Here is a 115,343-nt window from a genome sequence, read left to right on the forward strand (position 1 = left end):
AGCAGCGCACACCATTGCGCGCTCCAGCGCTGCATCGTCAATTCGTCAAACAGCGCCGCCTGGTATTCCAGCGCGAGGATCATGTCGCTGCCATCGTCCTGGATTTCCCAGCTCTGTTCGAACTTGGCGTCGATCACCGGCAGCGTCTGCTCTTCGATGTTCAGGCCCGGCCATTGACTGCTGTCCATGCGGCCGTGGTTGAGGGAGAACATCACCTGGAACAGCGGTGTGCGGTTCAGGTCGCGGCGCTGGGCCACGGCGCCGACCAGTGTGGCGAACGGCAGGTCGGCATTGGCCTGGGCCGCGCGCAGATCTGCCTCGAGGCTGGCCAGTAACTGCTCGGCCGGAGCCTGTTGATCGACTTCGCTGCGGATCACCAGCGTGTTCACCAGACACGCCAGCAACGCTTGGGTTTGCGGTTGGTCGCGCTGATCCGCCGGGGTGCCGAGGCGGATGTCGCGTTGACCGCTGTAGCGTGCGAGCAAGGCACTCAGTGCCGTCGCCAGTACCACGTAGCTGGTGGTGCCGCGTTGGCGGGCGAACTGGCGGATGGCTTCGGCACGCGAGGCGCCGAGGTTGACGGTCAGTTGCCGGGCGCGACGATCCGCCTCGGCACCGCGTGGATGGTCGAGGGGCAGGTCGAGTTGATAGTCGTCCTGGCCGAGGTGGTTTTTCCAGTAATCCAGGCTGTCATTGCGTCGAGCCTGGGTGTCCGGGTGCTGTTGCCACAGGGCGAAATCGACATAGTCGACCTCTAGCGCCGTCCAGGTGGGCGACTGCTCTTTAAGGCTGGCGCTGTAAGCCTGCGCCAGTTCGTCGATCAGCAATTGCATCGCCCAGCCGTCGGTGGCGCTGTGGTGCAGGCAGATCAGCAACAGGCTTTCGTCGCCGCCCTGACGTTGCAACAGGTGCGCACGCCAAGGTGCGGCGGCGGCCAGATCGAACGGCGCCATCAGCTCGTTCTGCGTGTTGGCGCACGCCGCAGTCCAGTCCTGTGTAGCGACCGAAGTGACCACGAGCGCCGGGCCTTGATCGTCGATCAGCAACTGCGGCTCGCCCTGGACTTCGACAATGCGGCTGCGCAGTACCAGATGGCGCTCGCTGACCTGCTCGAATGCCTCGCGCAAGGCCTGGACCTGAAGGTCGCCGCGCAAGGTCAGGGCGAATGGCATGTGGTACTCGCGCGAATCCGGCACCAAACGGCTGAGCATCCAGAAACGCTGTTGAGCCAGACCCAACGGCAGTTGCGCCGGACGCGGTTGTGCGGTGATCAGCTCACCCGGCATCGCCGCTCGCAGATGACCGGCCAAAGCCGCCACCGTCGGTTGGGCGAATACCAGCGCCAATGGCAGAGTGGCGCCCAGGCGTTCACGGACCCGAGCGACCAGACGGGTGGCCTGCAAAGAGTGGCCGCCGAGATGGAAAAAGTGATCTTCGATCCCCACCGATGGGCATTCCAGCACTTCGCTGAACAACTCGCAGAGCACCGTTTCGGTTGCGTTGCGCGGCGCGGTGTGGGGCTGGTTGCTTTTGGTTTCAGGCAATGCCGTGGCAGCCAATGCCTTGCGGTCGAGCTTGCCGTTGCTGTTGAGCGGCAGGCTGTCGAGTTGCACCCAAAGGCTTGGCAGCATGTGCGAGGGCAGGCTGTCGCTCAATGCCGCGCGCAATGCGGCTTCTTCGGCGTCACCGCACCAGAAACTTACCAGGCGCTGATCAAGCAACAGCGTGGCGGCATCGCGAACGCCGGTCTGCGCCAGCAGTTCAGCATCGATTTCCCCCAGCTCGATCCGCTGCCCGCGCAGTTTCACCTGATGGTCGAGGCGCCCCAGGTACTCGATGTTGCCATCGGCGAGGAAGCGGCAACGGTCGCCGGTGCGGTACAGGCGATCACCGTCGATGAACGGGCTGGCGAGGAAACGTTCCTCGGTCAGGTCCGCACGTTTCAGGTAACCGCGAGCGACGCCGACACCGCCGATGTACAGCTCGCCGATGCTGCCGATCGGCAGTGGCTGCATGGCTTCGTCGAGGATGTACAGGCGCAGGTTGGCGATCGGTTTGCCGATCGGCACGATCACGTCGTCCACCGAGCAACGCCAGACCGAGACGTCGATGGCGGCTTCGGTCGGACCATAGAGGTTGACCAGTGCCGCCGGGTGTTGGCTCATGAAGCGCCGCACCAAATCCACCGGCAGCGCTTCGCCGCTGGCGAACACCTGACGCAGACTGTGGCAATTGACCAGGCTCGGTTCTTCAACAAAGGCGCGCAGCATTGACGGCACGAAGTGCAGGGTGGTGACCTGCTCTTGCTGGATCAATTGGCTGAGGTAGGCCGGGTCACGATGACCGTCCGGGCGAGCGACCACCAGCGTGGCGCCGGTGATCAGCGGCCAGAAGAATTCCCACACCGACACGTCGAAGCTGTACGGGGTTTTCTGCAAGACGCGGTCGTTCGGGCCAATCGGGAAGGCGTCCTGCATCCAGTACAGACGGTTCATCAAGGCGCCGTGTTCGTTCATCACGCCTTTCGGTTGGCCGGTGGAACCGGAGGTGTAGAGCACGTAGGCCAGATCGCCCGCATCAACGCTCAGCGGTTCAGCGGCCGGCGATGGTGGCAGGGCGTCGAGGGTCCAGGCGTTGTGCCCGACCGGCAGACGCGACAGCCATTGTGGTTGAGTCAGGGTGACCCGGGCATCGGCATCTTCGATCAGGAAGGCCAGGCGTGCAGCGGGCAGTTCCGGGTCCAGCGGCAACCACGCGGCGCCGGCATGCACGATGCCGAGCAGGGCGACGACCATCTCCACCGAGCGCTCCATGCACACCGGGACGATGGCACCGCTGCCGATACCGGCCGCGCGCAAGGCTTTGGCGACGGTTTGTGCGCGTTGATCCAGCTCGGCGTAGCTCAGGCGTTGGCCTTCGAACACCAGCGCCGGGGCATTCGGGCTGAGGGCCGCCTGTTGGGTCAGCGTGGTGTGCAGATTGGTCGGGCCGGTGTAGTTGCGCTCGGTGGCGTTCCACTCGACCAGTTGACGTTGACGCTCAGACGCCGCCAACGGTGACCAGTCGCCGAGGCGAGTCTGTGGTGCGTCGAGCATGGTTTCGAGCAGCTCTTGCCATTGCGCCAGCCAACGCCGGGCCGTGGTTTCGCTGAACAACGCGGCGCGGTATTCGAGCAACACCGACAGCACCTCGCCGTCATGCACTTCCCAGTTCAGGTCGTACTTGGTGGCCTGTGCAGTCACCGCCCGTTCGCGCACCTGCAACTGCGGCCAGTGACTGGCCGAAGAGTCAGCGTTCTGCATCACGAACAACACCTGGAACAGTGGCGTCTGGCCGAGGCTGCGCTCCGGTGCGAGGTGTTCAACGACTTGGTCGAACGGCACGTCCTGATGCTGCTGCGCGTCCAGCACGCGGTTGCGCACCTGACTCAGCAAGCCTTCGAAATCCAGCGCCGGATCGAGGTCAGCGCGCATCACCAGGGTGTTGACGAAGCAACCGATCAGCGGCTGAAGTTCGGCCAGTGGACGCTGGGCAACCGGGCTGCCGACCCGCACGTCGCGCTGGTTGGCGTAGCGTCCCAATAACAACTGCGCCGCACTGAGCATCAGCATGTACAGGGTGGCACCGCGTTGTTGGGCGAACTGACGCAAGCGTCCCACCAGTTCTGGCGGCAGCTGCAGCTGTACCGCACCGGCGATCGGATCGAGCTGGTTTGGACGACCCTGTTCGGTGGGCAGGTCCAACAGGTAATTGCCGTCTTCCAGTTGCGTGCGCCAGTACTCCAGTTGGCTGCAAAACAATGTTTGTTGACCAGGCTCGCGCTGCCAGAGGGCGTAATCCGGGTATTGCAGGGCCAGGTCCGGCAGTACGGCGACGGTGCCTTGGCATTGGGCTGCGTAGAGCTGCGCCAGTTCATTCAACAGGTTCTGGCTGGACGCATCGTCGGTGGCGCAATGGTGCACAGTCAGCAACAGCAACGCTTGGTCGCGACCGCTGCGTTGCACCAGCGTGGCACGGATCGGCACTTGGGTAGCCAGGTCGAAACGGCGCCCGGCTTCGGCATGAATGGCCTCGTCGGTCAGCAGTTGCCAGATGTCGCCGGTGGCCGCATCCAGCGTCGCCACGCGTAGGGTGATGTTGACTTGCGGTTCAATGACCAGCGCCAACTCGCCATCGGTATCGCGCACGATCCGGCTGCGCAGGATTTCGTGGCGTTGAACCACGCTGCTCAGGGCGGACTGCAAGGCCTGAGGGTTCAGCTCACCATCGAACTGCACGGCGCTGACCACGTTGTATTCGCCACCGCCAGCGCTCAGTTGTTCGAGGAACCACAAGCGTTGTTGTTCGAACGACAATGGCAAGCGCACCGGGCGTATCGCCGGGACAAAGGTCGGCGCCGGAGCTTGCAGTGGCTCACCCAACAGGGCGGCCAAAGCGTCAAGGTTCGGGTGTTCGAACACTGCCCGCAGCGGAGGGACCGTGGCGAACTGTTGGCGCAGACGGGCAAACAGCACCGCCGCCAGCAGCGAATGACCGCCGAGATAGAAGAAGTGACTGTCGCGCCCGATCTGCGTCAGCGGCACGTTCAGCAGCTCGGACCACAGGGCGGCGAGTTGCTGTTCGGCGACGGTACGCGGTGGGTCCTGAGCGTCTGGCGCCGCTTGAATGTCCGGTGCCGGCAGGGCCTTGCGATTGAGTTTGCCGTTGTCGGTCAGCGGCAACTCATCGAGCAGCACAAACGCCGACGGCACCATGTAGTCGGGCAGGGCTGCGCCGATGGTTTTGCGCCAGACGTTGATATCGGCCTGCTGGTCGCAGGTGACGTATGCCACCAGACGCTTGTCGCCGGGCACGTCTTCACGGGCCAGCACTACCGCCTGACGCACGCCCGGTTGGGCGCCGATCAAGGCTTCGATTTCGCCCAGCTCGACGCGGAAACCACGGATTTTCACCTGATGGTCCATGCGTCCCAGGTATTCGAGCTGGCCGTCGGGCAGCCAGCGCACCAGGTCGCCGGACTTGTACATGCGCGCACTCGCTAGCGGCGAGAATGGATCGTCGATGAATACCTTCGCGGTCTGTTCGGCGCGGTTGAGGTAGCCAAGGGTCACGCCGGCTCCGCCGATGTGCAATTCGCCCGGAACACCCACCGGCATCGGATTGAGAAAAGCATCGAGCACGTAAGTGCGCACGTTGGCGATCGGCCGCCCGATGATCGGGCGTGCCGGGAAGTCGTCCACTGCACACCCGGTGGCATCCACGGTGCATTCGGTGGGGCCATAGGTATTGAAGAAGCGACTGCCGGCAATCGATGGCAGACGCTGCCAAAGTTGTGCATCCACCGCGTCGCCGCCGAACAGCACGAAGCGCGGCAAATACACCTCGCCACGGCGCACGCCATCGCTTTCGAGCAAGGCCTTGAGCTGCGCCGGGGTGCACTCGAAGGCTTCCAGACGGGTTTCGCGGAAAAACTGCGCCAGGGCCTCGGGGTCATAGCGCACTTCTTCCGGGGTCAGGTACAGGCTGTGGCCGTCGAGCAGCAGGATGAGCTCGGCCACCGAACTGTCGAAGGCAAACGAGTAGTTGAAACTGGTGCGCATCGGCTGATCGGTATAGCGCCGATACAGACCATGGATGCGCGCCCACGCCAGATTGACCACCGATCCGTTGGTGACCAGGGTGCCCTTGGGCTTACCGGTCGAGCCGGAGGTGTACATGATGTACGCCAGATCATCAGGACCGGCGAGCGGCGCGAGGTTGTTGTCCGCCTGATCGGCGAACAGGGCAGCGTCGCTGTCCAGGCGCAGACGCGGCAGTTCGGCACCCAATTGCTCCAGCAAACCCTGTTGGCCGAGAAACAGCGCCGGCTGCGCGTCTTCAAGCATGTACGCCAGACGATCCACCGGGTAGGTCGGGTCCAGTGGCACATAGGCGCCACCGGATTTGAGAATGCCCAGCAGGCCGACCAACAGTTCCAGCGACCGCTCGACACACAGCGCCACCGGGCTATTGGCGACCACGCCGCGACTGCGCAGGTAATGCGCCACCTGGTTGGCTCGGCGGTTCAGTTCGGCATAGCTCAGGCTGCGGCCTTCGAAGCACAACGCATCGCGATCCGGGCTGCGTTCGGCCTGCTGTTCAAACAGCTGGGCGAAGGTCAGGTGCTGTGGCACCTCCATCTCGGTACGGTTCCATTCGACCACGGTGCGCTGCCATTCCGCCGCCATCAGCAGCGGCAGGGCGGCCACCGGGCGTTGCGGCTCGGCGAGCATTTGTTCGAGCAAATGCTCCAGGCGAGCGAGGGTCTGACGGGCGCTGTCGGCGGCGAACAGATCCAGAGCGAACATCAGCTCCAGCTGAATCGGCGCATTGGCCGGGCACAGCACGTGCAGATCCAGATCGCATTCGGAATGTTTGAGCGGGGTGTCCAGCGCTTCGAAATCCAGCCCCGGGAAACGCAGCCGTGACTCCATGGCCAATTGTTGCGCGACCATCACTTGATACAGCGGTGCATGGCTGAGGCTGCGGGGCAGTTGCAGGCTGTCCACCAATTGCTCGAACGGCAGGTCTTGATGCAGCAAACCCTCGCGCAGACGTTTGGCCACCTGACTCACCAGCGCGGTGAAATCCGCTTGCGGCTCAAAGTCGGCACGGATCGCCAGGTTGTTCAGCAGAATGCCGAGCAGGCCTTCGGTGCCCGGTTGTTCACGGTGGGTGACCGGCGTGCCGATCAGTACCGTGGCATCGCCACTCAAACGGTGCATCAGCACGGCGAAACCGGCGAACAACACGGTGAACGGTGTGGTGCCCAAGCGACTGGCGAAGGATTGCACCCGGCCACTCAGGTCGGCACTCAGTTCACGCTGCACGATCCCGGCGCGGTAGGTCTGCACCGATGGCCGCGGATGGTCGGTGGGCAGGGCCAGCAATGGACTGCCTTCGCTGTTGCGACGATCCAGCGTGGTGGTCCAGTAATCGAGTTGGCGTTTGAGTTCGGCACCTTGCAGATGCTCGCGCTGCCATAGGGCGAAGTCGGCGTATTGCACGGGCAAGGCCGGCAGTTCGGCGGGGGCGCCGTTGCAACGGGCTTCGTAACCCAGGGCCAGCTCGCGCAGGGCGATGGTCGCCGACCACGCGTCCGAGACCAAGTGATGCAGAGCGATGCCCAGCACATGTTCACCCGGTGCAACACGTAGCAGTCGTGCACGCAGCAACGGCGGCGAGGTCAGGTCGAACGGTTGCTCAAAGGTTTCTTGCAGCGCATTGAACTGCGCACCCTCGCGAGCCGTGGCGGCCAAACCCGACAAATCATCGAACGGCAGCGCAATGTTCAGCGAGTCGCTGATGTGCTGGCTGGGCACGCCATCGGTGCTGCGGATGCCGGTGCGCAGGATTTCATGGCGCACCAGCAGATCGTTCAGGCTGGCGTGCAGCGCTTCGACGTTGAGTTCACCTTTGAGGTGCAGGGCGAACGGAATGTTGAACAGCGTCGTGCCCGGTGTCAGTTGCTCGATGAACCACAGGCGCTGTTGCGAGAACGACAGCGGCAGCAGCGCCGGGCGTACCTGGGCTTTCGGCGCGCTGATCACGGCGGCTTGCGGTGCGGCGGCATCGGCCTGGCGGGCAGCGATGGCGACGGCCAGCAGCGCCACTGTCGGTTGTTCGAACAGCACCCGCAACGGCAAATCGAGTTTGAAATGGGTGCGCAGGCGCGCAACGATCTGGGTGGCCAGCAGCGAGTGCCCACCGAGGGTAAAGAAGTTGTCTTCCACGCCCACAGTGTCGCGACCCAGGACGTCCGCCCAGACTTTCGCCACGGCGGTTTCCAGCTCGTTGCGCGGCGCGATGCTCTCCCGGGTGTCGGCCTGCCAGTTCAGTTCCTGAGCGGCCAGGGCCTTGCGATCGACCTTGCCGTTGTTGTTCAGCGGCAAGCGTTCCAGGCACACGAACGCGGCCGGTACCATGTACGGCGGCAATTGCGCGCGCAGGTGTTCGTTGAGTCCGTCGCTGCCCAAAGTGTCGTCGTGGGCCGACCAGTAGGCCACCAGCCAGGCTTCGCCGACGGTGTTTTCTCGCAGCAATACGGCGGCTTCGCGCACGTTCGGGTGCTGCGCCAGACGGTGTTCGATTTCGGTCAGTTCGATCCGGTGCCCACGCAGTTTCACCTGCTGGTCGCGGCGGCCGAGGTATTCGATCACGCCATCGGCGCGCCAGCGGCCCAGGTCGCCGGTGCGGTACACGCGACCTTCAAGCTGAGGGCGGTCGATGAAAGCTTCAGCGGTGCGCTGCGGATCGTGCAGGTAGCCGCGACCGACGCCGACGCCACCGACACAGATTTCCCCGGCAACGCCAACGGGTACCGGCCGCAAGGATTCATCCAGCACATACAGCCGGTTATTGGCGGTCGGCTGGCCGATGGGCATGTGGCTGACGTTGGCGTCCGGCGCTTCGAAGATCGGCTGGAAGGCCACGTCGTCGGCGCATTCGGCCGGACCGTAGGCGTTCATCAACGCGATGTCGGGGAAGCGTGCAAACCAGTCCCGGGCCACGGTCGGCGGCAGGGCTTCACCGGTGGGCAGCACCCAGCGCAGGTCGGGCAATTGCAGGTCGCACGGGCACAGTGCGAGCAGCGTGCGCATCAGGCTCGGGACAATTTCCAGCACGCTGAGGCGTTCGCTGGCGATCACTTGCAGCAGCCGCTGTGGGTCGTGTGCTACTTCGTCCGGCAGGATATGCACCGTGGCACCCAGCACCGGCGCGGCGAGGAACTGCCACACGGAAATGTCGAAGGCCACCGACGCGGTCTGTGGAATCCGGTCGTCGGCGTTCAGCCCCAGGGCCGGCACTTTGCCGAAGATGTTATTGAGCATGCCCCGTTGTTCGATCATCACGCCTTTGGGCGTACCGGTCGAACCCGAGGTGAACAGTACGTAGGCCAGGCTGTCCGGACCGCCGAGCAGTGGCAGCGGCGAATCGTTGCCAGACTTCCAGCAGGCTTCGGCGAGCAGAGCGTTTGGCGTTTGATCGAGGCCGCTGAGCAATTGATCGAGCAGGCCGCTGCAGGCTTCGCTGGCCACCAGCAACGGTGCACGGGACAGGCTGAGGATTTCCCGCAGGCGCTCCGGCGGATGATTGACTTCAAGCGGCAGCATCGCTGCGCCAGTCTTGAACACGGCAATCATCATGGTCAACAGCGCCAGGCCACGGGGGGCAACCAGCGCGACCAATTGATCTTCACCGGCACCGGCGTTGCGCAAGGCGTGGGCCAGGCGCGTGGATCGCTGATCCAGTTCGGCGTAGGTCAGGGATTCACCGTCGCAGATCGCGGCAACCTGTTCGCCACGTTGGGCGACCTGCGCGGCAAACAGTTCGGCGTAACTTTGATCCAACGGGAAGTCGTGGGGGTTAACAGCCCACTCGCTCAACAGTTGCTGGCGCTCATCGACAGCCAGTAGCTCGAAACTGCCCAGCGGCGCGTCCGGTGCAACGAGCATGCCGCGCACCAGGCTGGCGATATGGCCGAGCAAGCGCTGTACGGTCGACGCCTCGAAACGCTCGCGGTCGTAGGACACGCGAATGCCCAGTTGCTCGCCGGGCAGAATCACCACGGTCAAACCGTAGTGAGTGTGCACGCTGTGATCCATGCCTTCGAGGCTGAACTGGAAACCACCTTCCAGAATCTGCTCGTCGATCGGGGCGTTTTCGAACACCAGGATGCTGTCGAACAGGGTTTCGCCCCGGGGGAAATCGCTCCAGCCCTGAATGTCGGTCAAGGGCGTGTGTTCAAAGTCGCGCATGTCGACGTTCAGCCCTTGCAGCGCACTCAGCCAACTGCCGAGCGACGCCTGCGGGTCCACCGAAACCCGCAGCGGCAGGGTGTTGATGAACAGGCCGATCATCTCCGCCACGCCGGTCAGCTCCGCCGGACGACCGGCCACGGTGACGCCGAACAGCACATCCCGTTGCCCGCTGTAGCGCGACAGCAGCAACGACCAGACCCCCTGGAAAAACGTGTTCGGAGTGATCCGGCGGCTACGGCAGAACGCGGCCAGTGCCTGGGTTTCCTGCTCGTTCAGGTGAATCAACTGATCGTCCACCAGCACCGCGTCGGTGTAGCGGTCGCGGGCCACGCCGTTGTCCACGGTCAGTGGCGTGGGTGCATTCAGCCCTTGCAACTGGCCGCGCCAGAACTGCTCGGCCTTACCCGCATCCTGGCGTTGTAGCCATTGGATGTAATCGCGAAACGGCCGTGGGCTCTTGAGCTCTGGTGTGCGGTCGTTGCACAGCGCTTCGTAGACTTTGAGGAAGTCCACGGTCACCAGGGAAATGCACCAGGCGTCCATCAAGATATGGTGAAAGCTGCGAATGAATTCGTAGGATTCATCGGCCAGCCGCACCAGCCGGAAGCGAATCAGTGGTGGCTTCGACAGGTTGAAACCGACTTTTTGCTCGTCGTTCAGCAACGTGCGGATCCGCGCTTCCTGTTCATGCGGGGCGAGCCCACGCAGATCGAGGGTGTCCAGGGGAACCTTGACGTCGCGATGGATCACCTGCACTGGTTGCTTCTGGGTTTTCCACTGGAAACTGGCGCGCAGGGAAGGGTGCAGCGCCACCACCTGGCGCCAGGATTCAAGGAACGCCACTTCATCAATGGCACCGCCGATGCGGTAGCGATCCTGCATCAGGTACACGCCGGAATCTTCGTGCAGCAGGGAGTGGAACAGCATCCCTTGCTGCAACGGCGACAGCGGGTAGATGTCTTCAATCGGATTGCGGGTGGATTTTTCGGTGGTCATTGAAAACGTCCTGCAAAAAAAGGGGCAACGGCGCGGCGAAGTGGGCGGCCGATCAAAATTCGTTCTCGTCGAGTTCGGCCATCAGCGCCTGCATCTCGTCATCGGACAGACCCGAGGCGCTGAACTCGGTGCTCTGGGCTTGCGGTTGCGCGCTGTCGGCGGCCAGCGGCTGAGCGACTTCGGCCATGGCAGCGATGGTCTGGCGCTCGAAGACATGCTTGGCCGAAAGCGCAATGCCTTGCTCATGGGCCTGGGCCACCACTTGCAGGCTCAGAATCGAGTCGCCGCCAATGGCGAAAAAGTTCTCGGTGACGCTCACGGTCGACAGCTTCAAGACCTTGGCGACGATCGCTTGCAGGGTGGTTTCCATCGCGTTGCGCGGTGCCACGTGGGCGCCTTCGTCGAACTGATCCGGGTCGGGCAACTGGCGGGTGTCGAGCTTGCCGTTGGGGGTGCGCGGGAAGGTTGGCAGGGTCAGCACTCGGGCCGGCACCATGTACGAGGGCAGGCGTTCACCGAGAAAACGCTTGATCGCTTCCGAGTCTGGCGCATAACCATGAGCCGCCACGATGTAAGCCAGCAGACGCTTGCCGGCGGCGTGCTCTTGCACGATCACCGCGGCTTCGCGCACGTCGCTGTGGCTGCACAGTTGACGCTCGATTTCCCCGAGCTCGATGCGGTAGCCGCGCAACTTGACCTGATGGTCCTTGCGGCCGAGGAACGCCAGGCGCCCGTCCGCCAGCCAGCAGGCCAGGTCGCCCGTGCGGTAGGCGCGGGTGCCGTCGGCGAGAGTGACGAAGGCTTTGGCGGTTTCTTCGGGTTTGTTGCGATAACCGCGGGCCAGGGTCGGGCCGGCGAGAACGATTTCCCCCGGTTCACCGATGCCGCTGGCGATGCCGTGTTCGTTCAGTACGCGCAGGTCCATGCCGGCAATCGGGCGGCCGATGCTCAATGCCCGACTCGGGTCCAGCACTTCATAGGTGGCCCAGACCGTGGCTTCGGTGGGGCCGTATTCGTTCACCAGTCGGGCGCGCGGCAAGGTCTTGCTGTGCTGGGCGATCAACGAAGGCGGGCAGGCTTCCCCGGCAACGATCCAGCACTCGAGGCTGTCGGCGCCACCGGTGCGCTGCAGCTGGTCGAGCAAAGCTTGATAGAGCGAAGGCAGCGACAGACCGTGGCTGACCCGATGCTGGGCAATCAACTGCGCCAGACGGGACATCTCAAGTTCTTCACCTGTAGCCGGCAATATCAGGCGGCCGCCCTGGGCCAGCGTCCAGAAAATCCCGGCGACCGAGCTGTCGAAGGCAAACGACGACAACAGCAGGTAGGCGCCTACCGGCGTCTCGTAGGAGGCCATGCGCACTTGGGTCGAGAAGCTCAGCGCACCGTGACTGATTTCCACGGCTTTCGGTGCGCCAGTGGAACCGGAGGTGTAAATCAGATACGCCAGGTCGTCCGCGCGAGGCACAGGCAGCGGCGGCAGGTCGCTGGGTTCGGGCGCCGTCAGATCGTCGAGCACGAAGCGTTGCAGGCTGGCGGGCACGCTTTCGGCCAGCTCGGCGCTGACCACGATGTGCGCAATGGCGCTGTCGGCGAGCATGTAGGCGCGACGATCCGCCGGGTAGGTCGGATCAACCGGCACGTAAGCGCCTCCGGCCTTTAACACCGCAAGCATGCCCACAATCGCGGCGTTGCTGCGGGCGAACAGAATGCCTACGGGCACGCCTGGGCCGATGCCGGCCGCTACCAGTTGGTGGGCCAGATGAGTCGCGCAGGCATCGAGGCGGGCGTAACTCAGGTCGCCGTCCTTGTCGCTGAGGGCGATGGCATTCGGCTGTTGCTGAACCTGGCGGGCGATCAGCTCGACCAGCGTCACCGGTTCGATCAATGGCAAGCTCGGTCGGGCGTCGATAACCTGCGCTTGAAGCGGTCCGCAAAGGGGCAGATGAGCCCAGGCTTGCTGCGGCTCGGCCAGCGCGCCCAGCAGCAGTTGCCGCCATTGTTCGGCGAGACAGGCCGCCGCTTCACTGCTTAACGTGTGGCGGTCGTAAACCACTTGAACGCGCAGGTTGTCGGGCAATTGACGGACGTCCAGGCAAGCCTTTATCGGGCTCATCACTGCGCTGGCATGACGCTCTTGGATATCACCCGAGCGCCAGGCGAAGGCGTAACCTCCCGTCAGGCTTTGGGTGTAATAGTCCAGCCAGCCAGCCGTGCGCTCGATCATCGCGCCGACGTGCTGACTTTGCTCCAGCAGGGTCGTCTGAGCATCCAGATCGATGCGCACCGGCAGGCACTGCTCGAACAAACCCAAAGCGTTTTCCAGTTCCGGGCCACGGCTTTCGTGGATCAGTGTGATCGGGACTTGCTGCTGGCCGGCGAGTCGTCCGAGTACTGCGGCCCAGGCTGTCAGCATCAGGTTTGAGGTCAGGGCCGGATGGCGGGCGAGATCGGTGGGCACTGCGATCTCCATGTGTGCCGGCGCAAATCCGCTGCCGATGGTGGATTCAAGCGACAGCTGCAAGGTCGGCTGTTCGGTTTCGCTCAATGGTTTCCAGAAGTTCACGCCCGGATGGTCCGGCTCGTCTTCCGTCAGGCTCCAGCGCCACTCGGCGTAATCGGCGTATTGCAGCGCTTCGGACAGGTCGGGTTGGGTGTCTTGCAGCAATATGCCCGCCAGCAGCTTCAGGCTGGCGAGGTCGAAGTGGCTGCTGGCGGCGGCCAGGTCCAGCACCGATTGTTCGTTCGGCAGTTGCGCCAGCGTCACGGCGAGCGGATTCGTCCAGTCGCGGGCCTGCGCGGCAAGGCGGGTCAGCTCGATTTCCTGTTCGGCGCAGCTGTGCTGACGCAAGTCCTGAACGGTCACGGCCAGTGCGCAGTTGTCGTGTATCACTTGCACCGGGTGGCGCAGGCCCGGCACCGGCGTCAGGCGCGTGCGCAGGATTTCACTGTCGGCCATCAATGTCAGTAGACGGCTGTTCAGTGCGTCGACGTCCACCGGCCGGGATAACGACCATTGCAAATGGCAACTGAACGAGTGTTCGACCGCGTCGTTGATGTGCGGGTACACAGATGCCTGTTGTGGCGAAATACGAAAACCTTGGAGTCCGCTCATGTTCAACTCGACTAAAAATGGGGGTTAAACCTGGGCCATGGCAGAGGTGCCGAGGCTCGCTGACCGGGTGTCAGGTGAGCCTCTTGCGAACAGCTGATGTGCCCTTTGAAAAGGTCAGACGGCGACGTCGCTTTGCAGCAGGGCTTCGGCCATGCCGGTCATGATTGCGCGCTTGCCGGTGAAGGGTTCACGACCGTGTACCGCGAGCATGTTGTCGATGAACAACACGTCGCCCTGCTGCCAACTGAACCGCACCAGCGAGTCGAGGTAGGCTGCTCGCAGGGCCTCCAGTACTTGCGGTTCGATCGGTTCGCCGTCGCCATAAAAGGTGTTGGTGGGCAGGTCGAGGTCGTTGAAGTTGCTTTGCAGCGAATCGCGGATCGCCGGGGGCAGGGTGCTGATGTGGAAGAAGGTCGCGTGGTTGAACCACACTTCTTCACCGGTGCGTGGATGACGCACCACCGCCGGCCCCCGCTGGCGAGTACGCAAGCGGTTGTTTTCTTTCCATTCCACTTCGATGCCGACGCTGGCGCAGTAGGCTTGCACTTCGCTACGGTCTTCGGACTGGAACACGGTCTGCCAGGGCAGGCCGAAACCGTCGCCGTAATTGCGCACGTACAGCACGCCTTTTTCGCGGAACCGTGCTTCGATCTCGGGGCTGATACTGGCCTTCACCGCACGGGTCGAGCCGATGGGGGTTTCGCCGCCAGTCTCGGACGGGATGTGGCAGTAGAAGAACAGCCGCAGCGGGAAGCGCGGCGAATAGGAATGTTCGTTGTGCGGGAAAATCATCTGGTCGGCCGGGTAGTCGGTCGAGGTGTAGATGTTGCCGCCGACCCGAGTGCGCGGCGAGGCGCGGAACATGTATTCCAGCGCGCCGGGGGAGAGGGCGGCGATCACCTGGTCGAATTGCTCCACGGACAGCACCGAGAACCCGCGAAACAGCAGGGCGCCGTATTGCAGCAGTTTTTTCTCCAGGCTTTCACGTTCACGGGTCGCCCAGGCGACCAGATCGACGCCGCTGACTGCCGGCTCGATCACCAGCGGCAAGGCGTGGTCCGGGCTCAGCAGACGCTCGCTGACCAGTTGCTGTTCCGAGACGTTCATGGCTTTGCGGCGCACGGCGCCAAGGGCACGAGACGATGGGGGCACGATAGACATAAAGGCATCCAACTCGGTTAGAGGGTCAATGAGCGACGTTTGGTTTGCATCATCTGGCTGCGACCGGCCAGGGCTTGGGACTGTTGGCGTTCACGCTGAAAAGCCTGATCCCGGGTGCCCAGCCGTTCGGCCAGTGCCGGCAGCGGTTCGTCCAGCAGGTTCTGGATCTCGCCCAGCAGGCAGGTCCACAGGTGTTGCAGGCGCAGGGCGCGATCCTGATCGAAGTATTCGCCGCGGTACTTGAGGTTCGCGTCGAGGCCTTCGGCGCCGTGCACCAGATCGAGCACCAGGTGGAAATCTCCCGGCGCCTGCGCCACATCCAGAGCAGTCATGTGCGCACCGGCGATATCGGTTGGAGTTACCCGTGACGGTTGATAGTTGAGCTTGACCTGGAACAGCGGCGAATGACCCGGGCGGCGCTCCGGTGCCAGCGCCGACACCACCAGATCGAAAGGCAGGCCTTGGTGGGCGTAAGCCAGTCGCGCCTCATCGCGCACCCGTTCCAGGAAACCGGCCAGTGTCGGTTCCCCGTGCAGGTCACAGCGCAGGGTCAGTTGGTTGACGAAGAAGCCGATGACGTCGTTGTGTTCCGCCAGCGGACGGCCGCTGACATCGGTGCCCAGCAGAAATTGCTCCTGACCACCGAGTTGCTTGAGCACCAACTGATAGCTGGCCAAAAGCAGCATGAACAGGGTCATGCCTTGCTCGCGGGCCATCGCTGCAAGGTGTTCGCAGGTGGCCTGGGGCACAGTGAAATTCAGGCTGTGCTCGCCCTGGGTCTGGCCGCTGCCACCCAGTTCGAGGGTTTGCGGCCTGTTTGCCAGATGCTCACGCCAGAAGCCTTGTTCCGTGGCGATCCGCTGTTCGCTCCAGTACGTGGCTTCCCATTGGACGAAATCCAGGTACTGCACCGGCAACTTGGCGTCGGTGGCGCCTGCCAGTTCCGCCAGCAGCACTTGCGCAGAGCGTCCGTCGAAGGCGATGTGGTGCAGGGTCAGGAGCAGGTCATGCTGGTCATCGTGACGGCTGAGCAGTTGCGCGCGCAACAGCGGACCGGTTTCGAGGTTGACTGGCGCGGCGTGTTCGTTGGCCAGGCAGTCGCTGAGGGTTTGCTGTTGCTGTGCCTCGCTCTGATCACGCAAATCGTGCCAGGTCAGCGGCACGGCGGTGGCCGGCAAAACCTGTTGCTGCGGGCCATCGACACCATCGCGATACACCGTGCGCAACACACTATGACGGTTGACGAGGGTATTCAGGTGCAGCGCCAGGGTTTCGATGTCGAGCGGACCTTGCAGGCTCAGGTGCAACACCAGATTGTGCCGGGTATCGTTCGGGTTCAATTGGCGCAAGAACCACAGACGACTTTGCGCGAATGATTGACGACTTTGGCCGACACTCGCAGGCGCGATCGATGTACTGGTTGCTGGCGATGGCTCGCTCAGGAAAACCTGCAAGGCCAACGCCCATTGCGCCAGGGTTTGTTCGCCGAACAGGCTTTGGGTATCAAGGTTCCAGCCCAGATCCTTGTACAGGCGAGCGGCAAAATCGGCCACGCTGATGGAGTCCAGGCCGAGGCCGATCAGACTGAGTTCAAAGTCTGCCGCGAGATACGGATTGACCTCGCGCAGGGTTTGCTCAAGCCATTGACGGCACGAGGGCTGTGCGAGTTGCGGCGTATTCTCCACGCGATGCTTTAGTAGAGCGAGGTCAATGGTTTCGCTGCTCGAGGCAATCTGCCCACCGCTCTGGGCGATGATGCTCAAGGTGCCCGCGGCCAGTTGTTTACGTGCACCTTGACGAGCGATCTTGCCGCTGGTGGTCATGGGAATGGTGCCGGCTTCCACCAGCACGATCTGATCGATACCGCAGTCGGCGGCTTCGCGCACGGCGTTTTGCATCGACGCAAACAGCGCCGGGTGATGCGCCGGGTCGACGAACTTGCGTTGCGGCTCGGCGACGATCACCAGTTTCTCGCGGCCCAGTGCGGGGTCCATTTGCGAGAACGCGGCGATGCGCCCGGTGCGAATGCCCGGCTCGGCATCGGTAATGGCGAATTCGATGTCGTGGGGGTACAGGTTGCGCCCATTGAGAATCAGCAAGTCCTTGAGCCGCCCGCAGATCACCACCTGACCTTCGTGCATGAAGCCCAGGTCGCCGGAACGCAGGTAGTTGCCGGGTTCGCCGACAATGCGCGCCTCAAAGGCTTCGCGACTGGCTTCGGGGTTTTTCCAGTAGGCTTCGGCGTTGCTCGGGCCTTTCAGCCAGACTTCGCCGATGCGATCGTGGGCACAGCGTTCATGGCTTTGTGGGTCGACGATGGCAATGCTGTGCAGCGCTTGCGGATAACCGCAGGCGACGAACTCCACGGCAGCGGCATCGGCGGCGGCCAACACGGCGCGACCGGTTTCCAGCACGGCTTTGTCCAGGCGCAACACCACTGGCAAAGCGTCGGCCGGCGTGGCACTGACACACAGCGTCGCTTCGGCCTGGCCGTAACCGGGGCTGATTGCCAGAGGGTTGAGACCGCAAGCGGCAAAGCGCTGGGCGAAGGCTTCGAGGGTAGCGGGGTGGATCGGTTCGGCGCCGTTGATTGCGTGTTGCCAGGCGCTCAAGTCGAGCTGTGCGATGAGGTTGTCGCTGACCACCCGGTTGCACAGTGCATAGGCGAAATTGGGGGCGAAACTGGCGGTGGCGCGGTAGCGGCTCAACGCCTGCAGCCAGGTCGACGGCGCGTTGACGAAGGTCTGCGAGGCCATCAGGTAGCAAGGCATGCCGCTGTAAAGCGGGGCCAGCATGCCGCCGATCAGACCCATGTCGTGGTACAGCGGCAGCCAGTTGACCATGCCGCCATGCTCATCGAAACCGTAGGCCTGGCGCATCAATTCGACGTTGGCGATCAGGTTGCGCTGGCGTACTTCAACGCCTTTGGGCGTGCCGGTGGAGCCCGAGGTGTATTGCAGGAATGCCACCGTCGCACCCTCGACATCCGGACGTTGCCACTGACTGGCCGGTGGGGAGCCGAGGTCCTGGACCGTCAATACGTCGACCTGGCCTTCCACCAGTTCCAGCAAACCCTGGCAATGATCCGCAGGCGCGAGAATCAGCGCCGGTTCGGCATCCACCACCACTTTGCGTACCCGGTCCAAATGGCGCGGTTTGCGCGACGGTGGCGGGAACAACGGCACGGCGATCAGGCCGGCATATAAACAGGCGCAAAACGCACGGGCATAATCGAGGCTGCTGGGCAGCATCAACAACACGCGATCGCCCGGCGCGTAGCGCGATTGCAGCGCGGCCGCCAGCGATCGGGACTGCTCGTGCAATTGGGCAAAGGTCAGGGTTTCGCCGATCTCGACGCCGTCCGGCAAGAAGTGCAGGGCAGCACGCTGCGGGAAGTGCAGGGCGTTGGCCTCCAGCACTTCGATCCAGTGATTGAAAGAGAACATGGTGGTATTCACGCCATGGCAACGATGACTTTGCGGTCACCGGTGTAAGGATTGCGGCCGTGTGCGACCAGTCGATTGTCGAGCATCAGGATGTCGCCGGGTTGCCAGGGAAAGCTGATGGCGGTCTGGCGATAGACCTCGCGCACGGTGTCGAGCACATCGTCGGGAATCACCGAACCGTCGCCGAAGTAGACGTGGCGTGGCAGGTTCTCTTCACCCACCGCCGCCAGCAGGCTGGCGCGTACACCCGGTTCAATGGCCGACACGTGGAACAGGTGCGCCTGGTTGAACCAGACCCACTCTGCGCTATCGGGATGCTGCAGCACGGCGGCGCAACGCTGACGGGTGCGCAGGTCGCCATCGGCTTTCCATTCCCACTCGATGTCGTTGTCCTGGCAGTAGCGTTCAACCTGCGCGCGGTCATCGGTGTTGAAGACTTTCTGCCAGGGCAGATCCAGTGCGCCGCTGTAATTGCGCACATAGAGAAGCTTACGGCTGGCAAACAGCTCGCGGATCTCGGCGGGCATGCGTTGGTAGATCAGGCGGCTGTCGGCAATCGGCGTTTCGCCACCGGTTTCACTGGCCTTGATGCAGTGGAACCAGATGCGCGAAGGCCATGGGCGGGTGTAGGCCTGCTCGTTGTGCAAGGGGATGAATTGATGAGCCGGGTATTCGGTGGAGCTATAGACCCCGGCGAAGACTTTGCTGCGCGGCGTGGAGCCGAATTCGTAGCTGGCCAGCGGTGCGCCGAAACTGGCGGCGAAGCGCTTGAAATCGATGGGCGTGGCGACGGTAAAACCACGAAACAGCACCCCACCAGTCGTGATCAGCGCATGGGGCAGACTGTCGCGGGTCGAAGCGTCCAGATCATGAATCGACTGTCCCGGCGTTGCCTGTACCAGCATGGGTAATGACAGTTCGCTGCCATCTGCTGGAGCAATGGAAAAAGACTCGGAACGCCCGTTCAGGTGTTCGATTGAGGTCATCCTTGCGCATCCTTTTTTATCTTTCTCGACAAATCGCAGGACCTTGAAACGCAGCAGAGGTCGTGGGTGTAGGACTTGTCTGTAATGTATTGGTGTTAATACAAGACGGCATATTAGGTACAAATGAGATAGATTATCAATACTATTTATTTAATTTTTTTTTTGAATTAGACTCCGCTCCGCTGGCGAAAAACAGGGTTCCAGCCAGCTCAAAAAACTAAAAAATCTGTCGCATGGGAGCGGGGCGTGAATTTCAAAAAGAACACAATTGCGTTGGCTGTGGGGTCGGCGGTGTGCCTGGTTAACAGCGCATGGGCGGCCGAACAGTCGAAGACAATGGAGATCGCTCCGATCACCGTGACGGGTGAAAAAATCAACCGCTCTCTTGAACAAACCCAGTCCAGTGTCGTGGTCGTCACTGAACAGCAACTACGCGAGAAGGCCGACAATAGCCTGGTCGACGTGTTCGCCCGTACGCCGGGTGTATACAGTCAGACCGGTAACGAAAACTGGGGTATTCGCGGTGTGCCGGTATCCGGTTTCGATGACCAGGGCCCAGCGACCCTCAACGGTGCGGTATCGGTTTATGTCGACGGCGCCGTGCAGCCGAACCGCACGCTGACCCTCAGTCCGGTCCCGTTGTGGGATGCGGAACAGGTCGAAATTTTCCTCGGCCCGCAGTCCACCACTCAGGGTCGAAATTCCCTGGCCGGCGCGGTGGTTATCCAGACCAAAAACCCTACCTTCCAACCGAGCTTCTCGGCGCAGACCAATGTGGGGAACTATGGTGAGAAGGGCGCGGCGGTAGCCGGCGGTGGTTCGATCGTCGACGACAAGATTGCCGGGCGTATCGCCGTGGATTATCAGGACGGCGACGGTTACATCGATAACGTCACGCTCAATGAGGACGCCAACCCGCATCGCACCAGCAATACCCGCGGCAAATTGCTGATCCTGCCCAATGACGACACGGACGTTTTGCTGACCTATGCCCATAACGAACACCGCCTGGGCGACCGTTCGACGATGAGTGTCAATGGAAAGCCCAGGTATTACGATATTTCTTCCAATACCAAGGCTTTCGACAACTTCAAGCAGGACACCCTCAGCGCAAAAGTGGATTACCGCCTGAACGATGCCTGGACGCTGACAAGCCTCACCGCCAATACCCGTACGGACTACAGCGCCCGACTGGACTTTGACCAGACCGCTGACTCTAATGAAGTCGTTCTGCGCAAGCAGGACAGCGACCTGTTCAGTCAGGAGTTGCGTCTGAATTACACCTCCGACACGGTGAAGAGTTTCGTCGGTGCCTACTATGGTCACAACACCAACAATTTCCACGACCGGTTGTTGTTCGATAACGAACTGTTCGGTACCTCCAAGGGTGATACCAAGATTGAAAACAAGGCGGTGTTCGGTGAAATCAACTGGACATTCGCGCCGCGCTGGACGTTGATCACCGGTCTGCGCTACGACCACGAGACGAACGACACCGACATCGAGCAGGATGACTTCTCCAGCCCCGGACAAGTCAGCAAGTCGTTTGATGCCGTGCTGCCGAAACTGGGCATCAACTATGAGCTGGCCACGGGGCAGTACCTTGGATTCATGGTGCAGAAAGGCTATCGCGGCGGCGGCGTCAACGTCCGTGCCGGCGGCGGTCACCAGTCCTACGATCCTGAATACACCACCAACTATGAACTGTCGTACCGCGGTTCGTTCTTCGACGATACCCTGCGTACCCGCGCCAACCTGTACTACACCGACTGGAAGGACCAGCAGGTCAGTATCCGGAAGAGCGGTAGCGACTTCTCTCAGGTGTACAACGCCGGTCGCAGTGAGATCAAGGGGCTGGAAGTCTTCGTTGAAAAAGACATCACCGAACAGCTGACGCTGACTGCGGGTGGCGCTATCACCGATAGCAAGTACAAGGACTTCGTCACGGGTGATGGCGAGGACCGGAGCGGCGAATCGTTCCTCTATTCGCCCAAGTACAAGATGTCGGTGGGTGGTACCTATCGCTGGGACGACCGCCTGACCTTCAACACGGACGTCACCTACCAGAGCACCGCGCCGTCGGAATACCTGTTCGACGCGGACGGTCAGGTAAACGGCGAGCTCAAGAGCGACAACTACGTGCTGGTCAACTTCAACACCGAATACAAAGTCACCAAGAACATCGCTGTGTCCGGTTTCGTGAAAAACGCCTTCGACAAGGAATACGTCACCAACAACCGCAACGACGACATCATCGATGTCGGCGCGCCGCGCACGGTGGGTATGGCTCTGCGTTACGACATGTAAACCCATGAACGCGGGGAGGCAATCTCTCCGCGTTCGGTTTTCAAAGTCACCGATGCTTGTTCTCAGCTATTTGTTCCCTTCCAGACCCAGCCTCCATGGAGGAAATCATGAGTGCTTTTTCGAATGTCACATCGGGTGGCGCGCAACAGCTACGCCTGTTGCACACCGGTCTGTCGAGCCCGTATTGCCTTGATTCGACGCCGATGCTGGAACGCCAGCAACAGCAGGAATCCAACGCTCGCAGTTACCCGCGGCGCATTCCGCTGGTGCTGGAACGGGCTCACGGAATCTATGTGCAGGACAGTCGCGGACAAGTGTTCGTCGATTGCCTGGCCGGTGCTGGCACCCTGGCGCTGGGTCACAACCATCCGGTGATTATCGAAGCCATCACTCAGGTCATGGCCTCAGGTGTGCCGATGCATACCCTGGACCTCATGACTCCGGTGAAGGACGCATTCGTACAGGAAATCTTCGGCTGCCTGCCCACAGAATTCGCTCGCAATGCGCGCATCCAGTTTTGTGGCCCCAGTGGCGCCGACGCGGTGGAAGCAGCACTGAAACTGACCCGCACCGCCACTGGCCGGCATTCGGTACTGGCCTTTGAAGGGGCCTACCACGGCATGACCCTGGGGACGCTGGCGATCAGCGGCAACCTGTCGCCGAAAAATGCTTTGGGCGGCTTGATGGCCGGCGTGCAACGTCTGCCGTTTCCCCATGATTACCGTTGCCCGTTCGGGGTCGCCGGCGAACAGGGCGTGACCTTGAACGTGCACTACCTCGAACATTTGCTCAACGATCCGGAAAGTGGCGTCACCGCGCCTGCGGCGATGATCCTTGAGCCGATCCAGGGCGAAGGCGGTGTGATCATCGCTCCCGATCGCTGGATGCAGGAACTGCGTCGCCTGACCCAGGCCCACGGCATTCCATTGATCGTCGATGAAATTCAATGCGGCATCGCCCGTAGCGGCCGGATGTTCGGCTTCGAGCACTCGGGCATTACCCCGGACGTCATCACTTTGTCCAAGGCCATCGGTGGTGGTCTGCCGCTGTCGGTGATGGTCTACAACGATTCCCTGGACGTGTGGCAACCGGGTGCCCACGCCGGCACTTTCCGTGGCAATCAGTTGGCGATGGCGGCCGGTACCGCGACCTTGCGTTTCATCCGCAACGAAGGTCTGGTGGCCCACGCCGAGAGCGCTGGCGCGCATTTGCGCAAACAGTTGCTGACGCTGCAAAGCGAATTCAGCTGGATCGGCGATGTGCGTGGCCGGGGCCTGATGCTCGGTATGGAAATCGTCGACCCGCAGGGTGCCCTTGACGCTCAAGGCCATCCGCCGGTGGACACCGCCCGGGCCAAGGCCTTCCAGCAGGCGTGCCTGCAACACGGTCTGATTGTCGAGCTGGGCGGCCGTCACAGTGCCATCGTGCGCTTCCTGCCGCCGCTGATCATCACCGAACAGGAGATCGATTTCGTTGCGCAAATCCTGTTCCGCGCGGCCAGTGCGATCAGCGAGCGTCCGCTTCGCTGAGTGGCCGCTGCAGAGGCCTGCCGACCGCAATCGGCAGGCCTTTTTTCATTGGACAGGGAGTGACAATGTACACAGTTTTTGCCTCGACGAAGCCTGCCTGGCTGTTGCTCACGGTGCTTGGATTAAGCGCTTGCGGTGATCAAAAACCGCCCCCCGAGCCCAGTGCGTCGGTACCGCAAGTGAAGACGCTGACGGTACAGCCACGGGCGTTTGCCATGACCACGGATTTGCCGGGGCGGATTGAACCGGTGCGCATCGCCGAGGTACGCGCACGGGTGGCCGGTGTCGTATTGACCCGACATTTTCAGGAGGGCAGCGACGTCAAGGCTGGCCAGTTGCTCTTCAGCATCGACCCGGCACCGCTCAAGGCGGCGCTGATGCGAGCTGAAGGCGCGCTGGCCAAGGTCGAGGCCGATGTCTATCGCGCGAACGCTCAGGTACAGCGCTTCAAACAGCTGGTCGAAATCAACGCTGTCAGCCCGCAAGCGTTCGATGACGCCATGTCCGACCTCAAGAGCGCCCAGGCCAATCGTCTGGCTGCCCAGGCCGACCTGATTACCGCACGGCTCAACCTCGGTTATTGTCAGCTGCGTGCACCGATCAGCGGCCGCATCGGGCGAGCGCTGGTCAGCGAAGGATCGCTGGTAGGACAGGACGAGGCGACATTGATGGCGCGAGTTCAGCAGCTGGACCCGATCTACGCTGACTTCACCCAATCCGCCGATCACGTCGTGGCTTTGCAGCAAGCCTTGGCCAGCGGACGCCTGACCCTGGACGGCAGCGGTTCGGCGCAGGTGACGGTGCAAGTGGGCAATCCCGCCCAGACCCGTCGCGGCACGTTGATGTTCTCCGATATCTCTGTGGATCGAAGTACTGGGCAAGTGACCTTGCGCGGCGAATTCCCCAACCCGGACAACGTGTTGCTGCCGGGAATGTACGTGCGCGTGGTGGCGCCGGCCGGGGTCGATCCGCAAGCGTTGTTCGTGCCGCAGCAAGCGGTGCAGCGCGGCACCGATGGTCAGGCCAGGTTGATGCTGGTGGATGCCGGCGGCGTGCTGCGTGAACGGGTGGTCAGCACCGGTGCGATGCTGGGTTCTGACTGGCAGATCACTCTGGGGCTGTCGGCCGGCGAACAGGTGGTGATCGAGCGGGTCGACAAGCTCAGCGCGGGGACGCAGGTCAACGTCATCACTTTGGCCGAGCAGCAGGCTCGCAACTGACGGCCAATGGCCTTGGGAAACAACCGATGCCGGATTTTTTCATCAACCGTCCGAATTTCGCCTGGGTCATCGCGTTGTTCATCTCGCTCGCGGGAGCGCTGACCCTCGGCACCTTGCCGGTCAACCAGTACCCGGACGTGGCGCCGACGCAAATCACGGTCAGCGCCAACTACCCTGGCGCGTCGGCACAAATCGTTAGCCAGAATGTCACCAGTCTGCTCGAAGAAGAGCTCAACGGTCTGAAAGGCCTGATCTATTACGAGTCCAACAGCGCCAATGGCGGTGCCGATATCACCATCACCTTCAACCCGGGCACTGATGCCGACATGGCACAGGTCGATGTGCAGAACCGTTTGCAACGGGTGGTCGGGCGCTTGCCTCAGGCGGTGATCGAGCAAGGCCTGAAAGTGGAGCAGGCGCGTTCCAACTTCCTGTTGGTGTATGCCTTGTCCTACACCGACGGCCAGCAGGACTCCATCGGGCTGGCGGACTACGCGGCCCGGGCCATCAACAATGAAATTCGTCGGGTAGCCGGGGTTGGTCGGGTGCAGATGTACACCGCCGAACGGGCCATGCGCATCTGGGTCGATCCTGCGCGATTGGTGGGTTACAACCTGTCGATGGCCGATGTCGGCAAGGCCATCGCCGGGCAAAACGTGCAAGTGCCTGCGGGCAGTATGGGTGAACGGCCGGGACCGGCCGACCAGCACATTACCGCCACGGTGATGGTGCAAGGCCAGCTCGAATCGGTGGAGGCATTCGGCAACATTGTGTTGCGGGCCAATGACGACGGTTCCAGTGTGCGAATCCACGATGTGGCACGGGTCGAACTGGGGCGACAGGACTACCGGTTCGATGCGCGTCTCAATGGCAAACCGGCAGCAGCCATGTCGGTGCAGTTGGCGCCCGGCGCCAACGCGCTGCAAACAGCGGCAGCGATCAAGGCACGGCTTGGACAGCTGTCGAGCACGCTGCCGGCGAACATGACCTTGAACGTGCCTTATGACACCTCGTACTTTGTCGAGGTGGCGATCAAACAAGTCATCTACACCCTGATCGAAGCCATGGTCCTGGTGTTCCTGGTGATGCTGCTGTTTTTGCAGAATCTGCGCTACACACTGATTCCAGCGGTGGTGGTGCCGGTCTGCCTGCTGGGGACAATTGCGGTCATGGCCCCATTGGGCTTCTCGATCAATATGATGACCCTTTTCGGCATGGTGCTGGCCATCGGCATTCTGGTGGACGACGCCATTGTGGTGGTGGAAAACGTCGAACGGCTGATCACTCAGGAGCGCTTGTCGCCCAAGGCCGCGACCCGCAAGGCCATGCAGCAGATGAGCGGGGCGATCGTCGGCATCACCCTGGTGCTGTCGGCGGTGTTCCTGCCGTTGGTGTTCATGGGCGGTTCGGTGGGGGTGATCTACCAGCAATTTGCCATGACTTTGTCGGTGTCGATCCTGTTCTCCGGCTTTTTGGCGCTGACCCTGACGCCGGCCCTGTGCGCCACCGTGCTCCAACCCTTTGACCCCACGCAGCAAGCCCGGCCCAACCGCTGGGCAAACGCTTTCAATCGACGCTTCGATGCCCTGGCCCGACGCTACGAACGGCTGGGTGCGAGCTGGGTTCGACGCAGCTCGCGCAGCATGTGTCTGTACCTGATGTTGCTGCTGGTACTCGCCTTCGCCTATCAGCGGTTGCCGTCCTCGTTCTTGCCGGCCGAGGACCAGGGCTACATCGTCACCGATATCCAGTTGCCACCCGCGGCGTCAGCCTCGCGCACCGACGTGACGGTCCAGGCGTGGGAACACTATGCCCTGGCGCAACCTGCCACGGATCACGTGCTGGCAATCATGGGCTTCAGTTTCTCCGGGGAAGGGGCCAACGCGGCAATGTCGTATGTCACCCTCAAAGACTGGTCGCTTCGCGGCAGCGGGCAGTCCAGCGATGACGTGGCCCGGCAAGCGAATGAGGCCTTTGAAAATGTCGCCGATGGCACGCTGTACAGCGTGGTGCCGCCCCCGGTGGACGGCCTTGGCACCTCCAGCGGGTTCGATCTGCGCTTGCAGGATCTGGCGGGGCAGGGGCAAGACGCGTTATTGAAGGCTCGAAGCCAATTGCTTGAAGCCGCCAAGGCATCGCCGGTGATCGGCCACCTGATGGAGGATGGCCTGGCCGATGCGCCGCAAATCAGCGTCAGCATTGATCGCGATAAGGCCGAGGCCCTGGGCGTGAGTTTTGATGTGATCAGTGCGGCCCTGTCCTCGGCACTGGGTTCGGAGCAGATCAACGAGTTCGCCAATCAGGGGCGGATGCAACGGGTGATCGTTCAGGCGGATGGCATCAGCCGGCAGACGCCCGAAGCGCTGTTGCGCCTGCAAGTGCCCAACCGGCAGAACCGTCTGGTACCCCTGGAGGCGTTCAGCCGCTTCGAGTGGCAGGTCGGGCCGTTGCAGATCGCTCGCTACAACGGCTCGGCGTCGTTGCGTTTTTCCGGTGATGCCGCGCCGGGTTACAGCACCGGCCAAGCCATGGAGGAAATGCAGAAAATTGCCCGTCAGTTACCGGCCGGTTTCAGCCTGGAATGGTCCGGCCTGTCATTGCAGGAACAACAGGCCAGCGATCAGGTGCCTTTGTTGCTGGGCTTGTCGTTGACCATGGTGTTGCTGGTGCTGGTTGCACTGTATGAAAGCTGGGCGATTCCCTTTGCCGTGCTGCTGATCGTGCCGGTGGGCATGCTCGGTTCGGTATTGGCGGTGACGGTGTTGGGCATGCCCAATGACGTCTACTTCAAGGTGGGATTGATCACGATCATCGGCCTTTCCGCCAAAAACGCCATCCTCATCGTCGAGTTTGCCAAATCACTTCACGCTCAGGGTGCAAGCCTTGCGCAAGCGGCTGCTGAAGCGGCGCGCTTGCGTTTTCGCCCGATTGTCATGACGTCCCTGGCTTTCATTCTCGGTGTGCTGCCCCTGGCACTCGCCAGTGGTGCGGGTGCCGCCAGCCAGCGAGCAATTGGCATCGGCGTGATCGGCGGCATGCTGGCGGCGACAGTACTTGGGGTCTTGTGTGTACCGCTGTTTTTTGTATGGGTCCTGTCCTTGGCGAATCGCTTGCGTCGTCGCCATGTCGCCAACCCCGAGTCGGGAGAGATCGGTAAAAAAATGTCAAAACAATAATCGCCAATTTTTACATCGGTACGTTTTTAAAAGGATTTTTTCATGTACAACCACTCGGTCTCGTCGCCTCTCGTTATGCCAATGCAGCCGCAGCCAGCGACCGCTCGGCAAGCCCTCCAATGCGATCGCAACACGAACACGCGTATCCGTGAATTGCTGCGCTTTTACGGGCTACGCACCAGCCTGATTCGCTTGAAGGTGATCGATGCCTTGCTGGTCGCCGCCAGAGAGGAACGTTCCGTCGGTGTGCACGGGGTGCATGCTTACCTGTGCACCTTGGCTGCCGAATTGTCGTTCATCAGCGTGCGTGAAGTGCTCAAGCGTCTTTGCGAAGAGGAGGTCATTCATTTTCAGGACAAGAGCTACAGCTTTACCGCCGAAGCCTGGGCGTTGCTGAAACTGCATTCAGAGGGAGGCATCAAATGACCTCGCACGAAGCACAACGATGTGTCTCACGAACAGTGGTCCTCGCCCTTCGACTGACAGGCTTTATGGTTTAATGAGAGTGATTCTTAAAAGGAGGGGTAGAAATTATGGAAAATGCATTTAGAAAGCCGCTGTTCGTAGTGGGGATTTCACTTTTTGTTTGCGGTTTGGGTGTTGAAAACCCTGGACTCTGGATTCCGGGAGCCGCGTTTATGCTGATCGGATGGAGTCAGCGAAGTAAGTGAGCTCCACTGTTTCAACGCGACACCTTAAAGAAAGCCCGGTTATTGCGCCCAGTCTAATACTGGGTTTTTGCTAAGTGCGGGACTCGGAATAGATATTGATAAGCAGGGGCGGGCTAGATTTTAAGTGCGTGCGGCACATTCGGATCAAGAGGTTGAGTACTCGAGGTACAGTCTTTCGAGAGCCTCCTGGTATTTGTCTCCCTTCAATGTTTTCTTCAGCACGGCCAGGGCTTCGAGCGCTGAAGCCGCAGCCAGCGCCTCGTTTTCTCCCCGGTAGGCGGCGCGCAGCCTGGCTGCTGCAATGATCGATTCTTCAGTCGTTGGCATGTGATTACCCTCGAAGGATTGAACCTCACTGATAGTCGCAACCCTCAACTATTTCAAGTCCAAGGCAGAGCCTCAGCAGCTTGAAGTTCGATCCTTTGCCTTAAACCCGCCCCCAACCCTGTGCCAATTTCGTCACCCCCCGCGCCCAAACCCATCAAGCCACACCTCTGCGAATAGACCACCCTGACCGGTCTGTCCAAGGAGATGAGCATGATCCGACTGACCCTGATCGAAGCCCGTGAACTGGCCGAATCGATCCTGTTGCACAACGGTTTTAATCTGGCCCACGCGCAAGCGGTGGCGGCGACGGTGATCGCCGGCGAGCGCGATGGCTGTGCCTCCCACGGTTTGTACCGGATTCTGGGCTGCGTGAATTCCCTGCGGGCCGGCAAGGTATCGGCCGATGCCGAACCGCAGGTGATCGACCAGGCGCCGTCGATCGTGCGGGTGGATGCCGCTGGTGGTTTCTCGCAGTTGGCGTTTCAGGCGGGGCTTGGGTTGCTGACGGAGAAAACCCGGGCCAACGGGATTGCGGCGTTGGCGATCAATCGCTGCGTGCATTTCTCGGCGCTGTGGGTGGAGATCGAGCAGTTGACCGCGGTTGGTTTAGTGGCGCTGGCGTGTAATCCGAGTCATGCCTGGATGGCACCGGCCGGGGGACGTGTGCCGGTGTTCGGCACCAATCCCATCGCCTTTGGCTGGCCGCGTGCGGGGCAGGATCCGTTTGTGTTCGACTTCGCCGCCAGTGCGATTGCCCGTGGTGATATCGAGTTGCATCGGCGTGCCGACAAGGCGATTCCCGAGGGTTGGGGCGTGGACGCTGAAGGTCGGCCGAGCACCGATGCCAATGTGGTGCTCGAAAGCGGCGCGATGCTGACGTTCGGTGGGCACAAGGGCTCGGCGCTGGCGGCAATGGTGGAGTTGATCGCCGGGCCTTTGATCGGTGATTTGACCAGTGCCGAGTCGCTGGCCTATGACGCGGGCAGCAAGTCGTCGCCGTACCATGGCGAGTTGATCATCGCGCTGGATCCGCGGCGTTTTCTGGGGGTGGCCACTGAGGAACATTTGGCTCGGGCCGAAGTGTTGTTTCAGGGCATTGAAGGGCAGGGTGCCCGCTTGCCGTCGCAACGGCGTTATGCGGCGCGGGCACGCAGTGTGGTTGAAGGCGTGCAGATTCCCGAGGCGCTGTATAACGATTTGAAAGCACTGCTGGCTTGAATGAAATGTGTGCCCACTCCTGTGGGAGCGAGCCTGCTCGCGATGAGGGCATCAGATTCAACATTTTCGTCGACTGACACGCCGCTATCGCGAGCAGGCTCGCTCCCACAGGAGGTCGTGGTGTTAAACCGGGTCGCGCTGGTTGATGCCGTCAACGAGTCGCGCAATACCCAACGGGTTGGCGTATTTCAGGGCGTCGGGCAACAAGGCGTCCGGGCAGTTCTGGTAGCACACCGGGCGCAGGAAGCGCTCGATGGCCAGGCTGCCGACCGAAGTGCCACGAGCATCGGAGGTTGCCGGATAAGGGCCGCCATGCACCATGGCATCGCAAACTTCAACGCCGGTGGGGTAGCCGTTGAACAGCACCCGGCCGACCTTTTGTTCCAGCAGTACCAGCAAGTCGGTGTGTTCCTTCAGGTCCTGTGTTTCGCCAATCAACGTGGCGGTGAGTTGACCGTGCAAACTGTTCAGCGCTTGTCGCAACTCGGCCTTATCAGCCACTTCGACGACGAGGGTGGTCGGGCCGAACACTTCTTCCTGCAATAGCGGGCCACCTTTGAGCAGCAGGCTGACCTCGGCCTTGAACAGTTGCGGACGCGCCTGATTGCCGTGCTGATCCTGGCCTGCCAGGCGGGTTATTCCCGGATGGTCGAGCAAGGCCTGCACACCTTTTTCATAGCTGCCGAGGGTGCCGGCGTTGAGCATGGTTTGCGCTGGTTGTTCGGCCATCAGCGTACTGAGACGCGCGGTGAAAGCGCTGAAGTGGGGTGAGCGCATACCGATCACCAACCCCGGATTGGTACAGAACTGACCGCAACCCTGGACCACCGACGCCACCAGTTCACCGGCGATTTTCTCGCCACGCGCGATCAGGGCTTCAGGCAATACCAGCACCGGGTTGATGCTGCTCATTTCGGCGAACACCGGAATCGGTTGTGGCCGTGCGGCTGCCATGTCACAGAGCGCGCGACCGCCTTTTAGCGAGCCGGTGAAACCGACGGCCTGGATCGCCGGATGCTTGACCAGCGCTTCACCGACCCCTGCACCGTAGATCATGTTGAACACACCTTTGGGCATGTCGGTTTGCTCGGCGGCGCGGATGATTGCATCGGCCACGCGTTCGGCGGTCGCCATGTGTCCACTGTGGGCCTTGAACACCACCGGGCAACCGGCGGCCAGGGCGGCAGCGGTATCACCGCCGGCGGTGGAAAAGGCCAGCGGGAAATTACTGGCGCCGAACACGGCCACCGGGCCGAGGCCGATCCGGTATTGGCGCAGGTCGACCCGTGGCAATGGCTGACGTTCGGGCAAGGCGCGATCGATGCGCGCACCATAGAAATCGCCCCGGCGCAGCACCTGAGCGAACAGGCGCATTTGGTTGCTGGTACGACGGCGTTCGCCTTGAATGCGCCCGGGTGGCAGTGCGGTTTCGCGGGTGACCAGAGCGACGAACTCATCATCCAGCGCATCCAGTTGCGTGGCGATGGCTTCAAGAAATTCTGCACGGCGAGTTGCCGGTAGATTGCGGAAGGCCGGGTAGGCTGCCGCCGCGGCTTGGGCGGCGGCGTCCACTTCCTCAGCGGTGGCTTGTATGAAAGAGAAGGTCAGCGCTTCGCCGGTACTGGCGTCGTGACTGTGCAGAGTGATGCTGCCAGCAGCGCTGCGGGCGCCGCCGATGTAGTTGTGGCCGATGATTTCGGGCATGGAAAACTCCTGTCAAAAAAAGTGAGGTCCTTGTAGGAGCGAGGCTTGCCCAAGGCTTGCCCGCGAAGGCGGTGTGTCAGTCGACATCGATGTTGAATGTGATGGCGCCTTCGCGGGCAAGTCGGATCGCCGCACCGCTCGCTCCTACAGGTATTGAGCTCAAACCAATGAATCACCCCGGCGTGCCATGGCCGGCACGGCGCTATCGAGCGCAGCAATGCGCGCAGCAGATTCGGCATCCACCTGATGCAACGACTTGCCGCGGGTTTCCCGGGTCAGGCCGACGGCCACGATGGAGATCAGCGCGGCGCTAACCAGGTACCAGGCGATGGGTGTCGAGCTTTGATATTTGTTGAGCAGCGTGATGGCGATCAGCGGTGCCAGGGAACCGGCGAAGATCGGCGCCACCTGGTAGCACAGTGAAAGTGCGGTGTAGCGCACATGGGTCGGGAACATTTCGGCCATCAGCGCCGAGTAGGGCGCATAGGTCATCGACTCGATGCCCAGGCCCAGAATGATCGCCGCCATGATCAGCCAGTTATTGCCGGTGTCCATCATCGGGAAACCGATAAAGCCCCAGAACGCAGTGAGCACCGCGCCGGTCAGGTACACCGGTTTGCGCCCGACGATATCCGACAGATACCCCATCAACGGAATCAGGAAGAAGTGCACCAGGTGCGCGCCGAACATCAGCAGTAGAATTTCCGAGGTGTCCTTGTGCACCACCAGTTTCAGGTAGGTGATCGAAAAGGTGACCACGGTGTAATAGAGGATGTTCTCGGCAAAGCGCGCGCCGATGCCGACCAGCACAGCGTGCCAGTGATGACGCAGCACTTCGACCACGCCCAGCTGTTGCTGCTTGGTCTGTGCCTGACGGGCCTGGGCCTCTTTGAAGATCGGCGCGTCATCGACGCTGGTGCGAATCCAGTAGCCGATCAGCACCACCACCGCCGAGAACCAGAACGCCACGCGCCAGCCCCAGGCGAGGAATTGTTCCTCCGACAGGTTCGATGACAACAGCAGCAGCGCGACCGTGGCCACCAGGTTGCCGGCCGGCACCCCGGCTTGCGGCCAACTGGCCCAGAAGCCTCGGCGATTGTCCGGGCAGTGTTCGGACACCAGCAAAATTGCGCCGCCCCATTCACCGCCAAAGGCAAAGCCCTGGATCAGCCGCAGCAGCACCAATAACACCGGCGCGGCATAGCCGATGCTGTCGAAGCCGGGCAGGCATCCCATCAGAAAAGTCGTGATGCCGACCACCACCAGGCTCAGTTGCAGCAGGCGTTTTCGGCCGAATTTGTCACCGTAGTGACCGAACACCAGACCGCCCAATGGGCGGGCGAGAAAGCCGACCGCGTACAGGGCGAAGGCGGCGATGATGCCGTCGATGGGGCTGTCGGTCTGGCGGAAGAACAACTGGCCGAAGACCAGTGCGGAGGCGGTGCCGTAGAGAAAGAATTCGTACCACTCGGCAACGGTGCCGGCCATGGCGGCGGCCACTACGCGTTTGAGTCCCGAGGGGGTGGTTGCGCTTTGCGTGTGTAGAGGATTGGACATGCTGGCGTTTCCTGTAGAGGCGCAAAAACAGGCAGCCGGGCCGGGTCCGCAAAGAGCCGCCCGGCAATCACTCAGAGACCGACGTCTGGCAACTCCGGACGATTAGCCAGGGCCTTGGCCATGATCTGCTCGACGAACACCCGATCGGCTTCCGGCAATGCCAGGCGTGGCGGACGGGTCAGCGCGCTGCCGCGACCGGCGATGGCTTCGCAGAGTTTGATGCACTGCACCAGGTCGGCACGGGCATCGAGGTGCAGGATTGGCATCAGCCATTCATAGATCGGCATGGCTTCGGCGAAGCGACCGGCCTTGGCCAGGCGGAAGATGGTTTCGCCTTCTTTTGGGAACACGTTCGACATGCCGGAGACCCAGCCTTCGGCACCCACCGCGATGCTTTCCAGCACCACATCGTCGAGACCTGCGAACAGCACGAAACGGTCGCCGACTTCATTGCGCACGTCGATGAAACGACGGGTATCGCCGGACGAATCCTTGAAGCACACCACGTTGTCACAGTCGGCCAGGGAAATCAGGATGTCCGGGGTGACGTCGTTTTTGTAGATCGGCGGGTTGTTGTAGACCATCAGCGGTACGTCGGCGTTTTTCGCCACGTAGCGGTAGTGCTCGGCGGTCTCGAACGGCTTGGAACCGTAGACCAGCGCCGGCATCAGCATCACGCCGTCGACACCGACCCGGCGCACGGCATTGGCGACCTTGGCCGCTTGCACACTGGTGAACTCGGCCACACCGCAGATCACTGGCACGCGACCCCGGGAGGCGTCGACCGCGACTTCGGTCACGGCGATTTTTTCTTCGGCGGTCAATGAGGTGTTTTCCCCCACCGAACCGCACACCACCAGGCCCGATACGCCGTCACGGATCACGTTGGAAATCACCTGATGGGTTTTTTCCAGGTTGATGCTGAAGTCATCGTTGAATTGAGTGGTCACCGCGGGGAAGACGCCACTCCAGTTAATACGCTTGCTCATTGTTGCCTCCGGTTCGTTAATTGTATTTCGTATACGATATTTTAAATGCCGATGCTCGGCTAGTGCTTTTTTCAGATTCGGGGTTGGTTCTGCTAGCCGTTGGTCAGGGTGAGTCAGGCGCCGGGCCAGGTGTCAGACAGGCGATAGCCCTGTGGCCACGGATCGCTTGGATCGAGCAGCAATTGGTGGGTGCCGGTGATCCAGGCCCGGCCGGAAATGCACGGGTAGATCGCCGGGCGTCCGGCCACTTCGGTCAGGGAATCGATGCGGCAGTGGAATTCGGAACCGATGATCGAACGCCCAATAAAGCGCTCACCGACCTGCATCAAGCCCTTGGCCTGCAGCACCGCCATGCGCGCCGAGCAACCAGTGCCGGTGGGCGAGCGGTCGATCTTGCCGGGTTGAATCACCACTGCGTTGGCGCCAGTGGCAATGCCATGTTCAACGACGATGGGCGCGGCAATCTGGCAGAAGGAAATATGCGACCACTCAGGGTTCAGCGGATGGACGAAGCCCAATTGTTCATTGGCCGCTCGAGTGATTTTCAGCCCGACCGCTACCAAATCGGCAGCCTCATCAGGACGAATGGAAAAGCCCAGACGCTCGGCGTCGGCGATCACAAAACTGTCGCCGCCATATGCAGTGTCGACCTGCAACGAGCCGAGGCCTTCGACTTCGATCCAGGCGTCGAGGCGATCAGCGAAGGAGGGCACGTTCTTGATTTCTACCCGCTCGACCTTGCCATCACGGCAATCGGCCACGGCCTCGATCAGGCCGCCGGGTGCTTCGAGCACCAGTCGGGTTTGCGGCTCGGTCATCGGCAGAATGCCGCTGTCGAGCAGCACCGTGGCGACGCACAGCGAGTTGGAGCCGGACATCGGTGGTGTGTCCGCCGGCTCCATGATGATCCAGGCCATTTGCGCCCGAGGATCCTTGGCCGGCACCAGCAGGTTGACGTGACGGAACACGCCGCCGCGAGGTTCGTTGAGCACGAAGTTGCGCAGTGTCTGATCCTTGGCGATCCAGCGAGATTGCTCCCACACAGTGGCGCCCGGTGGTGGGGCGACACCGCCGACGATCACATCGCCGACTTCGCCTTCGGCATGACAGCTGACTACATGAATGACTTTCGATGAGCGCATGGTTTGCTCCTTGTTTTGTCTGTTAGGACCTCATCGCGAGCAGGCTCGCTCCCACATTTAACCGAGTTCTGTCAGAAAGAATGCGATCAAATGTGGGAGCGAGCCTGCTCGCGATGGGGCCAGCCGCTATTTCACCGATTTCAGAAATGCCGCCGTTTCCGCATGCACCGGATTACCGATCACCTGATCCGGCGAGCCGATCTCGTGCACCAGGCCATTGCGAAAGAACGCCACGCGGTCGGAGACATCGCGGGCAAAGCGGATTTCGTGGGTCACCAGCACCATGGTCATGCCGTCTTCGGCGAGCATACGCATGGTGTCCAGCACCTCGCCGACCAATTGCGGGTCGAGGGCCGACGTGGCTTCGTCGAACAGCATGTAGTCCGGCGACATGGCCAAGGCGCGAGCGATGGCCATGCGTTGCTGCTGGCCTCCGGACAACTTGCCGGGGAAGGTCTTGAGCTTGTCGGCAAGGCCCACGTGGGTCAGTTGCTGCACCGCCAGCTCCTCGGCGTCGCACTTGCTTTTACCCAGGACTTTGCGCGGGGCCAGCATCACGTTTTCCAGCACCGTCAGGTGCGGGAAAGCATTCCATTGCTGGAACACGATGCCGATTTTCTGCCGCAGGCGATTGAGGTCGGTGGCGCTGTCATGGACCTCGACGCCGTCGACGCGAATGCTGCCTTTCTGGATCGGTTCCAGGCCGTTGATGCACATCAGCAGGGTCGATTTGCCGGAGCCCGAGCCGCCGATGATCGACACCACCTCGCCCTTGTTCACCGTCAGGCTGACACCCTTGACCACGGCGAGGTCGCCGAACGATTTATGTACGTTGTCGATCTCAATCATTTTCTTGCCACCTTCTTTCCAGACGAGCGCCCAGGCGTGCGACCACCAGGCTCATGACGTAGTAAATAAGGCCCGCGATGCACAGCACCAGCAACGGTTCCTGGAGGCGGGTGACGATGGTTTGCGAGGCGCGCAGCAGTTCGACGATGCCGATCCACATCACCAGCGCGGTGTCTTTCATCACGCCGAGCACCAGGTTCAGCCAGCCGGGGAAAGCCACCCGGGTGGCCATCGGCAGGACGATCCAGCGCAGGTCCTGCAGGAAGCTCAGGCCCAGCGAGCGACTGGCCCGCCGCAGGGTGAACGGCACCGAAAGCACACCAGCGCGCACGATTTCGGTGAAGTACGCGGCGGCGTAAACCCCCAGCACAATGCAGCCGACGCTGAAGGCGCTGATGTTCAAGCCGACGATGCTTTTGAGCGAGTTGAACAGCACAAACTGGATCAACAGCGGCACGCTTCGAAACACGTCCAGCACCCAGGCGAGGGGCAGACTGGCTCGAGGCAACAAGGCCCGCAGCAGGCCGAAGAGCAAGCCGGCGAGGGAGCCGAGGATGATCGACCAAAACGTCAGTTGCAGCGTGACCCACGCGCCGTTGAGCAGGAACAGCAGGTCATTGGAGGAAAACCCGGTATTAAACATGGACGACTCCTCAGTAACGGAACAACCGCCAGGCCATCAGCCGGGCTGCCGCGACGATCGCCTTGGCAATCAGGTAATACAGCACCGCTGCGATGGCGAAGAACTCGAAGGTGCGGAACGTTTTGACGTTGTAGTCCTGGGTCACGCCGGTGAGGTCATTGTTCAGCCCGACGATCACCCCCAGCGACGTCATCAGCACCGCCCAGACCATTTGATTGGTCAGCGGGTAGAAGACGATCCGCAGCAGCTGCGGGACGATGATCATGCGGTAGGCCTGAAAGGCACTCATGCCCAGCGAACGTGCGGCGCGCACTTGTGTGTCCGGGACGGCCTTGAGGCCACCGCGAAAGTTCTCCGCCAGATACCCGGCATTGTTGAAGGTGATCCCGGCCAGCAGGGCGAGCCATGAGCTGACATGCATGCCCAGCGAGCCGAGGCCGAAGTAGAGGACGTAGATCTGGAACAGCGACGGGGTGTTGCGCGCGATCGATACCCAGCCATTGCCGATGCCGCGCAGCAGCGGGTTTTTGCTTTCGCGCATCACGGTCAGGGCCAGGGCGATCAGCACACCGAAGATCATCGACAGCGCCGCGGTCTCGAAGGTGACCAAGGCACCGGCAAGCATGTCCGGCAGCGCGCGCAGCGCTGAGCGCCATTGGAAGCTGTAGTCAAACATGCGCAGGGCTCTCCAGTAGGGCGGCAGGTTGTAACCACGTCGGCAGGCGCCCGCTGGCGGTGGCATTGCAGGCGGCATCGACGCATTCGGCGAGGCTTGCGAAATGCACCTTGCGGCCCACCAGGCCGGGTGCGTAATGGGCGTATTTGCCGGAGTTGGTCATCAGGGTTTTTGCGGCCGGCGGGATCACCGGTTCGCCGAGCATGCACCAGCAGGTATCGGTGACCAGGGTGGCGCCGAAAGCTTCAATCACAGCGATATGCCCGGCTTCGCGCGCCTGCTCCAGCACGGCACGGCCGCAGGTAATGGCGAGGACCACGTCAGGGTGTTTGTGCCGACCGAGACACAACCGCGCGAGGTGGGCAAACTCGCTGAGGGAGAAATGCGGATTGCCCAGCGAGACCACATCCACCCGGCTGTCGCGGGCACTGTTGAGTTCGCGCCAGCTGACCAATAGATCGATCAGGCGAATTTTTTCCACGGGTATGGATACATCCGTTTCCAGCACCTGTGTTGGGTCGAGTGCTTCCGGAGTTACTCCGGCGATATGGAACAAGGGCGCTGCGGATGTGGTGGCAAATGCTGCGCCGAAAGCTTTGAGGTCGTCCAGGCTCGGCTCGCGTTTTTCCAATCCGAACACCAGTGGAATCCGGCTGCCGGCCAGTGCGCCAATGTGGTAACCGAGCAATGGGTAGAAGGCATCGTCCAGTTCACCGAGAGCGGGCAACTCGATGCGCAACCGAGCCTTGCGTTGCGCGTCCAGGTGGCAGCCGATCAATGGTGCGCGGCCGGTCAGCGCAATGCAGATGTCCAGGTAGTCCGGGTACTTCAGAGTGCGTGCGCCGAGCACGCTGTTGGCGTAAACCACCGCGTTGGATTCGGCCCAGACGATCTGCTCGCCAGCCTTCGGCGCGCTGTCGAGCAGGTAGGGCGCGCAGGTGAAACTCAGCTGTGCGCCCATCGCCATATAAGCATCGCCCAAGGCACTGGCCGGTACACCGAGCGCCGGGTCGATGCCCAACTCGCGCCAGCGGCGCTGGTCCACGGAAATCGAATTGAGGGTGGTGGGCACCCGCACTTTTGCTCCCCATTGCACCAGTTGTTCGGCAAAGCGCAGGCTCGCCGGTCCGGTGTAGATGCAGCCGTCGATGTGCGCCTGGGTGACATCCACCAGATGGCGGGCACCTTGCAGTTCGGCCATGCGCAGGACGATCTGCATGGCCACTTGCGCGGCCTTGCCATGCTGGCCGTCGAGCAGCGTCCGGTCGTGTTCGGTGAGTTTGATCGCGGTGGCGATATCGGTGCTCGGCAAAGGGCTGTCGAGTGCCTGCCAGGCGTCGCCCGGCGGGTGCTCGAACAGGCTCAGCGTTGTGTCCTCGACCCGAGCGAAGGCCTTGCCGCGCAGGGCGGCGAAGGCCTCCCGGCCGACGCACAGCACCGGCAGGGAACGCTCGAAAATGGTCTGTGCCACAAGCACGCCCAGGGTCAGGATCTCATCGGGTTCGGCCAACACCAGTGCAGCCGGTGCGTGACCGTTGCTGATCAGTTCCATCAACACGCTACTGCCGGTGCACGAGCCGCGACCGCTGGGGATGGCCAGTACGCGGCCGGCCAGGTATTCGCCGCTGAGCGGGTGGTGACGGTCAATGATCTCGCCGCTATACGGATCGACCCCGCCCCAGAAACTCAACCCGATATCGGCGAACAGCAAGGCGCCCTCAGCGGCGCCCGCGACCAGGCTGCGACCGGTCAGAGAAGTGGGCCTAGGCATGCCGGACATCTCAGTAGTAGACCTTTGGCACGGTCAGGTCGGTGGGTGAAATCTCGGTGCCGACCCATTTGGTGAACAGCTCGTTGTAACGGCCTGTTCGCACTTGCTGGTTCACGAACAGGTCGAGATACCGGAGCAGACCGTACTCGTTGCGCTTGGCACCGAGGGAAACGTAGTCGATCACGTACGGGGCGTTACCGGCGACTTTCAGGTTCTTGTATTTGCCCGATTTTAGCGTGGCGGCGGCCACAGTGTTGGTGACCACAGTGGCGTCGATATGACCCTGGGCGACCGCCAACAGCGTGTCGTTTTGCGACTGATAGGCACGGAAGGTGCCGGTGCCCCAGTTCTTCACGTCTTTCTCTAGGGCGATGGCCTCATAGGTGCCGCTGGTGTTGCCGACGGGTTTGCCCTTGATGTCGTCGAAGCTGTTGATGCCGGTGTCGTCGCGGGTCAGCACTACCATCTGGAAGGCAAAGTAGGGCACGGTGAGGCCGACGGTTTTGGCCCGTTCGAGGGTGTCGGAGGTGGAGGCAACGATCACGTCGGCCCGTCCGGAGACCAACGCCGGAATCCGGTCCGGGAACGGCGTCTCTACGACTTCGGCATCGACCCCGAGGATTTTCGCCAGGTCATGGCAGTAGTCCACGTCGAAACCGGCCGGGTTGTTACCTGCATCGCGAAAACCCATGGGCGGGAAGTCCAGGGTCACGGCGCAACGCAGCTTGCCCGAACCGATAATGTCGTCGAGCTTGTCGGCTTGGGCGATGGCGATAAAGGAGGTACTGAGAACAGCGCTGAGGGCTACGGCAAATGCGGGGTTTTTCATAGAGGCCTCGTTGATGTGAAGTGCTGTTGGATATCGTATTGGGGATTTCGTATACGATATTAACAATAGCAATCAATGTGCCTATTTCCAGGCAGAAGCGCGAAATAGTCGTCAGGTCTTGAAGTAGAGGTGTTGTGGTGGCGCAACTGGAGGGGGAGTGACGCCGTGAAGGCATGGGCCCGCAATGGCGGGTGTTACAGATGGGAGCAATGGTTGTGCGGGGCGCCCCTTTAAGGAACACCGGGCCTGCGATCTTTTGATCGACTAACCCGTGCTCTGACACACCTCATGTGGCGAGGGGGCTTGCCCCCGTTGGGTTGCGAAGCGACCCCATAACCTGCAACCGCATGTTTTCAGGTACACCGCATACACCGGTTTTGCGACTGCTTCGCCGCCGAACGGGGGCAAGCCCCCTCGCCACAGGTCTTCGCTAGCCTTGCGGATCGAGATTATCCAGCACCCGATTCACTGCTAACTCCCCAAGCATGACCACCGATTGAATCCCCAACATCATGTTGCGATATGGCATGTCCATCAATCCGGCGAATTCACTGAGCATCATGCTCGCTGACGCCAGGGATTCGCAGGCGTTGACCGGCAGGGTTTCGTTATCGACCTTCTCACCCACATGATAAATGGTGCTGGGTTTGCGCTTGGTGTCTTTGGGAATGGATGGCTTGAGGTAGTGGTCGAGGGCGCGGTCGGCGGCTTCGTTGAGCTTTTTGGAATCGAGGGATTCGTAGGGGGATGTTGGATCGGTTTTCGGCGGGTTGGGTGTTGGTTTGAACATGATGAAGCTCCTTGATGAGTGGAGCTACCGCCGTTCGCGGTCAAACGAACAAGGTGGCAGCTGTACGCGGGTTGACCGACCGGACATCAAGGAATCCGGCACACCCGAAGGTGTCCCACGCACAGCCACCGCGACACGATATTTCAGGCAATGCCTGAATTTGGTCTTGGACGCTGGCGCGCCTTGATTGATTCGGACGGTCAAATCCGATCGCTGATTCGTCAACGACCCGGAAACGATAGAGCCCGGCCTCAAGGCGTACAAGCCGGCGGATTCTGGCGTAGTCGTAGGCAACGGCGCAAGGTTGTGTAGCCTGGGTGAGTGTCTGGAAGTGTCGCTTAAACATCGCTTGTTTAATGGTCTTGCTGAGGGTTTTGTGTTGGCTGGGCTGGCCTCATCGCGAGCAGGCTCGCTCCCACATTGGATCTGCAGCATTCGCAAAAAATGGATTCACTGCAAATCCCCTGTGGGAGCGAGCCTGCTCGCGATGAGGCCCTAAAGAACAACACATTCCTATCGCTGATTATCCCGAAACTGACTCGGCGAAAGACTGGTCAACGCCCGAAACTGCCGGCTAAAAGCACTATGGTCGGTATAGCCGCAGCGCAAGGCGATTTCGGTGATCGGCAGGTCGGTGTGCAGTAACAGCCGCGAACCTTCTTCCAGGCGCGCCTTGTGAATCATCTGCCGTGGGGTGAGTTGGAATACCCGTTTGCAGTGCCGCTCCAGTTGCGCCACGGAATAACCGGCGATGGCGGTCAGTTCGCCGAGGCTGATGGGGCGGGCGAAGTGGCTGCGGATGTGCGCATCCACCGCGGCGAGTTTCTGGTACGCGGGATGGTTGGACTGGGGTGATTGCAGGTCGCGGGAGATTCCGGCCAGGCCAACGATGTGACCCTGTTCATCCTGCAAAGCGAGCTTGTGGGTCAGGCACCAGATCGGCTGGTTGCCGTAATACAGGTGCAATTCCAGTTGGTCGGACAGTTCGCGGCCGCTGGACAGTACCCGTCGATCCTGTTCGGTGTACAGCGGACCGAAGCGTTCCGGGAAGACCATTTCGGCGGTGAGCCCCAGCAGCTCCTCGCGATGTTTGAAACCGCAACGCCGGGCCAGGGTCTGGTTGACGAAAGCGTAGCGGGCTTCGCGGTCCTTGATGAAAAACACCACGTCTGCCAGGGTATCGAGCAGCGGCGCAATCGGCTGCAGACTGTTGAGCAGCGTTGGCAGGTCGCAGGGTTTGAAGGTGTTGAGCGAGGGATACATGGCGCTGGGGTCTGATGGCGACCCCGGGATCATAGAGGCTCGACAGCGTGGCCGAAACCCCCGAGGGGGAATCAGGCCGGCGGGGTGTCGTCCAGGCACATCAAGGTCTCGATTCGCGCCGGGCTGAAGGGTGGGCGGGGCGCCGAGGGTTGCCAGCCGAACAGGTGCTGCACCGCGCCGCCACACACTCGGCCCTGACAGGCGCCCATGCCGCAGCGACTGGCCAGCTTGGCTTCGCGCCAATCAGTGTGCCCGGCCAATGCGGCGTAGGGCACGTCTTCGCAGCGGCAGACCAGGGTGTCGGATTGGGCCAGGGACTTGAGTTGCGGGTCGAGGGCGAATGCCTGATTCAGTGCCTTCGCAAACCTCTGCCAGCGTGCCCGGCGTGGCCACAATTGGCGGGCCGCTTCAAGGTTGCCGACCGCCGCGTGGCCAGCGATGGCACCTTCGACCAACGCCAGTTCACTGCCACCAAACCCGGTGCATTCGCCGGCCGCATAATGATCGGTGCGGCTGCTGGCCTGCCAGGCATCCACTGCTAATGCCTGACCTTCGATGGCATAACCCAGTGCCTGGCCCAATTGAATGTTCGGGATCAAGCCGAAACCACAGGCCAGTCGATCACATTCCAGTTCAATGATTTTGCCCTGCTGTTGCAGGCGTACGCCTTCCAATCGATCAGTGCCAAGGGCGGCCAGCACGTGAGTCGCGGTGCGGTAATGGCGGTCGAACAAGCTAAACGATTGCAACCATTTGGCGGGCCAGCGGGGCAGTTGCGCGGCGAAACCGGCGACGGCGATGCGCGAGGCTTGCTCGGCGATGCGTTGTACTTGCGCGCCATGCTTTTTCGCGGTGGCGGCACTCGCCAGCAATAGCGGGCCGCTGCCGGCGATCACCACGCGCTCACCCTGCACCGGCACACCCGCCTTGATCAGCGCCTGCAAGCCACCGGCCCCGGTCACGCCCGGCAATGTCCAGCCGGGGAAGGGCAGCAGCAACTCGCGGGCGCCGGTGCACAGAATCAGTTTGTCGTAGCTGATCAACCAGCCGTCGTCATCATCTTCGACCAACAGTTTTTTCGGACCGGGACTGGCGATCACCCGGGTGCCAGCGTGATGGCGGATGTTGCTGCAAGACTGCAAATGCTCACGCAGGCGACGGGCCTGATCAGGCACGTTGGCTTGCGGGCCGTCTCGCCAGATTTGCCCGCCCGGCAGCGGATTGTCGTCGAGCATGACGATGCGTGCGCCGGTGGGTGCGGCGGCAAGGGCGGCGGCCATGCCAGCGGGGCCGGCACCGACGATCAGCAGATCGGCGTATTCGTTCATGGGCGTGTCTCCACCTGCATGCCGTCTCGGCACAGGGTCTGGCAGGCGAGGCGTCGCCGGCCGTCGATGGTCACCCGGCATTCCTGGCAGATGCCCATGCCGCACAGCGGTGCGCGGCGCTGGCCACTGACCGAGGTGCGCGTGCAGCCGTCGCTGCCCAGCGCCAACGCAGCGGCGACGCTGGTGCCCTCGGCAACCTCCAAGGCGCGGCCGTCCAGCAGCAATTCAGGCATAGGCAGGTTCTCCGAGAAAACGCTGGGGTAGATAGGGTTGTGCAGCCAGTGGCGGGGTTTCGTTGAACAGTTGCGCGACCAGCAAATCGGCGGTGCCGGGGGCCGTGGTCACGCCCAACCCTTCATGACCGACGGCCAGCCACAAGCCTTGGCGCTGCGGGTGTTGGCCAACCAGCGGCAGGCCATCGGGGCTGGCGGCGCGAAAGCCGGTCCAGGCGCGGATGCCGTTGAGTCGGGCCAGCCCGGGCATGTACTCGGCGGCGCGCTTGAGCATTTTCGCCAGCATCCAGCCTTCGACTTGCGGGTCGGTGGTACCGAATTGGCGCGAGGCGCCAATGAACAATTGCCCGGTGGAACGCGGCTGAATATTGCAGGCGGTCGACGGCCCCGTGGCGTTGTGGGCGCTGGTGACGTAACCCAGTTCGACCAAGGTGTGGGTGACGGTGCGGGGGTAGCGGTCGGTAATCAGCAGGTGACCTTTTTTCGGCTCGATGGGCAACTCCGGGCACAGTTCGTTGGCCTGAATACCGTTGGCCAACACCACCGCTTCGGCGCTCAACCAGTGGCCGTCATCGAGGTATACGCGGTTGCCATCGACCGCGCTGACCCGCGCCCGGCGTTGACGAATGTTCGGTGTGTCGAGCATCCAGCTGGCCGTCGCCGGCGCATAAAGAATGCCGTCGCCATTGATCAGCAAACCGCCTTCCAGCCCCTCGCGCAGTTCCGGTTCACGCTGGCGCAAGGCACTGGCGCTGATCAATTCGCAAGCCACGCCCTGGGCTTGCAGGTTCAGGTATTTGCCATGGGCGACCGCCATTTCCTCGGCGTTGGCCGCCAGCCACAGCGTGCCGTTGTTGCGGTAGGCGCAGCCGTCGGGCAGGTCCGGTGCCAGCTCGCGCCAGCGTTGCAGGGAATATTGACTCAGGGCCAGCTCGGCCGGGTTGTCGTCGAGCACCAGCAAGTGGCCCATGCCCGCCGCCGTCGCACCGTGCAGGCCGGCGTCCAGCACCAACACCTGCAAGCCGCGACGGGCCAGCGCCTGGGCACAGGCGGCACCGATAATGCCGGCACCGATCACGATCACATCGGCCACCAGGCCCTCGTTCATGGACGAATGCCCCAGGCGAACGGGTCATCCTGTTCGATGATCAAACTGGCTTCGGCGCTGATAAAGGCACGGCCGCGAATGGTCGGCACGACGCGCTCGCCCTGCCATTCGTAGGAGCCTTCGAACTCGCTGCCGATGACACTGGCCTGCCGCCAGATCTGCCCCGGTTGCAGTTTGTCGTCAGCTGCCAGGCACGCCAGTTTGGCACTGGTGCCGGTGCCGCACGGTGAGCGGTCATAAGCCTTGCCGGGGCAGAGGACAAAGTTGCGGCTGTCGGCGTGATCGTCATCGCTGAACAGCTCGACATGGTCGATCAGCCCGCCGTCTTCACCACGAATACCCTGGGCCTCCAGCGCCTGCTGCACGGCGTAGGTATAAGCGGTCAGCGCGTCGAGGTTGTCGCCGGCCACCCGCAGGCCATGCTCGGCGATCAGGAAAAACCAGTTGCCGCCCCAGGCAATATCGCCGACCACCTGACCGACATCTGGCACCTGCAACACCAGTGCCTTGCGGTAACGGTAGGCCGGCACATTGCGCACGCTCACTGAATGGTCTTCGTGCAGGGTCGCCTGCACCGTACCTACCGGCGTCTCGATGCGATGCACGCCGGGGCTGATCTTGCCCAGATGCGCCAACGACGCCACCAGGCCGATGGTGCCGTGGCCGCACATGCCCAGATAACCGGTGTTGTTGAAAAAAATCACCCCGGCACAAGCGCTCGGGTCCACAGGTTCGCAGAGCAGGGCGCCCACCAGCACGTCGCTGCCACGCGGTTCCAGCACACAAGCGGCGCGCCATTGATCGTGATGTTCGGCGAGCAGCTTGCGGCGTTCGGCCATGCTGCCGGTGCCCAGGTCAGGAAAGCCGGCAGTCACCAGACGGGTCGGTTCGCCGCCGGTATGGGAGTCGATCACGGTGATGCGTTTCATGGGAGGGCCACGTCCGTTCAGATGAGTGAACGAAAGAGTGGCCTGTGCAGCGGGGTGCCGGCTTGATGGATTTATCCTGTGCCGATGACGAAATCAGCACAGCATCCTAGTGGTCAGTGCGCGTGAGGCAGATGCTCGAACAGGGTCTTGCAGACCCCTGCAATGTGCTCGTCCAGCAGTTTCACCGCCAGGTCCACATCTCCGGCACGGCAGGCTTTGATGATCTCGCGGTGTTCGTGATCAGCCCGTTCCTTGCCGGCCGACAGGCTCATTTGCATGCGCAGGTAGCGCTCCAACTTGTCGTTGACCGAACGAATCAGGCTGACCAGAAACGGCCGTTGCGCCGGCTCGTAAAGGCAGGCGTGCAGCTCCCAATTGAGCTCGGCCCAGCGGCCCACGTCGTCTTCGCCAATGAACTCCTGGCAGATACGCTCGGCACGGGCGAAGGTTTCTTCGGTCATGTTGGGAATGGCCAGGCGCAGTATTTTGTCCTCCAGCAACATCCGCACTTCGAACATCTGCGCCAACTCTGCATCGGAAACCCGCGTGACCATCGCCCCGCGATTGCGCTGGAACAACACCAGCCCTTCGGCCTCCAGCCGCTTGAGGGCCTCGCGCACCGGAATCTTGCTGACGTTGAACTGGCGGGCAATGTCGTCCTGGCGAATCGGCTCATCTTCGGCGAAATGCCCGGCGACGATCGCGTCCCGCAAATGGCGGGTGATGATTTCCGAGGTCGAAGGGGTATTGCCAAGGTCGGGAGCGTTGAGTTTGGGTAGGTTCACGGCAGCGGTCGTTTGGAGTGAGATGGCGATAGGGTATACGAAATTCTTTCGCTGCGAAGTTCCAGGCGATGGTCGCCCGAAGAATAGGCAGCAGCGGGGCACCACCCAGACGCTTCGCGTGGGATCTCACAGGCTTGAACAGTCATGCGACAGCGGGTCGGCCCGGGTTTGAGCGCGATGGCCCGAGTGGATATCTGCGCGAAGCCGATTATGCTTCAGGAAACCTTGCAGCGATGCGAGGCCGTCAGCCTGTTTCCATGCTTCGCGCAATCCTTGATCCGATGACATCAGCCCTGGGGCCTGGGTGCGGTAGAAAGGTAAAAAGGTACTCCGGCCTATAACAAGAGCAAGACGGAGAAGACTCATGGCCGCAATCGACAACACATCCACGGGCAGCGCGCCCCACCACGGGATCACCAAGGAGGAGCGCAAAGTCATTTTCGCCTCGTCCCTGGGCACCGTGTTCGAGTGGTACGACTTCTACCTTTACGGCTCCCTCGCTGCGATCATAGCGAAGCACTTCTTCGCCGGCGTCAATGAGACAACGTCCTTCATCTTCGCGCTGCTCGCGTTCGCCGCGGGCTTCGCTGTACGCCCCTTCGGCGCCATCGTATTCGGCCGACTGGGCGACATGATCGGGCGCAAGCACACGTTCCTCATCACCATTGTCATCATGGGTGTCTCCACCGCCATAGTGGGCTTTCTGCCCGGCTATGCGACCATCGGCGTGGCCGCACCGGTCATCCTGATCACCCTGCGCCTGTTGCAAGGCCTGGCCTTGGGCGGTGAGTACGGTGGCGCGGCGACCTACGTGGCCGAACATGCACCGAAGGGCAAGCGCGGCTACTTCACCTCGTGGATCCAGACCACCGCGACCCTCGGCCTGTTCCTTTCGCTGCTGGTGATCCTCGCCTGCCGCACCATTCTAGGCACTGAGGCCTTCGAGGCCTGGGGCTGGAGGATTCCCTTCCTGCTGTCGATCCTGCTGCTGATCGTCTCGGTGTACATCCGCTTGCAACTCAGCGAGTCGCCGGTGTTCTTGAAGATGAAGGAAGAAGGCAAGTCCTCCAAGGCGCCGCTGACCGAATCCTTCGCCCGCTGGGATAACCTCAAGATAGTGATCATGGCGCTGCTCGGCGGTACCGCCGGCCAAGCCGTGGTCTGGTACACCGGGCAGTTCTATGCGCTGTTCTTCCTGTTGCAGACGCTGAAGATCGACCCGCAGACCGCCAATCTGTTGATCGCCGGCTCGCTGCTGATCGGCACGCCGTTCTTCGTTGTGTTCGGCAGCCTGTCCGACCGCATCGGCCGCAAAGGGATCATCATGGCCGGCTGCATTATTGCGGCGCTGACCTACTTCCCGATCTTCCATGCGTTGACCCAATACGGTAACCCCGACGTGTTCGCCGCGCAGGAGAAAAACCCGGTCACGGTGATCGCCGATCAGAGTAAGTGCTCGTTTCAGTTCGACCCGGTGGGCAAGGCCAAATTCACCAGCTCCTGCGACCTCGCCAAGACCCTGCTGGCGAAGAAGGCTATTCCCTACAAAAACGAAAAGGCCGAGCCTGGCGCCGTGGCGCAGGTGCGCATCGGCGACAAGGTGATCCCGAGCTTCGAGGGCAGTGGCATGCCGGTCGCCGACTTCAAGGCCCGCAACGACGCCTTCGTCGCTACCCTCGGCACCGCCCTCAAGGATGCCGGTTACCCCGAGAAGGCTGACCCGGCGAAGACCAACTATCCGATGGTGTTGTTGCTCCTGACCATCCTGGTGATCTACGTCACCATGGTCTACGGCCCGATCGCCGCCTGGCTGGTGGAACTCTTCCCGGCGCGCATCCGCTATACCTCGATGTCGCTGCCGTATCACATCGGCAATGGCTGGTTCGGCGGCTTTCTGCCCACGGTGGCCTTCGCCATGGTCGCGGCCACGGGTGATATCTATTACGGGCTGTGGTACCCCATCGTCATCGCCGTGATGACGGCCATTCTTGGCACGTTCTTCCTGCCGGAAACCAAGGATCGGGAAATTCATCACACATAGGGTTGGCACTCGCCCTTTCCCGCGAGGGGGAGGGCAATGTGCGGTATCAGGAATCTTTGAGAGCTAGCGCTTGCGACGATGGCCCGTGATCATTGACAGAGGCAGGTTCTCACGCAAGCGAACGCTTTCCACCAGCGCTGCGAGGATGTGCACGCAAACCAATGCGAGCAGTGCATTGGCCATAAACTCGTGGACATCACGTAGCCAGTCTTCGCCCCAGAAATAGTCCACTTCTTCCATCAAAAAACCGCTGATACCCAGGCCGGTCATCAACAGCAGCATGAGGACCATCACCAGTGCTCCGATGGGCGAGTGCCCCATGCGGTGATAGCCCTTGCCGGAAAACAGCGCCCGGCCATGCTGAACGACCCGCGTCAGGGTTGGCCAAAAGTCTGACCAACGTGCCGATGGCGGGCCGATGAACCCCCACACCACACGCACCAGCACGACAGCCACGGCGTAATAGCCGAGCCAGCGATGCCAGCCGTCGCCTTCCTCATTGAGGAAGTAGTCGCTGATGAAGACAACCGCCAGGGACCCATGACAAACGCGTACGAGAGGGTCCCAGAGGCGCTGGGTTTCAGCTTTCACATTAGTCCTATTCGATTTCTTCTTTCACGACCTTGCCGGTGACCGGGTCAAAGTAGATTTCGACTTTACGCTTGTCTTTGTCAAAGCCGTAGATCTCGTAGCAATTGCCGCCAGTGACTTTGAACTTCTTGATGTCGTAGCCCTTGGCCTTGAGATCTTCCTGAAATTTAGCCTGGTCCTGCCATTGGGCCTTGTCGGTTTTGGTGCATTCAGGGCCGGCGAAGGCCAGGGGAGAGGCGGCAAGAAGGGAGAGCAACAGAAGTTTACGCATGGGTTTTCCTCGATACATTGTTGTTGTCTGACAACGCGAGAGATTCTCAATCATCTCCGCGCGCTGAAGGTTAGTTGAGCTTTTGATCAATGTCACGATGTTCCGGGCTGCAATAAACGCCCTGGAATGCAGGGCGTTTGTTGCCGGTCAGTTAAGCGCAATCCATGTGGGAGCGAGCCTGCTCGCGATTGCGGCGGACCAGTCGACATTGATACTGAATGTTCAACCGCTATCGCGAGCAGGCTCGCTCCCACAGGTTTTGCGTCTTAACCGATCGGCATTGGCATTTGATTTCAGGCTTTCACTCAGAACCGGTAGTTAGTGCTCAGCTCCAGAGTTCGTGGTGCTCCGGGAGTGATCAGGTCCACCGAGCCATGGGCCGAGGCGTAATAGTCCTTGTCGAAGACGTTACGCAAGCGCAGCGCCATGTCCCATTTCGGCAAGTTGTAGAGCAACGCCGCGTCCACGGTAGTGTAAGCGGGCATGATCACCTGGTTATCCAGGGCGGTGTAACGGTCATCGACATAGTTTGCCCCCATGCCCACGCGCCAGGTGTTGGTCAGCGAGCGCACCAGCCACAGGTTGGCACTGTGACGCGGGGTCAGGGTGGGTGTCTGGCCTTCGTTGGCGACGCCGTTGGTTCGGCTGTTGGACTTGGTGATCTCGGCGTCCAGATAGGCGTAGCCGGCATAGACCTGCCACTTGTCACTCAACTGCCCGCTGGCGGTCAGTTCAAGACCGTCGGTGCGCTGCTCGCCCGACAGAACCAGTTTGGTCGGGTTCGCCGGATCGGTGGTTTTCATGTTGGTGCGTTCCAGACGGAACAGCGCCGCCGTCAACGCCAGGCGGTTGTCGAGCAGGTCCCACTTGCCGCCGATCTCGAAGTTGGTGGTTTGCTCCGGCTCAAGGTCCTGGTTGCTAGTGCTCAGGGCGAAGACTTCGGAGGAGGGTTGGTAAGAGCGACTCACCGAAATGTAGTAGGACTGAACTTGATCAGGCTGATAGACCAGGCCTGCGCGCGGGCTCCAGGTGTTGTCGGTTCGAGACATGGTGGCACGCGTCAGGTCATCCGAATATTCCTGGTCGAACACGTCATAGCGCACACCCAGCAAAGCTTTCCATTGCGGGGTCAGTTCAATCAGATCCTGGACGTAGAAACCGGCCGTGTCCTGGGTAGTGGTGCCCTTGGCGGTTTGTCGGTTGGCCTGGAACGGCACGTCGACCAAGCCATCACGGTACACCGGGACCCGCGCCACGTTGTTCTGGCTGAAGACCGATTGATCCTTGACCTGACGCCCCAGCTCCACGCCATAGAGCAGGTTGTGGTTCATCCCGGCGAGCGTGGCCTGTTGCTTCAGTTCGGTCTGGTTGAACCAGCCATCTTCCTTACGCTGCACGTTGCCGCGATTGAGCTTTACCAGCAGCTCGCCGTTGGGGGCGGTGACGAAACGTGTCGGGCTGGAGTCGGCAAGTGTGTTGTTGCGATCCAGATCGTAGTGGTAGTAGCGGCTGGTGTTGCTCAGGGTGAAGTCGTCGTTGATGCGGTAGTCGACGCCGGCCGTGAACGAGAACACTTCGCTGCGGGTGTAATCGTCATCCGGGTCGGCGGAACCGAAGCGCTTGTCCCGATCGACATCGACGGGGCGATTGCCCCGCGCGGGAATGCCGAAGTCGATCAAGCGTTTGTCGTAGAGGTACGTCGCCCCCAGGTTCAGCTCAAGATCGTCGGAGAGCTTGAAGTAGGCCGAAGGCGCAATGGCCTTGCGATCGATATAGCCGTCATCGCGGAAGGTGTCGCTGTTCTCCAGCGCACCAGTCACCCGGAATGCCTTGTCGTTTTGCCGCTGATCGGCCCAGCCAGCGTCGAACTGCGTGCGCTTTTTACCCTCGCTGTCGAAGCTGACACCCACTTCCTGTTTAGGGGTGAAGTTGGGTTTCTTGCTGATGCTGTTGATCAGGCCACCGGATGAGCCACGGCCATAGAGCACCGCTGCCGGCCCCTTGATCACTTCCACGCGCTCGACGTTGGACAGATCGCGGAAGTACAACGCGTCGTCACGAACGCCGTCGACGTACATGTCGCCGATGGCACTGAAGCCGCGAATAGTGACTTGGTCGCGCTGGCCATCGCCATTGGAAAGGCCGATGCCGGGGACGTTCTTCAACACGTCTTCCATCGACTGCGCGCCCTGATCCCTGATCACGCTCTGGGGGATCACGTTCACCGTTTGCGGGATATCCCGCAGTGGGACGTCGATCTTCAACGCGCTGCGGCTGTCGGTCGGCTTGTAGCTCTGCTCGCTGTAATCACTGGTCACAGCGGTTGCAGGCAGGGCTAATGTCGATTGGGTTTCTGCTTGCAAATCAGGTACTGCAAAAAGCCCCAGCAGTGAGAGAGAGGCGGGGTAAATGCGCGGTAAAGCCACCATGAGCTCCTTGTTTAGTTATTGCCGCTAATGATAACGATTACCTTTTGCAAGTAAATAAATATCATTCACGTGCGGAGTCGACACATTTGCCGTTGACCCTTACATGCGGCAAAACGTATATTCGGAAAAACGCATATACCTGTATTCATCTTTGATGCGCGAATACCAAACGCTGAGAAACCCAATGGCTGACCAACTGACGCCGACCACTGTTTTCAAATGCCTGGCTGACGACAACCGCGTCCGCATGATGCTGCTCATTGCCCGTGAGGGAGAGCTGTGCGTCTGCGAGCTGACCTGTGCGTTGAATGAGAGCCAGCCCAAAGTCTCCAGGCACCTGGCGCAGTTACGTACGTGCGGATTGCTCTCGGACCGTCGGCAGGGTCAATGGGTTTATTACCGACTGCATCCGCATCTGCCGGGCTGGGTGCATCAGGTGCTGACCGTGGCGCTCGAAGCCAACGGGCACTGGTTGAACCCAGATGCCAAACGCCTTGAAGAAATGGGTGACCGTCCTGAACGGGCAGCGGCCTGCTGTCCGGTTCGATGATTCCAGAAGCGCTATTGCGCAGGACAATGACAATGCACGATGACCACATGCCCCAACTCGATATCGAACTGGTTGATCTCCCGTCGACCGACAAGCTCGGCATCGAAAAAACCTCCAGCCACAAGCCGCGCATTTTGCTGCTGTACGGATCGACCCGTGAGCGTTCCTTCAGTCGCTTGCTGGTCGAGGAGGCCGCCCGGTTGCTACAGCACTTCGGCGCCGAGACACGGGTTTTCAATCCGTCTGGTCTGCCGCTGCCTGATGATGCTGGCGACGATCACCACGGGTGCAGGAACTGCGCGAGTTGATGTTGTGGTCGGAGGGGCAGGTCTGGTGTTCACCAGAGCGTCACGGTTCGATGAGCGCGGTCTTCAAGGCGCAGATCGATTGGGTGCCGCTCGCGATGGGCGCCGTACGCCCGACCCAGGGCAAGACCCTCGCCGTGATGCAAGTGTGCGGTGGCTCGCAGTCGTTCAACGTAGTCAATCAACTGCGAGTGCTGGGGCGCTGGATGCGCATGTTCACCATTCCCAACCAATCCTCTGTACCGAAGGCCTATATGGAGTTCGACGATAACGGTCGGATGAAACCTTCGCCGTTCTACGACCGTGTCGTGGATGTGATGGAAGAGTTGGTGAAATTCACCTTGCTGCTGCGCGACCGTCAGGACTATCTGGTCGATCGATATTCGGAGCGCAAGGAATCGGCGCAAGAGTTCATGAAACGTGTCAATCAGCGCTCCATTTGAAGGGGGAAACATGACTATCAAAGTGGGCATCAATGGTTTTGGCCGCATCGGTCGCCTCGCTCTGCGCGCAGCCTGGAGCTGGCCAGAATTCGAGTTCGTGCAGATCAACGATCCGGCGGGCGACGCGGCAACGCATGCGCATCTGCTGAACTTCGACTCGGTGCATGGCCGTTGGAATGACCAGGCCGACTCCGAAGGCGACAGCATCGTCATCGACGGCAAACGAATCAAAGTTACCGCCAACAAGGCGATTGCCGACACCGATTGGTCGGGCTGCGATCTGGTGATTGAAGCCAGCGGCAAGATGAAGACCGTCGCGCTGCTTCAGGCTTACCTCGACCAAGGTGTGAAGCGCGTGGTGGTCAGCGCTCCGGTGAAGGAAAAGGGCGCGCTGAACATCGTCATGGGCGTCAACCATCAACTGTTCAACCCGGCGGAACATCGCATCGTCACCGCCGCATCGTGCACCACCAATTGCCTAGCGCCAGTGGTCAAAGTGATTCATGAAAAGCTGGGCATTCGCCACGGCTCGATCACCACCATTCACGACCTAACCAACACTCAAAGCATCCTCGACCAACCGCACAAGGATCTGCGCCGAGCGCGAGCGTCGGGCATGAGTCTGATCCCGACCAGCACCGGCTCGGCCACCGCCATTGCCGAAATCTTCCCGGAACTGCGCGGGCGTCTAAATGGCCACGCCGTGCGCGTGCCGTTGGCCAACGCTTCGCTGACCGACTGTGTCTTTGAAGTCGAGCGCGTCACCACTGTCGAAGAAGTGAATCAGTTCCTCAAGGACGCGTCCGAGAACGAATTGAAAGATATCCTCGGTTTCGAGGAGCGTCCGCTGGTGTCCATCGACTACCGCACCGACCCGCGCTCATCGATCATCGATGCGCTGTCGACCATGGTCATCAACGGCACTCAGGTCAAACTCTATGCCTGGTACGACAATGAATGGGGTTACGCGAACCGCACTGTCGAACTGGCCAGAATGGTCGGCCTGGCCGTTTAAGGAGCGGTGATGAAAGCGTTGTCAGCCCTCACTCCTCAAGTGCGGCAGTACCTGCTCGTGACGGGCAATTACTGGGCCTTCACCCTCACCGACGGTGCCCTGCGCATGTTGGTGGTGCTGCACTTTCACGCGTTGGGCTACAGCCCGCTGCAAATCGCGGCGTTGTTTCTGTTCTACGAACTCTTTGGTGTGATCACCAATCTGGTGGGCGGTTATCTCGGCGCCCGACTGGGCCTGAACCGGACCATGAACATCGGGCTGGGGATGCAGGTTGTGGCGCTGTTGATGCTGACGGTGCCAGTGGCGTGGCTGACGATCCCTTGGGTGATGGGCGCGCAGGCGTTATCAGGGATCGCCAAAGACTTGAACAAGATGAGCGCCAAAAGCTCGATCAAGCTGTTAGTCCCCGATGGGCAGCAGGGCACGCTTTATCAATGGATCGCCATCCTCACTGGCTCGAAGAATACACTCAAGGGTGTCGGTTTCTTTCTCGGCGGGGCATTGCTCGCCCTGATCGGGTTCAAAGGAGCACTGCTGGCCATGGCTGGCGTCCTGGCGCTGATCTGGGTCAGCAGCGTGATCCTGTTGAAGAAGGATTTGGGCAAGGCCAAAGCCAAGCCCAGGTTTCGCGACATCCTGTCCAAGAGCCGGGCCATCAACATTCTGTCAGCGGCCCGGATGTTTCTGTTCGGTGCCCGCGATGTCTGGTTTGTCGTGGCGTTGCCGGTGTACTTGAGCAGCGTCTTTGGCTGGGACTTCTGGAAGGTTGGGGGATTCCTCGCGGCCTGGGTGATCGGCTACGGCATCGTGCAATCGTTCGCGCCGCGAATCACCGGCAAGCAACGAGGGCAGGTTCCTGATGGCCGCGCTGCATTTCTGTGGGCGCTTGCCTTGGCAGGCCTGCCCGCGGCAATCGCTCTGGGGCTGAACACCGGGTTGTCGCAACAAGGGGTGCTGTTAGGTGGATTGATGGTCTTTGGCGCGCTGTTTGCCGTGAACTCCTCGCTGCACAGCTACCTGATCGTGTCCTATGCCAAGGAAGATGGCGTGTCGCTGGACGTGGGTTTTTATTACATGTCCAACGCCATGGGACGGCTGATCGGCACCGTGCTCTCTGGCTGGGTTTATCAGGCTTTCGGGCTGGGGGCGTGTTTATGGATATCCAGCGCATTTGTTATTTTCGCAGCGCTGATTTCTGTGGCGTTACCGAGGCATGCCAAAGTGATTTAAGCTGCCCTGAAGGCGGCGATTCACTAGTTTTGTTCGCAATATAGCAACTTCCATTTCTATTTTTTTATTCGGTCCACTGCCATTTTTCAGGCGCCAAATATGTGCAATCCATGACATGGATCGAAAAGCAATTAGTCTTAGCACAATTCATTCATACGCATTTATTAAAACCTCAGCCATAAATAAACGCACCAGGCCACGCTGTGAGAAAACTACAAGAAACTGACAACTAAGAGAAGCGCCACAATAAAAATCAAATCCTCCTTATAAGTCGGTGATAATCATGATTAAAATCATGACCTACTTTTTAATAGGAGCTGGTATTGCAGGATGCAACGGTATGGTAAAACCCGACTTGTCGGGGCCTGCCAATGATTCATATTTTTCTGTCTTCTCAGGCTTTCCCTTGCCCTATCTGTACATGGCCTCGGCCGTGCAATGGAACGAAGACTATGCCGTCACCACCCGTCACACCCCTCTCATCCGCAACGTGAAATACCGCTGCAGCACCGGCTGCGACCTCGTCTTCATCCAGCACAAGGCCGACGGCCGCTACCCGTCATGGCGCGCGCCGCGTGTGGGTGAACACATCACTGCCGTGGGGGCGAGCCCCTACATGACGACCGTCACCGGCAAAGGCAAAGTGTACCCGGCGCCTTTCATCAATAGCGATGAAGGCAGCGGCGAACGCTATGCCATCCATGATGCCCCGATGATAAAAGGGATGTCGGGTGGCCCCGTCATCGCCAGTGACGGCAACATTGTCGGTATCAATGTCGGTTTTTTCTCCACTACGCTTAATGATGTGAGTTTCCATCCCGGGTTAAAGGGCGCTGAGCGGATCAGCATCTTTATCCCTTACGCGACTATTCAGCGCGAGTGGGAACTGATGCAGGTAAAGCTTAACGATCCGCACGGCGCGAAGTATGCGAAGAAGTAACTTCGCGTCGTCAATCATTTGGCCGTCGGGATGGGGTTCATCGTAGTGGGTACGATGAACCCCATCTTGTCTGGTTAGTTGAATCCAGGCGTATATTGATTGTGTCGATCCAGGTCATTGAGGCGATAGCAGATCGCTGGCGGTGCGACAGACGAGAGGCTGGGGGAGCGAGCAGATATCCCAGAACGTTTGGAGGTGTGACATGAGCCAATATCAACGACTCTTTCTAATAGCCGGCCCCACCATGCGTCACACGCCGGCGCTGCAGCGGGCCGTCGCCCTTGCCGAAGCCACGGGCGCAGCGCTGCATATCACGGTGTTCATCGAAGATTTCAACATCCTGGGGTTGATCCACGCCAGTGCGCGGTTTCGTGAGGCTTGCCAGCAAGAGAACGAAAAATGGCTCAAGGATGAAGCCGATCTGATCCGTGGGCGCGGGATCAACCTGAGTACCGAGGTGCTTTTCACTCGCGACGCACTGCAAGAGATCCTTCAGCACGTGACAGCAACGCAGGCGGATCTGGTGATCAAGGACGTGCAGCATGAGTCGGCGCTCAAACGCGTTTTCATCACGCCTCTGGATTGGCATCTGCTGCGTGAATGTCCGGTGCCTGTCCATCTGGTCAGCGAAGTCAGTTGCCCACTTCCGCGCGTGATCGTGGCGGCAGTCGATCCGTCGCACCCAGAGACTCAGATCACCGGAATCAACGACCTGATCATCCAGGCTGCGAACGAATTGGCCATGCAATGCAATGCAGAAATGCATCTGCTGTATGCCTACGATCTATCGCAGACGCATATATCCGATGCGGGCGCGGGTGCAGTGACGATGCCTGGCTTCAACAGCGACGTGCGCAAGTCTTTGCATAAGTCATTCATCGCATTGGCTGATCACTACGGCGTGCCCACCGAACGGCAACACTTCGTTGCAGGGCCGCCAGGCAAAGCACTGGCCGACTTTGCAGCGCATCACCGGGCCGACGTGATCGTCATGGGCAATGCGCATCGCAGGGGGCTGGAAAAATGGGTGGGCAGTACCACGGAGCATGTGCTTTATCGGGTGCCCTGCAACATTCTCGCAGTCGCCGGGCAAGCGGATCAATGAATGGAGCCGTTGTTAAGTGAGCTGGAAAGGGGGGCTCGGCGGCCGGCCCGGGATTTTTTCAGGGCGCGTGCCGAGATATCCCGGTAGGTGTCACTATCAGTCGCCGCGAGCAGCTTTCCGCCGTCCTTTAAAGTGGCCATAAAGGTCACTTCGGTGTTTTTTCCCGCGAGCAGATAGCCGGCGATGGCTCCGACGGGACCAAGCAACATGGCGCCCGCGAGGCCCAGGCCTATGGCGGTCTTTATATTCTTGTTCGAATCAGTGTTCTGAATGGTCAGGTCTTTAAATTCCGAGACCGGAAAGCTTTTTCCAAGCCGGGGTTTGAGGGACGTTTTGAGGGTGATGGTTCCAAGGTGATATTCCCCGTCGCACTGCGGGAAGTCACCGGCGAGTACAGTGATCTTTGCCATATCGAGTTTTCTCTTGGGCGATCATTTTCGGGTAGGACATTGCGCGCGCCCAAAGCCGAAACGTCAACGATCCGACGATGAGTGGCATCCATAAATTCGCGATGCATAAGTGCTCGTCCTGCAAAAAAATTTCATTCTCAGACGTCCTCGGGGCGGAGAGCATTTTCAGGAGAGCGGACCCGGCGCTCCGACATGGACGTTTTATAACGTTTAGCTCAAGCAGGCAGAGAGTGCGCTTTAATCCTCCGCTGGTCCGACAGGTTTAATCGCGACCAGCATCAAATGCTCGGCATCATCAACAGACCTTTCAGCCGAGAGGGTTTAACGGGGGATTAATGGACTTCTGGACCACTACGCAGGTATCGATTCTCGGGTTGGTTGAAGGGCTCACAGAGTTTTTGCCCATCTCCAGTACGGGACACCAGATCATTGCCGCGGACTTGCTCGACTTCGGCGGTGAGCGAGCCATGGCGTTCAATATCATCATTCAGTTGGGGGCTATTCTAGCGGTCGTCTGGGAGTTTCGACGCAAGATTCTGGAGATCACTACCGGTTTGCCGACTCAGCGTAATGCGCAGCGTTTCACTCTGAATTTATTGATCGGTTTCTTGCCGGCGGTTGTCCTGGGGGTGATGTTCGCCGACAAAATCCATGAGTACCTTTTCAACCCGATCACCGTGGCCGTGGCGCTGGTGATAGGTGGCATCATCATGTTGTGGGCCGAACAACGTGAGCATGTGGTGGTTATCGATCACGTGGACGAAATGCGCTGGACCGATGCCTTGAAAGTCGGTTGCGCACAGTGCCTGGCGATGATCCCCGGCACTTCGCGCTCGGGTTCGACGATTATCGGCGGGTTGCTGTTTGGCCTGTCACGCAAGACGGCTACCGAGTTTTCGTTTTTCCTGGCGATGCCGACGATGGTGGGGGCCGCGGTGTACTCGGGCTATAAGTACCGCGACCTGTTCCAGGCCGCAGACTTGCCGGTGTTTGCTCTGGGATTTGTAGCCGCATTCCTCTTTGCGATGATTGCCGTGCGTGGTTTGCTCAAGTTCATCGCCAACCATAGTTATGCGGTATTTGCCTGGTACCGGATTGCATTCGGTTTGCTGATCCTGGCGACATGGTTTTTCGGTTGGATCGACTGGAATCATCTCCCAGAGGGGGCGTAGGTTTTGTAGGAGCCAGGCTTGCCGGCGAAGGCGTCCTTGAGATCGCCTTCGCCGGCAAGCCTGGCTCCTACGAAAAGCGGTTATTCGCCTAACTGACTAGATTAGGGCAATCCCGCCCCTACAAAATTTAAAGCTTGTTAACCCCCGCCAACGGCAAGCTGATGTGTTGTTCACGCTGCAGGAAATTCATCATCAACAGCACCCGTTCCTCGCCGTCCATGGTGAGGAACACCGCCTCGAGATCGGAGAACGGGCCTTCAGTGATGCGCACCGTATCTCCGTGTCTCAATAACGTTGTGACGATCGCCTGGCTCCCTCGCTCCTGGAGCTCGTCGATCAGCGCATTGCGGATCGGCAGTGGCTGACCGCCGAACCCGACAACTCGCGAAACACCGCGGGTCGAGCGCAGCGGGCCCCAACTGTCCTGAAGGCTCAGTTGAATAAACAGATAGCCCGGAAACAACGATTCACTGATCACTCGACGCTGCCCGCGCAAAATACGCTCACGCCGATAGGTCGAGCGAAAACAGGCGTAGCCCTGGCGCTGTAAATGCTCTTCGGCGCGCTCGTCCTGTTTGGGTTTGCATTGAAGCAAATACCAGGCTTTGTCGGCGTGTTCTGCAATCGCGTTCATTCGAATTCCCTCCCAGCATCGATTAGCCGCAGCAGTTCTACGGTTTTTTGCTGCATGAGCGAGCTGTCGCCGCGACTTTCCACGGTCAGGCACGTCACGCCATCATCGTCCAGAAGACGCAAGCTGAGACGCCAGTCGGCAAAGACCAGGTTCAGCCCATCGCTCTCGTCGATGTCGAGGGCGTCGGCGGCATAACGCTGCCTGATGCTCGCCAAAAATGCCGGACCATCCTTGACCTGACGGCGGATTTCCCCGGAAGAGGGGAAGGCACCGATGCGCTCCACCAGCAGCACCGGCGGTTTCTGCACCCGGGGAAAGACCAGTTCCGACGCATAGGCGCGCACGATGAGGTACGCGAGGTTGTTCTTAAGGTCAGCGCCATACGGGCGGCGGCTGTCATCTGCCTTGAAACCACTCAATGTCTTCATAGAGGCTTCGTCCATAGGGTAATAAAGACCGAAAAATCGATTCGATAACGCACACCTTTGTCAGGGTTCAGCGCCGTCACAAGGTGTTCTGATGCAGGTTCTCGAAACAGAAATTGGTCGCTTCGATGTAACCTTCGGCGCCGCCGCAATCGAAGCGTCGGCCCTTGAATTGATAAGCCAGTACGCAGCCGTTCTGGGCCTGTTTCATCAAAGCGTCGGTGATCTGGATTTCACCGCCCTTGCCAGGCTCGGTGTCAGCGATCAGATCGAAGATATCGGGGGTCAGAATGTACCGGCCGATTATGGCCAGGTTGGACGGAGCGTCTTCCGGGCGGGGTTTTTCGACCATGCTGTTGACCCGGTAAATACCCTCGCGAATCAGCTCGCCGGCAATCACGCCGTACTTATGAGTCTGCTCACGCGGTACTTCCTGGATCGCCACGATCGAGCAGCGGAATTGCTCGTAGAGCTTGAGCATTTGCGCCAGCACGCCATCGCCCTCAAGGTTCAAGCACAGGTCATCGGCCAGCACCACGGCGAATGGCTCATCACCGATCAACGAACGACCGCTGAGAATGGCGTGACCCAGGCCCTTCATTTCCACTTGGCGGGTATAGGAAAAAGTACAGGTATCGATCAGCTCGCGAGTGCCTTCCAGGAATCGTTCCTTATCAGTGCCGCGAATCTGGTGTTCGAGCTCGAAGCTGACATCGAAATGATCCTCCAGCGCTCGCTTGCCCCGGCCGGTGACGATAGCCATATGTTGCAGGCCGGCGTCGCGCGCTTCCTCGACGGCGTACTGGATCAGCGGCTTGTTAACGATCGGCAGCATCTCCTTCGGCATGGCCTTGGTGGCGGGCAAAAAGCGGGTCCCATAACCGGCAGCGGGGAATAGGCATTTACGAATCATGGAAGCGTCCTTGAAAGTAGACAGATGGAGTGGCTAATGGCAGTAGGAAAGGTTCGACTCAGGTTGTCGGAACCGGGAACGCAGGAAAGTACGGGCTCTAATGGCTCGATCACTCGGGAAAATGTTCGCAACGCTCAGTACGCTATGGTTTGTGCCAGGCGCAGGCGGAGCAAAGATCGGGCGGGCCGGCGAGCAGGCCTGGTTGTGCATGCTTGTGACTCAACCCGCTGTAAACAAAGTTATTGCCCAAGGCATCTCTTACCCAAGTTCTAACCAAATGTCCGACGCCTTGGCAATGCACTAACGGAACGGCTATATATTAGCCACTCGCTATTTCGGTGTAATTTAGATTGAACGGTCGCGCGAAAACGGCAATTGTTAGAAATTGTCTGGATAAATTCTTGAACTGTTATTTTCAGAACTAAAACAGCGAAATGTTATTTTTTGTCTGAAGAAAAAGTTGGGGGCTGTTCAAGCGTCATGGTAATAAATACGCACTGATTGTTTGAAAGTTTCAGCTGCAGTTACCGGGATTATAAATACCTGGATTCATTCGTAGTTTAAAGCTCTATGTTCGGCAAGTGCTATGTCACCGCCAATGTTGACAAGACGGGGAATGTTATCTTGCTTAAAAGGGTTTTGATTGTCTGCGTCGGCAATATTTGCCGCAGTCCCACCGCGGAGCATCTGCTGCGCGGGGCACTCGTCCGTTCCAATATCGAGGTCAGCTCGGCCGGCCTCGCTGCCTTGGCGGGCAAGCCCATCGAGCCGACGGCACACGCCGTGCTCAAGGAACATGGTCATCTGCCCGATGAGCACGAGGCCGTTCAACTTACGCCTCAAGCCGTCAGCGAGGCGGACTTGATTCTGGTAATGGAGCGACGGCATGTCAGCGGCGTGCTCAACATTGCTCCCGAAGCGCGAGGCAAAGTGTTGCTGCTGGGCAAATGGCAAGACGATCGCGAAATCAGCGACCCCTTCCGCCAAGGCAAACCTGCTTTTGTGCACGCTTATGCGTTGATCGAAGAAGCCGTACTCGCATGGGCACAGCGCCTGGCGCGCTGATGGCCACTCCTTTTTGAATCGTAATACAGGCAAAGAATCTGACTTATGCAGCAAGCACCGGTAGTCAACGTACGGGACGACGACAATGACGAGATTGATCTTCTCGGCCTGTTTGGAACACTTATCGACCATAAATGGCTGATTGCCGCGGTGACCGGCGCCTTCATGGTGGCCGGGGCCGCGTACGCGGTACTGGCGACCCCAGTGTTCCAGGCGAATGCGTTGTTGCAGGTTGAAGCGAAAAAGAACGATTTGCTGGGCTTCTCGGATATCGGCAGCATGCTCGGCAAGGAGTCTCCTTCGGCCACCGAGATCGAGTTGATCCAGTCGCGCTCCGTAATTGGCAAAACCGTCGACAACTTGAAACTTGATATTGTCATACAGCCGAAGTACTTCCCGGTGGTCGGTGAGTTCCTGGCGCGTCGATTCCAGAATAAAAATCCCGGTGCAATAGCCGATCCCTTGTTGGGGTTGAACAGTTTCGCCTGGGGAGGGGAGTCGCTGAAGATATTTAAACTGGATCTTCCCGACTCACAACTGGGCAAGAAGTTGACCCTGACTGCGGGTGAAAATGGTCATTACACCCTGGTGGACGAAGACGACAACGTATTGGCAGCCAGCCAGGCGGGACAACTTTTCGAACAAAATGGTGTTGCGTTTCAGATAGAGGAAATGCACGCCAATCCTGGGGCCCGCTTCAGAATCATCCGCAATTCTCGCCTGACCAGCATCCTCGACTATCAAGAAGCGTTGGATGTAGTCGAGCGCGGAAAAGAGTCGGGTATGATCGGTCTGGCGCTGGAAAGTACAGATCCGGACCTAGCCATTGAAATACTCAATGAAATTGCCGCTATTTATGTGCGGCAAAACGTAGAGCGCACTTCAGCTGAAGCAGCGCAGAGCCTGGCGTTTCTCAAAGAGCAACTTCCGGTGGTCAAGAAGGACCTGGAAAAAGCCGGGAATGCCTTGAATGAATACCAGACGCGCAGCAAGTCCGTGGACATCACGCTCGAAACCAAAGCCATTCTCGATCAGATTGTCGGATTGGATACCAGCATCTCCGAGTTGAAGTTGCAGCAAGCCGAGATGGACCGCAAGTTCACCCGCCAACATCCCGCCTATCGCGCATTGTTGAGCCAGATCGGTGAGTTGAGTAGCAAGCAGAAAAGTTTGGCGACCAAGGTGGAAAGCCTTCCCTCCACCCAGCAAGAACTGCTGAGCCTTACCCGGGATGTAGAAGTTGGTACGGCCATTTATACCCAGCTGCTGAACAAGTCTCAGGAACTGGATGTGATGCGCGCGGGCACCGTCGGTAACGTGCGTCTGATCGACACCGCGGACGTCAATTTCCTCAAACCGGTCAAACCGAAAAAAGCCTTGATTGTGCTGATCGCCACCATTCTTGGCGGCTTCCTGGCGGTGGCCCTGGTGCTGGTGCGCAAGGCGCTGAACCGAGGGCTGGAAAGTCCGGAAGCCATCGAGCAACTTGGGTTGCCAGTCTACGCGTCGATTCCTTACAGCATTCTGCAGAAAACCGAAGAAGAGAAAGTCTCCCGCGGACGAGGGCGCTCCGGTGCAGGTTCTACGTTACTGGCCGTCAGTCATCCTACCGATCTGGCAATTGAGGCATTGCGCAGTTTGCGTACCAGTCTGCACTTCGCCATGCATGAGGCCGACAATAACCGACTGATGATTTCCGGGCCTAGCCCTCGGGTGGGTAAAACGTTCGTGTCGGTCAACCTCGCGGTGGTGATAGCCCAAACCGGGTTGCGGGTATTGTTGATCGACGTCGACATGCGCAAGGGCTATTTGCACAAAGTATTGGGTGTTCCTTCGGACAATGGGCTCTCCGATATCCTGGCCCGACGCTGTGATGTGGCCACTGCTATCCATAAGACCGAAATCGACAACTTCGATTTTGTCAGTCGAGGCCAAATCCCGCCCAATCCTTCCGAGTTACTGATGCACGCCAATTTCAGCGCGCTATTGGAGCAGGCGAGCGAGCTATACGATCTGGTGATTCTCGATACGCCACCATTACTGGCGGTGACAGACGCGGCGATCGTCGGACGCTTGTCCGGGACCAATTTGATGGTGACGCGCTATGGCCTGAATCCGGCGAAAGAAATCGAGTTGACGGTCCGCCGGTTCTCCCAGAATGGTGTTGTCATTAAAGGTGCGATTTTTAACGGTGTGGAGAAAAAAGCCTCCAATAAATATGGCTACAGTGATTATGGTTATTACCACTATGCCTACGCCTCTGACAAAAGCTGATGGGTGTTAAACAGCTCGCGTCATAAGTTCGGATTTTTGACGGTATTGCTGTTGCTCTTGAGTTTTTTATCGTTTATTGCTGCGCCTGGTCATTAGCCAATAGGCATGATCAAACCGATATTTCATGGAAACACCACGTCCTGAGGAAGATGACGAAAAATCCTGGGGCGGTAGCGTGTCGTATGCCGCCTGCTTCCTCATCGGTCATTCTTACCGCCGAACTTTAAGGTTATCGAGAAGCCTGGGATCTCTTAGGTTTCCAAGTGGACGGCGTGAGCCAAAAACCAACGTTTGTATCACAGGTAATCATCATGAAAGTCACTGTATTTGGAATTGGCTACGTAGGTCTTGTTCAAGGGGCTGTGCTAGCCGAGATTGGCCACGATGTAATTTGTGTGGACATAGATGAGCAAAAAGTAAGAAATCTGGAGCAGGGGATTATTCCAATCTATGAGCCTGGACTGGAAGTCTTAGTCAAAGAGAACTACAGCGCTGGAAGATTGAAATTCACAACAGATGCTATAGCTGCAGTGAAACATGGAGAGGTTCAATTCATTGCGGTAGGCACACCTCCTGATGAGGACGGATCTGCGGACCTGAAATATGTGCTGGCGGTTGCCGAAACGATAGCAAGTAACATTGAAAGCGATTGCATTATCATTAACAAATCTACCGTTCCTGTTGGGACGGCCGATAAAGTGAGGGACCGAGTGGCGAGCGTACTTACTCAACGCGGCCGCACGGACCTCTCATTTGACGTTGCATCGAATCCAGAATTTTTAAAAGAAGGTTCTGCAGTATCCGACTGCATGCGTCCAGATCGGATAATTGTTGGAACAGAGCAGGCTAGCACAGAAGAAGTCATACGCGACCTCTATGCTCCGTTCAACCGAAATCACGAAAAAATAATTGTCATGGATATTCGCAGCGCTGAGCTGACGAAGTATGCAGCTAACTGCATGCTTGCAACAAAAATCAGCTTTATGAATGAGATTTCTAGTTTGTCAGAAATGCTCGGAGCTGATATCGAAATGGTGCGAAAAGGCATAGGTTCAGATCCCAGAATTGGCTATCACTTCATCTATGCGGGATCCGGTTATGGTGGGTCTTGCTTTCCTAAAGATGTAAAAGCCCTCATTAAAGCTTCCGAACAGCTGGACTTTGACGCGACACTTCTGAAGTCGGTAGAAGCAAGGAACAACGACCAGAAGAGTGTGATTTTCAGAAAAATAATTAACCACTACGATGGAAATATTGCAGGAAAAACATTCGCTCTTTGGGGCTTAAGTTTTAAACCGAATACGGATGATATGCGTGAAGCACCCAGTCGCGTACTGATTGAGGCTCTATGGAAAAACGGCGCCAAGGTCAGGGCGTATGATCCGGAGGCGATGGAAGAAACTCAACGAATTTACAGCAATCGTGATGACTTGAGTCTATGCGGAACAAAAGAAGAGACTTTAAAAGAAAGCGATGCATTAATCATCATTACCGAATGGCAGGCCTTCAAAGCGCCCGACCTGGATCAAATTAAAAGCCAGCTTCGCGAGCCAGTAATATTTGACGGAAGAAACCTGTTCAATCCTCAAAAGCTTAAAGACAAAGGCATTAAGTACTACTCCATAGGTCGCCAGTAGCTTTACAAAATGAAGCGGGGGCTTTAGTCCCCCACTTCAAACAGGTTTTCCTGGTTCAAGGCATCATGTTCATATTAAGCGTAGTGGTTGCCGCTCTTGTAGTCGTCAACTACTTATAAAATTGGCTGCCAAGAAAAATGAACATACTAAAATCGAAATCACTTCACTTACTATGCGTTCGAATTATCGGCGCTATAGCGGTGCTGCTTGCAAATATTGTTATTCTGAAAGTAGAAAGCAGTGATTTGGCAGGGCTATTTCTTGTTGCGTACACTATATTTCAGATATCCGCAGTCATAGCGCGCTTCGGATCGGACATCCATTTGGTAAGAAATTACTATAAACAGTCAAGCGAGGAAGTGCAGGATTGCTTCAATCAATCTGTAATGGTTAGCCTACTGATAGGCTCAGTGCTGATCCCAATTACATACTGTCTTGGAAGTTTCTACGTCCAACACTGGGGTAGCCTCTCAAGCGCTAGCAATGATCACTCGTCAATACTTCTTATATTTTTATTGATCCCTCTGTTTTCTGCCGCCAATACCGTTTTTTTTATATATCAAGCCAGGCATAAGACCGTCATCCAGATTTTGGGCCTTAATGTCATTCAGCCTTGGGCTTTTTTGGCTTTTTATCTAGCGATTAAACTCGCCAGCTACTTTGATTTTCTTTCTTTAGCACCCGACACAACGATTGTAGCCTCCTTCTATGCCTCCATTGTAATTTACATGATTACCGCTGCTGTACTTGCAAAAAAAGCAAGCATGAGGTGGGCTCCGATATCTGCGCTATCCAAGAAGCCACTCAATAAAGTTATAGCCTCCCAACTAAAGTTTGCATCCGCAACAATAGGAACCCAGCTGGTGGGTTGGTTACCCTTTCTGTTAGCCTCCTTGCTTTTAGGCGCTTCATTTGCTTCGGTCTTTAACATTCTCCAAAGACTGGCAATGCTTTCAACCTTTATATCCGTATCAATAAACTCTATATCCGCGCCTCAGTTTTCAGAGCTTTCCAGTCGATCCAACTATCAAGCCATAAAAAAAATATTCTGGTCCAACACAAAGAAGTTAACTTCCTTCTCCTGCATTTATCTGGTTTTTCTGCTGGCCTTGGTAAGGTTTAGCGGGCAAATACCGGAAAACTTCCACGTCGCATGCTACATCGTATTGTTAGGCTATTTTGTAAATTGCTCTACGTCGGTTTGCGGATATTATTACCAGAATGCTTCAAACATTTACCATCTTAACGTAGCGCTGTATCTGACTGTTGCACTGTCTCCCTTCGTGACTTATTGGCTTTTAGGCGCCTGGGGTGTATTGGGTGCTGCCGTTGCCATCGGGAGTACCATTGCATGCATTAATGCAATCTTATTCCCTCTGGCCACAATAGACCTTAATCGGCGCACATCGACAATGGCCATTAGATCAATTTAATCGTAGCTAAACTATCAGGTTTGTCATGACGCACACACAGAGCCAACTCATACACGTTAACTTCCTTGTTGTGGTTTACTCTACCCGTCCTGATTTAACCACTACACTCAAGTCGCTAGCTACCCTGGATTTTCAGTCAGCAAGAATTCTTCCAAAATTTTCAATTTGGGATAACTCTGAACAGGGATTTGGGGAGGCATCAATCTCAACGCTGCCTGGTGAAGTAACGTATCACCACAGCGGAAGAAACGAGCCTCTTTCAAAGGTATACAACACACTCATCTCCAACAGTGCAGGCTCGGACTACTTTATAGTCTTGGACGACGACTCCAGCATCACTAATGATTATATATCCAGTCTGGACTTATTTTTCAGAAGCAGTGTGCCAGTCGGTGTGCCTCAAATTTTGTTCAATCAAAATCTTATATCGCCTGGAGTCATAAAAGGTGTTCGCGGCCGCGCGTTGAACTTGCAAAACCTGGTGACAGGTCCCGTTCCGTCCAAAAACATAGTGGCAATGATGAGTGGAACTGTCATATCTAAAGAAGCGCTGTCGCAGGGGTTGAAGTTTGATGAGCGCTTGAATTTTTATGGGGTTGATACACGGTTTTTCATCGACTACGCAAACGTCTACAGTGAAATATTCATTCTCAAAACATCAATGCTTCATAGCTCGGCTCTCAGGGAGACCGGACAGGCTTATACAAAAAAGGTTCAGCGATTTCGGAACCTCATACTCTCGCGACCGCTGGTTTTCGATTACGTAAAACATCACAGATTTAAAATATCATTATATGTGCTGTTGTTTAGCCTAAACACATGCCTTAAAGAAAAAAATATCAGGTACTTGTCTCTGATGCTTCTTTCACTGCACATACTGAACCCAAGGAAGTCATATGCGAGATAAAATACTGTGCCTTCATCAAAGCTCCGAACTGTACGGTTCAGATCGAAGTTTCCTTACGGCGATTGAATCAATTTCCGCAAAAAAGAAAATCTATTGCATCCTGCCTTTTCTTGGGGAGCTCTCTCCTCTCGTTAAAAATATGGGTGCCGAGATAGAGTATTACCCCTACGGAATACTGAGAAAACAGAAGCTGAAAACCCCAGTCAACTACGGCATGGAACTAATTAAGGCAACCTTGTATTACGCAAAAAAATATAAGGAATTTAATGCAATATACATAAACACGACCGTTATGGTGTCCGCGCTGCTTGCTGCTGGGTTTTATAGATTTTCCAAGAAGAGTTTCTTTTGCCACATCAGAGAAATCCCAGACAAAAAAATCATTGTGATCTTCCGTTTGCTTCTACGGTTCTCAGGTGCAAAATTAATATTCAATTCCGAGGCTACGAAAGCCGCTTTTAACCTTCCGGGAACAGTTATTTATAATGGCGTAGCACCCCTTTACAGCGTCCCGCCGATGCGTACTGAAAAAGACCGTAAGAATCTACTTTTGATCGGCAGGATAAATACATGGAAAGGGCAAGACTTTTTCATTGATGTAATTGGAAAGATAGCCAATAACGCAGGCAATGATCTTCACATAAGGATAGTGGGTAGTCCCTTTGAGGGGTACGAATACCTGGAAAAGGATTTAATTGAAAAAGTAAACTCATATGGGATTTCCGACAACGTCGAGTTTTTCCCTTTTTGCTCGGATCCAACCGAGCACTTTCAATGGGCAAGCTATGTTGTTGTCCCCTCCACGAAGCCGGAGCCGTTCGGTCGAGTAGCGATCGAAGCGTACTCCGTCGGAAAACCAGTGATAGCTGCGGGCCATGGTGGCCTGGTAGAGATTGTTAACCACGAAAAAGATGGTTTCCTCTTTATCCCCGCCAATCAAAGCAGCCTTGAGAATGTCCTGCTAAAACTTCCTCCGCCTAGCAGCCCGCTGTACGAAAAGCTCAGCAAGTGTGCACTGGATACTTATTACAAGAAATTTTCATTAAAAAGCTATAAAGAACACATAAATTCAACGCTGGAAAATTCATATTAACAACTGGCTTATCATGTTTTATGCGTTCCTTATCTCTTCAGTATTTAGAATAGATTAAAAGCGCTTTCAAAATTTCAGGTGACTCTGAGAACCCATTACATCGAAAGAACCAATAAGCCTCTATGAAAAACCTCTATATCCTCGGCATCCGCGGCGTCCCCGCCAAACATGGCGGTTTTGAAACCTTCGCCGAAAAACTCTCCCTCTACCTGATCACGCAGGGCTGGAAAGTCACTGTCTACTGTCAGGAAGACGGTTGCGGCGATATATCTACCAGTGAATGGAATGGTGTTCATCGGATTCATATTCCGATCGCCAATACCGGCGTGGCGGGTACGGTGTTTTTCGACTGGAAGGCCACCGTCCATGCGCTGGGCCAGAAGGGATTGTTTCTTACCCTCGGCTACAACACGGCGGCATTCAATATTCTGCAGAGGATCAAGGGCCAGACCAATGTCATCAATATGGATGGCATCGAATGGCGGCGGGAGAAGTGGGGGCTCGTGGCGAAAACCTGGTTCTGGCTGAACGAGCGGGCGGGTTGCTGGATCGGCAACCACCTAGTGGCCGACCACCCGAAAATCAAGGATCACCTGGCCACCCGGGTCAAGGATTCGAAGGTCACCATGATCCCCTATGGCGGGGACCGGGTGAACGAGGCAGACCCGGCCGCACTGGCCGGCTATGGGCTGGAGCCTCATGGTTTCTCGGTGATTATCGCCCGGCCGGAGCCGGAGAACTCCTTTCTGCAGGTCGTCAAGGCTTTCAGCAGCAAGCGCCGTAATCATAAGTTGGTGGTGCTGGGTAACTTCACGCCAGAGAAGAACGAATACCACAAGCGGGTGATGGAGGCGGCCGGCGAGGAAGTGATCTTCCCCGGCGCCATCTATGAGGCGGCGGTGGTCCGGGCGCTGCGGTTTTTCAGCCGCTTTTACATCCATGGCCATCAGGTAGGGGGCACCAACCCTTCGCTAGTAGAGGCATTGGGCGCTGGCTGCTCGGTGATTGCCCATAACAACCATTTCAACCGTTGGGTTGCCGGTGATGCGGCGGTGTACTTCGACGACGAGCACGACTGTGCGAAGTTGTTCGAGAAATATCTGTGCGACGACCACAACCATTTGATTGCGGCGATGAAGGCTGAAAGCACCCGCCGCTTCAACGAAAAGTTCACCTGGGAAAACATCCTTTCCCAATATGAAAAATTACTGATCCAGTGGTACCCCAGGGAGTACAGCAAGTGACCCAACGTATTATCGTCACCGGCGGTGCCGGTTTTATCGGCTCCGCCGTCGTTCGCCATCTGATCGACAACACGGATGTGAGCGTACTCAATATCGACAAGCTCACCTACGCCGGCAATACCGAGTCTCTGGCGTCGATGGCGGGCAGCCCCCGGTATGAATTCCAGCAGGTGGATATCTGTGACACGGCGGCGCTGCACGAACTATTCGCGCGTTTCCAGCCCGATGCGGTGATGCACCTGGCGGCCGAGTCCCATGTGGATCGTTCCATCGACAGCCCGTCGGATTTCATCCAGACCAACATCGTCGGCACCTACAGCATGCTGGAGGCCAGCCGCCGCTACTGGTCGGGGCTGGCAGCGGAGCAGAAGCAGGGCTTTCGCTTCCACCATATCTCCACCGATGAAGTCTATGGCGACCTGGTAGGCACCGACGACCTGTTCACCGAAACCACGCCCTACGAGCCGAGCTCGCCGTACTCGGCGTCGAAGGCCGGCTCCGATCACTTGGTGCGCGCCTGGCACCGCACGTATGGCCTGCCAGTGTTGGTCACCAACTGCTCAAACAACTACGGGCCGTTCCACTTCCCCGAAAAGCTGATCCCCCATGTGATTCTCAATGCCATCCACGGCCAGCCGCTGCCGGTGTATGGGGATGGCTCGCAGATCCGCGACTGGCTGTTTGTCGAAGACCATGCCCGAGCGCTGTTCGAAGTAGTGTCGCGCGGCACCGTGGGCCAAACCTACAACATCGGCGGGCACAACGAGAAGCGCAACCTGCAAGTGGTGGAAACCATCTGCGAACTGCTCGATGAGCTGCGCCCCCGCGATGAAGAGCTGGGCTCATACAAGGAACTGATCACCTTCGTTACCGACCGCCCCGGGCATGACCTTCGTTACGCCATTGATGCGAGCAAGATCGAGCGTGAGCTCGGTTGGCGACCCCAGGAAACCTTTGAGAGCGGCATACGCAAAACGATTCAGTGGTATCTGGACCATCAAGGGTGGTGGCAACGAGTCCTTAATGGGCAGTACCGGCCCGAGCGCCTTGGCCAGACCGGCTGAAACATTCAAACCCTGCCTCTATTAACTCGAAGGGAATCTTCATATGAAAGGCATCATTTTGGCGGGAGGCTCCGGCACTCGCTTGCATCCTATTACCCGTGGTGTATCCAAACAGCTGCTGCCGGTCTACGACAAGCCGATGATTTATTATCCGCTGTCGGTATTAATGCTGGCGGGCATTCGCCAGATATTGATTATTTCCACGCCGCAAGACTTGCCCAACTTCCAGAACCTGTTGGGTGATGGCTCTTCTTTCGGCATTGAACTCAGCTATGCCGAACAGCCTTCTCCCGATGGTCTGGCCCAGGCCTTTCTGATCGGCGAGGAATTTATCGGCGACAGTAACGTGGCGCTGATTCTGGGCGACAACATCTTTTACGGTTATGGCTTCAGTGCTTTGTTGCGCGAAGCGTCACAACGACAGACCGGTGCCACCGTCTTCGGTTATCGAGTCAGCGACCCGGAGCGTTTTGGCGTTGTCGAGTTCGACGATAACGGCAAGGCGATCTCGATTGAAGAGAAGCCTAAACATCCGAAATCCGACTATGCCGTCACTGGCTTGTATTTCTACGACAAAGACGTGGTGCACATCGCGAAGCAAGTCAAACCGTCGATCCGCGGTGAGCTTGAAATCACTGACGTGAACAATGCTTATCTGGAGCGCGGCGACCTGCATGTCAGCGTGCTCGGGCGTGGTTTTGCCTGGCTGGACACCGGGACCCATGACTCATTGATGGAGGCCGGGCACTTCGTCCAGACCATCGAAGCGCGACAGGGCTTGAAAGTGGCCTGTCTGGAGGAGGTGGCGTACCACCAGGGTTGGTTGTCGGCTGCGCAATTGGATAAACAAGCCACTGCGCTATACAAGACCGGTTACGGCCAGTACCTCGCACGGGTACTGACCACGGAGCCTGCGAAATGAATGTCATCAATACCCGGTTGCCTGGTGTACTGATCATCGAGCCTAAAATCTTCGGCGATGCCCGCGGGTTCTTTCTCGAGAGCTATCACCAGCAGCGTTATCACGATGCCGGCATCGAATTGCCTTTCGTCCAGGATAATCACTCGCGCTCGCAGTATGGCGTGTTGCGTGGTTTGCACTTCCAGCGAACCCGGCCGCAGGGCAAGTTGGTGCGGGTCACCCAAGGTGCGGTGTACGACGTGGTAGTGGACATCAATCCTGAGTCCCCCACCTGTGGTGAACATGTGGGCGTCAAGTTGACCGCCGACAACCATCTTCAGCTGTGGGTGCCGCCGGGTTATGCCCACGGCTTCTGCGTGCTCAGTGATATCGCCGATTTTCAATACAAATGCACCGATCTGTATTACCCCGAGGACGAGGGTGGGCTGCTCTGGAATGACCCGGAGCTGGACATTGCCTGGCCTCTGGATTCACCTCAACTCTCGGAAAAAGACTTGCGCAATCCGCGTTTGCGCGCGGTGTTGAATGGAGAATGACCATGCGAGTTCTAGTGACCGGCGCTCAAGGGCAGGTCGGATATGAGTTGCTGCAGAGGGCACCGCACGGGTTTAACGTCATAGGCTACAACTCAAGGGAGCTGGATATCAGTGACCGGGCACAGGTGCAGGAAGTCTTGGCCCGGGTAAAGCCGCAGTTGTTGATCAACGCGGCAGCTTATACCGCGGTAGACAAGGCTGAAAGCGACGTCGAGCGCGCTTATAAGGTGAATCGCGACGGTGTTACGCACTTGGCACTGGCGGCTGAGGAGTTGGGGATTCCTCTGCTGCATATATCTACTGACTATGTGTTCAGCGGCGACAATGACAGCGCTTATAAACCCGATGATGCGACTGCACCTTCTGGTGTGTATGGGTTGAGCAAACTGGCTGGCGAGCAACAACTACAACAACATTGTTCGCGTCATGTGATTTTGCGAACGAGTTGGGTTTTTGGCGCCCATGGTAATAGCTTCGTTAAAACCATGCTTCGCCTTGGGCGTGATCGGGATGAGCTGGCTGTGGTGGCAGATCAACGCGGTTGTCCAACCTCGGCCGGCAGCATTGCCGATGCACTGTGGACCCTCGCGGCGATTTTTCAGCGTGACGGCGCGCTCAAGTGGGGCCTGTACCATTACTGCGGCACTCCAGCCAGCACTTGGCACGACTTCGCCGATGAGATTTTCAGCCGGGCACTGGCGTTGGGCTTACTTGAAAAACGCCCACGCTTGAAGGCCATCACCACCGCTGAGTATCCAACTCCAGCCAAACGCCCGGCCTCGTCGGTGCTGGATTGCCAAACCCTTGAGCAGGCTCACGGATTGGTACCGCGAAGCTGGGCTGACGAACTGCAACGGGTGCTTAAACAACTGGAAAAAGTAGCCTCTGATACCTGACTTCTCTCAGCCACGATACTTTTGCCGCTGCTGGTCTTTGTTTATTAACGTCTATGCTTAATATTGAAATATTGTCTGCGGTCGTTTCGCTGGAACTTACAATTACAATAAAGCCCTCAAGACTCTACGGTCGGGAGAATCCTGACTAATAATAACAAAAAGCCTGTTCGGCGAATGATTCGCCCTAGAAATTCTGTATTGAAAACACCTCGTTATGCAGCCAAAGTCGCAAAAAACGTCGACAACCTCTCATCCACCGCAAATTCTTTGCCCTAGGTGTGGAGAAGGAGAGGTCTATGGCGCGCAACACTTATAAATGACATGCTCCAAAGGAGGCAATGCGCATGAATTGGCGGGTTGGATCGGTCAGTTTCATTCGTTCTGCTGTTCCATTCCTGGTCCCTTAGTATCAAATCTTATAGAGAGTTGATGTCGAGAAGGAGTCTGATATGAAGAAACTACTTACGGCCAGCTTGCTGGCTGTCATGAGCACCGCGGTGTGGGCGGCGGAAGAACCATTGACCGAACCACTGAGCTTGAACACCCCGTTGGTTGGGGGAGTGACGGTCGCCGAAACCGTGGTGGTGGGCGCGGCTATCGCTGGCGCTGCAGTGGCCGCTTCAAACTCCGGTGGCAGTTCCAATGGCGGTACTTCTGGAACGGGCGGCACCACCGGTACTGGTGGTACGACTGGTACCAACTAATACCCCGTGAAGTGTGTTGTTCAAGATCACTCAGAGCTTTCTGGGTGATCTTGTTTTTTTTGACTCGCCCTCGACTAGCGTAGTGCCATTATGATCCGTAGGTTTTCTGTTGTTATGCTGGCAAGTATCAGCTTGCACGGCTGTATGTTTTCGCCTGGTCAACACATGGACACCAGTCAAATGGTCAGTGACGGCTCTCCGGAGAGTAGCCGAGTGGAACTTATTCCGATCACCCCTAAATTGATTGCCATGGATGCCGCCAGGCAAGTTCGCGAATCGGTCCCCTCGGCATTGTTGTCCTATGTTCCGGGCGGTTATCGCGTGGGCGCCAATGACCTGTTGTTTATTACGGTCTGGGATCATCCCGAGTTGACGGCGCCTTCCGGGCCGCAACAGCAAATCGACGCCAACGGTCGTCTGGTTCGCCCGGACGGCACGCTGTTTTATCCCTATATCGGTAATATTCCGGCCGCCGGTAAAACCATCGAAGAGTTGCGAGCCTTTATCGCCGAGCGCTTGTCGCAATTTGTCGAAAGCCCACAGGTCGACGTCAGCGTATTGCGCTTCGCCAGCCAGACGGTGGTGATTTCCGGCGCGGTGGCAAGAGCCGGCCAACAGTCGATCACCACCACCCCGTTGAGTGTAGTGGAGGCCATTGGCGCGGCCGGAGTGGATCCGTCGAATGCAGACCTGTCGGGCCTGACGCTGACCCGCGACGGGCGCGAGTACAAGCTGGATCTGGACACCCTCAATCGTCAGGGCTCCCAACTGCAAAGCGTCTACCTCAAGGGCGGCGACCGACTTTACCTGCCCTACAACGACCTGAAGCGGATCTACGTCATGGGTGAGGTCAACCAACCCCGTGCGCTGAGCTTCAAGAGCAAATCGATGAACCTCACCGATGCTCTGGGCACTGTGGGGGGCTTGAATCAGACCACCTCCAATGGCAACGCGGTGTACGTGATTCGCGGCGCGGACAAGCTGGAAACCGAACCGGCCAAGGTCTACCAGCTCGATGCAGAATCCCCTTCGGCCCTGGTGCTGGCCACCCGTTTTGACTTGCAGCCGCAAGACATCGTCTATGTCGGCCCGGCCGGCGTGACGCGCTGGAACCGTTTGATCAGCCAGCTTCTGCCTACCGCCACGGTCCTGGGGACCGGTGCCAGCTCGGTTAACGATCTCAGCGAAGCCAACAGCAGATAAGGCTCTATCCCGCCGTGAAAATTTTGCCTACCTGCGCCGGTTTGACGATGGCGCTCTTGCTGTGCGGGTGTAACCCGTTGATGAGGGCCTCCTGGGACACCCTCGAATCCTCTGTCACAGGACCTGCCTCCATCAACTTGACCCGCGCTCAGGTTGACGCCGTGCCGTATCCGCAGATCCTGGTCACCACCACCTCCAGCGAGGGGGTGATGGCCATGGCTCGTCGGCGCGGTGACCTGCAGTTCTGGGTCGCTTCCGGCAAGCAAGTGCTGATGATGCGCGACGGTCTGGTGGTGCGCACCGTCGGGCTGGGCGTTTCTCTGGACGGGACTCGTTTCGATGATGAGTCGCCGTTCAAGCGCGGCCTTCAGCATTTACCCGATGGCTATACCAGCACGCGCTGGATCGACATCTATGACGGCAACCGTATCGGCATTGCGGTCAACAGCCGTTTCAGCACCCACGACATTGAGACCATCCGCATTCTGGACAAGGATTACGCCTTGCTGCGCATCGACGAGCAGGTGGATGCACCCACCCTGAATTTCCGCGCCACCAACCGCTACTGGGTCGATCCCCAGGACGGTTTCATCCTGCGCAGCGAGCAACATCTGACGCCGCAGTTGTTCCTGAAAATCGTGCAGTTGCGCCCTGATCGGGGGGCTGCCCGGTGAAGCGTTCAAACCTTTTATGGCTTGGTCTGCTATTGATGGGGCCGTGCGTGGGTCAGGCGGATGTCACGGTCAGCGGTGATGTTCGCAACCCCGGCCATATCAATGTCAAACCCGGTGCACGTTTGCTGGACGTGATTAGCAGCGCCCAGCCCAACGCCGAAAGCTATTGGCTGAGCGCGGCGTGGTTGCATCGCTCATTGGAGGATCAGCAAGCGCGTTTGAAGGCAGGCGTCCTGTTCGATCTGAAACTGCTGCAACGGGGTGCCTTGCTGGATGGCAAGAGCACGCGAGCAGCCTTGAGTGCGAGCCTGTACGAGCAGGTCGAGCGGCTGCCCGTCACCGGGCGCCAGGTTGCAGTGCTCGATCCGATCGCCGTGGAAGTGGGTTTCGCCCGCAACGCTTTGCTCGATGATGGCGACCGTCTTATTTATCCCGCGAGGCCGTCTACCGTGGAAATCCTCGGAGCCGTCGCGCAGCCGTGTCATGTGCCTTACCGCGCCCTGCTGGAAGTCCGTGACTATGCCCGGCAATGCCCCATCCTCGACGACGCCGAGCGCGATTTTCTGTGGCTGATCCAGCCCGACGGCAAGATTCGGCGCGTGGGCGTGGCGGCATGGAATCGTGAGGAGGGCATCGTGGCGGCCCCTGGCAGCAGGATCCTGGTGCCGATCCGCAACGATGACCTGGAGATACCGACGCCTGAGCTCAATCAACAACTGGCTGAGTTTGTCGCCACTCAACCCCTGGCTGAGGTGGCCCCTTGAAGTTGCGTTTTGCTGTTGTATTGCTCCTGCCCTGTGGATTGGTTCAGGGTGAACCACGCTACACCCAGAATGATTTTGGTGGCGTCGGTCTGTTACAGACCCCCACCGCGCGCATGGCTCCCGTGGGGGAGTTGAGCGCCACCGCCAGTCGTACCGATCCTTACACCCGCTATGGTTTTTCCTTGCAGCCGCTCGATTGGCTGGAGGGCTCGTTTCGTTACACCGCGATCACCAACCGTAAGTACGGCCCTGAAGACTTTAGCGGCGATCAGAGCTTCAAAGACAAGGCCATCGACATCAAGGCGCGGCTTTGGGAAGAAAGTCACTGGGCCCCGCAGGTCGCCGTCGGTGCCCGGGACATTGGCGGCACCGGGCTGTTTTCCAGCGAATATTTCGTCGCCAACAAACGTTATGGCGACCTGGATTTCAGCCTCGGCATTGCCTGGGGCTATCTGGGTAATCGGGGGGATTTCAGCAACCCGCTGGCGGTATTCGGCAGCAAGTTCAACGACCGGCCAGAAAGCACGGCGGCTATCGCCAGGGCAGGGGACGTGAACACCAACGCGTATTTCAGAGGCCACCCTTCGTTGTTTGGCGGGATTGCCTATCAAACTCCGTGGGCACCGCTAAGCCTGAAGATCGAGTACGAAGGCAACGATTACAAGAACGAGCCACTGGACAACTCGATCAAGCAAGACCTGCCGATCAACATCGGCGTGGTCTACAAGCTCGCGGACAGTGTCGATCTGAGTGCTGGCTGGGAGCGTGGCAATACGGCGATGTTCGGCATCACCCTGCACACCAACTTTGTCAGCCGCAAGGCGCCGGTCAAGACGTATGACCCTCCCGCCGAGCCGTTGCCGACACAGGAGCCGTCGACCCCGGCTGACCAGGTCAACTGGGCCGATGTCTCTAACCGGCTGCAGCAAAATGCCGGCTACAAGGTGAAACGCATCACCCAGCGCGGTTCGGAGTTGATGGTGTATGGCGAGCAGTCTCGTTATTTCTATTCGGCCAAAGCTGTCGGGCGAGCCAGCCGGATTCTCGATAACAGCGTCAATCAGGACATCGACTGGTTCACCCTGGTGAACCAGCGTTATGACATGTCCATCGAGGAAACCAGCGTGCCGCGGGAAACGTTCCGTGCGGTCGTGAACAACGACCAGCCGCTGAAGGATCTGCACCGTACCACCGAGGTCAATCCGGCGACAGCGCACCGGGAAACCACGCTCTACACCCAGGCGCTGGAACCGTTCAGTTACGGCTTCGGCCTGGGCTATAAACAGAACATCGGCGGCCCCGACGGACTGATCTATCAGTTCACCGCCGATGCCGATGCGGAGTACCGTTTCACCCGCAACACCTGGTGGAGCGGCTTGCTCAGTGCCAACCTGCTGAATAACTACGACAAGTTCACCTACGATGCGCCGAGCGGGCTGCCGCGAGTGCGCACTGATCTGCGCCAATACATGACCACCTCCGATGTGATGATGCCGACGTTCCAGTTCAACCATGCGGCGCAGCTGGATCGGGATTGGTACGGCATGGTCTACGGCGGCTATCTGGAATCCATGTTCGCCGGTGTCGGCAGCGAAGTGCTGTATCGACCCACGGGGAAACGCTGGTCGGTGGGCGCAGACCTGAACTTCGTGCGTCAGCGGGACTTTGATCAGGGCTTCGGCCTGCGTGATTACCAGACCGTGACGGGCCATGTCACCAGCTATACTGAACTGCCTAATGACATGCTTGCAGCGGTCAGTGTCGGGCGTTATCTGGCGCGGGACTGGGGCACCACCGTCGACTTGTCGCGGGTGTTCAAGAACGGCGTGAAGTTTGGCGCCTGGGTCACCCTGACCAGCGCGTCGAAGGAGGAGTATGGCGAGGGCAGCTTCGACAAAGGGATCTATGTTTCCATCCCGTTCGACGAGTTGATGAGTACCTCCACCCTGCGTCGGGCCAACATCGTCTGGGCGCCACTGACCCGCGATGGCGGTGCACGCCTGAGCCGTGCCTACTCGCTGCAGACCATGACCGACGGACGTGACAGCGACCTGTTCTACAACAACTTCGAGAAAATTACCGAATGATCACGTGGCTCAAGAGCTTGGTCGAGATGCCGTTCTGGATCCGGGGCCTGGTCTTTGCCACGGTGACCATGATTCTGCTGTTCGCCGGATTGCGCTCTCAGCCGATCCCGGAGCTGTTCGTCGATGAGGACAAGCTCCATCACTGGATCGGCTTTCTGGTATTTGCGTGCAGCTGCCGCCTGGCCTTTCCCAATGTGAAATTTCGCTGGATAGCCGTGGGGTGTTTGCTCACTGGCGTACTCATCGAGGCCGTGCAAGGTTTGATGCCACTGCGCACGGCTTCGCCCTACGACATGCTGGCAAATACTGTCGGCGTGTTGATGGGGTTATTGATTTCAAGGTACTGGGTGCGCTGAAAAGGCACGGAATACCAATCAGCCTGCCGGCATGTTGCAACTGCAGATCCTCTCTCTATCCCCCTCAGTAACACCTCTCTTGCCGATGGCACGAACACCCTCGACCCCGCTTGATGTAATCGGCGTCGAGGATCCCATCCGGCCGTTCAATTTCATACCCAGGGTTTATCTTGCCGTTAGCGGGTCCAGCGCTGGCGGCAGATGACCGAGCCAGAGTGGCTGGCCTGGCCTGTGAAAGACTGTATAAAATAACTGCGAACAAACAGCTTGATTTAAAGACTATTGGGTTTTGAGGACTTTATGTATTTGCTCAAGATAGTCGAATCCAAATTTTTTAGTGGGTTCAATATAAGAGCCTTCCCCGAACTCGTTCCAGCAGCAAACAATGATGGTATTTAGCGTTTTTTTGGGGTGGCCAAGAAGTGCTGCTTTTGCCCTGGATAAATGCTCTGAAAACTCCCCTGGGGTGCTGTAGGAGTTGTCGTGCGCTGGATCGCTACTTCCACCCCAAGGAGTTCTATCCCACCCCGAGCTTACTGGGATGACGTAAGGCAAAGGGCTTGTTCTCAACGTAAAGTTCCAGGATTGGGAATAGCCATCCATCAGCTCCGAATAGTTTTTGGATAGAGTGCGTATCCCTGGAGTTTTTGACGGTCCGTACTGATAGTTATAGGCGCTCACTGCATCATACGTTTGATTTGGCAAGTCAAGTGTGAGTGAGTCTTTTTTTGAGCCTGGCGTCCCAATGAAAAATATTCCGTTAAGTCCAGATTTTTTTGCTAGCTTACGCGCTCTCGCTAGTAGTTCCTTGGGCGATGAGCCAAATCTCGCTGAGTCTCTACTTAGCATGTCTGAAGAAAATAGATATACCACAGGCTTGCCGTCGATTTTTTTGTATTTTGGATTTTTGAAGTAGTTCAATATCCAGTAATTAACTATTTCGTCAAACTGTGGCATGCTTTCCGGAGTGTTCGTATGGTTCGCCCATAGTAGAGCAAACTCTACGTTGTAGTCCTTAGCGTTTTTTATGTATGAGTCTATAGCGTAGGTGCGGTTTTTTACACCTGTTCCTTGATCCCAATACCAGTCATAGGCAATGAAGTTTATCCCGTATTTTTCCATCCATTGCAGGTGCATTCTCGTTACCTCATCCGACCCCTCTGTGTACCATCCTAGAAGCGGCTCTCGTTCGGGATGCGCTTTGATTTTCGCCCAGCCATCTACATCTGGCCTTTTCCAGCCGGGATAATAGTAGACGCCGACGTCAATAGCATATGTGGTGGAAGTTATCAGGGATAGAAATAAAAGAGAAGCAACTAGTAGCTTTTTCAAAGTGGCACCGTGAGTCCTAGATGTTAGTGGGTTTGGCAGTGCTCAGTGATTGGGATATGGGCTTTGTCTTGTTTTTATTGGATGATATAAATGGCTTTTCGATGAATAGGTAAGTGACGACAGAAGTACCTGACACTACGATTAGTACGACAGGGAGAAGTGCGATAAATGTGAAAATCCCTGCTTGGGAGAAATCAAAAATATTGAATGTCGAGAATGCCCAGTAAAGTATAAGTCCATGAGTAAGATAGATGCTATAACTTACTTCTCCGAGCGATTTAAGTCCACGGTTTTTCAGTAAGCCAAATATATCGTTTCCAAGGCTAATGATAGCGAATGGAATCGCGAGAAACAGCATTTGGAGTGTTGAGTACTCTTCATGTTGAAAGAGTGCAACTGCAATTAATGTTGTGGCAATAAATGCAGCGCCTTTTCCTTGCAGCATGGGGACTGCGTGGGAAAGGTGATTTTTGATTAGGATCGGGATAAATCCGAGAAAAAATAGCTGGAAAAGACTAGGTTTAATGAGGTTGTTATGAAACCCTAACGTCACTAGTGCAAGGGTGAATAATGAAAGTAATAGGTAGGCTCTTGGGCCATTTTTTCGGAACAAGATAGCTATGAGTGGAAGTGTTAAATAGAAAATCCACTCGTAGCCTAAGGTCCAATGAGCTCCAGCAGTCATTCGGATGCTGTCCTGGAACCCATTAAATGATGCCCCGAAGAAGATTAGCCATTTTAGTGTTTCTTTTGCTAATACGCTGAGGTGAACCAGTTTGAATTCTGTGTTGATAAGAGTGGTAAGTATAAGTGCCGCGAGCACAAATAAATATAGCGGCATGATGCGGCGTACACGTGAGCCGAGTAGTTTGGCCCAGTTGGGGGGGGACTCATAAATTTTTCCTAGAAAAAGAAATCCGGTGATCATGAAAAATAGTGAAACCGGGACAGCACCTAGGTTGTTTAATAGGTCGCTATCAGGGCGCGACCAAACTCCAGTTGTTTTCCAATAGTATGTGGTAATAAAGTGGTGGCACACTACTGAAGTTGCAAGGATTCCTCGAAGCGCATCTAATGGTGAGGAGCGATCTAAAACTTGTTGAGTTAGCAATGTAGAGTAGCTGAATAGCTTGTTTAGTAATGCTATTGATAGTGTGTATAGCAGTAGTAACGCGGCGATAACTGTCATTTTGGAAAGCCTATTAAGAAGCTATAGCGTGGTTTGGTGACGACATCGTTTTGGGATAGTTGTCCTGGAGCAAGATAGGTCTCCGTGTGATAGAGCGATTTTCATTGGTTTCAAATTTAAATACATAATACAGGGTGCAAATCATGAACAGGGTATTCTGTAATGTGTCAATGAGGCCGGTGGATATTGTAAATGTAATATAGCCAACTACCATTCCCAAATACATGCGCCGAGCAGACTGTTGTCGGATGGTTCGAGCGACCTTGATATAAAGTAAAAAGAAGAATGAAGTGTAACTAATGAGGCCAAGAGAACCTTGGTCAATCATCAAGCGAAATACGATACTTTCAGTATTAAAAAGGTCCGGGTCGAGCCCTGAGGATACAATATTGCGAGTTGCATCAAGGCCGCCTCCGACAAGCGGAGAACTAAAGAAATGACGGGCAGAAGCAGCAAATTGTGCACCACGCATAGCTAAATCGGAGCCATTCATGTCTTCGCCGAAGTTGGAGTCAAATATGTTTGCAACGGACAGTACTTTTTCTCTAAATAGTTCGGAGGTGGAAAAAAGCGTAACAAAGATCAAGGAAAAGGTTAGCGTATATTTTAAGGATTTTGCTGCGCTTTGGCTAAGTGCAAATATTATAAGTGGAACCACGAATAAAATAAGTGGAGTTCTAGAGTTTGTGAATAGCGCTCCTCCAATAATTATCGTCGTGGCTAAGCCGATCTTTAGATAATCTTTGAGGTTGAGCTTCGGTTTTTTGAGCTTCACTGTATAGTATGTGAGCAGCATCATGACAATAAGTGCACCATAAGTGATAGGGTGCGAAATTGTGCCTTGTGCTCGAATTCCGCGTAATGTTTCCGCATAGGTTTGGGCAATGATGCGACCTGTATGAGTGGTTGAGTTAATGAATTCAATATAAGGGTTGTAGTTTATTAAGTAGCAGATGGTTCCGTATGCTGCCAAGGCGCAGTAGAATGTTATATATTTGCTCATAAGGCTATTGAGATTTTCGGGAGTTTGTCTGCCTAGGTATTCGCAGTAGATAGTCGCGGGCATGATCACTTCAATGACCAAGCTTGTTAACGTCAGCAATCCAGAGTTGCTAGAGCTTATATTTAATATGGCTGACGCTGCCGAGGAGATTAGGATTATATAGAACGCACGGCTGAAAGGTTTTTTGGGGGTGTGTGGTCTTTTTTTGAGTAACGTTTTTGTCAGGTACATACCTATCATTACAAGGCAAAGGTATTTGTAAAGACTGAAGGCAGGCAGTGAAGGTATATCAAGTAGGAGCAGAGCTTTGGGCGTCAGCACCGTCCAGACAGGGATCAGCAGTACGCTCCTGCGAAATGACAAAATCATTGCCAGTGTGCCGAGGGCGGCCAGGATAAAAATCATAGGTTGGGGCCTTAGGTCAAGTGCTTACCGTGTATTGGTCTCCAGGAAGGAGTAATACTTTGGCTCTAGGGGGGAGGAACTGTAAAAATATCTTATTTTCTAACATGTTTTTGTCCTTTTCTATATTGTTTTATGTGGACGAAAAATAACGAAATCATTCACGCGTTCCTTATGTTAAAAATTGTCGGATATCGGGTGGCGACAAGAAGAGTGCCCGAGTTCATCCTGCTCGTTTCGGCCAAGCTTTTCTTGGGGCTGCAGCATTTTGGCCATTAATAAATACTTGGAGGTAGATATGTTGGCAGCAAAAAAGCATGCCGGAGGCGCGACGGCGGGTAAGTTCGAATTGATCCAGGTATTGCGATTCATTGCTGCGTTGGCTGTAGTTGTCTGCCACTCTGCGTTTTACTCTAAGGAAAGGCTGGATTCAGGGACTATTAGTTATAACCTTGGTGCTAATGGCGTACCTCTATTTTTTGTTATTAGTGGCTTCGTGATGATGATAGCTGCTGAGAAAATGCACAATGTGGACGGTGCCTGGAGGCTTTTTGCCATACGCAGAATTGTCAGGATTGTTCCGCTTTACTGGTTTGCCACTTCAGTAAAACTATTCACCCTGCTGGCGGCTGCGGGTCTGGTATTGCATGCGCAAGTTGATTGGTTGTACATAGTGAAGTCCTATTTTTTTGTGCCAGCTACCAATGTGGATAACGAAACCAAACCACTGTTGGCGGTCGGTTGGACGTTGTTGTTTGAAATGTTCTTCTATGCTGTTTTTACACTGGCATTGTGGGTTCGGGTAGATGCGGTGAAATTTACAGCACCTATATTGGTTGCTCTCGCAGTTGCGTCAATTTTTAAATCGGATGAATGGAATGTAGCTTTGGCTTTTTATGCTGATCCAATAGTTCTTAATTTTTTGTGGGGGATGTTGACTGCTAGGCTAATGCAGCGAAGTGTGCTCGTTGAGCGAAATACTGCTATTGTCATTCTGCTACTTTCCCTTGGCTACTTGTTTTTTCCGCGCTTCCCTGAATATGGAAACACCATAACTTATGGCCTGGCTTCTTTTTTGGTGGTTTATTGCTGTGCTAGCCTTGAAAAGACGGTAAATTTTACAATGCCTCAGGGTTTGGTGTTTTTGGGGGCGGCGTCTTACTCCATTTATTTGTTTCATCCTCTAACCGCCCCTGTGGTACCTGAGGTGTTCAAGAGACTTGACATGATCTATTCTGTGCCGTCGGTGATTGGCAGTATCCTTGTCGCTCTTAGCGTTGGGGCTTTCATGTATCGTTTTGTTGAGTGTCCACTGACGGATAAACTCAATCGCTATGTTAAACAACATTTTAGTAGTTTGACTGATCTTAGAGCGCGGGCGAAAAGTTTTGAATGAAAGGTCTAATGAGGATATGGGTAGGGAGTGTTCTTGCTCTTGGTTGCTATTTTTTAGTTGCTGCGCCGCTGCCACAACTAGATGCCGTGATGCCATGTGATACTGAAAACGTCAAGGCTTACCGGATATTGTTTGTCGGTGACAGTATTACTTTGCATGGCTTCGACGAGACTACAAGGAATAATTTAGGATGGAGTCATACAAGTGGTATGGCCGCGTCCTCCAGGAAGTCTGATTATGTAAGTATTTTAAGTCGAGAAATTAGTGATGCCCGAGAACAACCGACGGTGGCTTGTTATCACACAGCAGGAGGAAGTGGCACAGTTGACCAGCGACTCCGAGCATTGGGCTCGGTAATTAATACGCGCCCAAACCTTGTGGTTATTCAGCTAGGTGAGCACGAAGACACTAGAAGCGGAATCGGTATTTTAGAAGAAAATTACAGAAAACTAATTATTGCTCTCCGACAGCTAGACAGTCGTCCGAGTATCATTGCCGTGGGCCCATGGTCCTTGTCTCTCCAGAATGGCCTTGTGCGTTACAGTGGTTGGTCGGGGGAGGTCGATAGAGTTATGGCGTCGGTCTCCTCTGAAGAGCATGTGCCTTACTCTTCAGTAGCCGATATTGCGGCTCTTCCACTAGCCCATGGTGCTGGTTCATCTGATGGGGTGCGCTGGCATCCGAATGATTACGGGCATAGCTTATATGCTAAACGTTTATTTTTTTTGTATCAGCAGGCAGCTTCCTCAGCGCGTGATTAAATTGGCGTTTTGGGAATGTTGGTAGTCGCTTCATTGTCAATCTAGTTTGTGTGACGAGGTGATATGCTTCTCGCGAGAAGTTGAAGCATGTGCGTCACGTAGCCACGTTTGTCGTATTCATGAAGCTCTCTGCCATGCTGTTTACCGGTGCCTTCACCGGTTGTAAACCGATCTGCCGAGTAAATAGGCATGTCTGTTCCGCGGTGTACGCCGAGCCATTATCGCCATTGCCCAGGCTTTCTCGGCAGTTGATCACCGAAGCGCTTCTCCACGCTTTCCACCATCAAGTCGCGGATATCATCGCCACTGCACCCGGCCGGGCTTGCAACCCGGCCGATGGCTTCGCGATCACAGTAATCCAGGGTGAGGGCACGCCAAGTTTGGCGCCTCGCAACGAATCTCAAAGCCGTCCGAGCATCAACGCGTATTGCTGGTTTCCGCGGCAATACGATCACGATCCTCGTGCCGCATTCGTTGCAGTTCACGGATCTGCATTGCTCAACTGCGGAGGCAGGCACCACCTCCGAGCTCCAGCGACACCGCCGTTCCTACCCAAAAGGGATGAGCGTCGCAGCGGTTAATAGATGTCTTTGGAAAAGAGCGTGAAGGGGGTCTTGATCAGGATCTTGATGTCGAGCCACAACGACCAGTTGTTGATGTAGTTGAGGTCGATCTCCACACGCTTTTGCATCTTGTCGAGGGTCTCGGTTTCGCCACGGCAGCCGCTGATCTGGGCTAGCCCGGTGATGCCCGGTTTGATTCGATGGCGGGCCATGTAAGCCTGAATCTTTCCGGTGTAGTAGTCGTTATGGGCGATCGCGTGTGGCCGCGGCCCGACCAGCGCCATATGGCCTTGCAGCACATTGAAGAACTGCGGCAGTTCATCGATGGAGGTGCGTCGTATGAAGCGGCCGACCGGAGTAATGCGCGGGTCTTCACGGCCGGCCTGGCGTACCTGATGGTCGTCGTGCAAACGCATGGAGCGGAATTTCCAGACCTTGATGATCTTGCCGTTCCAGCCGTGCCGCTCCTGTTTGAAGATAATCGGGCCCGGGGAGGAGATCTTCACCGCGACGGCGATTACCAGCAGCAGCGGACTGAAGCCGATCAGTGCCAGGGCGGCGAGGCTTCTGTCGAGCATTGTTTTGCTCAGCGCCGCCGTCGGGTAACTGGTCAGCGGGCTTTCATTGAGGTGGATGGCGGGCAGGCCATCGAGTTCGCTGACGGAGTGATTGAGCAACGTCATGCTGCCCAGGTCGGGAACCCAGACCACATCGACATTCGAGTCGAGAAGATCGATGTACAGCGCTTCGACCTGTTTGGCCTCGCTCAGGGGCAGTGCGATGTATAAGCGCCGGATATCGTGCACCCGGATCAGCTCGCGCAGTTCCTGCAACTGACCCACGATCTTGTGGGCATTGACGTTGGTAGACAACTCGTTGGGTTTTGAGCTGATCAGGCCGACCAGCGGCGGATATTCCGTTTTGGCCAGTTTGTCCGCCAGATTCACCGCCAGTTGGTCAGTGCCGATAATCAGCGTGTTGTTCTGGCTGTGCAATTGGCGATGGTAGTGCCTGGAAAAGCCGTGCAAAGGCAGGTACAGCAAGGCCTGCACGCAGTAACCGGCCACGGCCCAGACCAGAATGATTTCCCGAGAGAACAATTCGCTGGTCTTGCTGATAAAACCAATGCTGGTCAACCCGGCCAACGTCAGGAGCCATCCCAGCAGGAGGCGTGCCAGGCCAGTGAGATAGCCATGCTGCTTGTGATAGACCAACAGCAGGGAGTAGGAGGGGACCGAACCGAGGAGAGTAAGCACGGCAAGCACACGATAATGAGCGTCAATTTCTCCTGTCTGGTACAACGCCAGAGCAAATAACAACGCATTGACCGAAGTGATGGCAATTATCCATTGCCCCCAGAACGTCAGTCCTTTGGTTATGCTGTTTCGATTAATACGATTATGTACCATCGCGGTATTCCTCGGGCCTGCGCCACGTTGTGTATCAGTCGACGGTTAATAAATGGCAGCCACGCACAAAGGCTGAGCGAACGCGGTTCAGTCAGAAGTTATTGTTATTGTTAGAAGGGAATAACGCGGGCTTATGGCTGGCCATCCTGGCTTTGTTTTCAAGTCAGCTGATACGGTTGTCTCAGTGTCCAGTTTTTATACTAGTACCTAAATCTTTGTGGGTGTCTGACGAATTATAACGGCCACTCTTTCAGGGGCTTTGTTATAAAAGGTCGTGCTGTTTTGTTAGGAGGATATCGCTCAATCGTCTATATAATTGCAGCGTTCGATAAACGTTTGCGAGTGTGCGGGAGATAAAACGGAGCCGGAGCCATCGGAGGGTTTATGGCGCAAGTCAGGATGTGCAGTGCCAGTAGGCAAACCACCCGGATGGGTACATCAGGTGGGGCGGGGAATCGCGTTTATTGTTATTATTTTTGCGATCTCTCGCTCAGTAAGCGACTCTTATCCTTTGTGCCAAACAATAACCACGGTTTCTGACCGAGCGAACCAGTCGTTCGCCATTAGCGGCGGTTTTGAACTTTTTCTGCAGCCGGCTCAAGCACATTTCAAGTCCGCTGTATTGGTCCGGGTCTTTATCGATGCGTAGAATAAGGTCGTTTTTGCTGAGTACTCGTCGATCGCTGAGGACCAATTGGGTGAGCATTAACGATTCGGTACCGGTCAATGGAATAGTGATGTCTTCTTTGACCAGCGTTCGATCGTCAGCATTAAACCACCAGATATCAGGATTGCCCTGGGACTCTTTAACCCGACTGACTGCCGAGATGAACTCTTCGTCAGCCACCGGCTTCTTGAGAAAGCCATCAACACCGAAGTGCGAGAAGTGATGGAGTTCTGAAGCTTCAGAGTTGGGCGTTATGAGGATGATTTCCGCATCTTTTTGATTTTTACGGATGAAACTGACATCGCTTAGCGATATGTCCGCCTGGTCGAGCAGGATGTGCGTGAATCGACTCTTGCGGATGCGTTCGCTGCTGAGTTTACCTGACTCTATTTCAAAAGATAAATACAGGCGTTGCGCGAGAAGCGATTCGATTGCTTGCCGTGCCAGTTGGTCCCGGGTGAAAATCAGAAAGCTGTTGTTCGGCGTATTCACAATAAGGTTCCTTCCTAGTCTGGTGAAGTTTTTAAACTTAAATGAGCTCGGTTGGCGAGTAGTACCTCCCCTGAAAGAAGTCGAATGGCATGCTGCGAGCCAGTGTGTGTAGTGCTTTGTGCTCCACCCTGTCCGCGACGAATTTGATCTTGCTGTCATGGATCATGCCGCTCAAGCAGTCATAAGAGCGGTTGAAAAAGTCCTGGCTGTTTTCGACCATGATGTCGAAGTTGGATTTGGTCAGGTCCACTTTTATGTAATCGAACAGCGTCGGGCTGATCAGTTTTTCGGAGCTGTCGTCGCTTAAATCATAGCCATCGAAAGCGACTTCGATCCCATTGTCCTTTAAAAGGTGAATGTGATTGATAATAGTTCTTTTTTCTTTCAGGTTAAACGACAGGAACGAACTGCTGTTGATGCTGGGGATCAATTGTTGCTCATGCTTCTTGAGTACTGCTTGGGCATCGTTCATCTCTTTGATAAGCGCTTTATCCAATAAAGCAGATTGATTCATGGTCACGAACAGTTTGTTCGGCGCCTGTGCGGAAAGGGAGGGTATGGCCTCACTTTGTGAGAGGGCATTCAACTGGATTCGCGTCAGGACTTCACGATAAGTCGTCAGTGGGTGATCGGGATGCAATTGCTGATAGCCCTTATTCAAGGGCGTTTCCTGTCTGGTTGCTTTTGCATAGATTTCGCTGCCAAACAGTTCATCGTTTCGTTTAAGAATCGACTGTCTGAAAAACACCAATGCGAAGTTTTCTTGCACGATAGGTTGCCTGCCGGGCTCCATCATTTAGTCCCTTTAAGAGTGGAAGTTTACCTGGTTGACAGATATGACCCCTCGAAGCAGTCGATAGCCATAACCACGGACACTGTGAATAATGTTGATGCCAAAGTGTTTTTTGATTTTATTTCGAAGCCGACTTATGGACTTCTCCAGGACGCGTGAGTCATAAAGTTTTATATTCAATCCCATCGAGCCGGCCATGCAATCATGGTGCAAAATATTGCCTTCTGCGTTAATGAGCGCATCCAGGGCTTTCATTTCCTGATAGGCTAAATCCAGTTTAAAGTCGTCGTTGTATAAGTGCAGGCATGTTTGGTCCAGGGTTAACTTGACGCTGGATTGCCACTCAGGGGTTTCGAGCAACTCTGATAGTAACCTGGCTTTTTCATCCCCATCGTTAGGTACATTGATGCAATGATCGGCTCCAGCCCGGTAACATTCAATTTTGGTCTGCGGAGAGCGATAGTTGATGGCTACGATAATGGCCAGTTTTGTCTGGGTTGTGCGTAATTGTTTAATTAGCGCCAGGCAGTCATTGAGAAGGGAGGGGGTTTCAATATCGATCAATACGGTGTCGAGTGTTTGAGTTTCGATATTAAGGCTGAGCGGACTGGGATGATCCAATGTATAAACATGCCTGAGATTAGATGCAAGTAGCTGCCGAAATCTGTCTGTCGAACGCCAAGTGCGCCCAATAGCAAGAATATCCTTCTGGCTATTTTTGATTTTGCTCTCAGTAGTCATCATGTAAATTACTCATGTGTGCTGGCGTTGCAATCTTAATACACAAAATACTGACGTTATCTGACGTTTTATAACATTTCCCGCCCCTGTACACGCGTCACTCCATCGTCAGTAGTTTTAGCTGGTTCAATGACATAGGCAAATGCCGAGGTGTTTTTGTGATATCGGGCTTAGTTGGTGCGCCCCTTCAGTCGGACTAGGCTCTTTAGGTTGACTTTTCTATGAACAATACAGATGCGATGGCTCATTGCCTATCTGCTGCAGAACGAAGCACAACTGGGAAGTCTTGCGTATGAACTGTGCGGAGGTCCGCATTTTTGAAAATTGGAGTTGATTTATAAGGATATTTCACGGTGTTCTATGGCGATGCAGGTGCATGTGGGGGAGGCGATCAGTACAAGCCTCTTTTGAGGGCGAACGAGACGAAGGACTATCTTAATTGAGTCATTTTGCATTGTATTCGTAAAATTTTATGTCAAGAGCTGAATTTGTGAACGTGTAGTTATTCTGTTTGGTTATTGAATAAAAAACACTAAAGTTGATATTAAAGCGCCAGTAATTTTATGGACTAACCGGGGGGTGGACGGTTACTGATCCTTTTCGCAATTAACCATCCATGCCACGCCAAACCGATCGACCAGCATTCCGAAACGAGCCGCCCAGAACGTCGCCTCCAGTGGCATTTGAATACTGCCGCCTTCCGACAACGCAGCAAATACCCGCTCGGCCTCTGCCACACTGTCGACATTCAACGAAACCGAACAGCCACTCATGCCCGTGGTGGGGCGATCCGGAGTGGTATCGGACCCCATGATTGCCTGATCCCCGACCAGCAGGCGCGTATGAATGATCAGGTTATGGCAGTTCACGGGGACATGGTCACGAGCCGGCGTTTCGCTGAAGGTCATCATGACTTCTATCTGGCCTGGCAGGCTTTTGGCGTAGAACGTAAAAGCGGCCTCGCAGTCGCCGTTAAAGATCAGGTAGGGATTGATTTTCATGTTTTGCTCCTGTTAATGAAGAAGGGCACATCGATGGACATCAGGCTCGTTTCTGAACCCCGATGGGCACCGACCTCCCATAGCAAAGCGCTAAAACGGGGCAAATGGTGGTGTTTTTTTAGATGTTTTTCCTATAGTCGACCCGAGGTTTATCGCCTCTATCCAAGTAGAGTACACCGCTCCACGTACCATATAACCTGCCGCGCTCCTTTGACATCCGCCACCTGAGTCCATCCCCCTATGCTCGTCCTGACCCGTTTCGCCTCTTTGCTCGACCAGGCGAGACGTGCCTTGTTGCTGGTCTGGGGAACGTCCCGTGGGCTGTTTCTGGGGTTAGTGCTGGCGACGCTGATTGCCGGTGTGCTGCCGGCGCTGGCGGCCTGGTTGGGGCAGCGCATTGTCGACGCCGTTGTTACCGCCATGCAGTTGCACGCCCACCAAGGCAGTGCGCCGTTATGGCCGGTTGTGCGGTATGTGCTGTTTGAGGCAGGCGTGCTTGCGTTGCTATCCGGGACACAGCGTGCATTGTCGGTTCAGCAATCGCTGTTGCGGGTGCAGTTGGGGCAGAAGGTCAACACGATGATTCTGGAGAAAGCCCAGACGTTATCGTTGGTGCAGTTCGAGAATTCCGAGTTCTACGACAAGCTGGTACGGGTGCGGCGCGAGGCATCGACCCGGCCGCTGGCACTGGTAATGAAGTCGCTGGGGCTGATCCAGAACCTGATCGTGTTGATCAGCTTCGGTGTGTTGCTGGTGCATTTTTCGCCGTGGGCGCTGGTGCTGCTGGTGGTTGGGGCGTTACCGGTATTCTTTGCCGAAGCGCATTTTTCCGGGGATGCCTTTCGCCTGTTCACGCGCCGGGCGCCGGAGAGTCGGCAGCAGAATTACATCGAGACGCTGCTTTCCCATGAGGGCTACATCAAAGAGGTGAAGCTGTTCGGCTTCGCGCCGCTGCTGTTGCAGCGTTATCGGGACACGTTTACGCGTCTCTACGCCGAAGACCGGCGTCTGACATTGCGTCGCGATGGCTGGGGTTTTGTACTGGGGCTGCTAGGCACCGCTGCGTTTTATCTGGCTTATGCCTGGGTCGTGGTCGATACCGTTCACGGCACTATCACCCTCGGGCAAATGACCATGTACCTGGTGCTGTTCAAGCAGGGGCAGGCGGCCGTGAGCAGCAGTTTGAGCGCGATCAGTGGTCTCTACGAGGATGGTCTTTACCTGTCGAGCCTCTACGAGTACTTGGCCGAACCGGTTATTGCCGATAGCGCAAGCCTTACCGCGGGCGCGGTGCCCGGCGATGGTTTGCGTTTCGAGAGCGTTGGTTTCCGTTATCCGGGGGCGAGTCGCGACGCTTTGCAGGGCATCGATCTGCACCTGCGGCCCGGGCACAGCGTTGCGCTGGTGGGGGAAAACGGTTCGGGCAAAACTACGCTGATCAAGTTGCTGACTCGGCTGTATCGCCCCGATCAGGGCCGTATTTTGCTGGATGGCAGCGATTTGCAGTCCTGGGATGAAGAGGCGCTTAGGCGGCGCATCGGCGTGATTTTTCAGGACTACATTCGCTACCAATTCTCGGTGGGCGAGAACATCGGCGTGGGCGATACCCTTGCGTTCAACGATGAAGCGCGTTGGCAACAAGCGGCCGCCGAGGGCATGGCCGCGCCCTTTATCGAGCGTCTGGATCGCGGTTACGCCACGCAATTGGGACGGTGGTTTGCCGGTGGGCAGGAGCTGTCCGGTGGGCAATGGCAAAAGATTGCCTTGTCTCGCGCCTACATGCGCCGCGACGCCGATATTTTGATTCTGGATGAGCCCACCTCGGCCCTGGACCCGGCGGCGGAAGCGGCGGTGTTCGAGCATTTCAGTCAACACACCGAAGGCCGCATGACGTTGCTGATTTCTCACCGGTTCTCAAGCGTGCGCAATGCCGACCACATCATCGTGCTCGACCAGGGTTCGATCCTTGAGCGAGGCGATCACGACAGCCTGGTCGCGGCGGGCGGGCGTTATGCACAGTTGTTCAGCGTGCAGGCTCGTGGTTATCGGTAGCCGTCGAAAATCAAAAGATCGCAGCCTTCGGCAGCTCAGGGGGATTGAATACATCGGAGCTGCCGAAGGCTGCGATCCCTTGATCTTCATGGGCAACTCAGCGGAATCATCCGATCTGTGGGAGCGAGCTTGCTCGCGATGGCGTCTGGTCAAGCAACATCAATGTTGAATATCAAACCGCAATCGCGAGCAGGCTCGCTTCCACAAGGATTTTCGGGAATCAGTCCCGTACGTTCTCACGGACTTATCCATCTAACTGCTTGATGGTGTCGTCCGAAAGCCCCCGTCGATGAGCAAAAGGTGAAGTGCCAAGAACGCAACAACCCCTGATGTGGTTTTTCCTGACACTGAGCTAGACTCGTGCCGGTCAATCAAAGACCCGGCTTCTGGAGCGTGCAATGGATATGCCGACAAAAGAAAAAGTCATCGCCAGCAATCGCGATGCGTGGAATGATTCCGCCCGACACCACAAGGACACCCCGGAGTGGCGGGCCCGTCTGAGTGCCGTGTGCCATGGCAATTTTTCCTGCCTGGATGACACCCTCACCGGGTTGCTCCAACCGATGTGGCACTGATCACCATCGGCGTATTGAACTGGATGCCGGACATCGCCGAATTCTTGCGCCATGCCGCGCAAACCCTCAAGCCCGGCGGTGCGCTTGTGGTGTACGAAACCCACCCGTTCCTGGAAATGTTCGACCCCGATTCAGCCGATCCCTATCGCCCGGACGACTCGTATTTTCGCAGCGAACCTTTCGTCCAGAGCCAGCCGATCGTCTACGAAGGCAAAGTCGAACAGCAGGCCTCAGCGTCCTACTGGTTCGTCCACACCCTGGGCGCCATCTTCACCGGTGCCGTCGAGGCGGGGTTGCAGATCAGCCACTTCAGGGAGTACCCGCATTCCAATCGCGAAGAACTCTACGATCGGTATCAGCAGCAAAAGGCGCAGTTGCCGTTGTGTTACACGTTGGTGGCGGTGAAGGCGAACAACGTAGTGCCGAGAATTGTGTAACCAACATCACGCCTTCTCGAGCAATCCGTTTCAGCCGCGACGCACTTTTGTAGCAGCTGGCGAAGCCTGCGTTCGGCTGCGAAGCAGTCGTGAACCCGGCTGATGCGGTCTGCCTGATGCACTGCGATCTCTGATTTTACGACTGCTTCGCAGCCGAACGCAGGCTTCGCCAGCTGCTACAGATTGCATTACGGCTTAACTGACATCACGCCTGCGCCGCAGTCGCCGTCGGTTGCGCTGGTTTGCGCAGCTCAGTCAGTCGCGAGCCGCTGTAGTGGGTTTCGCGGAAGAAGCGCCAGCGGCCGAACAGGTCGTAGACGTGGGTGATACGCCCCTGTTCCTGATAGTCCATGCGCAGGTGCATTTTCATGGCCTGGATGTTGCGGGCATCGCAGACGTCCATGACCTTGTCGCAACCTTGGGCCCGCATCGCCCCCCAGATATTGTACTGGGCGTCCACCGACAGGCTGGAGCCGAAGTAGAGAGGGATCATTTCGCCGCCGAACTGGAAAAACTCACCGGGTTTGACCCTGAACCAGCAACCGTAATAGTGCTGGTCAAAGTAGTCACTGAGGCTGCCCCAGATGAATCCGACGGCATCTCCTTCCTCGTCCAGATACATGTGCCCGGTGTGACCTTCGGACGCGATTTGGGCCATGGCCTTGACGCGGTTACCGTAATACCTGGTGAAAGCCGTGGCGTTCTCCTGGGTAATCGTCACCAGGCGCAAGCCCGTGTAGGGCCGTAGTTTGTGCGGCGCTATTGGGGTGACCAGATCGCGTCCCAACCACAGCAGCTCTCGGTGCAAGTACACATAGCGGTTCCAGAGCATCTGGAGCGTGTGAAGCAGGCCTTTTTGTTTGATTCGTTCGCGAAGCTTGGCGATGGCGCTCATGAAGTCCTCCGTGGCTGAAGCCAGGGTTGGGTGGGGAACGTTTTTTTCAATGGCGATAAATCAAGGTTGCAACGTTTGTAGCTCAGCCGAGTACTGCGGTTCCTCTTTGAACGCCCTTGGCACGACGGCATAGGACACTCTCGGAATGCCCGGAAGACGCAGCTCCAGCATGTGAGCCAGAGACTCTCCGGGGTTTAAATAGATGTCGCCAAAATCGGTGCCGATATGGGTCGGGTGGACGACGATTTCCAGCAGGCCATCGACCGGCATCGCCACGTTGCGTAGGTCCACCGGGGTGCATACGTACTCGGCGGTCGCTCCGGCCAGGCGGTTCAATCGATGATTGAACAATGTCTTGAACACCCGCTTGGGCACACTCAGGTTATTTCCCAAATGGCGTGCCAGTCGCACGGGCACCCCTCGGCAGGCGGCGAAACGCGCGACGATTTCGCCAATGGGCCAGATGTTGTGCACGTGCTGATGGGAATCGATGTGGCTGGGGCGCAGGCCGTTGTCCAGGCAGCGTTGCCATTGGGCTTCGAGTTCCTCCAGTACGGCGTCGCGATCCTGGCGGTTTAGCCAGAGACTGTGGCGGGGCAGGCTGAGGTCGAACAGGCCTTCGCTGTTACAGAATGTCGAACGCGAAAGAATCGACGGGCTCAACGGCCGGCCGTAGGTGAGGTTGAAATGCAAGCCGATTCGCCCTTTGAGCAACGGCTGCTGGGCCAGCACGCAAGCTTCCTCGAAGGCCGGCATGTTGGCCATGGCGGTGGCGGAGCTGATGACCCCGGCCTGGAAGGCGCCCAGGATCACCGCGTTCTCGCTCAGGCTGAGGCCGAAATCGTCAGCGTTGACTATGACTTGGCGGGGCATGTTTTCCCTCCATGTTTTTTTCAGTAGACGCGGGTGTGGGAGTGGAAGCAGGAACAACCAGTGCGGCTGCACGCCAGGCCCGCCACTTTTTCAACCAGGGTTTTAGCCAGTGCCAGAGTCGCATGGCCAGCCCCAGAGCAAGACCGCTGGGGCGCCAGGAGTAGAAACTCCAGCGCCAGTGCTCCAGTTGCCCGGTCATGCGCTCCTGGAGTTGATGGCTGGAGTTCTTCAGGCTGACCCGCGAAGCGTCGATCCAGTGCCAGTTGTCGTCCAGCCCCCAGAGAATCCACTCTTCGAGCAGCACACGACCGCTGCCCAGATCGGCGTATTTCGGCAGGAACGCCAGGTTGTAGTCGAACAGCCGGCCCTGTTCCAGCAAGCCGAGCCGGTAGCTGATGCAGCGCCCGTCGAGTTCCAGCAGCACCACCCGCAGCAGTCCCTGTTCGGCGAGGGCGGTGAAGGCCAGGTCGATCCATTGTCGGCTACGGTTGCTGGTGAAAATCCCCACGCCTTCGACGCCTTTCCAGCTCTGCGCTTCGACTTCGCTGAGGGCCTGCAATAAAGGCCCGATGGTGGCCGCGTCAGGGGCTATGCGTCGGACCTGGGCGCCATAGGCCAAGATGCGTTTACGCGCTCGGCGCAGTTTATAGCGCGGGTCGCCGGACACTTCCTGGCGGTCGGTCTCGTTGATCAAATGCACCGGCACCCGGCAGCTGAGGCGGCGCTCGCCGGTCGAGCTGTGGGCCATCCATGCGGTCAGCGCGCTTTCTTCGCCAATGGGTTCGGACAATTCATTGAGTTGCAGCATCGCATGGGGCAAGCGACGGCGGATGATTACCAGCGCCTTGCGCATGCTGTCGGCATCGAGGCAGGTGAGCAGGGCCAGGCGATCGGTGAGGGGATAACCGAGGTGACGCAGGACCCGAAATGGCAGCTTTCCAAAGCGCTCCACGGACGCCACCAGCGGCAGGCACAAGGCCAATTCATCACCTTGCCAGCCCAGCAGAACGTGCAAGCGTTCCCCGGCGGTCAGTGCCTGTTCCGACGCGTACAGCCAGGCCAGGGTGTTGAACGGCGTGTGATCGGTCACACGCAGTCGCAACCCCTCATAGGCCGCTGCCGGAAAGTCCGGGGCGCACAACGACGTGCGCCATTCGAATCGCGCCACCATAAGTTCAGACCACCGCCTCAGGAACAGGTGAACGGGACGGTTTGCGTAGAGCAGCCAGGCGTGAGTCGCTGTAACGGGTCTCACGAAAGAAGCGCCAGCGACCGAATAATTGGTAGGCGTGCAGAATGCGCAAATTGACGGCGTTCATGAGGCGCTCCAGCTCAAGGCAAACAGGGTTTCGCCCGGCAGGTCGAAGCTGACGCGACCGTCGTGACAATTGAACTGAGCGCTACGACTGCGGTTGTCGGCCCCGAAGTACACCAGCGCTCCCTTGGCCAGCGGACAAGTCGCTCCGCCCAGATCGACACGCTGCAAGCGCACCCCCTTGTTGACTCCCAGCAAACTTCGCTGGCGGTCGGTGGCCATGGCCAGCACATCGACTTCGAAAGCGTCGTTGTCCAGGCGCATCACGTTTTTCAGCCAGTGCTGCTGGATGAATTGCTGGGCCAGGCCCACCGGTTTGAGTTCGAAACGATCGCCGCCCAGCACCCGCACCATGCCTTTGGGGTAAGTCGGTTCGTCGGCAGCCTGGAACCAGTTGAGCATGTCCAGCAACCCGTCCTGCGCCGAGTTGATGACCACCGAGGTCCACCACAGCGAAGCGAAATGGGTTTCCTGATCGTAAGGACTCAGGCTTGAGCCGCTGGACAGGTTGGTCTGATCCAGCAACAGGGCTTTGCGTGGCCGGCCCTTGGCATCGAGGCCCACCAGTTCGGCGGCGCGGCGCACGCTGTCGCGATAAATTCGGGTCGCCAGCAAGTCACGAATCATCCATTCGTGCCAGGCTAGGGCATCAATCTGCTCGCCGGATTCGGCCAGCAGGCGCCGCGCCCAGTCGATACCGCGCTTGTCGGCGGCGTTGTCGGCGAACGGGCCGTTGACGAAGCGCGACGTGGCGGGCATGGCGATACGCACACCGGCCTTGGCGTTGGCCGGATCGCTGCGCACTTGCCGGGCCATGCTGTTGAAGATCGCCTGGTAGTCGGCGTAGCTCGGGTAGTTGAGGTTCGGCTCGTCGGCGAACGCGATGTAATGAGTACCTGTGCCGCCGAGGGCGCGAGTGGCGGCGAGCCAGGCATCGAGGCCGGCGTTGCTTTGAGTGTCGGCGCGCAAATCCGCCTGACGCTTGCTGCCGGCCAACAGCGTGAGGTCCTGGGTGATGCCGAAGCGGTTCTGATAGAGCTGGCGGAACGCATCTTCGTGGTGCGGATTTTGCGCAGTGACGTCGACGAAACTGTAATAGGTGCCCGCCTGGGGCTTGAGGGCATCGAGCACTGCGAAGCTGGATTGAGGGGGCAGCACGTAGGGCAAATAAATGCCCAGGTTCGGGGTGGGGCCGAGCATCTCTTTGTGCAGGGTCAAGCGGGTCTGGCCATCGTCCTCGCGCAACGGTTTGAGCTGCTGCGGTTTCTGGGCAAACAGATTCGCCGTGCCATCCAGCCAGAACGCGACCTTGCCGCTGCCTTGCAGGCGCAGGCGCCAGACCTGTTCGTCCTGAGTGACGGGCAATGCCACCTGATCGAACTGCCAATAGGCGCGATGGGGTTTCAGCGCCAGCGATAGCTGTTTGTTGTCGCTCACGCGCTGGGCTTGCAGGGTGTTGATCCCACCGTGGAACTTGCCAGCCAGTACGGCGTGTTCCCCCGGCGCGACCTTGAAGTACAGCTCATCGCCGCCGCGGGTTTCGGCACTGAAATGCACCTTGGCCGGGGCGAACAACGCCACGGTATGCTCGTCGTGTTCGATCGTGTAGCGGCGGAAGCTGTAGCCCGGAATTTCCAGTCGATAACTGGCGGCACTCGGCGCCAGTGGCCAGCTCTGCTTGCCTCGGGTTTCACTGGCGGCGATCAGGCGTTCGCCCTTCAGGTTGCCGTTGCCGTCGAGCAGGTACAGGCGTTCTTCGTTGGCATCGGCCTGCCACGCCGGAACCCAGCGAATAGTCAGCGTGTCGGGGCGATCCGTTTGCAGGTACAGGCTGCCGTCGCGAATATCAGCCCAGCGCATGGGCGCCGCCTGGGCGCTCAAACCGAGGCCCAGGCTCAACAGCAGCATCAGGCGTTTCATGCCGATTTCCGTTGCAGCATCTGAAGCATCGGGGCCACATCGCTGGGCAGGATGATCAGGGTTTGCCAGACCGGTACGCCGCTCAACCGGCAATACATCACCAGCAGCGCGACGGTTACCGCCAGGTAGGCGATGGACGATGCCGTCGCGGCGCCGACGATGCCGTAAACCGGGATCAGTAACAGGTTCAGGCCCAGGTTCAGCAACGCGCCGAGGCCCATCAATAGTGAAATCGTGCCGGGGCGATTTTTGCCCAGCAAGTCCAGGCGCAGGATGCTCGCATAGCAAAGACCGAGCAGCCCCGGCAGCAGCGCCAGCAACGCCGGGTAGGCCGGTTGATAGGCGATGCCGAACAGCGTGATGATCAGCCATTCACCGATCACCGCCATGGTCAGGCAGGCACCGAGCATCACCGTGGCGGTCAGGCGCAGCGCCAACGGCGTCAGGCGATCCATGCCTTCGTCCTGTTGCAGCAGGCGTTTCATCAGCGGCGTGGTCACCGCTTCCGGGACAATCAGCAGCAGCTCCGCGGCGGCGCTGGCCATGGCGTAATGACCCAATGCGGTGCTGCCGAGCAGGGCGCCGATGAACAGGAAATCGGAGCGCAGAATCACTTGCTGGAACAGCAGGTCCGGATGGCTGCGAGCACTGTAGCGCCACAGTTCATTCTGGCCGGCGCGGTCCCATTGCAACTTCAAGGGCTGAGCGCGCCTGAGCCAGAACCAACCGGCCAGCACCACCAGGCTGATGCCAGCCAGCCAACTGATCAGCGCCGCTTCCAGCGCCGCGTCTTTCCACATCCAGAACAAGGCCAGAAACAGCAGCAGGGGCGCCAGTGATTCCACCAGTCGCAAGGCATTGAACGCCACCACTGCGCCCGATGCATTGTGCAAGGTCAGCAGGCCGCTTTTGAGCACGGTCAGCGGTACCGCCAACAGCAACAGCCAAGCGAGCAATCCCAGTTGCGTGGTGATGTCGAGTTCGCCCCCGAACTCTCGCACCAGCGCCACCACCAGCAGCGTCAGCAAACCGGCCAGCAGGCAACCGAACACCAGCACCTGGCTCAGCAGCAAACCCATGGGCCGTTGCTTGGCCGCCTGATACCCCACCGCCGAATTCAGCCCGCCGCTGGTGGCGGCGCTGATCAAATCGGGCAGGGTACTGAGCAAGGCAAACAGACCGCGCTCGCTAGGCCCCAGAATCCGCGCCAGCAGTACGTTGCGCAGCAGCCGCAGGGCGATCATCGCCAGTTTGGTGCCCATGCTCAGGGCCAAGTGTTTGAGGTAGTGATTGCGACTCATGGTCGGGCTCCGCGGTAGATGCGCCAGGACAGCAACTCCGGATTGCGCGCCGTACGCTGGCTGATGCCGATCCGCGGCAAGGCTAATGGATCGTTGATACCACGATAAATGCCGGGGACGGTGCTCAGGGCAAACGGAAAGTCGTGGTCCGCCACGTGTTCGCGCACCCGCGCATCATGGTCGCCATTGGGGTAGCAGTAGACCGGCAGCGGCCGGTTGCAACCGTTCAGCAGGGCATTGCGGCTGCGGTTCAGTTCCTCATCCAGGCATTGATCGTCAAGGCCGGTGAGGATCGCGTGGCTGGCGCCATGGGGACCGAAGCGGATCAACCCGCTGGCTTCCAGTGCGCGTACTTGATGCCAGTCCAGAGCTTGGGGCAACGACTCCTCCGGGCATTGATCGGTGAGCTGGTTCAGTTCACCCGGGGCCAGGGATTTCAGGCTTTGCAGAAAATGCAAAAGCGCCAGGCTGCGGCGCTGGACATCCAGATCATCGAGCAGCACCGGTAGCGGTCGCCCAAGCTGTTGCAGGCATTCAATCAAATGCGTCCGGGCTTTTTCACCGTGGCTGTGCCACAGGGTTTCTCCCAGGCTTTCCCACCAGAAGCGTTGCCGGCTGCCAATGAAATCGGTAGAGAGGAAAATGCTTGCCGGCACCTGATGCTTCTTTAGCAACGGGAAGGCATTCAGCCCGTTGTCGCGCCAGCCGTCGTCGAAGGTCAGCGCGACTTTTGGCCGTTCGGATCTGACGGAGCCGGGTTGCAAAATCTCCATCAGTGGCACGCAGTCGAAGTTCTTTTTCAACCAAGTGAGCAGATGTTCGAATGCCTTCGGTCCGACGCACAGTTCATTGCGATGGGGCAGGTCGGCGGCGCGGTCATTGGCCAGCACCCGATGCAGCATCAGGATTAAGCCGGCACCGTGCAGTTGGTGACGGCCTACCGGCGAGTTGAGATAAAGCCAGCCACTGGTGCGTTTTAATAATTGTTTGATCGCCATGGCGCGGTCCTTTCAACGATTTTGCTCGGGGTTCCATTGCGCGTACCGCTGGCCGCGCAGGAACTGCCACAGACCGATACTCATCCCGGCAAGGGTCACCAGAACAAACGCGGCGAGGCGAAAAGGTTTGGGCAAACGGTGTTGCACATCCAGCAGGCCGACGATGGCCACCGCGTAACCGAGCAATTGCGCGATCAGGCTCAGGCGATAGAAGCCATGTACATTCCACAGCCAGAAATTGCTCAGCAGCAACGGCAGCAACAGGATCGGTGCCAGGCGTCGAATCAGCTTGTGGCTGATCAGTGCAATCGCATACAAGCCGTGGCGCCAAGGGTTCAGCAGCTCCCGGCGCTGAGCCAGGCTTTGCAGGCCGCCAACGGTGACGCGCTGGCGACGACGCCATTGCTTGTCGATTTCGTCGACGCCCTGGTCGATCACTTGTGCTTGGGGCACATAGACGATGCGTTTGAATGCCACCGGTGCGCAGGTGCTGATAAAGAAGTCATCGTTGACCTCCGCCGGCACGTGCTGGAACAACTCGCGGCGCAGGGCGAGCAAGGCGCCGTCGGCGGAGACCATGCAGCCGGTGCGATTTTCCACCTTGCGCAACCAGCCTTCGTAATGCCGATAAAGGCTGTCGCCCAGGCTCAGGCCTTTGCCTGGCACGGGAATCAGCATATGCCCGGCGCAAGCCCCGACCTCTGGATCGGCCAGGGGCGCGAGCAACTGGCCAAGGGTGTTGGTCGACCATTGGTTGTCGGCATCGGTGAACACCAGAATCTCGCCCGTGCTCAGGGCGACACCGGCATTCAAGGTGGCTGCCTTGCCCTGACGGGGCAGGTCGAGCACGCTGATGCGCGGGTCGATGACCTTGTGGGCGCAGGCCACGGTGTCGTCCGTGGAGCCGTCGCTGGCCAGAATGATGTGTAGCGAATGCGCCTGGTAATCCTGGGCGAGCAGGGTGCGCAATTTCTCTTCGATATGCCGGGCCTCGTTGTGCGCGGCAATGATGATGCTCACGTTCATCGGTGGCGCTGGCGCATGACGCCGCGCGGGGAACAATGGCGCGATCAGTGTCAGCAGCAGCGGATAGCCGAGCCAGGCATATACCGGCAATAGCAGGCACATCCAGAAAATGAATTCAGCCACGGGCCGGCCTCCTGGCATTCCAATGACACAGGCTCAAAATGAGCGCGGCACCGGTCAGGTGCAGGCGCACCCAGTGCAGACCCCACAATTGCAGCATCAGGCGAAGGTCACGGTGTTTCAGGCTTTGGCGCAGGCTTTGGGCGAGCGCTGGCAGGCTGGTAATGAACACGATGAATAACGCCGCTTTGGGAAAACCATTGAGCAGGGCGGACAGCGCGATGAAACCCAGCCCCCAGATGCCCATCGAAAAGGCCGGGAACCGCAGCAAGCGCAGGCTCATCCCCTGGGTGCGCAGCAGTTGCAGATGACTGCCCTGGCGCCACAACTCCTTGCCCATCCATTCGCGCCAACTGCCTTCGTAACCCCAATGCAAGGCAACGCTTTGGTTGACCGCGAGCAATCGCGCGCCGGCTTCGCTCAGGCGCAAGGTGAACGCCTTGTCTTCGCCGGTGCGCAGGGTTTCGTCGAAGCCGCCGACCTTGTCGAACCAGTTGCGACGCATCAATAGATTGGCGCTGGGCAGCCACTGCACAGGGTGCAAGGCATGAGTGGTCGGGCGGGTCATGCGACGTTGCCAGGCCGTGGCAAACCACGGCGCTTCGACGGGGGTGTGCAAGTCCAGGGCGAGGACATCGGCCTGACCGCCGGACGCCAGTTCGAGCAGCCGTGTCAGCCAATCCTCGGGCACCTCGATATCGGCATCGATGAAACCCAACCATTCGCCCGTCGCCATCGCCGCCCCGCGATTGCGCAGGGCGCCGATCAGCAGGCCGGGCAGCACCAGCACCTGCGCACCGAACTGGCGAGCGATGTGCGGGCCCTGATCGTGGGAGCCGTTATCGACCACGATCAGCTCGCACTCCAGCCCGGCAGCCTCGGCGGCTTTTTTCGCGGCGAGCAAGGTACGGCCGATGTGTCGGGCTTCGTTGTACATCGGGATGACGAGGCTGATGCGGTTCATGCGCTAGCCTCCGTCGGCGGACGTTCTTCAGCCTTGAGGCGCAACACAAAAGTCAGCGCGAGCATGATCCACAGGTATTTGTGATTCGGTGCGCTGAGGAACATCAAAAACAGCAACAGCGACAGATAGCTCATGCCCAGGTGCGTGATCATGTCGGCCTGTTCCCAGTTGCGTCGCAGCAACCAGGCGTGACGGGCGCGGATCAGGTTGTACATCCCAAGGCCCAGCATGCCGACGAACAACAACCCGGCGGGAATCCCCACTTCGCTGAAGATTTCCAGGTAGGTGTTGTGAGCGCGGCGATACAGGTCGCCGGGCTTGCGGTTGGCGGAAAATATTTTGGCGTAACCGGAGGTGGCGTAGTGCAACGGGAAGGTGCCGGGGCCGGAACCGAGTAATGGGTGCTCTTGGATGATCTGGCTGCCGACCACAATGTATGACGCCCGGCGGCCGAGGGATTCGTCTTGGCTCTTGGCACCGGCCTTCAAGATACTCAAAGACTGAATGCGCGCGACGTAACCGGCCGGCATCGAGTAAATGGCCAGCGGAATCACGATCGCAAGTCCGAGCATGGCAAAGCCCAGATGACGCGGGCGGATGCGCGGCAGCTGCGCGCGGTAGTGCCAGGCGCCGATCATCAAGCTGAGGAACAGCACCACCAGCCCGGAGCGGGAATCGGTTTTGGTCATGCCACCCAGCAGCAAGATGCAGCAGGCGCTCCAGAACAACCGGTGCAACAGGTTCGGGCTGCGGATCACCAACAGCAGGCCCAATGGCACGGCGAAGGCGATCAGCAGGGCGAAGGAGTTCGGGTCTTCCAGCAACCCGGCGGCGCGACCCTGGTCCTGATACTTGGCAAAGAGCATGGCCAGCGCGCAGGTCGCGCTGACGCTGAGGGTCACCAGCCGGGCGAACAGATCGAGGTTCAATTCACGGCCGATCAGCAAGGTGATCACAAACAGAACCAGACCGACGCTCAGATCCCGCAGATGACTCTGGGACATGTCCAGGTTGTCGGTATTGATCATGCTCAACAGGTACAACACCATGAACCAGATCAGGCAGCGCCAGATGTTGCTGCGCAGGCGCTCGGACGGAATCTGGTGCAGGGCCAGTTGCAACATCAGGATCAGTGCCAGCGAAGCACCGATGAATTTGGTCCCCGACAGTGCATTGCCCTTGAAGAAACCTTCGAATGGCACCAGCGCCGCGATGCCCAACAAACCCCAGGCAGGTTTTCGGTAAAGCACCGCGATGGCCACCAGGCCCAGCACCGCGCCCGGTGCCAGATACGGATAAGGGCTGGCCAGCAAACCGAGGCAGACCAGGGCGAGCAAACTGACGATCGAGAGCGGAAAGATCACGCGCGTGCCTCCCGTGCAGTACGGATATAAAGCTGCGACCAGCGTTCGGCCAAAGCCTTCAGGTCGTAACGGTCCAATTGCGTACGTCTTGCGTTGTCGATCAGTTCACGAGCCAGTGCCGGCTCATTCAGCAGCGTATCGATCTGTCGGGCGAGGGCGGCACTGTCGGTGGGTGTCGCCAGCAGGCCGTTGTGCCGGTCCTCCAGCACATCGGGAATCCCGCCGACGCTGAACGCCACCACCGGCACTCCGGCCTGCATCGCCTCCAGTAAAATCATCGGCGTGCCCTCGGTGCGCGAGCTGATCACCAGCGCATCGAGTTGCTGCCACCACCGGTTCATGTCGGTCTGGTAACCCGGCAGGGTGATGCGTTTGTGCAAGCCGGCGGCGGCAATCCGCGTCAGCAGGGTTTGCTGTTCCGGGCCGTCGCCGAGCATTACGGCATCCAGTTGCGGGTGTTGCTGACAGAGCGGAATCAGGGCATCGAGAAACAAGTCCGGGCCTTTTTCATTGCTCAGCCGCCCGACGTAGCCCGCCAGCCAGCGCGAGTGCGGGGCATTGAGGGGCAGCAGGCCGCTGGCCTTCGGCAGACCATTGGGGATCACTTGCAGTTTCTCCGTCCGGACACTGGCCTGGCGGTGCAGCACGGCGATGCTTTCGGCCACGCAAACCACGCGATGCACCGACGCCGTACGGCACAATTGCAAACTCACCCAGCCGTAAAGGCGTTGCTTGTGACTGCGCGGGGTGAAACCGTGTTGGGTTATCACCAACGGCAAGTCCAGCAACGTGGCGCTCACCCAGCCAAACAACAAACCCCTGAAATTGTGCGTGTTGATCAGCGGTTGTTCAGCCCGCCGCTGACGTAAATGACGCAGCAGTTCCCTCAAACCCGTGAAGCTGCGGCAGTCGACCCCAGCCTCGCGAAATCGCGCGATCAGCACTGGCGGCGCATCGAGAAACAGCACTTGGTGCTGCCCCGGCGTCGCCAGGCAATGGTCCAGCAGCATCCGCTCAGCCCCATAGAAGCCGCCGCTGCTGATCAAATGCATGATCGGCAGAGCGCTGGCGCTGAGCGGCCCGTTCAATGGCGCACCCAATGCACGAAGCTAGGCACGGTCCAGTTTTTGTGCGGGTTGTTCGGCAGGACGTCTTGCTCGTTGATCACCAACAACACCGGCAAGCCCAGTTCATGGGTGATTTGCGCTGGGTGTTTGAAGCGGTGATCGAAGAACTCACGCACGTAGACGAAGGCAATCGCCAGCAGCAGACCGGTCAGCATCCCGAATGGAATGATCAGGATCGGTTTGGGAAACGCCGCATCGGTCGGTTCGTACGGCGGGCTGAGTACCCGGGCGTTGGACATATCGTTGTCCAGCAAACCGGCGGTACTGCTTTCGGCAAAGCGTTGGGCGTAGGTGGAGAACGCCGCGTGCAAGGCATTGATCTCGGTGTCCATCTGTGCAAGTTTGCTTTGAGCCACTTGCAACTGATGGATGCGGTCCTTGAAGTCGGCGATGCGCGCGGTTTTCTGCTTGATCACCGAGGTGACAATCGCCAGGTCGTTGGTCCGCTCCTGAATCCGGTTGCTGACGATTTTCAGGAACTGCTGACGGGTGCGGGAAATCTGCTCGCGGGTCAACAGCATCGGTTCACTGCCCGGCTGGAAGACCGCCAGGTCGTTCATGTAGCGGCTGACCTGAGTGGTCAGTTGCTCACCGAGCTGTCTGATCTCGCGGTCTTCGAACGCAATGTTGTCCACCGTGGTGGTGAAGGTGAAGGGGAAGGTGTAATCGCTGAGCCGGGACGTATTGGTGGCTGACGTCAGGGCGGTTTTCAGGTAGTCGAGCCAGCGCTGGCTTTGCAGCAGGCGATCCTGATACAGGCTCAGGGCCTGTTCCTCGGTGTTGATGGCGTTGAGGCGGAAGGTGATTTCTTCCTTCGGATCGGACGAAGCCACTCCTTCGAGCAACGCCAGTCGTGTGCCTTCCAGGCCATCGAGACGCACCTGATATTGCTTCTTCTTGGTTTCGTAGAAGCTCTGCGGCAGGTCGATCGATTGCAGTTCCTGACGGCTGGCCAGGTAGTTTTGCAACAGCGCCGCGACAAACCGGGTGCCCTGGGCCGGATCGCCAAAGCTGTAGACAATGGAGATCACGTTGGAGCCCGGCAGGGTCTCGATTTTCAGGTTTTCGGTGGCCTGCTGGGTGAAGACATCCAGGTCGGTATCGCGCACGGGATCGGTCTCAAGCCCGAATGCATCACGCACCGGATTGATCACGTATTCACGCAAGGGGGTGGTCACAAAACGTTTGATCGGTTCGGTCACCAGTCTGCTGAAGATCCCGGGGTTGGGCGCGTACTCGCCTTTGTCCCGCAGGTCGCTGATGGTCTGACGGATCAGGGCCGGCGAACGCAGGATATTGCTCTCGGTTTCCATATCCGCCAGTGACGGCGGAATGAAAGAGGCATCACCTTGGGTCAGGGATGTGGTGGCGTCTCCCTGGGAGAGTTTTTTGGACTGCACGATCACCTGCGCGGTGATGTCGAAGCTCTGTTTGAGCATCAGCGGCAAGACCAGCGCGATCACCGCAAAGATCAGGAAGACTCGCTTCACCAACTTTTTGTTGGCGAAGAAAATCCTGAAGAACTCATGCAGGTAGTTTTCCTTTGGGTTCATGGTCGGTCACCTGAGCGTTAGTTGTCGCTGCCTTTGTTGTCGACGCGGTAGCCGAAACCGAAGCCTACCCCCTGGAACAACACCACGTCCGCCAGTTGCCGCGCGAGCTCACCGGCGCTGGCCAGTTTGGTCTTCGGCACGTAGAGCATGTCGTTCGGCTGCAGGTAAGCAATCTGCGACGCGTCACCGGACAAGGCTTTTTCCACGTCGTAGTGCACGGCCTGCACCTGGTTGCCGTTGCGGCGCATGATCACCACCGAATCGAGCCGCGCCTTGACGTTGGTGCCACGGGCCAGGGTCAGCGCTTCAAGCACCGAGACTGGCCGGTTGATCGGGTAGGAGCCCGGTTGCGCGACTTCACCCAGCACATAAATTTCGTTGCCCGACGTGGATTTGAGCATGACGTCGACCTTCATCCGTCCCGGCAATTGCGCGTAGCGCTGATTGAGGAAGGTTTCCAGTTGGTTGACGGTCATGCCTTGCAGCGGCACCGAGCCGATTTCCGGGAAACTCGCATAGCCATCGTTGCCCACCGTGATCTCCCGGCTCATGCCAGTAGCGGGGTGACTCAAGGTGGTTCTGAGGTTCTGCTCGTTGCTCAGCGGGCTGGTGACCAGCACGGTCACCTGGTTGCGATTTGGCTGGAACAGGGCTTTGCGCTCATAGACTCGCTGGATCTCCTGCCGCGCTTCGACCGACGTCAGCCCGGCGACTTTCACCGCGGTGTTGGCCCCCGGCAGTTCGATGGTGCCGTCGGGCAGCACCAGTTGAGTGCCGTTGAGCTGGCTGGCCGCGGTGAAGTTCAGGGCGACCTGATCACCGGACTGAATGCGGTAAGCGCCCGAGCCAGTGGTGCTGATGTGAAAAATCACATCCAGCACGTCCTTGGGCCGCAAGGTCTGTTCGACCCTGGGCATGTCGGTGGCCTGGGCATTGGCCGGTTCGGCCGTGAGGATCTGCACCGGCATATTCCGGGTTTCACTGGTGCTGGAGCAGCCTGCAAGCGGCAGCAACAGCAGGACAAGCATTTTGGCGTTCATGGCGTCATCCTTTTCTGCGGTTGCTTACAGGTTTTTGTAGAGCCATTTGGGCATGTAGTACTTGCGCCGGTTGAAGACGCTGCCCACCAGTTTTGCGCCGGCCTGGGTCAGGCGCTGGGCCGCGGCCTGGGACACTTCCCAGCGCGTGTCTTCGGCGCGCACCACCATGATCACGCCGTCCGCCAAGGTGCTGATGACCAGGGTGTCGGCGGCCGAGTACACCGCGTCGCCGTCGATCACCACGAAGCGATACCGATCGCCCAGTTGGTTGAGCAACGGGGCCAGCTGTTCAGTCGTCAGGTGCTCGGCGCCGCGGACTTGCCGCCCATTGGGCAGGATGTGGAAGGGCAGGCTGGAGATGTTCACCAGGCAGTCCTGCAACAATGGCGGGGAGGCGTTGAACAGCAGGTCGCGAAAGCCGCGCTCTTTGGTCAGCCCCAGCTGTTGCGTGAGGTTGCTCTCCGATTGACTGGCATCCACCAGCAGCACTTGGCCGCTGCTCATTGACGCCAGTTGGCTGGCCAGCGCCAGGGCGCTGGTGGTGGTGCCGGCGCCTGGATTGGCAGCGGTCAGGAAGAGGATCCGCAGATCCAGGTCGAGCACGGTCGAGGTCAGGTTGGACTCGCTCGGGCTGGCGATGGTCAGGCTTTTGTTCGATGAACCGTCCATTTAACTCGCTCCGTGGCCGCTGAATACTTTGAAGGGGGTTTTCAACAGGATCTTCAGATCAAGCAAAAGGCTCTGCTCGGCGATATAGCTGAGGTCCAACTCAACGCGCTGGTCGAAGTCGATATTGCTGCGCCCGGATATCTGCCACAGGCCGGTCATGCCGGGGTAGATGCTCAGGCGTGCAAGGTGGCTGTCCTTGTAGCGATAGGCGTTGAACGAGGTCGGTCGCGGGCCTACCAAACGCATGTCGCCGCAGACTACATTGATCAGGTTGGGCAACTCATCGAGGCTGCTGCGCCGCAGGAAGCTACCGATGGGGGTAATCCGCGGGTCGTCATCGATCTTGAAATCGATGGCGTCTGCACCGTGCTTGTTCAGGTGGCGCAGGGACTCCTTGAGTTCCTCGGCGTTGGCCACCATGGTGCGAAACTTGTACATGCCGAACAGGCGGCCGCGGTAGCCGGTGCGTTTCTGCACGAACATCACCGGCCCCGGGCTGCTGAACTTGATTACCAGCGCCAGGCCCAGCAGCACAGGGGAGATCAGTAGCAGAATCACCAGCGCGCCGAGGCATGCAACCACCCGGTTGGTTCGCGACAGGGTCCAGGGGCGACCACCGTAGCGGCCAGTCATCCAGCCGCGGCCCTGCATGTGGATCGCTGTGTCCAGGCGCATTCGGTGTTCGGGGTCCAGGCGTTTGTCACGCTGCATGTGATTGAGCAACATGCCTTTTTCTTGTCCAGTCATAGAGTCCTCCGCTGAAGCCCAGGCGCGAGTGGCGAGTGGGCGTTGCGCAGTGGGTAGTAGTCACGGAACCAGGCGATGAATCGTCCGAGTCCTTCATCCAGCTCGATCCGTGGCTGGAAACCGGTGGCCTGGGCCAGATCGCTGGCATCGGCGCAGGTGTTGAGCACGTCGCCTGGTTGCAGGGGCAGCAACTCGACGAGGGCTTTTTGTCCGAGGTGTTTTTCCAGCAGCGCCAGGTAGTCCTTCAGCTCCACCGGCTGTTGTCCGCCAATGTTGTAAATGCGCCATGGCGCCATGCTGCTGGCCGGATCCGGTTGTTCGCGATTCCAGTCCGGTGCTGCTTGGGGCGCGCGTTCGAGCAGACGGGCGATGCTTTCGATGATGTCGTCGATGTAGGTGAAATCACGCTGGTGCTGGCCGTAGTTGAACAGCTTCAGCGGCTTACCTTCGGCAATCGCCCGGGCGAACTGGATCGGCGACATGTCTGGTCGGCCCCAAGGCCCATACACAGTGAAAAAACGCAAACCGGTGCAGGGAATGCCGAACAGATGGCTGTAGCTGTGGGCCATCAGCTCATTGGCTTTTTTGGTCGCGGCGTACAGCGACAACGGATGGTCAACGCAGTCCTTGACCGAGTAAGGCGTGTGCTGGTTGGCGCCGTACACCGAACTGGATGAGGCATAGATCAAATGCTTGACCGGGTGGTGGCGGCAGCTTTCGAGGATGTTCAGGAACCCGCTCAGATTGCTGTCGACGTAGGCCCGGGGATTTTCCAGGGAGTAACGCACCCCGGCCTGGGCCGCGAGGTGAATCACCACCTGCGGTTGTTCACGAACAAACAAGGCGTCGAGGGCCGTGGCGTCGGCCACATCGACTTTCGCGAGTTGGAAATCGCCGACTTGTTTGCGCACCCAATCCACGCGGTCGTGCTTGAGTTGCGGGTCGTAGAAATCGTTGAAATTATCCAGCCCGAACACCTCATGCCCGTCGCTTAACAGCCGCAACACGCAATGGGCGCCAATGAAACCGGCCGCTCCGGTGACGAGGATTTTCATGGCCGTGGCACCTCGGGAGCGATGTGCCGAAGCCCGATGCCGCTGTAGTGCAAACCGGCCGCCGCCACGTGTTCCGGGTTGTAGAGGTTGCGCCCGTCGACGATCACCCGCGCGCGCAGCTTGCTCGCCAGCAGGTCGAAATCGACCACACGGAAATTCTTCCACTCGGTGCAGATCACCAGCGCGTCGGCATCCTCCAGAGTGTCGTCGCGGGTGGCGCACAGGTGCAGGTCATTGCGGTAGCCGTAAATGCGCCGACACTCGGACATGGCTTCCGGATCGTAAGCCTGCACGCTCGCACCTTCGGCCCACAGTGCCTCCATCAGATAACGGCTGGGGGCTTCGCGCATGTCATCGGTATTGGGCTTGAAGGCCAGGCCCCAAATCGCGATGGATTTGCCGACCAGGCCCTCGGGAAATAGCGCCTGCAGTTTGCTGAAGAGGATGTGCCGCTGGCTGTCGTTCACTTCGGTGACGCTGCGCAGCAGACGCAATGGCATGCCGTTGTGTTCGGCGGTGTGCAGCAGGGCACGCAGGTCTTTGGGAAAGCACGAACCGCCGAAGCCGCAGCCGGGGTAGATGAAGTGGTAGCCGATGCGCGGGTCCGAGCCGATGCCTTTGCGCACCGCCTCAATGTCGGCCCCCAGCAACTCAGTGAGGTTGGCCAGTTCGTTCATGAAACTGATGCGGGTGGCGAGCATTGCGTTAGCGGCGTACTTGGTCAGTTCGGCGCTGCGGTTGTCCATGAACATGAGCTTTTCGCGGTTACGGCAGAACGGTGCATAGAGTTCGCTCAATTGGTTGCGCGCCTCATCGTCATTGGTACCGACGATGATCCGGTCCGGGCGCATGCAATCGGCCAGGGCGCTGCCTTCCTTGAGAAACTCGGGGTTGGACACCACCCGCACGTTCAACGCCTCTTTGCCACGGCGTTGCAGTTCTTCGTTGGCGGCGCTCGCCACCTGGTCCGCGGTGCCCACCGGTACGGTGGACTTGATGATCAGGGTGCGGTCGGACTCCATGAAACTGGCGATCTGCCGAGCGACACTCAGCACATGGCTGAGGTCGGCGGAACCGTCTTCATCGGCGGGAGTACCCACCGCGATGAAAATCAACTCGGCATGTTCGACCGCGTCACTGGCCTGAGTGGAGAAGAGCAGGCGCCCGGTCTTGATGTTGTCTTCCAGGGTGCTGGACAGTCCCGGTTCGCTGATCGGGGGCACGGCTTGTTGCAGTTGCCTGATCTTGTTGGGATCAATATCGACGCACAGGACGCGATGTCCGACATCGGCCAATGCCGCAGCTTGTATCAGACCGACGTAACCCGTACCAAATACGCTCACGTCCATATTGGCGTGCCTCGTAAAACGGTGGATGTAACTGAAATGAGACTGTCAAAAGGGGTATAGCCCAGCCGTGGGAAAGCGTGTCAGCAAAATGACGGGTTGCCGGGGCAGGAAACCCCGATTTCACGGGCTATTTGCCATCAAGTGCTTGCCGCTGCTGGATTTGCCGCGGTTTTGAGGGGTTGATGGCGATTTGAACAATGCGATAAACGGTCGTAAGCCCTGTCATACAAGGGTTACAGGCACTTGAGTGTGTCAGATTTGAGGCAACATATTTTTGACGCTTTTGGCAAAAAACCGGCATTTCTTGCGCTTCGATGGCTCGGTGCTAGTGTCAGAAAGTGGCCGACAATCTATTGGTCATGGAGGCGCTGCAAACACCATGATCCGTTACCTCAAAGAGCTGCTGCTGGTTCTGTATCTGCTCAAGAATTACGACTACTACCTTGATCGTCTTGACGCGCTGGGCATCGGTTTCCCGATGGTGCTGTATGGCGCAATGTTCGTCGTGCTGGCAATGGCGTTGTTCATGACCGCGTACATCCGTCAGGCGCTGATCCGTCATCTGTTCGCGTTGGCGATGTTTGGCTCGGCGGTGTTCTTCGACGTCTATACGCAAGTGACTGCCGGTTACATGACCTACAGCAGTTTTGTGTCACTGGTGTATTCCGGTGGGTTCATTCAAGAGGCGGCTTACCAGTACCGCGACGCGATCATCAGCGCGATGGTCAGTGGTTTGTTGCTGCTGTTCGGCATCGGGCTCAAGCCGCGTCGCCGGCTACCATTACCCGGGGCGCTATTGGTGGTGGCACCGGTGCTCGGGGTGCTGCTGCTCAGCGTGGTGCTATTCGTGCGGGCCGGCGAGGGCGCCCGTGGCTTGCCGATCATGTACACACCATTGGCCTATTTGAATCTGTTCACCTATGAAGCGCTGCACAACACCGTCGGCCCGCGTGAACCGGTGAGCCTGACGCGCTTCGATCAGCCAGTGGAGCACGACATTGTGCTGATCATCGACGAGAGCATTTCCGGCAACTACCTGGACATCAACACGCCGTTCGGTGTGCACAGCAACCTCAAGGAACCGCGCCCGGGGGTGCACATTTTCAATTACGGCTACGCGGCGTCCATCGCCAATTGCAGCGCCGACACCAATGTCACCCTGCGCTACGGTGGTACCCGTGGCGATTACATGCGGATCAACAGCACGCTGCCGTCGATCTGGCAGTACGCGAAAAAGGCCGGGCTGCGCACCGTCTACATCGACGCCCAGCGCACCGGCGGCAACTTGCAGAACCTGATGAATGCTGCCGAGAAAAAGGACATCGACGAGTTCGTGCAATTCGACCGGACCAGCGTACGCGACCGCGACATGGCGGCGGCGGCCAAGCTGATCGAACTGCTCAACGATGATAAGCCGCAGCTGGTGGTGATCAACAAGGTCGGCGCGCATTTTCCGGTGCACGACAAGTACCCGGACGCGTTCATGGCTTACCGCCCGACATTGGCCCGTGGGCAGTTTGTCGAAGTGGCGGACACGGGCAAACGTGATGGTTTCAACGGACAGCCGGATGAATGGTTGCTGTACCGCAATGCCTACAAAAATACGGTTTTGTGGAATGTCGGCGAGTTCTTCGCACGGGTGTTCGCTCAGGCGGATTTGCATCATGCGCTGCTGATTTACACCTCGGATCACGGGCAGGATCTGCACGAGCGCGGTAACCCGGGGCTCAATACTCACTGCGGCGATGATCCGGTGGAGGAGGAGGGATTGGTGCCGTTGGTGGTGATTTCGGGCAGCGGTTTGAAGACCCTGGACTGGCAGGCGCAGTTGCCGGCCAACAAGGATCGTTCCAGTCACTACAACATCTTCCCGACGGTGCTGCAGTTGATGGGTTATGACCTGGCGGGGATCGAGGCGGTGTATGGCAAACCGTTGAGTGTGCCGACGGTGGACGACTTCACGTTTAACTATCGGTTTAATGCGCGGTTGGGGGCCAAGCCGGAGTGGAAACATATTGACCTGAACCGCATTGTGACGCCGGGGCGGGTGATGCCGAGTGTGGCGGTGGGGCAGTGAGTTTTTCGATGGAATGACCCGGCCTCATCGCGAGCAGGCTCGCTCCCACATTGGATTTTTGGTGTACACAAAATTTGCGTTCACACCTATCAAATGTGGGAGCGAGCCTGCTCGCGATAAACGATAACTCGGTGTCGCTGCCGTCCGCTATCCTAGGCCCACTGTCTTCAACGAGTTTTCCCCCATGCTTCATGTCCAGGGCGTCTTCAAAAGCTACGCCACCCCCCAAGGCCCGTTGCCCGTGCTGCAAGGCGTC

88 protein-coding genes and 3 pseudogenes (2 of these 91 cut by a window edge) are annotated in these 115,343 nt (G+C 58.1%); 37 read left to right on the top strand and 54 right to left on the bottom strand.

Annotated features, from left to right (window positions below):
- From ACYZT2_RS11680 to ACYZT2_RS11700, 5 genes are all read right to left on the bottom strand, one after another.
- Positions 1-10,796, bottom strand: the 5' portion of a protein-coding gene (locus ACYZT2_RS11680; protein ID WP_461972214.1) for a non-ribosomal peptide synthase/polyketide synthase. The gene continues 3,151 nt to the left of window position 1, outside the view; 10,796 of the gene's 13,947 nt are visible here — the first part of the coding sequence; the start codon lies at positions 10,794-10,796; the stop codon falls past the left edge of the window.
- 52 nt (positions 10,797-10,848) lie between these two features.
- Positions 10,849-13,911, bottom strand: coding sequence for a non-ribosomal peptide synthetase (locus ACYZT2_RS11685; protein WP_461972216.1), 3,063 nt, complete (start codon positions 13,909-13,911; stop codon positions 10,849-10,851).
- Between the two features lie 114 nt (positions 13,912-14,025).
- Positions 14,026-15,072, bottom strand: coding sequence for a TauD/TfdA family dioxygenase (locus ACYZT2_RS11690; protein WP_461972218.1), 1,047 nt, complete (start codon positions 15,070-15,072; stop codon positions 14,026-14,028).
- 17 nt (positions 15,073-15,089) lie between these two features.
- Positions 15,090-18,518, bottom strand: a complete 3,429-nt coding sequence (locus tag ACYZT2_RS11695) for a condensation domain-containing protein (protein ID WP_461972220.1) — start codon at positions 18,516-18,518, stop codon at positions 15,090-15,092.
- 8 nt (positions 18,519-18,526) lie between these two features.
- The gene (locus tag ACYZT2_RS11700; RefSeq protein WP_461972222.1) at positions 18,527-19,504 is read right to left on the bottom strand and encodes a TauD/TfdA family dioxygenase; all 978 of its coding nucleotides are present in this window, start codon (positions 19,502-19,504) and stop codon (positions 18,527-18,529) included.
- Positions 19,505-19,750: 246 nt separating this feature from the next.
- Between ACYZT2_RS11700 and ACYZT2_RS11705 the strand changes: the two genes are divergently transcribed.
- The 5 genes from ACYZT2_RS11705 to ACYZT2_RS11725 all read left to right on the top strand — a co-directional run bounded on the left by ACYZT2_RS11705 (position 19,751) and on the right by ACYZT2_RS11725 (position 28,162).
- The gene (locus ACYZT2_RS11705) at positions 19,751-21,811 is read left to right on the top strand and encodes a TonB-dependent receptor (protein WP_461972224.1); all 2,061 of its coding nucleotides are present in this window, start codon (positions 19,751-19,753) and stop codon (positions 21,809-21,811) included.
- A gap of 107 nt (positions 21,812-21,918) precedes the next feature.
- A complete protein-coding gene (locus ACYZT2_RS11710) occupies positions 21,919-23,340 on the top strand; it encodes a diaminobutyrate--2-oxoglutarate transaminase (RefSeq protein WP_461972226.1) in 1,422 nt (473 codons plus the stop codon).
- Positions 23,341-23,405: 65 nt separating this feature from the next.
- Positions 23,406-24,560 (top strand): efflux RND transporter periplasmic adaptor subunit, encoded by a 1,155-nt coding sequence (locus tag ACYZT2_RS11715; RefSeq protein ID WP_461972228.1) that lies wholly within the window; start codon positions 23,406-23,408, stop codon positions 24,558-24,560.
- 26 nt (positions 24,561-24,586) lie between these two features.
- The gene (locus ACYZT2_RS11720) at positions 24,587-27,736 is read left to right on the top strand and encodes a multidrug efflux RND transporter permease subunit (RefSeq protein ID WP_461972230.1); all 3,150 of its coding nucleotides are present in this window, start codon (positions 24,587-24,589) and stop codon (positions 27,734-27,736) included.
- A 42-nt stretch (positions 27,737-27,778) separates the two neighbouring features.
- Entirely contained in the window at positions 27,779-28,162 is a 384-nt protein-coding gene (locus tag ACYZT2_RS11725) for a fe2+ zn2+ uptake regulation protein (protein WP_461972232.1), read from the top strand.
- A gap of 389 nt (positions 28,163-28,551) precedes the next feature.
- Here ACYZT2_RS11725 and ACYZT2_RS11730 read toward each other — a convergent pair whose 3' ends face one another.
- A complete protein-coding gene (locus ACYZT2_RS11730) occupies positions 28,552-28,734 on the bottom strand; it encodes a hypothetical protein (protein WP_032830469.1) in 183 nt (60 codons plus the stop codon).
- A 210-nt stretch (positions 28,735-28,944) separates the two neighbouring features.
- Here ACYZT2_RS11730 and ACYZT2_RS11735 point away from each other — a divergent pair, with 210 nt between their 5' ends.
- Entirely contained in the window at positions 28,945-29,952 is a 1,008-nt protein-coding gene (locus ACYZT2_RS11735; RefSeq protein ID WP_461972234.1) for an Ldh family oxidoreductase, read from the top strand.
- A gap of 123 nt (positions 29,953-30,075) precedes the next feature.
- On the opposite strand, the gene ACYZT2_RS11740 is transcribed toward ACYZT2_RS11735, so the two are convergent.
- From ACYZT2_RS11740 to ACYZT2_RS11815, 16 genes are all read right to left on the bottom strand, one after another.
- Positions 30,076-31,656, bottom strand: coding sequence for an aldehyde dehydrogenase (NADP(+)) (locus ACYZT2_RS11740; RefSeq protein ID WP_461972236.1), 1,581 nt, complete (start codon positions 31,654-31,656; stop codon positions 30,076-30,078).
- Between the two features lie 159 nt (positions 31,657-31,815).
- On the bottom strand, positions 31,816-33,213 hold the full coding sequence (gene abaF / locus ACYZT2_RS11745; protein WP_461972238.1) for a fosfomycin efflux MFS transporter AbaF: 1,398 nt from the start codon (positions 33,211-33,213) through the stop codon (positions 31,816-31,818).
- 71 nt (positions 33,214-33,284) lie between these two features.
- Positions 33,285-34,202 carry a dihydrodipicolinate synthase family protein gene (locus ACYZT2_RS11750; protein ID WP_007903713.1) on the bottom strand — a complete coding sequence of 306 codons (918 nt, stop codon included), beginning with the start codon at positions 34,200-34,202 and terminating at the stop codon, positions 33,285-33,287.
- Positions 34,203-34,315: 113 nt separating this feature from the next.
- A complete protein-coding gene (locus ACYZT2_RS11755; protein ID WP_461972241.1) occupies positions 34,316-35,344 on the bottom strand; it encodes a trans-3-hydroxy-L-proline dehydratase in 1,029 nt (342 codons plus the stop codon).
- 126 nt (positions 35,345-35,470) lie between these two features.
- A complete protein-coding gene (locus tag ACYZT2_RS11760; RefSeq protein ID WP_095053608.1) occupies positions 35,471-36,193 on the bottom strand; it encodes an amino acid ABC transporter ATP-binding protein in 723 nt (240 codons plus the stop codon).
- Entirely contained in the window at positions 36,186-36,836 is a 651-nt protein-coding gene (locus ACYZT2_RS11765) for an amino acid ABC transporter permease (RefSeq protein ID WP_461972243.1), read from the bottom strand. Before ACYZT2_RS11765 ends, ACYZT2_RS11760 begins: the two co-directional genes overlap by 8 nt.
- A 10-nt stretch (positions 36,837-36,846) precedes the next feature.
- Positions 36,847-37,512 carry an amino acid ABC transporter permease gene (locus ACYZT2_RS11770; RefSeq protein ID WP_123721031.1) on the bottom strand — a complete coding sequence of 222 codons (666 nt, stop codon included), beginning with the start codon at positions 37,510-37,512 and terminating at the stop codon, positions 36,847-36,849.
- Positions 37,505-39,283, bottom strand: a complete 1,779-nt coding sequence (gene lhpI / locus ACYZT2_RS11775) for a cis-3-hydroxy-L-proline dehydratase (RefSeq protein WP_461972245.1) — start codon at positions 39,281-39,283, stop codon at positions 37,505-37,507. The genes ACYZT2_RS11770 and lhpI overlap by 8 nt, the downstream gene beginning before the upstream one ends.
- A gap of 10 nt (positions 39,284-39,293) precedes the next feature.
- Entirely contained in the window at positions 39,294-40,112 is an 819-nt protein-coding gene (locus ACYZT2_RS11780) for an ABC transporter substrate-binding protein (RefSeq protein WP_461972247.1), read from the bottom strand.
- Between the two features lie 430 nt (positions 40,113-40,542).
- Complete coding sequence (locus ACYZT2_RS11785) at positions 40,543-40,902, bottom strand: DUF6124 family protein (RefSeq protein ID WP_461972249.1); 360 nt, start codon at positions 40,900-40,902, stop codon at positions 40,543-40,545.
- 513 nt (positions 40,903-41,415) lie between these two features.
- Positions 41,416-42,165, bottom strand: coding sequence for an AraC family transcriptional regulator (locus ACYZT2_RS11790; RefSeq protein WP_461972251.1), 750 nt, complete (start codon positions 42,163-42,165; stop codon positions 41,416-41,418).
- Between the two features lie 71 nt (positions 42,166-42,236).
- Positions 42,237-43,493, bottom strand: coding sequence for an FAD-dependent oxidoreductase (locus tag ACYZT2_RS11795; protein ID WP_461972253.1), 1,257 nt, complete (start codon positions 43,491-43,493; stop codon positions 42,237-42,239).
- A complete protein-coding gene (locus ACYZT2_RS11800) occupies positions 43,490-43,726 on the bottom strand; it encodes a (2Fe-2S)-binding protein (RefSeq protein WP_461972255.1) in 237 nt (78 codons plus the stop codon). Before ACYZT2_RS11800 ends, ACYZT2_RS11795 begins: the two co-directional genes overlap by 4 nt.
- Positions 43,719-44,834, bottom strand: a complete 1,116-nt coding sequence (locus tag ACYZT2_RS11805) for an NAD(P)/FAD-dependent oxidoreductase (protein WP_461972257.1) — start codon at positions 44,832-44,834, stop codon at positions 43,719-43,721. Before ACYZT2_RS11805 ends, ACYZT2_RS11800 begins: the two co-directional genes overlap by 8 nt.
- The gene (locus ACYZT2_RS11810) at positions 44,831-45,763 is read right to left on the bottom strand and encodes a 4-hydroxyproline epimerase (protein WP_461972259.1); all 933 of its coding nucleotides are present in this window, start codon (positions 45,761-45,763) and stop codon (positions 44,831-44,833) included. The genes ACYZT2_RS11805 and ACYZT2_RS11810 overlap by 4 nt, the downstream gene beginning before the upstream one ends.
- Positions 45,764-45,876: 113 nt before the next feature.
- The gene (locus tag ACYZT2_RS11815; protein WP_461972261.1) at positions 45,877-46,548 is read right to left on the bottom strand and encodes a GntR family transcriptional regulator; all 672 of its coding nucleotides are present in this window, start codon (positions 46,546-46,548) and stop codon (positions 45,877-45,879) included.
- A gap of 364 nt (positions 46,549-46,912) precedes the next feature.
- Here ACYZT2_RS11815 and ACYZT2_RS11820 point away from each other — a divergent pair, with 364 nt between their 5' ends.
- The gene (locus ACYZT2_RS11820) at positions 46,913-48,589 is read left to right on the top strand and encodes an MFS transporter (protein ID WP_461972263.1); all 1,677 of its coding nucleotides are present in this window, start codon (positions 46,913-46,915) and stop codon (positions 48,587-48,589) included.
- A 63-nt stretch (positions 48,590-48,652) separates the two neighbouring features.
- Here ACYZT2_RS11820 and ACYZT2_RS11825 read toward each other — a convergent pair whose 3' ends face one another.
- The 3 genes from ACYZT2_RS11825 to ACYZT2_RS11835 form a co-directional block, all read right to left on the bottom strand.
- A complete protein-coding gene (locus ACYZT2_RS11825; RefSeq protein WP_461972265.1) occupies positions 48,653-49,180 on the bottom strand; it encodes a cytochrome b/b6 domain-containing protein in 528 nt (175 codons plus the stop codon).
- Positions 49,181-49,187: 7 nt separating this feature from the next.
- On the bottom strand, positions 49,188-49,451 hold the full coding sequence (locus ACYZT2_RS11830; RefSeq protein ID WP_461972267.1) for a PepSY domain-containing protein: 264 nt from the start codon (positions 49,449-49,451) through the stop codon (positions 49,188-49,190).
- Positions 49,452-49,756: 305 nt separating this feature from the next.
- The gene (locus ACYZT2_RS11835; RefSeq protein WP_461972269.1) at positions 49,757-51,880 is read right to left on the bottom strand and encodes a TonB-dependent receptor; all 2,124 of its coding nucleotides are present in this window, start codon (positions 51,878-51,880) and stop codon (positions 49,757-49,759) included.
- A 184-nt stretch (positions 51,881-52,064) separates the two neighbouring features.
- Between ACYZT2_RS11835 and ACYZT2_RS11840 the strand changes: the two genes are divergently transcribed.
- The 6 genes and pseudogenes from ACYZT2_RS11840 to ACYZT2_RS11865 all read left to right on the top strand — a co-directional run bounded on the left by ACYZT2_RS11840 (position 52,065) and on the right by ACYZT2_RS11865 (position 57,468).
- Complete coding sequence (locus ACYZT2_RS11840) at positions 52,065-52,430, top strand: metalloregulator ArsR/SmtB family transcription factor (RefSeq protein WP_461972271.1); 366 nt, start codon at positions 52,065-52,067, stop codon at positions 52,428-52,430.
- Positions 52,431-52,462: 32 nt separating this feature from the next.
- Positions 52,463-53,178, top strand: a pseudogene (gene arsH, locus ACYZT2_RS11845) (arsenical resistance protein ArsH).
- Positions 53,179-53,188: 10 nt separating this feature from the next.
- Complete coding sequence (locus ACYZT2_RS11850) at positions 53,189-54,193, top strand: ArsJ-associated glyceraldehyde-3-phosphate dehydrogenase (RefSeq protein ID WP_461972273.1); 1,005 nt, start codon at positions 53,189-53,191, stop codon at positions 54,191-54,193.
- Positions 54,194-54,202: 9 nt separating this feature from the next.
- Positions 54,203-55,423, top strand: a complete 1,221-nt coding sequence (gene arsJ / locus ACYZT2_RS11855; RefSeq protein ID WP_461972275.1) for an organoarsenical effux MFS transporter ArsJ — start codon at positions 54,203-54,205, stop codon at positions 55,421-55,423.
- Positions 55,424-55,763: 340 nt separating this feature from the next.
- On the top strand, positions 55,764-56,363 hold the full coding sequence (locus ACYZT2_RS11860; RefSeq protein WP_461973074.1) for a trypsin-like peptidase domain-containing protein: 600 nt from the start codon (positions 55,764-55,766) through the stop codon (positions 56,361-56,363).
- 202 nt (positions 56,364-56,565) lie between these two features.
- Positions 56,566-57,468, top strand: coding sequence for a universal stress protein (locus tag ACYZT2_RS11865; protein WP_461972277.1), 903 nt, complete (start codon positions 56,566-56,568; stop codon positions 57,466-57,468).
- On the opposite strand, the gene ACYZT2_RS11870 is transcribed toward ACYZT2_RS11865, so the two are convergent.
- The gene (locus ACYZT2_RS11870; protein ID WP_461972279.1) at positions 57,462-57,878 is read right to left on the bottom strand and encodes a hypothetical protein; all 417 of its coding nucleotides are present in this window, start codon (positions 57,876-57,878) and stop codon (positions 57,462-57,464) included. The two genes, ACYZT2_RS11865 and ACYZT2_RS11870, sit on opposite strands and share 7 nt — an antisense overlap.
- A gap of 335 nt (positions 57,879-58,213) precedes the next feature.
- On the opposite strand from ACYZT2_RS11870, the gene ACYZT2_RS11875 reads away from it, so the two are divergent.
- Complete coding sequence (locus ACYZT2_RS11875; RefSeq protein WP_461972281.1) at positions 58,214-59,050, top strand: undecaprenyl-diphosphate phosphatase; 837 nt, start codon at positions 58,214-58,216, stop codon at positions 59,048-59,050.
- 127 nt (positions 59,051-59,177) lie between these two features.
- Here ACYZT2_RS11875 and rfaH read toward each other — a convergent pair whose 3' ends face one another.
- From rfaH to galU, 3 genes are all read right to left on the bottom strand, one after another.
- Positions 59,178-59,684, bottom strand: a complete 507-nt coding sequence (rfaH, locus tag ACYZT2_RS11880) for a transcription/translation regulatory transformer protein RfaH (RefSeq protein WP_461972283.1) — start codon at positions 59,682-59,684, stop codon at positions 59,178-59,180.
- Positions 59,681-60,112, bottom strand: coding sequence for a phosphomannomutase (locus ACYZT2_RS11885; RefSeq protein WP_461972285.1), 432 nt, complete (start codon positions 60,110-60,112; stop codon positions 59,681-59,683). Before ACYZT2_RS11885 ends, rfaH begins: the two co-directional genes overlap by 4 nt.
- Positions 60,113-60,188: 76 nt before the next feature.
- Complete coding sequence (galU, locus tag ACYZT2_RS11890; protein ID WP_461972287.1) at positions 60,189-61,022, bottom strand: UTP--glucose-1-phosphate uridylyltransferase GalU; 834 nt, start codon at positions 61,020-61,022, stop codon at positions 60,189-60,191.
- Between the two features lie 690 nt (positions 61,023-61,712).
- Here galU and ACYZT2_RS11895 point away from each other — a divergent pair.
- The 17 genes from ACYZT2_RS11895 to ACYZT2_RS11975 all read left to right on the top strand — a co-directional run bounded on the left by ACYZT2_RS11895 (position 61,713) and on the right by ACYZT2_RS11975 (position 79,881).
- Positions 61,713-62,087, top strand: a complete 375-nt coding sequence (locus tag ACYZT2_RS11895) for an arsenate reductase/protein-tyrosine-phosphatase family protein (protein ID WP_461973076.1) — start codon at positions 61,713-61,715, stop codon at positions 62,085-62,087.
- A gap of 45 nt (positions 62,088-62,132) precedes the next feature.
- Entirely contained in the window at positions 62,133-64,361 is a 2,229-nt protein-coding gene (locus ACYZT2_RS11900) for a polysaccharide biosynthesis tyrosine autokinase (protein ID WP_461972289.1), read from the top strand.
- Positions 64,362-64,672: 311 nt separating this feature from the next.
- On the top strand, positions 64,673-65,998 hold the full coding sequence (locus ACYZT2_RS11905; RefSeq protein ID WP_461972291.1) for a UDP-glucose dehydrogenase family protein: 1,326 nt from the start codon (positions 64,673-64,675) through the stop codon (positions 65,996-65,998).
- Between the two features lie 137 nt (positions 65,999-66,135).
- Positions 66,136-67,431: a lipopolysaccharide biosynthesis protein gene (locus ACYZT2_RS11910; protein WP_461972293.1), complete on the top strand. Its 1,296-nt coding sequence runs from the start codon at positions 66,136-66,138 to the stop codon at positions 67,429-67,431.
- A 25-nt stretch (positions 67,432-67,456) separates the two neighbouring features.
- Positions 67,457-68,338, top strand: a complete 882-nt coding sequence (locus ACYZT2_RS11915) for a glycosyltransferase family protein (RefSeq protein WP_461972295.1) — start codon at positions 67,457-67,459, stop codon at positions 68,336-68,338.
- On the top strand, positions 68,328-69,431 hold the full coding sequence (locus ACYZT2_RS11920) for a glycosyltransferase family 4 protein (protein ID WP_461972297.1): 1,104 nt from the start codon (positions 68,328-68,330) through the stop codon (positions 69,429-69,431). Before ACYZT2_RS11915 ends, ACYZT2_RS11920 begins: the two co-directional genes overlap by 11 nt.
- A 122-nt stretch (positions 69,432-69,553) precedes the next feature.
- On the top strand, positions 69,554-70,675 hold the full coding sequence (locus ACYZT2_RS11925) for a DUF1972 domain-containing protein (protein WP_461972298.1): 1,122 nt from the start codon (positions 69,554-69,556) through the stop codon (positions 70,673-70,675).
- Positions 70,672-71,739: a dTDP-glucose 4,6-dehydratase gene (gene rfbB, locus ACYZT2_RS11930; RefSeq protein WP_461972300.1), complete on the top strand. Its 1,068-nt coding sequence runs from the start codon at positions 70,672-70,674 to the stop codon at positions 71,737-71,739. The genes ACYZT2_RS11925 and rfbB overlap by 4 nt, the downstream gene beginning before the upstream one ends.
- 43 nt (positions 71,740-71,782) lie before the next feature.
- Positions 71,783-72,661, top strand: coding sequence for a glucose-1-phosphate thymidylyltransferase RfbA (gene rfbA, locus ACYZT2_RS11935; RefSeq protein WP_461972302.1), 879 nt, complete (start codon positions 71,783-71,785; stop codon positions 72,659-72,661).
- Positions 72,658-73,197 carry a dTDP-4-dehydrorhamnose 3,5-epimerase gene (gene rfbC / locus ACYZT2_RS11940; protein ID WP_461972304.1) on the top strand — a complete coding sequence of 180 codons (540 nt, stop codon included), beginning with the start codon at positions 72,658-72,660 and terminating at the stop codon, positions 73,195-73,197. Before rfbA ends, rfbC begins: the two co-directional genes overlap by 4 nt.
- A 2-nt stretch (positions 73,198-73,199) precedes the next feature.
- Positions 73,200-74,093: a dTDP-4-dehydrorhamnose reductase gene (rfbD, locus tag ACYZT2_RS11945; protein ID WP_461972306.1), complete on the top strand. Its 894-nt coding sequence runs from the start codon at positions 73,200-73,202 to the stop codon at positions 74,091-74,093.
- Between the two features lie 449 nt (positions 74,094-74,542).
- Positions 74,543-74,797 carry a hypothetical protein gene (locus tag ACYZT2_RS11950; RefSeq protein WP_461972308.1) on the top strand — a complete coding sequence of 85 codons (255 nt, stop codon included), beginning with the start codon at positions 74,543-74,545 and terminating at the stop codon, positions 74,795-74,797.
- A gap of 90 nt (positions 74,798-74,887) precedes the next feature.
- Positions 74,888-76,000, top strand: a complete 1,113-nt coding sequence (locus tag ACYZT2_RS11955; RefSeq protein ID WP_461972310.1) for a polysaccharide export protein — start codon at positions 74,888-74,890, stop codon at positions 75,998-76,000.
- Between the two features lie 14 nt (positions 76,001-76,014).
- Complete coding sequence (locus tag ACYZT2_RS11960) at positions 76,015-76,674, top strand: YjbF family lipoprotein (protein WP_461972312.1); 660 nt, start codon at positions 76,015-76,017, stop codon at positions 76,672-76,674.
- Positions 76,671-77,438, top strand: coding sequence for a capsule biosynthesis GfcC family protein (locus ACYZT2_RS11965; protein ID WP_461972314.1), 768 nt, complete (start codon positions 76,671-76,673; stop codon positions 77,436-77,438). The genes ACYZT2_RS11960 and ACYZT2_RS11965 overlap by 4 nt, the downstream gene beginning before the upstream one ends.
- Positions 77,435-79,525 carry a YjbH domain-containing protein gene (locus tag ACYZT2_RS11970; protein ID WP_461972316.1) on the top strand — a complete coding sequence of 697 codons (2,091 nt, stop codon included), beginning with the start codon at positions 77,435-77,437 and terminating at the stop codon, positions 79,523-79,525. Before ACYZT2_RS11965 ends, ACYZT2_RS11970 begins: the two co-directional genes overlap by 4 nt.
- Positions 79,522-79,881 carry a VanZ family protein gene (locus ACYZT2_RS11975; RefSeq protein WP_461972318.1) on the top strand — a complete coding sequence of 120 codons (360 nt, stop codon included), beginning with the start codon at positions 79,522-79,524 and terminating at the stop codon, positions 79,879-79,881. Before ACYZT2_RS11970 ends, ACYZT2_RS11975 begins: the two co-directional genes overlap by 4 nt.
- 279 nt (positions 79,882-80,160) lie before the next feature.
- Here ACYZT2_RS11975 and ACYZT2_RS11980 read toward each other — a convergent pair whose 3' ends face one another.
- Genes ACYZT2_RS11980 through ACYZT2_RS11990 form a run of 3 tightly spaced genes read right to left on the bottom strand, consistent with a single transcriptional unit; the run spans position 80,161 to position 83,810 of the window.
- The gene (locus ACYZT2_RS11980; RefSeq protein WP_461972320.1) at positions 80,161-81,213 is read right to left on the bottom strand and encodes a glycoside hydrolase family 99-like domain-containing protein; all 1,053 of its coding nucleotides are present in this window, start codon (positions 81,211-81,213) and stop codon (positions 80,161-80,163) included.
- Between the two features lie 16 nt (positions 81,214-81,229).
- Entirely contained in the window at positions 81,230-82,402 is a 1,173-nt protein-coding gene (locus ACYZT2_RS11985; protein ID WP_461972322.1) for an acyltransferase family protein, read from the bottom strand.
- Between the two features lie 13 nt (positions 82,403-82,415).
- Positions 82,416-83,810, bottom strand: coding sequence for a hypothetical protein (locus tag ACYZT2_RS11990; protein ID WP_461972324.1), 1,395 nt, complete (start codon positions 83,808-83,810; stop codon positions 82,416-82,418).
- 295 nt (positions 83,811-84,105) lie between these two features.
- Here ACYZT2_RS11990 and ACYZT2_RS11995 point away from each other — a divergent pair, with 295 nt between their 5' ends.
- Both ACYZT2_RS11995 and ACYZT2_RS12000 read left to right on the top strand, forming a co-directional pair.
- Positions 84,106-85,203, top strand: coding sequence for an acyltransferase family protein (locus ACYZT2_RS11995; RefSeq protein ID WP_461972326.1), 1,098 nt, complete (start codon positions 84,106-84,108; stop codon positions 85,201-85,203).
- Positions 85,200-85,964 (top strand): SGNH/GDSL hydrolase family protein, encoded by a 765-nt coding sequence (locus ACYZT2_RS12000; RefSeq protein WP_461972328.1) that lies wholly within the window; start codon positions 85,200-85,202, stop codon positions 85,962-85,964. Before ACYZT2_RS11995 ends, ACYZT2_RS12000 begins: the two co-directional genes overlap by 4 nt.
- A gap of 577 nt (positions 85,965-86,541) precedes the next feature.
- Here ACYZT2_RS12000 and ACYZT2_RS12005 read toward each other — a convergent pair.
- The 5 genes from ACYZT2_RS12005 to ACYZT2_RS12025 form a co-directional block, all read right to left on the bottom strand.
- Entirely contained in the window at positions 86,542-87,936 is a 1,395-nt protein-coding gene (locus ACYZT2_RS12005; protein ID WP_461972330.1) for an undecaprenyl-phosphate glucose phosphotransferase, read from the bottom strand.
- Between the two features lie 490 nt (positions 87,937-88,426).
- Positions 88,427-89,095: a winged helix-turn-helix domain-containing protein gene (locus ACYZT2_RS12010; protein WP_461972332.1), complete on the bottom strand. Its 669-nt coding sequence runs from the start codon at positions 89,093-89,095 to the stop codon at positions 88,427-88,429.
- A gap of 37 nt (positions 89,096-89,132) precedes the next feature.
- Complete coding sequence (locus ACYZT2_RS12015) at positions 89,133-89,888, bottom strand: EAL domain-containing protein (RefSeq protein ID WP_461973078.1); 756 nt, start codon at positions 89,886-89,888, stop codon at positions 89,133-89,135.
- A 12-nt stretch (positions 89,889-89,900) separates the two neighbouring features.
- Positions 89,901-90,632 carry a winged helix-turn-helix domain-containing protein gene (locus ACYZT2_RS12020; protein WP_461972334.1) on the bottom strand — a complete coding sequence of 244 codons (732 nt, stop codon included), beginning with the start codon at positions 90,630-90,632 and terminating at the stop codon, positions 89,901-89,903.
- A gap of 584 nt (positions 90,633-91,216) precedes the next feature.
- Complete coding sequence (locus ACYZT2_RS12025) at positions 91,217-91,630, bottom strand: VOC family protein (RefSeq protein ID WP_461972336.1); 414 nt, start codon at positions 91,628-91,630, stop codon at positions 91,217-91,219.
- 240 nt (positions 91,631-91,870) lie between these two features.
- On the opposite strand from ACYZT2_RS12025, the gene ACYZT2_RS12030 reads away from it, so the two are divergent.
- Both ACYZT2_RS12030 and ACYZT2_RS12035 read left to right on the top strand, forming a co-directional pair.
- On the top strand, positions 91,871-93,682 hold the full coding sequence (locus ACYZT2_RS12030; protein ID WP_461972338.1) for an ABC transporter ATP-binding protein: 1,812 nt from the start codon (positions 91,871-91,873) through the stop codon (positions 93,680-93,682).
- Between the two features lie 398 nt (positions 93,683-94,080).
- A pseudogene (locus ACYZT2_RS12035) lies at positions 94,081-94,694 on the top strand (class I SAM-dependent methyltransferase).
- A gap of 205 nt (positions 94,695-94,899) precedes the next feature.
- On the opposite strand, the gene ACYZT2_RS12040 reads toward ACYZT2_RS12035, so the two are convergent.
- From ACYZT2_RS12040 to ACYZT2_RS12120, 17 genes and pseudogenes are all read right to left on the bottom strand, one after another.
- Positions 94,900-95,589, bottom strand: a complete 690-nt coding sequence (locus ACYZT2_RS12040) for an N-acetyltransferase (protein ID WP_461972340.1) — start codon at positions 95,587-95,589, stop codon at positions 94,900-94,902.
- Between the two features lie 60 nt (positions 95,590-95,649).
- On the bottom strand, positions 95,650-96,462 hold the full coding sequence (locus tag ACYZT2_RS12045; RefSeq protein WP_461972342.1) for a ChbG/HpnK family deacetylase: 813 nt from the start codon (positions 96,460-96,462) through the stop codon (positions 95,650-95,652).
- Complete coding sequence (locus tag ACYZT2_RS12050) at positions 96,434-97,633, bottom strand: GNAT family N-acetyltransferase (RefSeq protein ID WP_461972344.1); 1,200 nt, start codon at positions 97,631-97,633, stop codon at positions 96,434-96,436. Before ACYZT2_RS12050 ends, ACYZT2_RS12045 begins: the two co-directional genes overlap by 29 nt.
- Before the next feature lie 4 nt (positions 97,634-97,637).
- Positions 97,638-97,763 (bottom strand): annotated as a pseudogene (locus tag ACYZT2_RS12055) (N-acetyltransferase); the annotation flags it as partial.
- A gap of 14 nt (positions 97,764-97,777) precedes the next feature.
- The gene (locus ACYZT2_RS12060) at positions 97,778-99,697 is read right to left on the bottom strand and encodes a hypothetical protein (RefSeq protein ID WP_461972346.1); all 1,920 of its coding nucleotides are present in this window, start codon (positions 99,695-99,697) and stop codon (positions 97,778-97,780) included.
- On the bottom strand, positions 99,694-100,998 hold the full coding sequence (locus tag ACYZT2_RS12065) for a lipopolysaccharide biosynthesis protein (protein WP_461972348.1): 1,305 nt from the start codon (positions 100,996-100,998) through the stop codon (positions 99,694-99,696). Before ACYZT2_RS12065 ends, ACYZT2_RS12060 begins: the two co-directional genes overlap by 4 nt.
- Positions 100,995-101,996 (bottom strand): polysaccharide deacetylase family protein, encoded by a 1,002-nt coding sequence (locus ACYZT2_RS12070; RefSeq protein ID WP_461972350.1) that lies wholly within the window; start codon positions 101,994-101,996, stop codon positions 100,995-100,997. Before ACYZT2_RS12070 ends, ACYZT2_RS12065 begins: the two co-directional genes overlap by 4 nt.
- A 12-nt stretch (positions 101,997-102,008) precedes the next feature.
- Positions 102,009-103,145, bottom strand: coding sequence for a glycosyltransferase family 2 protein (locus ACYZT2_RS12075; protein WP_461972352.1), 1,137 nt, complete (start codon positions 103,143-103,145; stop codon positions 102,009-102,011).
- Positions 103,138-104,106 (bottom strand): glycosyltransferase, encoded by a 969-nt coding sequence (locus ACYZT2_RS12080; RefSeq protein WP_461972354.1) that lies wholly within the window; start codon positions 104,104-104,106, stop codon positions 103,138-103,140. The genes ACYZT2_RS12075 and ACYZT2_RS12080 overlap by 8 nt, the downstream gene beginning before the upstream one ends.
- Entirely contained in the window at positions 104,103-105,470 is a 1,368-nt protein-coding gene (locus tag ACYZT2_RS12085; RefSeq protein ID WP_461972356.1) for an O-antigen ligase family protein, read from the bottom strand. Before ACYZT2_RS12085 ends, ACYZT2_RS12080 begins: the two co-directional genes overlap by 4 nt.
- The gene (locus ACYZT2_RS12090; protein ID WP_461973080.1) at positions 105,467-106,522 is read right to left on the bottom strand and encodes a glycosyltransferase family 4 protein; all 1,056 of its coding nucleotides are present in this window, start codon (positions 106,520-106,522) and stop codon (positions 105,467-105,469) included. Before ACYZT2_RS12090 ends, ACYZT2_RS12085 begins: the two co-directional genes overlap by 4 nt.
- Before the next feature lie 32 nt (positions 106,523-106,554).
- The gene (locus ACYZT2_RS12095) at positions 106,555-108,150 is read right to left on the bottom strand and encodes a GumC family protein (protein WP_461972358.1); all 1,596 of its coding nucleotides are present in this window, start codon (positions 108,148-108,150) and stop codon (positions 106,555-106,557) included.
- 17 nt (positions 108,151-108,167) lie between these two features.
- Complete coding sequence (locus ACYZT2_RS12100; RefSeq protein WP_461972360.1) at positions 108,168-109,190, bottom strand: polysaccharide biosynthesis/export family protein; 1,023 nt, start codon at positions 109,188-109,190, stop codon at positions 108,168-108,170.
- Positions 109,191-109,214: 24 nt separating this feature from the next.
- Positions 109,215-109,859, bottom strand: a complete 645-nt coding sequence (locus ACYZT2_RS12105; protein WP_461972362.1) for a CpsD/CapB family tyrosine-protein kinase — start codon at positions 109,857-109,859, stop codon at positions 109,215-109,217.
- The gene (locus ACYZT2_RS12110; RefSeq protein ID WP_461972364.1) at positions 109,860-110,606 is read right to left on the bottom strand and encodes a sugar transferase; all 747 of its coding nucleotides are present in this window, start codon (positions 110,604-110,606) and stop codon (positions 109,860-109,862) included.
- Entirely contained in the window at positions 110,603-111,661 is a 1,059-nt protein-coding gene (locus tag ACYZT2_RS12115) for an NAD-dependent epimerase (protein ID WP_461972366.1), read from the bottom strand. Before ACYZT2_RS12115 ends, ACYZT2_RS12110 begins: the two co-directional genes overlap by 4 nt.
- Entirely contained in the window at positions 111,658-113,010 is a 1,353-nt protein-coding gene (locus tag ACYZT2_RS12120) for a UDP-glucose dehydrogenase family protein (RefSeq protein ID WP_461972368.1), read from the bottom strand. Before ACYZT2_RS12120 ends, ACYZT2_RS12115 begins: the two co-directional genes overlap by 4 nt.
- 379 nt (positions 113,011-113,389) lie before the next feature.
- On the opposite strand from ACYZT2_RS12120, the gene ACYZT2_RS12125 reads away from it, so the two are divergent.
- On the top strand, positions 113,390-115,087 hold the full coding sequence (locus tag ACYZT2_RS12125; RefSeq protein ID WP_461972370.1) for a sulfatase-like hydrolase/transferase: 1,698 nt from the start codon (positions 113,390-113,392) through the stop codon (positions 115,085-115,087).
- A 184-nt stretch (positions 115,088-115,271) separates the two neighbouring features.
- On the top strand, positions 115,272-115,343 hold the start of the coding sequence (locus ACYZT2_RS12130) for an ABC transporter ATP-binding protein (protein ID WP_461972372.1). The gene runs 597 nt beyond the window's last position; the window shows 72 of its 669 coding nt (coding positions 1-72); the start codon lies at positions 115,272-115,274; its stop codon lies off the right edge, out of view.

Source organism: Pseudomonas sp. MDT1-85, assembly GCF_054898065.1.

What these genes read in the sequence shown, in the direction of transcription:
- ACYZT2_RS11685 (WP_461972216.1), bottom strand. Translation starts at nt 13,911, where the DNA reads ATGAGCGGACTCCAAGGTTTTCGTATTTCGCCACAACAGGCATCTGTG.
- ACYZT2_RS11690 (WP_461972218.1), bottom strand. Translation starts at nt 15,072, where the DNA reads ATGTCTATCGTGCCCCCATCGTCTCGTGCCCTTGGCGCCGTGCGCCGC.
- ACYZT2_RS11695 (WP_461972220.1), bottom strand. Translation starts at nt 18,518, where the DNA reads ATGTTCTCTTTCAATCACTGGATCGAAGTGCTGGAGGCCAACGCCCTG.
- ACYZT2_RS11700 (WP_461972222.1), bottom strand. Translation starts at nt 19,504, where the DNA reads ATGACCTCAATCGAACACCTGAACGGGCGTTCCGAGTCTTTTTCCATT.
- ACYZT2_RS11710 (WP_461972226.1), top strand. Translation starts at nt 21,919, where the DNA reads ATGAGTGCTTTTTCGAATGTCACATCGGGTGGCGCGCAACAGCTACGC.
- ACYZT2_RS11715 (WP_461972228.1), top strand. Translation starts at nt 23,406, where the DNA reads ATGTACACAGTTTTTGCCTCGACGAAGCCTGCCTGGCTGTTGCTCACG.
- ACYZT2_RS11720 (WP_461972230.1), top strand. Translation starts at nt 24,587, where the DNA reads ATGCCGGATTTTTTCATCAACCGTCCGAATTTCGCCTGGGTCATCGCG.
- ACYZT2_RS11725 (WP_461972232.1), top strand. Translation starts at nt 27,779, where the DNA reads ATGTACAACCACTCGGTCTCGTCGCCTCTCGTTATGCCAATGCAGCCG.
- ACYZT2_RS11730 (WP_032830469.1), bottom strand. Translation starts at nt 28,734, where the DNA reads ATGCCAACGACTGAAGAATCGATCATTGCAGCAGCCAGGCTGCGCGCC.
- ACYZT2_RS11735 (WP_461972234.1), top strand. Translation starts at nt 28,945, where the DNA reads ATGATCCGACTGACCCTGATCGAAGCCCGTGAACTGGCCGAATCGATC.
- ACYZT2_RS11740 (WP_461972236.1), bottom strand. Translation starts at nt 31,656, where the DNA reads ATGCCCGAAATCATCGGCCACAACTACATCGGCGGCGCCCGCAGCGCT.
- abaF (WP_461972238.1), bottom strand. Translation starts at nt 33,213, where the DNA reads ATGTCCAATCCTCTACACACGCAAAGCGCAACCACCCCCTCGGGACTC.
- ACYZT2_RS11750 (WP_007903713.1), bottom strand. Translation starts at nt 34,202, where the DNA reads ATGAGCAAGCGTATTAACTGGAGTGGCGTCTTCCCCGCGGTGACCACT.
- ACYZT2_RS11755 (WP_461972241.1), bottom strand. Translation starts at nt 35,344, where the DNA reads ATGCGCTCATCGAAAGTCATTCATGTAGTCAGCTGTCATGCCGAAGGC.
- ACYZT2_RS11760 (WP_095053608.1), bottom strand. Translation starts at nt 36,193, where the DNA reads ATGATTGAGATCGACAACGTACATAAATCGTTCGGCGACCTCGCCGTG.
- ACYZT2_RS11765 (WP_461972243.1), bottom strand. Translation starts at nt 36,836, where the DNA reads ATGTTTAATACCGGGTTTTCCTCCAATGACCTGCTGTTCCTGCTCAAC.
- ACYZT2_RS11770 (WP_123721031.1), bottom strand. Translation starts at nt 37,512, where the DNA reads ATGTTTGACTACAGCTTCCAATGGCGCTCAGCGCTGCGCGCGCTGCCG.
- lhpI (WP_461972245.1), bottom strand. Translation starts at nt 39,283, where the DNA reads ATGCCTAGGCCCACTTCTCTGACCGGTCGCAGCCTGGTCGCGGGCGCC.
- ACYZT2_RS11780 (WP_461972247.1), bottom strand. Translation starts at nt 40,112, where the DNA reads ATGAAAAACCCCGCATTTGCCGTAGCCCTCAGCGCTGTTCTCAGTACC.
- ACYZT2_RS11785 (WP_461972249.1), bottom strand. Translation starts at nt 40,902, where the DNA reads ATGTTCAAACCAACACCCAACCCGCCGAAAACCGATCCAACATCCCCC.
- ACYZT2_RS11790 (WP_461972251.1), bottom strand. Translation starts at nt 42,165, where the DNA reads ATGTATCCCTCGCTCAACACCTTCAAACCCTGCGACCTGCCAACGCTG.
- ACYZT2_RS11795 (WP_461972253.1), bottom strand. Translation starts at nt 43,493, where the DNA reads ATGAACGAATACGCCGATCTGCTGATCGTCGGTGCCGGCCCCGCTGGC.
- ACYZT2_RS11800 (WP_461972255.1), bottom strand. Translation starts at nt 43,726, where the DNA reads ATGCCTGAATTGCTGCTGGACGGCCGCGCCTTGGAGGTTGCCGAGGGC.
- ACYZT2_RS11805 (WP_461972257.1), bottom strand. Translation starts at nt 44,834, where the DNA reads ATGAACGAGGGCCTGGTGGCCGATGTGATCGTGATCGGTGCCGGCATT.
- ACYZT2_RS11810 (WP_461972259.1), bottom strand. Translation starts at nt 45,763, where the DNA reads ATGAAACGCATCACCGTGATCGACTCCCATACCGGCGGCGAACCGACC.
- ACYZT2_RS11820 (WP_461972263.1), top strand. Translation starts at nt 46,913, where the DNA reads ATGGCCGCAATCGACAACACATCCACGGGCAGCGCGCCCCACCACGGG.
- ACYZT2_RS11830 (WP_461972267.1), bottom strand. Translation starts at nt 49,451, where the DNA reads ATGCGTAAACTTCTGTTGCTCTCCCTTCTTGCCGCCTCTCCCCTGGCC.
- ACYZT2_RS11835 (WP_461972269.1), bottom strand. Translation starts at nt 51,880, where the DNA reads ATGGTGGCTTTACCGCGCATTTACCCCGCCTCTCTCTCACTGCTGGGG.
- ACYZT2_RS11840 (WP_461972271.1), top strand. Translation starts at nt 52,065, where the DNA reads ATGGCTGACCAACTGACGCCGACCACTGTTTTCAAATGCCTGGCTGAC.
- ACYZT2_RS11850 (WP_461972273.1), top strand. Translation starts at nt 53,189, where the DNA reads ATGACTATCAAAGTGGGCATCAATGGTTTTGGCCGCATCGGTCGCCTC.
- arsJ (WP_461972275.1), top strand. Translation starts at nt 54,203, where the DNA reads ATGAAAGCGTTGTCAGCCCTCACTCCTCAAGTGCGGCAGTACCTGCTC.
- ACYZT2_RS11860 (WP_461973074.1), top strand. Translation starts at nt 55,764, where the DNA reads ATGGTAAAACCCGACTTGTCGGGGCCTGCCAATGATTCATATTTTTCT.
- ACYZT2_RS11865 (WP_461972277.1), top strand. Translation starts at nt 56,566, where the DNA reads ATGAGCCAATATCAACGACTCTTTCTAATAGCCGGCCCCACCATGCGT.
- ACYZT2_RS11870 (WP_461972279.1), bottom strand. Translation starts at nt 57,878, where the DNA reads ATGGCAAAGATCACTGTACTCGCCGGTGACTTCCCGCAGTGCGACGGG.
- ACYZT2_RS11875 (WP_461972281.1), top strand. Translation starts at nt 58,214, where the DNA reads ATGGACTTCTGGACCACTACGCAGGTATCGATTCTCGGGTTGGTTGAA.
- rfaH (WP_461972283.1), bottom strand. Translation starts at nt 59,684, where the DNA reads ATGAACGCGATTGCAGAACACGCCGACAAAGCCTGGTATTTGCTTCAA.
- ACYZT2_RS11885 (WP_461972285.1), bottom strand. Translation starts at nt 60,112, where the DNA reads ATGAAGACATTGAGTGGTTTCAAGGCAGATGACAGCCGCCGCCCGTAT.
- galU (WP_461972287.1), bottom strand. Translation starts at nt 61,022, where the DNA reads ATGATTCGTAAATGCCTATTCCCCGCTGCCGGTTATGGGACCCGCTTT.
- ACYZT2_RS11900 (WP_461972289.1), top strand. Translation starts at nt 62,133, where the DNA reads ATGCAGCAAGCACCGGTAGTCAACGTACGGGACGACGACAATGACGAG.
- ACYZT2_RS11905 (WP_461972291.1), top strand. Translation starts at nt 64,673, where the DNA reads ATGAAAGTCACTGTATTTGGAATTGGCTACGTAGGTCTTGTTCAAGGG.
- ACYZT2_RS11910 (WP_461972293.1), top strand. Translation starts at nt 66,136, where the DNA reads ATGAACATACTAAAATCGAAATCACTTCACTTACTATGCGTTCGAATT.
- ACYZT2_RS11915 (WP_461972295.1), top strand. Translation starts at nt 67,457, where the DNA reads ATGACGCACACACAGAGCCAACTCATACACGTTAACTTCCTTGTTGTG.
- ACYZT2_RS11920 (WP_461972297.1), top strand. Translation starts at nt 68,328, where the DNA reads ATGCGAGATAAAATACTGTGCCTTCATCAAAGCTCCGAACTGTACGGT.
- ACYZT2_RS11925 (WP_461972298.1), top strand. Translation starts at nt 69,554, where the DNA reads ATGAAAAACCTCTATATCCTCGGCATCCGCGGCGTCCCCGCCAAACAT.
- rfbA (WP_461972302.1), top strand. Translation starts at nt 71,783, where the DNA reads ATGAAAGGCATCATTTTGGCGGGAGGCTCCGGCACTCGCTTGCATCCT.
- rfbC (WP_461972304.1), top strand. Translation starts at nt 72,658, where the DNA reads ATGAATGTCATCAATACCCGGTTGCCTGGTGTACTGATCATCGAGCCT.
- rfbD (WP_461972306.1), top strand. Translation starts at nt 73,200, where the DNA reads ATGCGAGTTCTAGTGACCGGCGCTCAAGGGCAGGTCGGATATGAGTTG.
- ACYZT2_RS11950 (WP_461972308.1), top strand. Translation starts at nt 74,543, where the DNA reads ATGAAGAAACTACTTACGGCCAGCTTGCTGGCTGTCATGAGCACCGCG.
- ACYZT2_RS11955 (WP_461972310.1), top strand. Translation starts at nt 74,888, where the DNA reads ATGATCCGTAGGTTTTCTGTTGTTATGCTGGCAAGTATCAGCTTGCAC.
- ACYZT2_RS11975 (WP_461972318.1), top strand. Translation starts at nt 79,522, where the DNA reads ATGATCACGTGGCTCAAGAGCTTGGTCGAGATGCCGTTCTGGATCCGG.
- ACYZT2_RS11985 (WP_461972322.1), bottom strand. Translation starts at nt 82,402, where the DNA reads ATGACAGTTATCGCCGCGTTACTACTGCTATACACACTATCAATAGCA.
- ACYZT2_RS11990 (WP_461972324.1), bottom strand. Translation starts at nt 83,810, where the DNA reads ATGATTTTTATCCTGGCCGCCCTCGGCACACTGGCAATGATTTTGTCA.
- ACYZT2_RS11995 (WP_461972326.1), top strand. Translation starts at nt 84,106, where the DNA reads ATGTTGGCAGCAAAAAAGCATGCCGGAGGCGCGACGGCGGGTAAGTTC.
- ACYZT2_RS12000 (WP_461972328.1), top strand. Translation starts at nt 85,200, where the DNA reads ATGAAAGGTCTAATGAGGATATGGGTAGGGAGTGTTCTTGCTCTTGGT.
- ACYZT2_RS12005 (WP_461972330.1), bottom strand. Translation starts at nt 87,936, where the DNA reads ATGGTACATAATCGTATTAATCGAAACAGCATAACCAAAGGACTGACG.
- ACYZT2_RS12015 (WP_461973078.1), bottom strand. Translation starts at nt 89,888, where the DNA reads ATGGAGCCCGGCAGGCAACCTATCGTGCAAGAAAACTTCGCATTGGTG.
- ACYZT2_RS12020 (WP_461972334.1), bottom strand. Translation starts at nt 90,632, where the DNA reads ATGATGACTACTGAGAGCAAAATCAAAAATAGCCAGAAGGATATTCTT.
- ACYZT2_RS12025 (WP_461972336.1), bottom strand. Translation starts at nt 91,630, where the DNA reads ATGAAAATCAATCCCTACCTGATCTTTAACGGCGACTGCGAGGCCGCT.
- ACYZT2_RS12030 (WP_461972338.1), top strand. Translation starts at nt 91,871, where the DNA reads ATGCTCGTCCTGACCCGTTTCGCCTCTTTGCTCGACCAGGCGAGACGT.
- ACYZT2_RS12040 (WP_461972340.1), bottom strand. Translation starts at nt 95,589, where the DNA reads ATGAGCGCCATCGCCAAGCTTCGCGAACGAATCAAACAAAAAGGCCTG.
- ACYZT2_RS12045 (WP_461972342.1), bottom strand. Translation starts at nt 96,462, where the DNA reads ATGCCCCGCCAAGTCATAGTCAACGCTGACGATTTCGGCCTCAGCCTG.
- ACYZT2_RS12050 (WP_461972344.1), bottom strand. Translation starts at nt 97,633, where the DNA reads ATGGTGGCGCGATTCGAATGGCGCACGTCGTTGTGCGCCCCGGACTTT.
- ACYZT2_RS12060 (WP_461972346.1), bottom strand. Translation starts at nt 99,697, where the DNA reads ATGAAACGCCTGATGCTGCTGTTGAGCCTGGGCCTCGGTTTGAGCGCC.
- ACYZT2_RS12065 (WP_461972348.1), bottom strand. Translation starts at nt 100,998, where the DNA reads ATGAGTCGCAATCACTACCTCAAACACTTGGCCCTGAGCATGGGCACC.
- ACYZT2_RS12070 (WP_461972350.1), bottom strand. Translation starts at nt 101,996, where the DNA reads ATGGCGATCAAACAATTATTAAAACGCACCAGTGGCTGGCTTTATCTC.
- ACYZT2_RS12080 (WP_461972354.1), bottom strand. Translation starts at nt 104,106, where the DNA reads ATGAACCGCATCAGCCTCGTCATCCCGATGTACAACGAAGCCCGACAC.
- ACYZT2_RS12090 (WP_461973080.1), bottom strand. Translation starts at nt 106,522, where the DNA reads ATGCATTTGATCAGCAGCGGCGGCTTCTATGGGGCTGAGCGGATGCTG.
- ACYZT2_RS12095 (WP_461972358.1), bottom strand. Translation starts at nt 108,150, where the DNA reads ATGAACCCAAAGGAAAACTACCTGCATGAGTTCTTCAGGATTTTCTTC.
- ACYZT2_RS12100 (WP_461972360.1), bottom strand. Translation starts at nt 109,190, where the DNA reads ATGAACGCCAAAATGCTTGTCCTGCTGTTGCTGCCGCTTGCAGGCTGC.
- ACYZT2_RS12105 (WP_461972362.1), bottom strand. Translation starts at nt 109,859, where the DNA reads ATGGACGGTTCATCGAACAAAAGCCTGACCATCGCCAGCCCGAGCGAG.
- ACYZT2_RS12110 (WP_461972364.1), bottom strand. Translation starts at nt 110,606, where the DNA reads ATGACTGGACAAGAAAAAGGCATGTTGCTCAATCACATGCAGCGTGAC.
- ACYZT2_RS12115 (WP_461972366.1), bottom strand. Translation starts at nt 111,661, where the DNA reads ATGAAAATCCTCGTCACCGGAGCGGCCGGTTTCATTGGCGCCCATTGC.
- ACYZT2_RS12120 (WP_461972368.1), bottom strand. Translation starts at nt 113,010, where the DNA reads ATGGACGTGAGCGTATTTGGTACGGGTTACGTCGGTCTGATACAAGCT.
- ACYZT2_RS12125 (WP_461972370.1), top strand. Translation starts at nt 113,390, where the DNA reads ATGATCCGTTACCTCAAAGAGCTGCTGCTGGTTCTGTATCTGCTCAAG.